95 protein-coding genes and 1 riboswitch (2 of these 96 only partly in view) are annotated in these 115,343 nt (G+C 47.0%); of the genes, 13 read left to right on the plus strand and 82 right to left on the minus strand.

Annotated elements, in window-relative coordinates:
* From CI595_RS20975 to CI595_RS21010, 8 genes are all read right to left on the minus strand, one after another.
* Window positions 1-740, minus strand: partial view of a hypothetical protein gene (locus tag CI595_RS20975; RefSeq protein WP_095175564.1) — the 5' portion only. 4 nt of this gene lie to the left of the window's left edge; the window shows 740 of its 744 coding nt (coding positions 1-740); the start codon lies at window positions 738-740; its stop codon lies off the left edge, out of view.
* A gap of 48 nt (window positions 741-788) precedes the next feature.
* Window positions 789-2,576, minus strand: coding sequence for a COG1361 family protein (locus CI595_RS20980; RefSeq protein ID WP_095175565.1), 1,788 nt, complete (start codon window positions 2,574-2,576; stop codon window positions 789-791).
* The gene (locus CI595_RS20985) at window positions 2,573-3,262 is read right to left on the minus strand and encodes an ABC transporter ATP-binding protein (protein WP_095175566.1); all 690 of its coding nucleotides are present in this window, start codon (window positions 3,260-3,262) and stop codon (window positions 2,573-2,575) included. Before CI595_RS20985 ends, CI595_RS20980 begins: the two co-directional genes overlap by 4 nt.
* The gene (locus CI595_RS20990; RefSeq protein WP_095175567.1) at window positions 3,240-3,962 is read right to left on the minus strand and encodes a hypothetical protein; all 723 of its coding nucleotides are present in this window, start codon (window positions 3,960-3,962) and stop codon (window positions 3,240-3,242) included. The genes CI595_RS20985 and CI595_RS20990 overlap by 23 nt, the downstream gene beginning before the upstream one ends.
* A gap of 2 nt (window positions 3,963-3,964) precedes the next feature.
* A complete protein-coding gene (locus tag CI595_RS20995; RefSeq protein WP_095175568.1) occupies window positions 3,965-4,855 on the minus strand; it encodes a hypothetical protein in 891 nt (296 codons plus the stop codon).
* Window positions 4,855-6,327: a DUF6034 family protein gene (locus CI595_RS21000; RefSeq protein WP_095175569.1), complete on the minus strand. Its 1,473-nt coding sequence runs from the start codon at window positions 6,325-6,327 to the stop codon at window positions 4,855-4,857. The genes CI595_RS20995 and CI595_RS21000 overlap by 1 nt, the downstream gene beginning before the upstream one ends.
* Before the next feature lie 421 nt (window positions 6,328-6,748).
* Window positions 6,749-8,143 (minus strand): sensor histidine kinase, encoded by a 1,395-nt coding sequence (locus CI595_RS21005; protein WP_095175570.1) that lies wholly within the window; start codon window positions 8,141-8,143, stop codon window positions 6,749-6,751.
* The gene (locus CI595_RS21010) at window positions 8,140-8,811 is read right to left on the minus strand and encodes a response regulator transcription factor (RefSeq protein WP_095175571.1); all 672 of its coding nucleotides are present in this window, start codon (window positions 8,809-8,811) and stop codon (window positions 8,140-8,142) included. The genes CI595_RS21005 and CI595_RS21010 overlap by 4 nt, the downstream gene beginning before the upstream one ends.
* Window positions 8,812-9,151: 340 nt before the next feature.
* Here CI595_RS21010 and CI595_RS21015 point away from each other — a divergent pair, with 340 nt between their 5' ends.
* The 4 genes from CI595_RS21015 (at window position 9,152) to CI595_RS21030 (ending at window position 12,976) form a co-directional block, all read left to right on the plus strand.
* Window positions 9,152-10,480: a sensor histidine kinase gene (locus tag CI595_RS21015; RefSeq protein WP_158661476.1), complete on the plus strand. Its 1,329-nt coding sequence runs from the start codon at window positions 9,152-9,154 to the stop codon at window positions 10,478-10,480.
* Window positions 10,481-10,484: 4 nt separating this feature from the next.
* Window positions 10,485-11,222 (plus strand): LytR/AlgR family response regulator transcription factor, encoded by a 738-nt coding sequence (locus tag CI595_RS21020; RefSeq protein WP_095175573.1) that lies wholly within the window; start codon window positions 10,485-10,487, stop codon window positions 11,220-11,222.
* Window positions 11,223-11,381: 159 nt separating this feature from the next.
* Complete coding sequence (locus tag CI595_RS21025; RefSeq protein ID WP_095175574.1) at window positions 11,382-12,233, plus strand: ABC transporter ATP-binding protein; 852 nt, start codon at window positions 11,382-11,384, stop codon at window positions 12,231-12,233.
* Complete coding sequence (locus tag CI595_RS21030) at window positions 12,230-12,976, plus strand: ABC transporter permease (RefSeq protein WP_095175575.1); 747 nt, start codon at window positions 12,230-12,232, stop codon at window positions 12,974-12,976. Before CI595_RS21025 ends, CI595_RS21030 begins: the two co-directional genes overlap by 4 nt.
* Window positions 12,977-13,019: 43 nt before the next feature.
* On the opposite strand, the gene CI595_RS21035 is transcribed toward CI595_RS21030, so the two are convergent.
* From CI595_RS21035 to CI595_RS21085, 11 genes are all read right to left on the minus strand, one after another.
* On the minus strand, window positions 13,020-13,730 hold the full coding sequence (locus CI595_RS21035) for a hypothetical protein (protein ID WP_095175683.1): 711 nt from the start codon (window positions 13,728-13,730) through the stop codon (window positions 13,020-13,022).
* A gap of 64 nt (window positions 13,731-13,794) precedes the next feature.
* Window positions 13,795-14,469 (minus strand): nuclear transport factor 2 family protein, encoded by a 675-nt coding sequence (locus CI595_RS21040; RefSeq protein WP_095175576.1) that lies wholly within the window; start codon window positions 14,467-14,469, stop codon window positions 13,795-13,797.
* A gap of 57 nt (window positions 14,470-14,526) precedes the next feature.
* Complete coding sequence (locus CI595_RS21045) at window positions 14,527-16,005, minus strand: FGGY-family carbohydrate kinase (RefSeq protein ID WP_162291937.1); 1,479 nt, start codon at window positions 16,003-16,005, stop codon at window positions 14,527-14,529.
* A gap of 118 nt (window positions 16,006-16,123) precedes the next feature.
* Window positions 16,124-17,776 carry an ABC transporter substrate-binding protein gene (locus CI595_RS21050; protein ID WP_095175578.1) on the minus strand — a complete coding sequence of 551 codons (1,653 nt, stop codon included), beginning with the start codon at window positions 17,774-17,776 and terminating at the stop codon, window positions 16,124-16,126.
* A 27-nt stretch (window positions 17,777-17,803) separates the two neighbouring features.
* Window positions 17,804-18,766, minus strand: a complete 963-nt coding sequence (locus tag CI595_RS21055; RefSeq protein ID WP_095175579.1) for an ABC transporter ATP-binding protein — start codon at window positions 18,764-18,766, stop codon at window positions 17,804-17,806.
* Window positions 18,763-19,773 carry an ABC transporter ATP-binding protein gene (locus CI595_RS21060; protein WP_095175580.1) on the minus strand — a complete coding sequence of 337 codons (1,011 nt, stop codon included), beginning with the start codon at window positions 19,771-19,773 and terminating at the stop codon, window positions 18,763-18,765. Before CI595_RS21060 ends, CI595_RS21055 begins: the two co-directional genes overlap by 4 nt.
* A gap of 12 nt (window positions 19,774-19,785) precedes the next feature.
* Window positions 19,786-20,661: an ABC transporter permease gene (locus CI595_RS21065; protein WP_095175581.1), complete on the minus strand. Its 876-nt coding sequence runs from the start codon at window positions 20,659-20,661 to the stop codon at window positions 19,786-19,788.
* A 1-nt stretch (window position 20,662) separates the two neighbouring features.
* Window positions 20,663-21,640, minus strand: coding sequence for an ABC transporter permease (locus CI595_RS21070; protein ID WP_095175582.1), 978 nt, complete (start codon window positions 21,638-21,640; stop codon window positions 20,663-20,665).
* A 17-nt stretch (window positions 21,641-21,657) separates the two neighbouring features.
* Window positions 21,658-22,341, minus strand: a complete 684-nt coding sequence (locus CI595_RS21075; protein ID WP_095175583.1) for a nuclear transport factor 2 family protein — start codon at window positions 22,339-22,341, stop codon at window positions 21,658-21,660.
* A gap of 17 nt (window positions 22,342-22,358) precedes the next feature.
* Window positions 22,359-23,030 (minus strand): nuclear transport factor 2 family protein, encoded by a 672-nt coding sequence (locus CI595_RS21080; protein ID WP_095175584.1) that lies wholly within the window; start codon window positions 23,028-23,030, stop codon window positions 22,359-22,361.
* A 19-nt stretch (window positions 23,031-23,049) separates the two neighbouring features.
* Window positions 23,050-23,826 (minus strand): SDR family NAD(P)-dependent oxidoreductase, encoded by a 777-nt coding sequence (locus CI595_RS21085; protein WP_095175585.1) that lies wholly within the window; start codon window positions 23,824-23,826, stop codon window positions 23,050-23,052.
* A gap of 221 nt (window positions 23,827-24,047) precedes the next feature.
* Between CI595_RS21085 and CI595_RS21090 the strand changes: the two genes are divergently transcribed.
* A complete protein-coding gene (locus CI595_RS21090; RefSeq protein WP_095175586.1) occupies window positions 24,048-25,013 on the plus strand; it encodes a sugar-binding transcriptional regulator in 966 nt (321 codons plus the stop codon).
* A gap of 549 nt (window positions 25,014-25,562) precedes the next feature.
* Here the strand turns inward: CI595_RS21090 and CI595_RS21095 are convergent.
* The 11 genes from CI595_RS21095 to CI595_RS21145 form a co-directional block, all read right to left on the minus strand.
* A complete protein-coding gene (locus tag CI595_RS21095) occupies window positions 25,563-26,621 on the minus strand; it encodes a hypothetical protein (protein ID WP_095175587.1) in 1,059 nt (352 codons plus the stop codon).
* A gap of 1 nt (window position 26,622) precedes the next feature.
* A complete protein-coding gene (locus CI595_RS21100) occupies window positions 26,623-27,489 on the minus strand; it encodes an L-ribulose-5-phosphate 3-epimerase (protein ID WP_095175588.1) in 867 nt (288 codons plus the stop codon).
* A gap of 13 nt (window positions 27,490-27,502) precedes the next feature.
* Window positions 27,503-28,606 (minus strand): L-ascorbate 6-phosphate lactonase, encoded by a 1,104-nt coding sequence (gene ulaG, locus CI595_RS21105; protein ID WP_095175589.1) that lies wholly within the window; start codon window positions 28,604-28,606, stop codon window positions 27,503-27,505.
* Window position 28,607: 1 nt separating this feature from the next.
* Entirely contained in the window at window positions 28,608-28,832 is a 225-nt protein-coding gene (locus tag CI595_RS21110) for a hypothetical protein (protein ID WP_095175590.1), read from the minus strand.
* Window positions 28,833-28,851: 19 nt separating this feature from the next.
* Window positions 28,852-30,054 (minus strand): cofactor-independent phosphoglycerate mutase, encoded by a 1,203-nt coding sequence (locus CI595_RS21115; protein WP_095175591.1) that lies wholly within the window; start codon window positions 30,052-30,054, stop codon window positions 28,852-28,854.
* 11 nt (window positions 30,055-30,065) lie between these two features.
* Entirely contained in the window at window positions 30,066-31,283 is a 1,218-nt protein-coding gene (locus CI595_RS21120; protein ID WP_095175592.1) for a homoserine dehydrogenase, read from the minus strand.
* Window positions 31,284-31,287: 4 nt separating this feature from the next.
* Window positions 31,288-31,731, minus strand: coding sequence for an ACT domain-containing protein (locus tag CI595_RS21125; protein ID WP_065544405.1), 444 nt, complete (start codon window positions 31,729-31,731; stop codon window positions 31,288-31,290).
* 74 nt (window positions 31,732-31,805) lie between these two features.
* Window positions 31,806-32,928, minus strand: a protein-coding gene (gene prfB / locus CI595_RS21130; protein WP_104803222.1) for a peptide chain release factor 2 whose coding sequence is annotated in 2 segments (ribosomal slippage) — window positions 31,806-32,852 and window positions 32,854-32,928 — 1,122 coding nt in all. Because the reading frame shifts where the segments join, the coding sequence is not laid out codon by codon here.
* A 36-nt stretch (window positions 32,929-32,964) separates the two neighbouring features.
* A complete protein-coding gene (locus CI595_RS21135) occupies window positions 32,965-33,207 on the minus strand; it encodes a hypothetical protein (RefSeq protein ID WP_095175594.1) in 243 nt (80 codons plus the stop codon).
* 135 nt (window positions 33,208-33,342) lie between these two features.
* Window positions 33,343-35,913, minus strand: coding sequence for a preprotein translocase subunit SecA (secA, locus tag CI595_RS21140; RefSeq protein WP_095175595.1), 2,571 nt, complete (start codon window positions 35,911-35,913; stop codon window positions 33,343-33,345).
* 143 nt (window positions 35,914-36,056) lie between these two features.
* Entirely contained in the window at window positions 36,057-37,070 is a 1,014-nt protein-coding gene (locus tag CI595_RS21145) for a GntR family transcriptional regulator (protein WP_095175596.1), read from the minus strand.
* 269 nt (window positions 37,071-37,339) lie between these two features.
* On the opposite strand from CI595_RS21145, the gene CI595_RS21150 reads away from it, so the two are divergent.
* Together CI595_RS21150 and CI595_RS21155 are read left to right on the plus strand one after the other, a co-directional pair.
* Window positions 37,340-39,346: a beta-galactosidase gene (locus tag CI595_RS21150; protein ID WP_095175597.1), complete on the plus strand. Its 2,007-nt coding sequence runs from the start codon at window positions 37,340-37,342 to the stop codon at window positions 39,344-39,346.
* A 43-nt stretch (window positions 39,347-39,389) separates the two neighbouring features.
* Complete coding sequence (locus CI595_RS21155) at window positions 39,390-40,721, plus strand: ABC transporter substrate-binding protein (protein WP_095175598.1); 1,332 nt, start codon at window positions 39,390-39,392, stop codon at window positions 40,719-40,721.
* Between the two features lie 91 nt (window positions 40,722-40,812).
* Here the strand turns inward: CI595_RS21155 and hpf are convergent, their stop codons facing one another.
* From hpf to CI595_RS21185, 6 genes are all read right to left on the minus strand, one after another.
* A complete protein-coding gene (gene hpf / locus CI595_RS21160; protein ID WP_065544400.1) occupies window positions 40,813-41,352 on the minus strand; it encodes a ribosome hibernation-promoting factor, HPF/YfiA family in 540 nt (179 codons plus the stop codon).
* Window positions 41,353-41,561: 209 nt separating this feature from the next.
* Window positions 41,562-41,990 carry a hypothetical protein gene (locus tag CI595_RS21165; RefSeq protein WP_095175599.1) on the minus strand — a complete coding sequence of 143 codons (429 nt, stop codon included), beginning with the start codon at window positions 41,988-41,990 and terminating at the stop codon, window positions 41,562-41,564.
* A 239-nt stretch (window positions 41,991-42,229) separates the two neighbouring features.
* A complete protein-coding gene (gene dapB / locus CI595_RS21170; RefSeq protein WP_095175600.1) occupies window positions 42,230-42,988 on the minus strand; it encodes a 4-hydroxy-tetrahydrodipicolinate reductase in 759 nt (252 codons plus the stop codon).
* 130 nt (window positions 42,989-43,118) lie between these two features.
* Complete coding sequence (gene dapA, locus CI595_RS21175; protein ID WP_095175601.1) at window positions 43,119-44,009, minus strand: 4-hydroxy-tetrahydrodipicolinate synthase; 891 nt, start codon at window positions 44,007-44,009, stop codon at window positions 43,119-43,121.
* Between the two features lie 76 nt (window positions 44,010-44,085).
* The gene (locus tag CI595_RS21180; protein ID WP_065544397.1) at window positions 44,086-44,574 is read right to left on the minus strand and encodes a cob(I)yrinic acid a,c-diamide adenosyltransferase; all 489 of its coding nucleotides are present in this window, start codon (window positions 44,572-44,574) and stop codon (window positions 44,086-44,088) included.
* Window positions 44,575-44,679: 105 nt separating this feature from the next.
* Window positions 44,680-45,315 (minus strand): single-stranded DNA-binding protein, encoded by a 636-nt coding sequence (locus CI595_RS21185; protein ID WP_018593169.1) that lies wholly within the window; start codon window positions 45,313-45,315, stop codon window positions 44,680-44,682.
* Between the two features lie 197 nt (window positions 45,316-45,512).
* Here CI595_RS21185 and typA point away from each other — a divergent pair, with 197 nt between their 5' ends.
* The 3 genes from typA (at window position 45,513) to adhE (CI595_RS21200) (ending at window position 53,141) form a co-directional block, all read left to right on the plus strand.
* On the plus strand, window positions 45,513-47,342 hold the full coding sequence (gene typA / locus CI595_RS21190; RefSeq protein WP_095175602.1) for a translational GTPase TypA: 1,830 nt from the start codon (window positions 45,513-45,515) through the stop codon (window positions 47,340-47,342).
* Window positions 47,343-47,582: 240 nt separating this feature from the next.
* Window positions 47,583-50,201 carry a bifunctional acetaldehyde-CoA/alcohol dehydrogenase gene (gene adhE / locus CI595_RS21195; RefSeq protein WP_095175603.1) on the plus strand — a complete coding sequence of 873 codons (2,619 nt, stop codon included), beginning with the start codon at window positions 47,583-47,585 and terminating at the stop codon, window positions 50,199-50,201.
* A gap of 321 nt (window positions 50,202-50,522) precedes the next feature.
* Window positions 50,523-53,141, plus strand: a complete 2,619-nt coding sequence (gene adhE / locus CI595_RS21200; RefSeq protein WP_095175604.1) for a bifunctional acetaldehyde-CoA/alcohol dehydrogenase — start codon at window positions 50,523-50,525, stop codon at window positions 53,139-53,141.
* A 61-nt stretch (window positions 53,142-53,202) separates the two neighbouring features.
* On the opposite strand, the gene pdxT is transcribed toward adhE (CI595_RS21200), so the two are convergent.
* From pdxT to CI595_RS21230, 6 genes are all read right to left on the minus strand, one after another.
* The gene (gene pdxT / locus CI595_RS21205) at window positions 53,203-53,769 is read right to left on the minus strand and encodes a pyridoxal 5'-phosphate synthase glutaminase subunit PdxT (protein ID WP_095175605.1); all 567 of its coding nucleotides are present in this window, start codon (window positions 53,767-53,769) and stop codon (window positions 53,203-53,205) included.
* Window positions 53,769-54,641, minus strand: a complete 873-nt coding sequence (gene pdxS, locus CI595_RS21210) for a pyridoxal 5'-phosphate synthase lyase subunit PdxS (protein WP_095175606.1) — start codon at window positions 54,639-54,641, stop codon at window positions 53,769-53,771. Before pdxS ends, pdxT begins: the two co-directional genes overlap by 1 nt.
* A gap of 196 nt (window positions 54,642-54,837) precedes the next feature.
* Window positions 54,838-55,965: a polysaccharide deacetylase family protein gene (locus tag CI595_RS21215; protein ID WP_095175607.1), complete on the minus strand. Its 1,128-nt coding sequence runs from the start codon at window positions 55,963-55,965 to the stop codon at window positions 54,838-54,840.
* 444 nt (window positions 55,966-56,409) lie between these two features.
* Window positions 56,410-57,864 (minus strand): alanine/glycine:cation symporter family protein, encoded by a 1,455-nt coding sequence (locus CI595_RS21220; RefSeq protein ID WP_095175684.1) that lies wholly within the window; start codon window positions 57,862-57,864, stop codon window positions 56,410-56,412.
* A 120-nt stretch (window positions 57,865-57,984) separates the two neighbouring features.
* Window positions 57,985-58,079, minus strand: a riboswitch (glycine riboswitch).
* 179 nt (window positions 58,080-58,258) lie between these two features.
* Entirely contained in the window at window positions 58,259-59,449 is a 1,191-nt protein-coding gene (locus tag CI595_RS21225) for a dicarboxylate/amino acid:cation symporter (RefSeq protein WP_095175608.1), read from the minus strand.
* Between the two features lie 36 nt (window positions 59,450-59,485).
* Entirely contained in the window at window positions 59,486-60,046 is a 561-nt protein-coding gene (locus CI595_RS21230) for a manganese efflux pump MntP (RefSeq protein ID WP_095175609.1), read from the minus strand.
* A 194-nt stretch (window positions 60,047-60,240) separates the two neighbouring features.
* Here CI595_RS21230 and CI595_RS21235 point away from each other — a divergent pair, with 194 nt between their 5' ends.
* Complete coding sequence (locus CI595_RS21235; protein ID WP_095175685.1) at window positions 60,241-61,815, plus strand: glycoside hydrolase family 43 protein; 1,575 nt, start codon at window positions 60,241-60,243, stop codon at window positions 61,813-61,815.
* Between the two features lie 100 nt (window positions 61,816-61,915).
* On the opposite strand, the gene CI595_RS21240 is transcribed toward CI595_RS21235, so the two are convergent.
* Window positions 61,916-62,569 (minus strand): CatA-like O-acetyltransferase, encoded by a 654-nt coding sequence (locus CI595_RS21240; RefSeq protein WP_095175610.1) that lies wholly within the window; start codon window positions 62,567-62,569, stop codon window positions 61,916-61,918.
* Between the two features lie 209 nt (window positions 62,570-62,778).
* Window positions 62,779-63,420 carry a putative ABC transporter permease gene (locus CI595_RS21245; RefSeq protein ID WP_095175611.1) on the minus strand — a complete coding sequence of 214 codons (642 nt, stop codon included), beginning with the start codon at window positions 63,418-63,420 and terminating at the stop codon, window positions 62,779-62,781.
* Between the two features lie 332 nt (window positions 63,421-63,752).
* Between CI595_RS21245 and gloA2 the strand changes: the two genes are divergently transcribed.
* Window positions 63,753-64,133 (plus strand): SMU1112c/YaeR family gloxylase I-like metalloprotein, encoded by a 381-nt coding sequence (gene gloA2 / locus CI595_RS21250; protein ID WP_095175612.1) that lies wholly within the window; start codon window positions 63,753-63,755, stop codon window positions 64,131-64,133.
* An 83-nt stretch (window positions 64,134-64,216) separates the two neighbouring features.
* Here gloA2 and CI595_RS21255 read toward each other — a convergent pair whose 3' ends face one another.
* From CI595_RS21255 to CI595_RS21395, 28 genes are all read right to left on the minus strand, one after another.
* Complete coding sequence (locus tag CI595_RS21255; protein WP_162291938.1) at window positions 64,217-65,320, minus strand: sensor histidine kinase; 1,104 nt, start codon at window positions 65,318-65,320, stop codon at window positions 64,217-64,219.
* Between the two features lies 1 nt (window position 65,321).
* The gene (locus CI595_RS21260; RefSeq protein WP_095175614.1) at window positions 65,322-65,969 is read right to left on the minus strand and encodes a response regulator transcription factor; all 648 of its coding nucleotides are present in this window, start codon (window positions 65,967-65,969) and stop codon (window positions 65,322-65,324) included.
* A gap of 17 nt (window positions 65,970-65,986) precedes the next feature.
* Window positions 65,987-66,544 (minus strand): hypothetical protein, encoded by a 558-nt coding sequence (locus CI595_RS21265; protein ID WP_095175615.1) that lies wholly within the window; start codon window positions 66,542-66,544, stop codon window positions 65,987-65,989.
* Window positions 66,545-66,827: 283 nt separating this feature from the next.
* Window positions 66,828-67,874, minus strand: coding sequence for a DUF4340 domain-containing protein (locus CI595_RS21270; protein WP_095175616.1), 1,047 nt, complete (start codon window positions 67,872-67,874; stop codon window positions 66,828-66,830).
* 16 nt (window positions 67,875-67,890) lie between these two features.
* Entirely contained in the window at window positions 67,891-70,011 is a 2,121-nt protein-coding gene (locus CI595_RS21275) for a glycoside hydrolase family 3 C-terminal domain-containing protein (RefSeq protein ID WP_095175617.1), read from the minus strand.
* A 268-nt stretch (window positions 70,012-70,279) separates the two neighbouring features.
* Window positions 70,280-71,845: a response regulator transcription factor gene (locus CI595_RS21280; protein ID WP_095175618.1), complete on the minus strand. Its 1,566-nt coding sequence runs from the start codon at window positions 71,843-71,845 to the stop codon at window positions 70,280-70,282.
* Window positions 71,838-73,628 (minus strand): sensor histidine kinase, encoded by a 1,791-nt coding sequence (locus tag CI595_RS21285; RefSeq protein ID WP_095175619.1) that lies wholly within the window; start codon window positions 73,626-73,628, stop codon window positions 71,838-71,840. The genes CI595_RS21280 and CI595_RS21285 overlap by 8 nt, the downstream gene beginning before the upstream one ends.
* A gap of 285 nt (window positions 73,629-73,913) precedes the next feature.
* On the minus strand, window positions 73,914-74,762 hold the full coding sequence (locus CI595_RS21295; RefSeq protein WP_065544381.1) for a carbohydrate ABC transporter permease: 849 nt from the start codon (window positions 74,760-74,762) through the stop codon (window positions 73,914-73,916).
* Between the two features lie 4 nt (window positions 74,763-74,766).
* On the minus strand, window positions 74,767-75,669 hold the full coding sequence (locus CI595_RS21300; protein ID WP_065544380.1) for a carbohydrate ABC transporter permease: 903 nt from the start codon (window positions 75,667-75,669) through the stop codon (window positions 74,767-74,769).
* A 372-nt stretch (window positions 75,670-76,041) separates the two neighbouring features.
* Window positions 76,042-77,409 carry an extracellular solute-binding protein gene (locus tag CI595_RS21305; RefSeq protein WP_095175621.1) on the minus strand — a complete coding sequence of 456 codons (1,368 nt, stop codon included), beginning with the start codon at window positions 77,407-77,409 and terminating at the stop codon, window positions 76,042-76,044.
* Between the two features lie 247 nt (window positions 77,410-77,656).
* Window positions 77,657-79,036: an extracellular solute-binding protein gene (locus CI595_RS21310; protein WP_095175622.1), complete on the minus strand. Its 1,380-nt coding sequence runs from the start codon at window positions 79,034-79,036 to the stop codon at window positions 77,657-77,659.
* A 318-nt stretch (window positions 79,037-79,354) separates the two neighbouring features.
* Window positions 79,355-80,602, minus strand: coding sequence for an ABC transporter permease (locus CI595_RS21315; protein ID WP_095175623.1), 1,248 nt, complete (start codon window positions 80,600-80,602; stop codon window positions 79,355-79,357).
* Window positions 80,603-81,493 carry an ABC transporter ATP-binding protein gene (locus CI595_RS21320; protein WP_095175624.1) on the minus strand — a complete coding sequence of 297 codons (891 nt, stop codon included), beginning with the start codon at window positions 81,491-81,493 and terminating at the stop codon, window positions 80,603-80,605. It lies immediately after the preceding gene.
* Between the two features lie 11 nt (window positions 81,494-81,504).
* Complete coding sequence (locus CI595_RS21325) at window positions 81,505-82,287, minus strand: hypothetical protein (protein WP_095175625.1); 783 nt, start codon at window positions 82,285-82,287, stop codon at window positions 81,505-81,507.
* The gene (locus CI595_RS21330) at window positions 82,274-82,807 is read right to left on the minus strand and encodes an RNA polymerase sigma factor (protein ID WP_095175626.1); all 534 of its coding nucleotides are present in this window, start codon (window positions 82,805-82,807) and stop codon (window positions 82,274-82,276) included. The genes CI595_RS21325 and CI595_RS21330 overlap by 14 nt, the downstream gene beginning before the upstream one ends.
* 152 nt (window positions 82,808-82,959) lie before the next feature.
* A complete protein-coding gene (locus tag CI595_RS21335; protein ID WP_095175627.1) occupies window positions 82,960-83,766 on the minus strand; it encodes a cohesin domain-containing protein in 807 nt (268 codons plus the stop codon).
* A 39-nt stretch (window positions 83,767-83,805) separates the two neighbouring features.
* The gene (locus tag CI595_RS21340; protein ID WP_095175628.1) at window positions 83,806-90,336 is read right to left on the minus strand and encodes a discoidin domain-containing protein; all 6,531 of its coding nucleotides are present in this window, start codon (window positions 90,334-90,336) and stop codon (window positions 83,806-83,808) included.
* Window positions 90,337-90,838: 502 nt separating this feature from the next.
* Window positions 90,839-91,603: a hypothetical protein gene (locus CI595_RS21345; RefSeq protein ID WP_095175629.1), complete on the minus strand. Its 765-nt coding sequence runs from the start codon at window positions 91,601-91,603 to the stop codon at window positions 90,839-90,841.
* A 21-nt stretch (window positions 91,604-91,624) separates the two neighbouring features.
* Complete coding sequence (locus tag CI595_RS21350) at window positions 91,625-91,873, minus strand: barstar family protein (RefSeq protein WP_095175630.1); 249 nt, start codon at window positions 91,871-91,873, stop codon at window positions 91,625-91,627.
* Window positions 91,870-92,367, minus strand: coding sequence for a ribonuclease domain-containing protein (locus CI595_RS21355; RefSeq protein ID WP_095175631.1), 498 nt, complete (start codon window positions 92,365-92,367; stop codon window positions 91,870-91,872). Before CI595_RS21355 ends, CI595_RS21350 begins: the two co-directional genes overlap by 4 nt.
* A 14-nt stretch (window positions 92,368-92,381) precedes the next feature.
* The gene (locus tag CI595_RS21360) at window positions 92,382-93,209 is read right to left on the minus strand and encodes an HAD family hydrolase (protein WP_095175632.1); all 828 of its coding nucleotides are present in this window, start codon (window positions 93,207-93,209) and stop codon (window positions 92,382-92,384) included.
* 18 nt (window positions 93,210-93,227) lie between these two features.
* A complete protein-coding gene (locus tag CI595_RS21365) occupies window positions 93,228-93,560 on the minus strand; it encodes a nucleotide pyrophosphohydrolase (protein ID WP_095175633.1) in 333 nt (110 codons plus the stop codon).
* 37 nt (window positions 93,561-93,597) lie between these two features.
* Complete coding sequence (locus CI595_RS21370) at window positions 93,598-95,517, minus strand: sensor domain-containing diguanylate cyclase (protein WP_162291939.1); 1,920 nt, start codon at window positions 95,515-95,517, stop codon at window positions 93,598-93,600.
* A 162-nt stretch (window positions 95,518-95,679) separates the two neighbouring features.
* Entirely contained in the window at window positions 95,680-96,507 is an 828-nt protein-coding gene (locus tag CI595_RS21375) for an alpha/beta fold hydrolase (protein WP_095175635.1), read from the minus strand.
* Window positions 96,508-96,528: 21 nt separating this feature from the next.
* Complete coding sequence (locus tag CI595_RS21380) at window positions 96,529-97,812, minus strand: MFS transporter (protein WP_095175636.1); 1,284 nt, start codon at window positions 97,810-97,812, stop codon at window positions 96,529-96,531.
* A gap of 4 nt (window positions 97,813-97,816) precedes the next feature.
* Window positions 97,817-98,533, minus strand: a complete 717-nt coding sequence (locus tag CI595_RS21385; RefSeq protein WP_095175637.1) for an ABC transporter permease — start codon at window positions 98,531-98,533, stop codon at window positions 97,817-97,819.
* The gene (locus tag CI595_RS21390) at window positions 98,530-99,246 is read right to left on the minus strand and encodes an ABC transporter ATP-binding protein (RefSeq protein WP_095175638.1); all 717 of its coding nucleotides are present in this window, start codon (window positions 99,244-99,246) and stop codon (window positions 98,530-98,532) included. Before CI595_RS21390 ends, CI595_RS21385 begins: the two co-directional genes overlap by 4 nt.
* Window positions 99,247-99,336: 90 nt before the next feature.
* Entirely contained in the window at window positions 99,337-99,990 is a 654-nt protein-coding gene (locus tag CI595_RS21395; protein WP_095175639.1) for a TetR/AcrR family transcriptional regulator, read from the minus strand.
* A 471-nt stretch (window positions 99,991-100,461) separates the two neighbouring features.
* Here CI595_RS21395 and CI595_RS21400 point away from each other — a divergent pair, with 471 nt between their 5' ends.
* The gene (locus tag CI595_RS21400; protein WP_095175640.1) at window positions 100,462-101,814 is read left to right on the plus strand and encodes an MATE family efflux transporter; all 1,353 of its coding nucleotides are present in this window, start codon (window positions 100,462-100,464) and stop codon (window positions 101,812-101,814) included.
* A 128-nt stretch (window positions 101,815-101,942) separates the two neighbouring features.
* On the opposite strand, the gene CI595_RS21405 is transcribed toward CI595_RS21400, so the two are convergent.
* From CI595_RS21405 to CI595_RS21445, 10 genes are all read right to left on the minus strand, one after another.
* The gene (locus CI595_RS21405; protein WP_095175641.1) at window positions 101,943-102,446 is read right to left on the minus strand and encodes a GNAT family N-acetyltransferase; all 504 of its coding nucleotides are present in this window, start codon (window positions 102,444-102,446) and stop codon (window positions 101,943-101,945) included.
* A gap of 17 nt (window positions 102,447-102,463) precedes the next feature.
* Window positions 102,464-103,939, minus strand: coding sequence for a bifunctional metallophosphatase/5'-nucleotidase (locus CI595_RS21410; protein ID WP_095175642.1), 1,476 nt, complete (start codon window positions 103,937-103,939; stop codon window positions 102,464-102,466).
* 27 nt (window positions 103,940-103,966) lie between these two features.
* On the minus strand, window positions 103,967-107,422 hold the full coding sequence (locus CI595_RS21415; protein WP_095175643.1) for a UvrD-helicase domain-containing protein: 3,456 nt from the start codon (window positions 107,420-107,422) through the stop codon (window positions 103,967-103,969).
* A gap of 267 nt (window positions 107,423-107,689) precedes the next feature.
* Window positions 107,690-107,815 (minus strand): hypothetical protein, encoded by a 126-nt coding sequence (locus CI595_RS27405; protein ID WP_408608209.1) that lies wholly within the window; start codon window positions 107,813-107,815, stop codon window positions 107,690-107,692.
* Between the two features lie 152 nt (window positions 107,816-107,967).
* The gene (locus tag CI595_RS21420; protein WP_095175644.1) at window positions 107,968-109,365 is read right to left on the minus strand and encodes a trimethylamine methyltransferase family protein; all 1,398 of its coding nucleotides are present in this window, start codon (window positions 109,363-109,365) and stop codon (window positions 107,968-107,970) included.
* 60 nt (window positions 109,366-109,425) lie between these two features.
* The gene (locus tag CI595_RS21425; RefSeq protein WP_095175645.1) at window positions 109,426-110,364 is read right to left on the minus strand and encodes a sugar phosphate isomerase/epimerase family protein; all 939 of its coding nucleotides are present in this window, start codon (window positions 110,362-110,364) and stop codon (window positions 109,426-109,428) included.
* Window positions 110,365-110,490: 126 nt separating this feature from the next.
* A complete protein-coding gene (locus CI595_RS21430) occupies window positions 110,491-111,909 on the minus strand; it encodes a sodium:solute symporter family protein (RefSeq protein WP_095175646.1) in 1,419 nt (472 codons plus the stop codon).
* Window positions 111,910-111,965: 56 nt separating this feature from the next.
* Entirely contained in the window at window positions 111,966-113,294 is a 1,329-nt protein-coding gene (locus tag CI595_RS21435) for an MFS transporter (RefSeq protein WP_095175647.1), read from the minus strand.
* A 178-nt stretch (window positions 113,295-113,472) separates the two neighbouring features.
* Window positions 113,473-114,096: a TetR/AcrR family transcriptional regulator gene (locus CI595_RS21440; RefSeq protein WP_095175648.1), complete on the minus strand. Its 624-nt coding sequence runs from the start codon at window positions 114,094-114,096 to the stop codon at window positions 113,473-113,475.
* A 429-nt stretch (window positions 114,097-114,525) separates the two neighbouring features.
* On the minus strand, window positions 114,526-115,343 hold the 3' portion of the coding sequence (locus tag CI595_RS21445) for an alpha-mannosidase (RefSeq protein ID WP_095175649.1). It continues 2,296 nt past the right edge of the window; 818 of the gene's 3,114 nt are visible here — the last part of the coding sequence; its start codon lies off the right edge, out of view — the gene reads right to left on this strand; it ends in the stop codon at window positions 114,526-114,528.

Consider the following 115,343-nt stretch of genomic DNA (forward strand, 5'->3'; position numbering starts at 1 on the left):
AACGCCTCCGTGCGAAATCCCATCTCTTCTAAGTTTTTTATTACCGCATCAGCCTTTGACCTTCCCCGGATTTTTATATATACGGTCCTCACCTGTACGGTAGTTCCCGATAATGCCAAGATTTTCTTCCCGCTCTCATATGGTATATAGACCCGGCTTTCTATATCCTCCAAAACGGCGGCAAAAATACCTGTCTCCCTGTAAACTGCGGTCGTCTGTTTCCATCTCTCCTCATCTGCGGCTGTTCCCGGCTCTTGCGCTTCTCCTTGTACCGGAGAGATTTCTGCTGTCATTCCCAGACTTCGTTTTATAAGATCCTCTTTTTTCCCTTTTGTGATCTTGTACTGATTCTGATCCTTAAGGCCCTCCAGGGCCTGGGGTGTAAAATAAAGAGGGATTTTACTGCCTGCCTCCAGTTCCGTAAGACAGCGGTCTATTTTCAACGGAAAAATTTCCGTATCCACTGCACGCAGAGATACATCCATTTCATACTCTTCTATTTCCATATGTACAGGGATATCCAGAACTGCTGAGACAGCCTCCACTCCTTTTTGTTCCCATAATTCCGGCAGGAACGTATCCGGCATATCCTCCATATCACTGTATAGCAGATATTCAAATAACTCCTTGTCCTCCATATGGTTTTTTATCATACCGGCGCCGCACCATAACAATATTGCCGGCAGCAGCACGGACAATGCTATTTTATAAATACTCCCGTAAAGTCTTCTGCTTTCCAAAAGCGCTCCCCGCTTTCCCGACGCACTCCGGCAGTCCGTCCGGATGATCTATCCGCATCGTTTTTTCAGATTCCTGATTCTCATACTCTGAACAAAAAAACCTCCTATAAGCCCAGCCCCAAGCAGTACCAGGACGGACACCCACCACTGGTTGGTCTCCTCCTTCTTATCTGCTTTTAGACTCAATACCTTTGGAGCCTGTATCTCTGTTTCATAGGCAACACCCTGGCTGTAGGTCTGTCCGTATATATCCTCGTATTCCAGAACCAGGGTACCTTCTGTCTTCCCGTATTTTTCCCGGTCTGTTCCGCTCATCTCCTCATGAATAGATTCCATATTTCTGGCACCGGCATAGAGGGACAGATTCCCCTGCAGGCTCTGCCCTGCCTCCAAGGTTCCTGCATAAAAAGTCTGTACCGCAAATATTCCCCTGCCCTGTGAAGAAACCCTTACATTGTATACTGTGGATTTGCCGAGATTTAGGATCTGAAGGTCCGAGGATATGGTATCTGTGGAGTATATTTTCGCCGGAACCCTGTAATTTGCCAACGAAACCCGGGCCGGCTGCCGGATCCGGAGGGTGTATGTCTCGGTACCGGTATACGCCGTGCCCTTTTCATTCTCATATTCAAATGTAAACTTTACAGGTACATTCCCCTCTTTGGCGTTATCCTGTATCTGCAGTTCCTCCTTCCATACCACCGTTCCGCCCGGTCTTACCGACTCATAATATTCAGAAGTACGCCCAAATACAAGATTATTTCCCTCTCCCTCCTCGGTGATTGTCACCTTTGCATTACAGGCCGTAAATTCTTTGCTCTTATTGCGGAAGACCAGCTCTGCGGACTGGCTGCTGCCGGCATCTAAAATGCTCCCGTCCAGGCTGCACTGCTCCAGGATAAACTTCGGCTGATGCATGACTGCCTCTTCTGAAGCTTCACTGCTCTGCCCTCCTCCGCTGTCTCCTTCCGGCTCCATACCTGTTTCCTGCGAAGGCCCCTCTGCGCTTTCCTCCTCGTTCCCGGGAATCTCCCCATTCCCTGTCACATTGACAAAAACCACATATTCCAGGGATACAGGCTCCCCATTTTTATCAAATCCTTCTGCTTTTGCCTTAACGGGGTACTGCCCTTTTACCCTGGTTTCCTGCAGCAGTATATCCTCCGTATACAGATACACCTCCGTCGTTTCCCCGTCAAACGTAACAGTCTGCGGGTTGATATCTTTCTGATAGTTCTTGATCTGAAACGGTGCCTCCTTATCCCCGGCAAAATCCAGTGCAACGGTCAGGGTGTTGTCCTTCAGCTCACCATCTGCAGTGAAGGGAATCACAATCTTTACGTTATCCCCCTCCTCCACCGGGACGTACCCGTCCGCATAAGAATTTTCCATCCCCTCAAAAATGTGTCTGTTATCAATCCCAAGATGGACCTCCTCCTCCGGCTTTCCGGAACCGTCCTCTGTTTCCTTTTCTGCCGTTTCTTTTTCCTCAGCATCCCCCGGCTCTTTTTTGCTGTCTTTTTCTCCTGGCTCCTCTATTCCTGCTGCTGTCTCTGGATTGCCGGCCTCCCCTGTTCTTACGAACGATCCTGTTTTCCCTCTTCCCCCTGTTCTTACGATCGGCTCTGTTTTCCCTGCCTCCTCCATTCTTACAATTGGCTCTGTTTTCCCTGCCTCCTCCATTCTTACAATCGGCTCTGTTTTCCCTGCCTCCTCCATTCTTACGATCGGCTCTGTTTTCCCTGTCTGTACCTGTCCAAACACGGTCAGTCCACCCGGCACGGCCAAATACACTGCCAGGATCACAGCAGTTATTCCCTGCAGTCTCCTCCTCATGTCATACACTCCCTTTCCTGCACCGTCTCCCCTGCCATATGCCGCAGGATACCTGCATCCATCTCATATACCTCGTCACACAGTATTTCTATATCCGTGCTGTTGTGGCTTGCCAGTAAAATGGTCTTTCCTCTCCTCTTCAAATCCAGCAATATAGATCTTATGTCAACCACACCGCTTTTATCCAGTCCGTTAAATGGTTCATCCAGAATCAAAAAGTCAGGATTTTCCATGATCGCCTGGGCTATGCCGAGGCGCTGCCGCATACCAAGGGAATATTTTGCCACAGGCTTTTTCAAATCCGGGTCAAGTCCCACTCTCTGCAATACCTCTCTTATCTCCTTCACAGAAATTTTCCGGTTCAGATCTGCCAGGATCTCCAGATTCTTTATGCCTGTATATTCAGTCAAAAAACCGGGTGTTTCAATAATAAGCCCCAGGCTTTCGGGAAAATCTGTGTCCCTGCCGATATATTTTCCTCCCACCCGGATGCTGCCGGACGTAACGGGGAGAAAACCGCAGATACATTTCATGAGGACCGTCTTGCCGGAACCGTTATTCCCCACAATGCCATAGACCTTTCCCCTGCGCATGGTCATGGTTGTCTCTTTTAACACAAGCTCATTCCCGAATTTCTTCGTCACCCTGTCCACTGCCACATACTCAGATATCCCTGCATCTGTCATATAACATCCCTCCATATAGAAACATCAGCAGCATAAGCAGTAATAGTAAAAATGCCCACAGTCCAATACCGTCCTTTCCCCAGTCACCTGCCGCCTTTATCCACGACTGCGGGTCTATGACATAAATCTTTTCCAGGTACCGTTCATGGAGTATCGTCAGAAGATAATATACCGCAAAGGGTATGCCGTATGCCATGTACACAGAGCCGGACAGAAGCGCCATAATGCCGCTTAGATCCGCCAGTACGGCGGACACCAAAAACAGCCTTGCCATGGTCCGCAAAAGGGGGATCATAAGTTCCCATCTCCACTCTGCTTTCAGCTCCAGGGGAAAGAAAAGCACAAAATACAACAGCAGAGTTATAAGAACAGCCAATACCCACCCAAAACAGCCGCTGCATGTGGTCGTGATGACCCTGTCCTCCACAAAATCCTTTTTCCCCTTCCGGGCCACATAAAACCCCAGAAATCCGGAAGCCTTTTCCCCGATCCATACATCCCCGTAAGGCAGTACAGCCACAACAGGTACCAGAAAGATGACGGTTTTGGAGGTCAATGCCTCTGCCACCATGCCATACCAGCTCCCGCCGGGAAAAGGACTGTCAAACGCAGGGAATTTCGTTCCTGCCACCAGTCCCGCCACGGCGAGAAACACTGCCAGCCAGGTTGTCCTCCGCCCCATCATACGCTTACTGTCCATACTTAATACCCCATAAAAGTAAAATTATAACGCTTCAATGCCCGGCAGGATAAAAGACCCAATACCGCCAGAAGGACAAGAAAAAGGACAGACGACTGAAAGATCGTAGGCAGCTTGTCATATCCAAAGCTGTGCCCCGGGTAAGATGCGTGGTTCAGGGGACTGATCCAGCCTGTCAGCACATTTACTTTATACCGCTCATGTTTTTCCAGACCCAGGATTCTGGCTATGATGTCCGGTTCCAGCAGGAATCCATACAGACTGTAAAAAATCCCTGCAAAGATTCCCTTTGTCCTTCCAAACCGCAGATTGACCACCAGCATCAGAAAACAAAGTGTCCAGGAATAAAACAACATCAGCACCAGTGTCTGCAGCATGCATTCATAAGGCGTAATACTCTCCATTGCCTTTACACTGGCCGGAATCCCCATAGAATCTCCAAGTTCCGAGTAGGCGAGACGCACCGCTGTTTCGCTCCATATATTTCCCGGAAACGTGTACTTCTGGCACAAAATGATCGTCACAGACATAATAAATGCCGCATAAAGGATCGTCCCCAAAGCAATATAGAAAAACTGTGCTGCCATCCACTGCATCCTTTTCATTCTGGCCAGGTAAAAAGGAGTTACGGGACCCGCCTTCGGCACATCGGAAAACATGAGTATCAGGAGAAGAGAGGCAAGCAGCACATTGGTACCGTCTCCAAAGGTCCAAATAAATGGTTCCGCAGCCTGCATGGATGTTTCATAATGCTCTGCCACCCGGATCACCCTCTCACTTAATAAAAAACAAAGGACAACCGCAAGCAGGAAGGTGAGTATGATCCTGGTATTCTTAAAAAATCCCAGAAAATTAAAACGGATCACTGCCTTTATTTTCCCCGGACCGTTCATCAGTAACCAAGGCCCCTGTCAATGATCGTGCCGTCGATGGCATTGATGGTGAACAGGCTGTTGTTGGGAATGGAGGACGCATCCCGGGTGCCCTCCTGGTCATTCAGGGTCATTTCCGAATTTCCGAAAAAGTCCCAGACCGGGACTAAAAGCCCGCTGCGGCTGTCCTGTGCCGGACTATAGATCCTGGTATAACCCAGTGTTATCCTGTCCACAGTTACCTTGTATTCCTTCAGATATTCATTGTCCATTTGGCTGGATACTTTGTACTGCATCATCTCTGTATAAATCTGTTTGATCTCCTCAAAGTCTAAAAGCTTCACATTCTCCACCTGAGTTTTGCCTATTTCATAGGGGCTGACATAAGATAACTCCTCCAGTCCATTTTTAGAGACCACGATCTTCAGTGTCTCATATGTCCATGGTTCTATGGTACTGTCCATATCCTCCAGTCCGCCGCCTTCCGACAATGTGTAGATTATGGGTGTGCTTCCAATTTGTCTGGTATAATAGAACATATAACCTGTATTGGAAACCTGCACTTCTTCCCCCTCGTTTCCACGGTACATATATACCGCATAATCCCATGAACCAATATCCATGTCTGACACGCCAATAGCCGATATCTTATCATCCGCTATTTTTTTTGCTTCCTCATAGGAGATTCCTGCGGAGGACTTTATCTCATCCTCTGATCCGATCTGGGATATAATATCATCTTTGGCAAACTGATACTCTCCCCATCCGGCTCCCGGCTGTGCTGCCTCATTTTCCCCGTAATGGCTGACTCTGACCCTGATCGAATCACCTGACCCCTCAAAGATACGGTAAAAATATGGCTCCGGTGTTTCCACAACCCCGCTAAAGGACTCAAATCCGCTTTCATCCACAGCCAAAAGAGGGGATACTTCCTTCTTTTCGGCGGTCTCCGGGGCCTCTGCATATGCGGCCTCCAATTCTTCCAGCATATTCTGAAGGTTTTCTTTGGATATCTCTTCCTCATCCTCTGACTCTGTACTGGCCTGGGCCATTTCTGCCTTTATTTTATTTATTTCCTTTTGACAGTCATCCTTTGTCATAACAAAATAGGAATCAGAGCTATATATCTTTCCCTCCGGGAACAGCCCCTGGGTGATCCTATCCATAAAATCCTGGGTGAGCGGTACAGCGCTTACTTCTATTGTGGAAAATCCCGGGGCTTTTGGCAGTTCTATGACAGCATCCGTGGTTAACGTGACTTTTCCGTCCTCCAGAACGATCTCATCCTGAAATCTCTCCGGCACGCCCAGTTTTTCCCGCAATCCCTGCTGCTCCTCCCCGGATTCCTCCCGGCTCTCGTCCTCCTCGTACTGCTCTATGGCCTCCCTGCCCTTTGGCTTTACGATCACAGAATCCGGTGTCTCCTGGCAGCCGCCAAGCAAAACAGCCCCGGATAACAGAACCGTCAAGATACAAGTGCTTTTTTTATTCATTTTTCTCCTCCCTTGCCCTTTCCTGTAACGGTTCAGCCGTCTGAACTGTCACATGCATCCAGTCATTAAATATGGCTTTGCCATGGGCCGGATGCTTACTGCCGCCATGCATACAGCCAGCGCAGTGAGTGCGCAGACCTGCCTGAACTGTTACCCTTTCACTCCTTCTATATTAACGTATGGGATGTAAAAATACCGCACCGACTTGTAACCAATTTGTAAACATATGTGATGATTCGGCAGGCCTGTGCAATCACTGCGCTGAATCCAAGAAGGGCTTCAGCTTAGCCTGATGTGATTTCTGTTCGTCAGACCAGAGTTTTGCCCATGGATCCGGGACTTGCACCCCTTAGAAACATGCGCTGCCGGGCGCACAACATATAATGGTGCGGCTGCCTTTCGGCCTCCGCACCATTACTCTTTATCTGCTATCCTGTTCCCAAAGGAAACTTACCTTCGTCCCCTCCCCCAGCCAGCTTTCAATGACCAGCCTGCCATTATGAAGTTCCGCGATCTTTCTGCAAAGGGAAAGTCCCAGGCCGGAACCGCCTGATGCCCTTGCCCTTGATTTATCTACCATATAAAAGGCCTCCTGTATTTTCCCGATCTCTTCTTCTGGTATCCCGCTCCCCTCGTCCCTCACGGAAATACCTTTTTCCCAGGCCTCTATCTCTATGCATCCCCCCTCATGGGAAGCCTTACAAGCATTATCCAGGAGATTCATGAGCAGGCTTGTGATCAAATCCTCATCCATCAAATGACACAGCTTCTCACCGGTCATCTTGACTGTCAGAGACAATCCTTTTTCTTTCAGGCGGAATGTCATGAGACTCTTCACATTTTCCAAGAGTGTTTTCATCTGTACATTTTTCTTTTCTATGGTCTTCTCCCCATCTTTATAAAGCCCTGTCAGCTCCAGCATTTTTGCTGAAAGCCTGGACAGCCTTCTGGACTCACTGCCGATATATAAAAGTGCCTTTTCTTTCTCTTCCTGCGGCAGACGCATTTTTAAAAGGATATCCGAATAGCCGATGATGGCCGTCATGGGAGTTTTCAGTTCATGGGCAAGGCTTCCCATTAGCTGAAGCTGGCGCTCATTGGTATGGGCCAGTTCTTTTATATGTTCCTCAACCTTATCAGCCATGCGGTTAAAATCCTCACTGATCTCTCCTATCTCATCCCGCCTCCTGACCTTGATCCGGGACTCATAGTTTCCCCCTGCGATCTCATCTGCGGAGTCTTTCAGGCTGTAGATCGGTCTCATGACCAGCCGGATGACAACCACCAGGATAACAGCAATAAATCCTGTCAATAAGAACGCTGCCGCCAGCCCCTGGAAAAACATTTTCTTACTGTTATTATGGATCTCCGTCACATCCTTGTAATGCCATACATCATAATTCTGCCTTGGCCCTATGTCCAGCCGCTTTCCCATGACCAGAAGATATTTTCCGTCCATGTTAATCTCATAGAATGGGTCCATATTCTCCGTGCCGGTATCTTCGTAGTCATACGGGGTCATGTTGAAAATCTCCTGCCCATCCTCATAGACTGCATATTCCAGACCCAGATACTCCTTACTTCCGCTTCTCATAATACGCTGTTTCATTTCCTCAGACATGGATAAAAAATCAAAGGAACCTTCCGCATACTGTCTCAGGGCTTTTAATCTGTTGTCAAATATGGCATACTCATATTTGCTGATCCGTTCCAACTGATCTTTTTGGGAAATATAAAGCATAAACAGGGAAAAGCTCTGGGACAGCACCAGCATAGCTGCCACACAGACCAGGCAGATTTTGGTCCGCAGCTTCATCCCCCCACCTCCAGACGGTACCCGATCCGCGGTACGGTCCTGATCATATCCTGCCAGCCTAATTTTTTGCGGATTCTGGCAACATGTACATCCACGGTCCTTGTCTCACCTTCAAATTGGATTCCCCAAAGTTCATTTAATATCTGCTCTCTTGTGAGGGCTATGTTTTTATTCTTTATGAACAGCATAAGGCAGTCAAATTCCATGGGTTTCAGGATCAGTTCCTCTTCCCCTTTCATTACCCTGCGTTCTTTTACATAGACGGTCACATCCCCAATCCGGATCTCATCATCGTTTTTCTGATGCCGTTCCAGGACCTTTTCTATTCTTACCAGCAGTTCCAGGATTTCAAAAGGTTTCACAATATAATCCTCCGCTCCCTCTTTCAGCCCTTTCACTTTGCTGCCCACCTCACCTTTGGCGGTGAGAAAGATAACAGGGATCTCCCTTTTACTGCAATAGGGGAGCAGTTCAAATCCATTCCTTCCCGGAAGCATGATATCCAGCAAAGCCAGGTCACAGCTTACATCGTCCGTACTGCACAAAAATTGCTCCGCCCGGCTGCCGTCATAAAAACGATGCACTTCATAACCTGCGGTTTCCAGACTTATTGTGATCAGATCGTTGATGGCAGCCTCATCTTCCACTACCAGTATTTTTGATTTCATGGGGATTCCTCCATTTTCGATTACAGCGGTTTTATAAGGAACTGTTGTTTTCATCATTGTAGCCTAATATGCGGGAGATTTCAATTTTTTTCATTGACTGACATCTTTTCCTTTATTGACGCATGTAACAGTTCAGACAAGCTGAACCGTTCCGCATCCGGACATTAAAAATCGCTTGGCCATGGGCCGGATGCCTGCTGCCACTACTTTTTCATACGGTCAGCGCAGTAAATGCGCAGACCTGCCTGAACTGTTATTGACGCATTGCTTTTCACACTATATACTGGGACTGTATTGTAAAATTGTCATGGTATTCTATTATATAAAGGTGGTGAATCGTATGATATATGGCCTTCTCACTTATTTGGCCGCCAGTTATTTTACGGAAGCTGTCATCTATTTTTTGAGCTGCAGGCTTCTGGGTCGCAAAATCCTCTGGATAAAACTTCTGCTGACCGCTCTGGCCGCAGACATAATAGTAGCTCCTGTTGTCTATCTGGGATTGTATGGTAATATTATAACAGGTATTCCCCTTCCCTTATTATCTTATCTTCTGGATATGTTTGTTCTGACAGTTAATATTCTTTTCCTATATTTTGTGGCAGAACGCAATTTCAAAAGAATAATGATCGCCGTACCCTTTGCCTATTTCACGTTCTACCAGACTTATCTGATCACCTGCTTTTTTATTCCTTACAGATATGAACTGGGTTCCATGGTAAATCAATGTATCTCCATTACGTTATTGCTTCTTTTTACTTTTTTCATGGGAAAGCTGATCGTAAAAACAGATGCGGCAACCTTTGTAGATTACTGCACCAGGAAGAAAAAACATAGCATCCCGGCAGCACTGACCGGACTTTTTCTGGCAGGTGCCCCTCATTATCTGATCGTGCTGTCCATGGCTGATATGAATTATAATACTCTGCTGACCATGATAGGAATGACTCTGCTTTTGTCCTTCACGGTATTCTTTCGATTTCTCTCAAAGAATGTTATCCTCGAAGAGACGGAAAAAGCACAGGCCGGTATCATTGCCCAGCAGACTGCATACATTCAAAACCTTGAGGAAATCCAAAAGGATGTCCGGGTGTACCGCCACGATTTCAAAAATATGATGTCCGGAATGTATCTGGATGTAAAAGAAGGAAAGACAGAGGCACTGGAACAGTACATGCAGCATATGCTCAATGAATTTGACCATACCATCGGTGCTAAAATCCAGACCGCCAACCAGATCATGAATATTGAGATCATAGAGTTAAAAAGCCTGTTAATGGCTAAACTCTCTCAGCTTGATACCCTGAATATCCCCTGGCACCTGGAAGTCTTGTACCCGGTCAGGGCGTGCCGCATGAAGATCCGGGATCTGCTGCGCTGTATTGGCATTCTGACCGACAATGCCATGGAGGCGGCAAAAACTGCGCAGGGTGAGGTGGACATTATGATCACTGCCCAGAATGACTGTGTGATATTCTTAGTCTCCAACCCCGTGGAGGGTGAGGTGGACATGAACAGGATCTGGCAGAAAGGATGGTCCACCAAAGGCAGCGGACGGGGGCTTGGCCTGTACAGCTACAGAGAGATCACCGGACAATATCCCAATGTAAGCTGTTCCACCTTTTGCCGCGGCGGACGTTTCTGCCAGGAATTAAGAATAGAGGGATAAAATTATGGTTCAGATATTATTATGTGATGATGACGACAGAATCCGGGAAGAAATTGCCCGCTGCATCAAAAGCCAGATATTGATCATGGAGTATGACATGCAGATCGCCCAAAGCTGCCAAAGCCCGGTGATCCTGTTGGAAGAACTTAAACAGATGGAAGAGAAAAGAAATATCTATTTCCTGGATGTGGACCTGAAACACCCGGAATACGACGGCTTTCTGCTTGGCAGGAAAATCAGGGATACCGACCCATACGGAACCATTGTCTACATAACAAGCTTTGGGGATTTGGCTTATAAAACCTTTCAGTATCATGTAGAGGCCTTTGACTATATTGTAAAAGACAATATTAATGAACTTTCCTCCTCCATTGCAAAATGCCTGGCCTCCATACAGAGCCGCCTTGTGAGTGAAAAAACGGACCCTGTGGAATACTACACTTTTAAGACGGGAGATACCATACGGCATATCCCCCTGGATGATATTTATTACTTTGAAACCTCCACAAAATCACACTTTGTCATTCTCCACGGAAAAAATGAACACATGGAATTTCTGGGAAATCTCAGTACCATCGAAAAAGGGCTGGAGGAACATTTTATAAGGATCCACCGCTCCTATCTGGTGGCGCTCAACAAAATTGAGCAGGTGGACCTAAAACATAACACCGTCACCGTTGCCGGGGAAGTATGTCCTGTGGCAAGAAAAGAGAAATCAAAGCTGCTGGAGCGCATGAATTAACAAAAATTCATGTGTTCTTTTTTTGTAACAGTTCAGCTCGTCTGAACTGTTACTTTTTTTTGCCGTTTGGGAAGCGGCAAATACCATTTGGGAAGTGGGAAACAATTTTATCTATGATTATGGTATTGTCAGAGCAGAAAGAAAAGGAGGCATACGCATATGGACAGAGAATTTATCAGACTGGAACATATTTCAAAAAAATACAGAGATGAACTGGTTTTAAAAGGTATTGACGCAAAGCTGCATGAAGGGGAAATCCTTGGTTTCCTTGGTCCCAGCGGTGCCGGAAAGACCACTACCATTAAGATCATAACCGGACAGTTAAGGCAGACCTCCGGTGAGGCATATATTCTGGGTATTAATTCTAAAAATATAGATGAGACCATTTATGAGCAGATTGGGATCGTCACGGACAACAGCGGTGTCTATGAATATCTCACTGTATATAAGAACCTGGAGTATTTTGCTAAAATCCTGAAAGTAAAGAAAAACAGAATAGCGGAAGTCCTGAAACAAGTAGGCTTGTATGAGCACAAGGATAAGCCGGCAGGAAAGCTTTCCAAAGGACAGACCCAGAGGCTGGTCCTTGCAAGGGCTGTACTGCATGACCCGAAAGTGCTGTTTTTGGATGAACCCACCTCGGGCCTGGACCCTTCCACGGCCATTGAAATCCATAAAATGCTGCTGGAACTGAAAAAGCAGGGCATGGCAATTTTCCTGACCACCCACAACATGGAGGAAGCCACAAAATTATGCGACCATGTGGCTCTCCTGAACGAGGGGATCGTGGTGGAATACGGCTCTCCCAAGGAAATCTGTCTGAAGCATAATGTCACTAAAAAATATGCTGTGCGTCTGGATGACGGTACCGAATGTCTCCTGGAACAGAATCAGGATAACATTGAAAAGATCAATGCCTGGATGGCGGAAAACAAAATTGAAACGCTTCATTCCTGTGAACCTACACTGGAGAGCGTATTTTTGCATGTAACAGGGAGGGAATTATCATGAAAACTTTACATATGAACAAGATTATGGCTATTGCCCAGATAAAGACCAAGGCGTTTATGGGAAAGAACTGTATCATCATGCCATTATTTGCACTGGGATTCACCCTGATGATGCGCTTTCTCTACGGAAATATGCGAAGCGGCAGTGCATCCCCGGAATTTTTAAACGGCTATGCCCTGAGCATGGGGCTTGTCATGAATATCGGCATGTGCGGCATTTACTGCACCAGTCTTTTGCTGGCTGAGGAAAAGGAAAAGAATACCCTGCGTGTACTGATGACTTCCTCGGTGAATGGACTGGAGTATGTTATCGGATGCATCCTGCCCGTGTTCGCGGCAACGGTGATCCTGAATTATGTGCTTATGCCCATCAGCGGCTATCTCATCACCGGGAAGAACCTTGTTTTCTTTTCCATTGTCACTGTCCTTTCTTCCCTGATCAGCTGTATCATCGGGATGCTGCTTGGCATCTTCGCAAAAAATCAGGTGAGTGCGGGAACCATTACCACACCGGTATTGCTCATACTTATGATGGTGCCTATCTTTTCCGGTTTTGTGGATATACTGGAGAAGGTTTCAGGAATGCTTTTTACGGGGATTCTTATGGATATGATCATGGATATTGTCTCCGGTAAAAGCCGGGTCCTGCATGGGGGGAGTATTGTGGTGTTGGCAGTTGAGGCGGTGTTGGCGGTTGGATTGTTTGTGGTCTTTTATAGAAAGAACGGTTTTGAAAAAGATTAAGCCTCTACCTATGACCACCAGATTTTCTGGTGGTCATGACTACTTATACGATACTCCAACATACAGCTTCTTCCTCATCTAAATTCACATACAGCCAGCCCTCCTCCAAATCTCCTGGATATTTTTCAAAGGTATCCTTTCCCGGTGGCTCCGGCACTGGTTTCCTGATTCGATCTCTGCCATAAGCAAACTTCCCGGCTGCCTTCCTATCCTGCTCTTTTGTCAAAGGCGGACGGCAGTTTGTTGTCTGCATATCTTCAACCCATCCTTTATGCAAATCAGCTTTTGTTGTTCTTTGCCATCCCCTTAGAAACAGTTTCCACTCTCCCTTCCCATCCCGGACACAAATTGTAGGCATCATTCCCAGACTTATGATTGCCATTGGATGTTCTCTGCATTTCGAGAGCGCCTCCATCCCAAAAGACCACCACAATCCTCTGGCTGCCGTATGTGTTTTGTTGATCTCAATAACAGGTGTCGCAGCCGGATGTATCAGCATATTTCCTTCCAGATTATCCACCACCGGTTTCGCCTCAAATTCCCTCAGCCCCTTCTCATCAAAGTCCGGATGGTGAACTGCCATCAGCTCCCTCCGCTTTTCCCCTATATGCTGGTCATCATGAAACAGCATTAACTGTGCTCTCAGATTTTGAATCTCCCACATAGACATAAGCCTGTCTGCTTCCGTCTCCAGCTCTATAAATTCTGTGTCACTCAACGCCTCAAAATCATCATATATAAACTCTGTATCCATAAACCTTCCTCCATATCCAATCTGTAACCGTTCCGCTTCCATAGCAGGCTTTATCCTTCTCCGGTCACTTTGTCTTATCTCTGCAAAGCATCCAGTTATCATCCGTCCAGGTATCATAAGGACGCGGACAGGGCGGAATACCGTCACGGATACTCAGGGGGGTATAAGGATTATGATAGGTACTTGGTTTAGAAAGAGGATGCATGGCAGTGTTGGGCCGGTTGACCAGGCTGGTGTCATCTGCCCATCCTTTGTGATAATCACACTTTATCCACCTGAAATAGTGAACATGCCAAAGTTTCCACTCTTTTTCCTCCCATATAAAATCCACTGCAACAGCCCCCCACACCCATAATGCCTGTGGGTCTTTGCTACCCATGGGAACGCTTGCCGCGCCTGCGGTCCACCATACCCCGCGTGCGGTCTGCAGATCCCCGGCCACCTCTATCATAGGACTGGTAAGCTGGATATCCAGCATGTCACCCGGCTCGGCTTCTCCGCCAAATACCATATTTAAAATTGCCTTCACACCTTCTCTTCCCTGGAACAGACCTTCGTCTGCAATCTCACAGGAAATATCCACGCGCTCTGAAAAATATGCATATATCTTCTGGACCTGCTTAAAATTACAGGCTGCAGCACATCTTCCCATCAGATTCTGTATCTCACGGTATGCTGTTAATTTTTTCATGGACCGGAAAACTCTTTCTTTCCGTTCTTCACTTATTTTATCTGTCATCTGTCTCCTCCCTGACATGCTATTCTTGGCATATTTAATCCCTGATCATGTTCCTTATCATCTATATATCTTTTGATATAATTCCTGCATCTTTCCTTTTTTCTTTTGGTACTCTTCAAATCTGGTCATTCTTGGCTTGAATACTTGGGTGTTCTCTGCACCTCTTATAATATGAAAAGCTTCCTCAACAGAAGAATACACACCCATTTCGGTCAATACCGTCATCAGCGCCCCCAGGGCTGTGGATTCACTGTCCTCCATATGATAGAGCTTAAGCCCGTATATGTCAGCCTGCATCTGGTTCATAACCCTGCTGTTTGTCAGACCTCCGCTGATATATGCTTTCTCTATGGGGCAATATTTCTCAAACTCCTCCAGGTTATTGGCTATCTCAAGGAAAATCCCTTCAACTAAAGACTGCAGAATTTCAACGCGGGTATGTTTTAGTGCGATTCCTTCAAATACGGCCCTGGAATCCGGATTCCAGTCAGGGGTGCTTCTTCCCTGAAAATATGGAAGTATTAGGATCTCCCCCACTTTTTCCAGGCTGCTTTTTTCCAGTTCCCGGTTGATCCGCCTATAATCAATTACCCCATCCGCCCAATCGTAAAAGGTATGGCAGAACCAGTCAAAAGCAGAACAGCAGGTCAGTACATTGGCTTCTATGATATATTTGTCATTTACAGCTGCGCAGTTACAGATCATGTTCTCGGACAATTGTTCCGGCACCTTCTCCACTGCTGCCACCAAAAAACCGCCTGTCCCTGTAACTATGGATGCTGTTCCTGGGACAAATGCCCCCTGTCCCACCGCCGCACACTGCTGGTCACCTCCCGCGCTGATAACCGGAGTACCTACCGTAATCCCTGTATCTGCGGAAAACTCTGCCGTCACCTTTCCCACCATACTTCCCGGCTTTAGAAGATCACATAATTGTTCCCTCCTTATCCCGAATATATCCAGCAGCTCTTCATCCCACGCTCTTTCTCTCAGGTTCATGAGATTTGTGCGGCTCCCATAGGTATGATCCGTCAAATAACTTCCTGTCATCTTATGCATAATAAATTCCGGAATATTTAAAAATTTATAGACATCCTTATAGATATCAGGACAGTTTTCTTTTATCCAGGTCATACGGCTTCCTGAAAAAACAGTGTTTATCTTTGCTCCGCTCTTCCTGATCAGGATCTGGTTATATTTTTCAAGTCTTCTGCAGATATCGCTGTTTCTAGTGTCCTGCCACATAACAGTATCCATAAGAGGTGTTCCAGTTATGTCAACCGGAATCACAGAGGAGCGCTGGGCTGTTACCGCTATGGCATCGATTTTCTCGTTGATCTGAACCGCCTCATTATTTATTTTTTCGCAGATTTTTACGGTATATGCTTCCCACTGTCCTCTCGGCTGCTCCACCCAGCCGCATGCCTTTTTAACCGGTTCATATTTAAATTGCGCTAAGCTAAGGTTGCGCCCTGCTTCGTCATAAAGAATCCCCCTCATGCTGGAAGTACCAATGTCTATGATCAATGTATTCATATCTATCTCCCGTACATTCACATTTCTATAAATAACAGAAATCATGCACCGCAAGTTTTCTATTATCCTGAATAATAATTCCGGGGCAACACATGCCCCGGAACCACAGTTTTTCCGCCTATTCAGTAAAATATGCTTTGGTTATATCCATCTGCGTCCACATGCGCGTCACGTCGTGCAGCTTCGTACTCATAATAGTATAAACACCGCTGTTCTGTACCGGACACCACCACAGATATTCATTAAAATATTTTTCTTCCAGTTCTGCGGTCATAGTCTTGATCTCTGAATTGTCTGTTGACTGCATCAGCTTAGAGCCCAGTTCATATGCTTCCTGATACCCTTCTGCCGGAAGTACACCTGCATGCATGCTGTCATCTACATACCCGTCTGCGAACCATGCACCGATAGTTGTGGCATATGGCACCTCAGGTGAAGTGATGGATAGATCCCAGCTTCCGTCTGTGGCATTCTGAAGAGATTTGAAAGTTGCCGGCTCGTACACATTGATATCTACATCCACATTGATCTCTTTTAACTGGTTTGCCAGGATTTCTGCAATTTTCTGATAATATCCGCTGGCATTGTGCGTAATCAGAGTCAGAGTCACTCCGTCTTCCAAACCAGCCTCTTTCATCAGTTCTTTTGCCTTTTCCAGATTTGTCTTATACGGCCAGGAATCTTTATCATATACTGTCAAATCCTGATAGCTGATTCCATGCATACTGTAGCAGAGAGACCCCCACCCGTTAAAGGTTCCGTCAGATATCTCTTCCCTGTTCATTGCATACATGATTGCCTGACGAAGCTGAAGCGGCTGCAGTTTTTCCGAAGCCATATCAAAATAAATACTGTATGTTTGTACACTGGGCACATATAAGGTGCTGAACTGGTCACCATAGGCTCCGTCCTCTACACTGGTGTAATCCGTAAAATCCGGGCTTGTAATCATATCAACACCCCCAGACTGCAGTTCCATCATTGCCACGGACGGTTCTGCAAAGAACCTGCAGATAACATGATCGATAACCGGCTTTTCCCCATAATATTCGTCAAATACAGACAGCGTAACAGAATCTCCCGATACCCACTGGTCAATTTTATAAGGACCACAACTCACAAAACCTTCTGTAAAGAAGACACCTTCGCTGCTGCTGCTTTCACATGCCTCTTTGCTGTAAATCGGCCGTGTTGCAATCCTGTTTAGAAGAACGGTTCCCGACGAACGCAGTTTGAAATATACCGTATAGTCATCTACTGCCTTTGTATTCTCAAAATCCACGGATGCATATTCTTTGGATGTCTGATATTTTTCAAGGCAGAATATAACATCATCTGCATGAAGCTCTGTCTGGTCATGCATCTTTATGCCTTCTCTCAGATGAAATGTTATTCCAAGATTATCCTCATCCCATTCATATGACTCTGTAATAGAACCCTCCGTTACAAGTTCTGCAATACCATCGTTATTTTCATCCACCTGCTTCAGCAGCGTAGCCCCGATCATGGAAAGGAGCTGATATGCAGAATCTGTCATACCACCGTTCATAAAATCAAGTGTAGTTATGGAATTCCCCATGCCGATCGTCAATGTATCTTTTGCTGTTGACCCTCCGCCTGCTGTCTCCTCCTCTGTGTTTCCGGTCTGTTCCCCCGCTTTTCCTGCAGGTGCGTCTGGGTCTTTTTTCTCTGAACTCGAATCACCGCATCCCATTATTCCTGCCGCCAAACATGCTGCCAGTGCTACCGCCCAAAACCTTCTTCCTTTCATTACGTTTCCTCCTATCGCGTGATATAGTTAATGAATGTTATTGATCTCATGAACAAAATGACAACTAACCTCGTGCTTATCCCTTATCATCTCCGCCCTTGGATTTTCCTTAAAGCACATGTCTTTCGCATAGGGACATCTGGATGCAAACCGGCATCCCGGTTTAGGATTTATGGGTGACGTCAGCTCCCCCTTCAGTTTGATCCTTTTACGTTCATGGCGGACATCCGGTATGGGAACTGCTGCCAGCAGCGCTTTCGTATAAGGGTGGAGCGGATTTTCAAAAAGCTCCTCCGATTCTGCCTTCTCCACCATCTGCCCCAGATACATGACCATGATATGATTCGATATATATTTCACCACGGACAGATCATGCGTGATAAACACATAAGTCAGCCGGGATGCCTCCTGAATGTCCTGCATCAGGTTTAAAATCTGTGCCTGAATAGACACGTCCAGCGCTGAAACCGGCTCATCACAAACAAGGAACTGGGGATTCAGAACCAGTGCCCTGGCTATCCCGATCCTCTGTCTGCGGCCCCCATCCAGTTCATGAGGATAAGTATTTACCAGACGTCTTGCCAGCCCTACCGTATCCATGATTTCATATACCTTTTCCTCCATCTCTTTCTTGCTGTATCCCCCCGCAATTTTCATAGGTTCTTCGATGGTTTGGTAAATAGTCATCCTCGGGTTTAGAGATGCATACGGATCCTGAAAAATAAGCTGCATCTCTTTTCTCAGCTCACTTAATTTCTGTCGGCTGACTTTTGTAACGTCTTCCCCTTTGTACAGAATTCTGCCTCCTGTGTTATCCAGAAGATGAAGCAGTACACGACCCAGAGTAGACTTTCCGCATCCTGATTCCCCCACAATGCCCAGTGTCTCCCCTTTTTCAATGGAAAAGCTCACATCATCCACAGCATGCAGCATACCTGATTTCACATCAAAATATTTCTGTAAATGCTGTACTTCCAGCAATGTACTCATGCTTTCACCTCCCCATCCGCACAGTATAAATCATGAAAACACCTTACCCAATGACCATCCTCAATCTCTACCAGTTCCGGTAGCTGCTGTACACAATTTTCCGTACAATGTCTGCACCTTTCCCCAAATTTACAGCCCTTTGCCAGATTTGACGGATCCGGCATCAGCCCCTCAATGGGTTTCAGCCTTCTGCTTTTACTTTTCAGGCTGGGAAGTGAATCAATCAGTCCTCTTGTATAAGGATGTGATGTATGCTCAAAAATCTGCCATGTGGTGCCAAGTTCCACAATTTCACCTGCATACATAATAGCTACACGGTTGCACATCTCCGCAACCACCCCCAGGTCATGGGTGATCAGAAGGACAGAGGTATTCATCTTTTCCTTTAATTCATTCATCATGTCCAGCACCTGCGCCTGGATTGTCACATCCAAAGCCGTTGTGGGTTCATCCGCGATCAGGAACTTTGGTGAACAGGCCAGTGCCATAGCGATCACCACACGCTGTTTCATGCCCCCGGAGAATTGATGGGGATATTCGTTGTAACGGTCATTGGATATCCCCACCGTTTCCAGCATTTTCTTAGCCTGTTTCTGTGCTTCCTGTTTATCCACATTCTGATGCAGTCTGATGACCTCTGCAACCTGTTCTCCCACCTTATGCACAGGATTCAAGGCTGTCATAGGGTCCTGAAAAATCATGGATATCTGGTGTCCCCGGACAGCACGCATCTCTTTTTCCGAAGACTGAAACAGATTTTTTCCCTCATATTCAATACTTCCGTTCATTACTTTTCCCGGAGGTGACTGTATCAAGCCCAGGATTCCCAGTGCGACCGTTGTCTTACCGGCGCCGGTTTCTCCTACAAGGCCAATGGTCTCTCCGTGCAGAATATCCAGGCTGAAATGGTCCACCGCCTTACAGGTTCCCATTTCTCTGGTAATGTAATAAATAGACAAATCCTTAATGGACACTATCGCATCCTTCTTATTTTCCCTCTCTGTCATATGCCGCCTCCGTCAATTTTTCATTCTGGGATCAAGCGCATCCCTCAGTCCATCGCCTATGAGGTTGATAGACAATACAGTTACTGCAATGAAACATCCCGGCACTGTGACAAGATACGGATAGGAGAGAATATATTTTCTGCCTGTGGAGATCAACGCTCCCCACTCCGGCATAGGCGGCTGCACGCCCAGCCCCAGGAAACTCAGGGATGCTGTAAAAAGAAGCGCCTGTGCCAGGCTCATGGTGGTCTTAATGATCAACGGTGAAAGAACGTTTGGAAGTATATGCTTAAAAATAATCCTGCTGTCCCTGGCATCAATCGCCCTAGCAGCTTCCACATATTCCTGGTCCTTAACGGTTAGGATCGGCCCGCGCACCATTCTGGCAACAGAGGGCATTGCGGGAACCGCCACAGCGATCATAGTATTTACAAGCCCTGTGCCCAGAGTTGCCGAAATGACCATTGCCAGAAGAAGGCTCGGAATCGCGCTGAATACATCCAGAATACGCATGATCACATCATCCACTCTTCCCTGGTAAAACCCTGCAACAGCCCCCAGAACCGTTCCAAATATCAGGGAAAGGGCCGTGGATCCAAATGCTACTAGAAGAGAGATCCTGCCCCCGTACAGAACTCTGGCCAGCATACTGCGTCCCAAATCATCAGTACCCAGCAGACCACCCGAACCTGGTGACAAAAACCGGGAACCTATATTCTGTGCATCATATCCCTCCGGACAGATAATTCCTGCCAGCAGGCAGACAGAGACGATCACTACGATCACTGCCATTCCAAACACTGCTGTCTTAATCCTGAAAAAGCGCCCCATAGCCTCCTGGAAGAGGCTTTTTTTCTTAACAGCGTTCAAACTTATGTCCTTTCCCATGTTAATTGCCTCCCCCCGTTTTCTTAACTCTCTTCCTCTTAGCCGAACCGTTTTTAAAATTCTCCTTCACACGCGGGTCAATCCCGGCATAGGCCAGATCCACTAAAAGATTTACAATACATACCGCCACGGTAAGTAGGATCACTGCACCTCTGATCTGTGGATAGTCCCTGGCACCGATTGCATCATACATGAGTTTTCCAAGACCCGGTATGGCAAATACCGTCTCACATACCATAGCCCCGCCAAGGTTTGTTCCAAAAATATTTCCCATATTGGTTACAATGGGAATCAACGCGTTTCTCAGCACATGATTCCACGTAATGACTCTCTCTTTCTGTCCCTTTGCCCTGGCCGTTCTTACAAAATCCTGATCCAGATAATCCAGCATGGAAGACCTGGTGATCCTCATGGTGGAACAGGAGCATATGATTCCCAGTGTAGTAGCTGGCAGCACTATGTATTTTGCTCCGTAAAATCCGGATACGGGAAACCACTGGAGCTTTACTGCAAATGCCAGTATCAGCAGCAACCCCAGCCAAAATTCCGGGATGGACACCCCCAGTACAGAAAAACACTGGGCCAGATTATCCTGCCATTTTCCTCTGTGCAGTGCTGCCCATATTCCCAGCAGACAGCCCACTACTGTTGCAATAATTGTCATAGATAATGCAAGGATAAATGTTTTGGGGAACCGCTCCACGATTTCCGCTGTAACGGACCTGCCCGAACGGTAAGAGATACCAAAATCCCCCTTCGTCACAATGTTCCACATATATTTCCCATACTGGACCAGCAGGGGCTTATCCAGATCATATTTGGCATGAAATTCATCTATCTGCTCTGTGGTAGCATTATCACCCAGTACCATTCTCGCGGGGTCTCCCGGTGATAAATATAAGAGAAGAAAGACCAGAAAAGAAACCCCGATCAAAACAGGAATAATCTGGAGAAATCTTTTCAATGTATATCTAGCCATATTCCACCTCCCTTTTCCTAACCTTTTTTTGTCATAAGGTTAATATACATCCAGTCGTTATCCGTCTCAACTGGAAACATTTTCCATGTGTCCTTTCTGGGCGGCTCCGGTACCGGTTTTCTCACTTCAGCTTTCTGATAAGCATACTTTCCCAGAAAACTTCTGTCCTGTTCAGGTGTAAGGGGAGGCCTCGTATTAGTGGGTTCCATATTTCTCACCCATCCCTGGTGATATTCATTTTTTGTAGTTCTCTGCCATGCGCCGGATAATATTTTCCATTCCCCGTCTTCCTTTACATGGGTTCCGGGCACCATACCCAGGCTGATCAATGCCATGGGCTTTTCACGGAATTTGGATAGCCCTTCCACTCCCAATGACCACCAGACTGCCCTGGCTTTTGTACAGTCCTCATCTACTTCTATAATAGGTGTTGTCAATGGATGGATCAGAGAATTTCCCTCCAGGCTGTCCACAACAGCCTTTGCCCTGAATTCCATCTCTCCCTTTACATCAAAATCGGGATGCTTCAGCGCTTTTAGCTCTCTTCTTTTCTCCCCTATATGCTGGTCATCATGAAATATGGCAGCCTGCCCTCTTAGATTTTTAATTTCCCACACGGAGAGAAGTTTTTCCACCCTCTGTTCCAGCCGGGCAAACTCCATTTCACCAAGCCCGTTGATATCCTCCATGCTAATCCCCATATCTGCTCCCTCACTTTCTATTTCGTCTTGTCTTTGCAAAGCATCCAGTCCGCAGTGCCCTCATGGACCGCATACGGCCTTGGACAAGCAGGGATGCCTTCCCTGACTGCAAGAGGAGAATACGGATTATGGTAGGTTGTCGGTTTTGCCAACGGATGCATGGGAATATTGGGCCTGTTGATCATACTGGTATCCTCTGTCCAGCCCTTGTCATAAGAACATTTGATATAACGGAAATAATGAAAATGCCATATTTTCCACTCTTCACCTATTTTAATAAAATCTGCACCGATCATGCCCCAGGCCCAGATTGCCTCCGGCTCTCTGTCTTCACGGGCAATTGCCCCGCCTCCCGGACACCACCAGACCGCTTTAGCGGTTTTTAAATCTTCTGCCACCTCGACCATAGGGGTTGTGAGCTGCACATCCAGCATCTCTCCCTTCACCGGCTTTTTCCCTGCCGTTTCCTCCACAATCACTCGAACCGCTTCCGGGCCCCGGAAAACACCTTCATCTGCATATTCCAGGGATACATCTTCCTCTTCCAGTGCAAAATGTGCAAGAATTCTGTCAGCCTGTCTGAAATTAAAGGCGGCCACCGTTCTCCCCATTTCATTCTGAATCTCCTGATATGCTTCCAGCTTCTGTAAGTTTTTAAATACATCTCTTTTTCTGGTTTCTGTAATCATTGTTCCATCTCCTCACAATTTATCTGGCCAGATGCAGCCCCCCGTCAACCGGCAGAATCACTCCATTGATATAACTTGAGGCAGGGGACAGGAGAAACATGATGGCTGCTGCCTCCTCCTCCGGCCGTCCCGGTCTGCCCATTGGGTTGATCTCGATCAGATGCTGCATGAAATCCCCCTCCACAGCACTATGGTTTCTTGGGGTATGAATGGGACCTCCTGGGCAGACACAGTTGATTCTGGTCTTTCCGTTCAATTCTACGGCCTGGTGCCTGGTATAACCTGCGATGGCCGATTTTGCAGCCGCATACCAGGGGTCTCCTCCACCGCCCTCCCAAACGCCTGCAAGAGCCGCTACATTTACAATGGCTGATCCCGGACCCGGGTCTGTTGCCTCAAAAGCACGGCACAATCTGTGTATTAAACCGACTGCTATAGCTATAACTTCTTCAAACTCCCAATGGCTGTTCAACATTTTAGGACCTGCGACATTTGCCAGATACAGCGGCCTGCAAAAATCAAGTGTTTCCTTCATAGCCCGCGCAACATCCGAATCAGAGGCTAAGTCAGCCTGTATAGGTTTCATGTTCCTGCCTGCGCTGCCGGCCCGCTCTATAGTCTCCCGTATTCCCTCTGCATACATATCCCATGCTGCTACTTTAAGTCCTTCCTGCGCTGCCAGAATGGCTGTAGCCGCTCCAATACCGCTTGCGGCTCCTGTGACTATGATGCCTGTCCCTTCCTGGGCTGCCCACCCGTCAAAAATTATTTCCGGCTCTCTGTAGTTTTCTGCCATTTCCCAATTTCCTCCTTAACTTCATGTCTCTTTGAATTTTTATGACTTTACTATACCATGTCTGTTTGACTACACACATTTTATAGGCTTTTTGCACAAATGTGCGTTTTTCTTCGGAATTTCCCACAAAATTTTCCCACCATTATTTTCTCAACTTATCTCTTTCCCAATATTTCCAAACATGCTATACTGTTTTCAGATTAATAGAAGAGGTATTTACTATGACCGAGAAAGAACTTAAAAAATTAAGTCTTCTTGCAGAGGTAGCCTGTGATTATTACGAAAGGGGATTAGACCAGTCCGAGATAGCTGACCGGCTGTATCTTTCCAGAACCCGCGTGTCACGCCTCTTGAAGGAAGCAATGGAAAAAGGAATCGTAAAGATAACCATTGATTACAGCTACGAAAAATATAACCGGCATTATGAATTGGAGGAGCGTTTTCTCAGCCGTTTTCCTTTGAAAAACGTACTGATACTGAACAATCGAAACCGAGACCTGCGGTTTTTGCAAAGAGATGTGGCTAACCTGGCTGCCACTTATGTGATGGACCATCTGAAAAAAAACATGGTTATCGGAACTGCCTGGGGCACCACTCTGGCGGATATGCTTAAGTTTTTATATCCCGCGGATATGCCCATTGATATTGTTCAGTTAATGGGCGCTGTCCCTTGTAAAACGCCAAACTGCACTCCCCAGTCCATTGTTGCCGGGATGGCAGACCGTCTGCAGGGACATGCTGACTTTCTGAATATGCCCCTCTATATTGAAGATGACTATGTACGTGAGAAAATCTGTAAGGACAGTAATAATGCCGTGATTTTAAATAAAGGAATGTTTTCCGATATGATAATAACCAGCGTAATTGATGTGGAACGCGTGGGGGAGAAGGATATTTGGCTTGGTTATATGACGCCTGAGCTATATGGGGAATTGATTCAGAAAGGTGCCGTGGGGTCGATGTTTGCCCACTTTTATGACAAAGAAGGAATTGAAATTGAATGTACCTGGAATCAGAAATGTGTGAGTATCCCTATTAAATTTATAAAAAGCGTGCCTGATGTGGTGGTGGTCGCCTCTTCTCCCCTAAAGGCACAAGCGATCCTGTCTGCAATAAAAGGGAATCTGGTCGATACACTGGTAACTGACGGAACAACGGCAACCGCTGTGTTGAATCTGCTGCAGTAATATTATAATTAAATCTATATTTTCTCAAACCCTTTGAATTATCAACATAACAAAGAAGAGGATAACCATTTATCTAAATGGAGACCTCTTCTTTATAAACAATATTATCCTTTCAATCCACAGGTATTCACCTGACTATTTCATTATATAACACTTCGATAAAATTGTATATAAAAATATATACTTTATCATTCTACCGCATTGACTTTCCATGCCAATAATGATATATTGATTTTAAGGAACAAGCGTGTTATAGGGTGGGTTGACCTTCATTCTACATAGAATGGGGGTGGTGCTTATGAAGAACAATTTTAGTTTTAATGATCTAATACAGTTCGGATTATTTTTAATTGCACTACTGACATTCATTTATTTGATTAGTCATTAGATTTGCATAAAAAAACCACCCTTATACTTTGACCAGTGTGATAGGGTGGTTTTTCTACTTAAATAACAGGTCAACCCTCTTACGGGCGCTTGTTCTTTTTCTATTTTTACTATAACATTTTTATTTTCTAATTTCAAGGCTATTTTTATGCGGGAAATATTTTACTTTTCCGAATTTGTGATTTTATACAATGCTATTTCATCTTTTTCCCTGTTAGCAGCCACAATATACGCATCTTTTCCTTTGTTATATTTATATATATTTGCCGCCCCGCATCCACTGTCTAATATTTGGCTGGTGTAAGTACCTGTCTTGGGACAGAATGAAAATGCGATGAGGCTGCGCTCACCTTTTCTGTGCCCTATCACTACTGTCGGTCTCCCGCACAGTTCCCCTCCGAAAATGGCATGGGAAAACTCTGCGGGTTTTCCGTAAGTATATGCCTTTTGAAAAACATTGTTACATATTTTATAGATACTGATCGTATCACCGTGGAACGGAGATATCACAGCCAGCTCCTTTATTCCGTCACCATCCAAATCAATCAAAACACTGTCACTGCCGGGTACATCCAGTATTTTTTGTATCTCCCATTCCCCACAGCTATCTGCAGGCGGAATGAAATGGAATATTCCCTCCTCTGCAGAAATGACCGCAGTTTCCCACCCTTCTTCTGCAACCCGGCAGTATCCATGGTTTTTTGTAAGTCCGCTGCAAATCACCTCCAAATGAAGCTGATCCCTCTCACTAAAGACTGTCAAATCATCCGGCAAAACGGCTGCATACACTTTGCCCGTAGAAGACCAGTCATCCCTATACGCATGAGCGGATTTCAAGGTACAGGCAATAAGATAATGGACCCCGTTCCTCTCCAGAATATCAAACCTATGTACAAAAGGCAGTTTGACCACTGTATTGACTGCCCAGCCGCCTTCTGCTCCCGGAGTTACGCAGACAATCTCCGCATCCTCTGAATCATTGGGGGAATAAAACCTGTGAGTTGCTAAAAACTGCCCGTTACTTCCGGGTACCTGAACCATACTCATAGTTCCCCCTGGCGCTGTCCACACAACATCCTCCCGGTTTCCCTCCAAATCAAACAAAAGACAGGACGCTTTCTTCTCCGCCGCTACCAGAATATGGTTGGCATTATTATAAAACAACGGTGCAACAGCGTAACACTTTTCCAGATGTCCAATCACTTTTTTCTCAACCTTCATCTCAAACCGCCTCCTGTTTTACCCCTCTCTGCTTATCGAGAATATCTGACATCATCCGCCTTGCCTCCAGAAGATCCCCCTCCCAGTTTTGATTTCCCGTGTACCAGAACTCTGTCACAAATTTCCTGATTCCCAGCTCCCAGGCCGTCTCTATTGCTGTCTGAAAGTCCACATGTCCTTTTCCAAATTCCACTTCCCTGAAGATTCCGGGTTTCGTTTCCTTTAAATGCATGGCTACCAAATGTCCTTTTCCACAGTACAAATCCTTCATGACCGCCTCTTTTTTTCCGCTTACAGCATTTGTGATATTACCGATATCAGGATACACCTCTAAATAGGCAGAGGACACTGCTGCCACATATTCCATAGCTTTTTGCACCGTGTTCATAAATTCCGTCTCCATAGTTTCAAAACCTATTATGATACCCGCCTCTGCTGCCATCTCTGCAGCTTTCTTTAAATTTCTAATAAAATTATTTCTGGATACCTCATCTGATTCTTCATAATAGACATCATAACCCGCCAACTGGATAATGCGAATCCCAAGATCATCTGCAAGCCGAATTGCCTTTTTCATGATTTCCATGCTTTTTTGCTGTATTTTATCTTCGTGACTGCCCAGAGGATATTTCCTGTGCCCGCTCAGACACATGGTTCTTATTGGGATTCCCACAATGCGCATAAGATTAAGCATTTCCAATCTCTCTGCCTGGCTCATATCAAGACGCGACAGTTTTTCATCTGTCTCGTCAATACTGACCTCCACAAAATCAAACCCGGCGGCTTTAGCTGCTTCAAGCTTTTCCTTCCAGCTTAATCTTTCCGGCATTGCCTTCTCATATAATCCTAATGTGTATTCTTTCTCCATACAATCCCCCTAACTACAGACACGAACGGAAAGGAATATTCTGGGGATGTTCAAAACAATCTTCAAACCCTCTTCTGTGATGATATTCCATCTTTTCTTTGTCTGTGGGATATACATATTTCCCTCCCACTTCCCAGAAAAACGGATGAAACCGATAAGCCAGCCTCTCTTTTTTCATCTCATAAAGAACACGGATTTCATTGACATCAGCCATAAAATTACTCCATACATCATAATGGATTGGAACGACAACTTTACATCTAAGCGCTTCGGCCATTCTGAGTATATCACAGGAGGTCATCTTATCCGCTATCCCTACGGGATTTTCCCCGTAAGAACCGAATGCCACATCAATATCATTATCCTTTCCATGCTTGGCAAAGTAGATTGAATAGTGTGAATCTCCGCTGTGGTAAATATTTCCTCCCGGTGTTTTTATGAGATAATTCACAGCCTTTTCGTCCATATCCACAGGACAGATTCCCGTCAGTTCCTCCCTGTCGGGACCGGCAGAGTCTGTGGTGACCAGACAGGTCCTGTCAAAAGAATCCAGGCAGATGATCTCCAAATCTTTTATTTTTATTTTATCACCTGGTTTTACCTGTATGCACCGCTCTTGTGGAACGCCCCACTTCACCCATGTCTCTACTGATTTTTGGGGTCCGATAAAAGGAATGGGAACCTCTTTTCCATCTTCATCTCTTGTCGTCATATTACTCTGCAGTACATGGGCTGCAAACTCTGCACTCATATGGTCCTGATGATAATGGGTAGCTAATACAGCATCTACGTGTTTTACGGCAAAAGGATCCAGTACGAAAGGAACAGCTCTTAGATTGGGCTGCATATTCCTGGCACCACTCATATTTGCCATCTGATGCCCTTCCCTCATTTTTCCGTCACCATGTGTCCTCTTCCCATTTCCGCACCATAAGTCAATGGTAATATTGCAGTTTTCCGGTGTTTTCATCCAGATTCCCGTACAGCCAAGCCACCACATTGCAATGGTTCCGGGTCTTACCTGCTCCTGCTCAATTTCCTCATTCAGCCAGGTTCCCCATTCGGGAAAGGTATCCATGATCCATTTCTCTCTTGTCATCTCAGTCACTTTACTCATTTCATTCCATCTCCTTACCTGTATTGTGTGGTAATTTATAAGTCAACTCTTTACGAATTATATAGTTTATTTTACGTTCTTTTTCAGCCGCCATATAAACACTTCTATATTCGCACATTTGTGCCTTTTTAATCTGCAATGAAATGATTCGATTCCCATCACCAAACGGGACTGCAAAAACCCCGTATAAAAAAGAGCAGAACAGCCAGTGCCCATGCACCGCCATTCTGCTCTTCTATATTCCTCTACATCTCAAACAAATACCCCATCAGCTCATGCCCTTTTTCCACCAGCTTCCCGCTCTTAGAAGCCTCATCCTCATTATACATCCAGCCATGTGTCTCCTGTCTCCTGCTGTCATACAAGAGATAAGGAACCGGGTTGGCTGTATGTGTCTTCACACAGATAGGGGTCGGATGGTCCGGCAGTACCAGCATTCTGTACTCCTGACCGGATGCATCCAGCGCATCTTTTACCAGCCGGATCACCCTGGCGTCCAGGTATTCGATCGCTTTTATTTTCTTTTCCACACTGCCCTGGTGGCCCATCTCGTCCGGTGCCTCCACATGGATATACGCAAAATCGTATCCCTCTTTCAGCAGTGCGTCCACAGCCGCCTGTGCTTTTCCTTCATAGTTAGTGTTCAGGCCGCCGTTTGCGCCTTCCACAGTGATATTATACATATCCGTGCCCACCGCAATTCCTTTTAACAGATCCACTGCGGAGATCATGGCGCCTTTCTTGTGGTATTTTTCCTCAAAAGAAGACAGGGCAGGTTTTGTCCCCGCACCCCAGAACCACAAGCTGTTTGCCGGATTCAGGCCATTTTTCTTTCTCTCCTCATTCAGAGGATGATGGGCCAGAATCTCATAGCTCTTTTTCTGCATGTCCAAAAGAAGCTGTTCCTTGGGCAGATAGTCTTTAATACCTTTTCCACGGATATCGTGGGGCGGTGTCAAAGGCACCACATCGCCTTTTGCCCAGATCAGGCAGTGACGGTAGCTGGTTCCCACATAGAACTGGAACATTTCGTTCTGCAGCTCTTTTTTCACCGCTTCTAATAACACCGCAGCGTCCTCTGTGCTGATCTCATCGGAACTGTGGTCTAAAATCCTCTTGTCCTCGTAATTCTCCTCTTCCTCGGAGAGTGTGACAATGTTGGCGCGGATAGCAACATCCCCGTCTTTCATTTCCACACCGATATTCAGCGCCTCCAAGGGAGAACGCCCTGAGTAGTATACCTTGGGGTCGTAGCCGAGAACTGACAGGTTCGCTGTGTCGCTTCCGGGATTCATCCCATCCGGTACGGTCTTTACCATGCCGATTTCCGACAGACCAGCCAATTCATCCATGGCGGGAGTATGGGCATACGCCAGAGGCGTCCTGCCTCCCAGTTCTTGAAGCGGCTCATCAGCCATTCCGTCGCCTAATATCAAAACGTATTTCATTCTCAGCACCTCTATGCACGAACGCGGATTCTTGTGATAATGTCCGGAAGTTTGGCAGCTTTCTCTTCAAATGCCGCCTCGCTCATGGGCGCTGTGACAAAACCAAATTCTCCCGCCACATCGGGCACACCCACTGTTTTAACTTTTCCAAACACGTCTTCCACACTGCCGATATCGCCTGTCATGCTGCCTTTGATGCGCACAAAGAAAGGATGCTCCACATCTTTGATGTCCATCAGTTCCAGACGTTTGCTGCTCCAGCTCATCATGATATTTCTGTGCAGATGTTTTGCACAGTCAACCACATCACCCACCACCGCGCTTGCAGTGGGAAGCTTGCCTGCGCCGCTGCCGTAGAACATGGCATCGCCCAGCACATTACCGTGTATGAAAATAGCGTTAAATACGCCGTTTACGCTGTAGAGAGGGCTGTCCTGCCCTACCAGGGCCGGGCTTACCATGGCATAAAATTTGCCGTCTTCCCTTTTGCTGGTTGCCAGCAGTTTGATGCTCATGCCAATGCCTTTGGCATATTTCACATCCTCCACCGTGATCTTAGTGATACCCTCTGTATAAATATCCTCATAATCCACATGGCATCCGAATGCCAGGGAGGAGAGAATGGCAATTTTCCTGCAGGCATCATAGCCTTCCACATCCGCCTCCGGATTGCGCTCTGCGTAGCCTTTCTCCTGTGCCTCTTTCAGCACATCCTCAAAATCTGCATTCTCTTCCGCCATTTTGGTGAGGATATAGTTGGTTGTTCCGTTTAATATACCGGAAATCTCGTCAATCTCGTCCGCTGTCAGAGAAGAGTTCAGTGGACGGATAATGGGGATCCCTCCGCCGCAGCTTGCCTCAAATAAATAGTTGATGTCTTTTTCTCTGGCGATCTCAAGAAGCTCCAGTCCGTGTCTTGCAACCAGCTCTTTGTTGGATGTGCAGACACATTTGCCTGCCTCCAGCGCACGCTTTGTAAAGGTATAAGCAGGCTCCACACCTCCCATGACCTCCACGATGATCTGTACTTCCGGGTCATTGATAATGGTCTCATAATCATGCACAAGAACATCTTCTACCGGATCTCCCGGAAATTCTCTCAGATCCAGCACGTATTTGATGTTGATCTCCTCGCCGGCCTTCTTGTTGATGCTCTCATGATTGGTGTTGATGACTTCCACAACGCCTGAACCTACGGTTCCGTATCCTAAAACTGCTATCTGTATCATGCTTTTACTCCCTGCCTAAGATTTTCAGATAATGTACGCCCTCAATGTGCTCTATTTCATCCACCATAGTCTCCGCATCCCCCTGTGTGGGCAGGATTTCCACGCTGATAGTCAGACTGGCTATCCCGTTGATGGGAATACTCTGGTGTACGGTCAGAATGTTGCCATGATACTGGGCAATGGTCCTTAATACCGCAGAGAGCAGCCCAGGCTCGTCATCCATCTGAAGTATGAATGTAATGTTCTGTCCTTTGGTCTTTTCTTTAAAAGGAAAGATATCATCCTTATATTTATAAAAGGAACTTCTGCTGATACCCACAGCTTCCACTGCTTCCTGCACCGTAACAGACCTCTTGGATTCCAGTAGTTTCTTGGCTTCCACTACCTTCAAGAGGACTTCCGGCACTGCTTTTTCTGTTACTACAAAATACCTTTTATTGTCCGACATTTTCTTCCCCTTTGTTTGTTCTTGAAATACATTTGTATGTCTCCAAAAGATATTAGCACATTTAGGCAATTTTATCAACTGTTTTTCTTATTTCCCAAAGCAATCCACTTTAAATAGGCATTGATAAAGTTATCAATGGCACCGTTCATGACCGCATCCACATTTCCGGATTCCTCGTTTGTGCGATGGTCCTTCACCATAGTGTAGGGCTGCATAACATAAGAACGGATCTGACTGCCCCAGCCAATGTCCGTCAGTTCTCCCTGGATGCCGGAGAGTTTCTGTTCCTGCTCCTGCTGTTTCAGAAGATACAGCTTTGCTTTCAGCATCTGCATGGCTTTGTCTTTATTCTGGAACTGTGACCTCTCGTTCTGGCACTGTACCACGATCCCTGTGGGGAGATGGGTGATTCGTATGGCGGAGGAGGTTTTATTAATATGCTGTCCGCCCGCACCGCTGGAACGGTAGGTATCTATCCTCAGATCATCATCTTTGATCTCAACGTCCACATCCTCCTCAATATCCGGCATAACATCGCAGGACACAAAAGAAGTCTGGCGTTTTCCCGCTGCATTGAACGGTGAAATACGGACAAGACGGTGAACGCCTTTTTCAGACTTCAGATATCCGTAGGCGTTTTCCCCGTTGACCTGGAAAGTCACAGACTTGATCCCTGCCTCGTCCCCGTCCAGATAATCCAGAACCTCTGTGCTAAAGCCATGGCGGTCCGCCCACTTCATATACATACGGTACAGCATGCTTGCCCAATCGCAGGACTCTGTTCCGCCGGCCCCTGCATGGAGGGTGACAATGGCGTTGTCCTTGTCATATTCTCCTGACAGAAGTGTTTTCACACGGATATTTTCAAAATCCGTGATAAACTCATCCAGCATTTCCTGGATATCCGGGATGACGGAGGCGTCATTCTCCTCGTATCCCATCTCGATCATCAGCTCGATCTCTTCCTTCTGGTTCTGGAGTTTGTTGTAAATCTCTATATCTTCTTTGAGGGTGCTCAGCTCCTTCATCATTTTCTGGGACCGCTCCGGGTTATCCCAGAAATCCGGTGCCTCCATTTCCCTCTCTAATTCTTCAACCCGCTTTTCCTTATTAGCCAGGTTAAAGTGAATCCCTCACTTCCACTAATGGTCCTGTGTAGTTGTTCAAAGTATATTTGAACTGGTCTAATTCTACCATTTAGCTTCACCTCTTTCTGTGAATATTTTTTTATTTTTATTCTTCGTCGATCTCCACAGTCACCATGTAAATGGATACCTGCTGTTCGACCTTGCGCACAATGCCTGCAAGCTTTGTGAGCGGCCGTTTCAGATTGCTGGACATGGCTATGGCATCCTTGATGGTATAATAATACATCATACCTGACATGGTGCTGGCCCTATCTTCTTTCAGCTCTACGCGGTCGCCGGGTTTTACCAGACCCTCGCGCTCCATGGTGAAATCCACCATCTGTCCCATTTTCTCACCTTCCTGCTCACATAGGATGTGTTCTGTACACATCCGTATACTGACATATACCGGGGCCGTTGCAGCCCGGAAAATCCCCCGGATGTAACAGCCCCGTATCTTACTGTGGTCTTTTTTGTGTGCTGTTTAAACCGGCTTTCTGCCGCAGCACTGTTTATATTTCTTACCGCTTCCGCAGGGGCAGGGATCATTTGGATATACCTTTTTCTCTGCTCGCTGCACCGGTTTTTTAGGACCTGTTTCGTCCTTGTTGGTGCCTGTCACCTGGGCAACCTGCTCTCTCTCCACCTTCTGCTCGATCCTTACGTGGTACAGCAGACGCAGGGTGGTCTCCTGGATAGCGGAGATCATGGTGTCAAACATTTCATATGCCTGCATCTTATACTCTACCTTTGGATCACGCTGGCCATATGCCTGCAGACCGATACCTTGGCGGAGCTGGTCCATATCGTCAATGTGGTCCATCCACTTCTGGTCAATGACCTTTAGAAGGATGACACGCTCCAGTTCACGAAGCTGCTCCGGTTCCGGAAACTCTGCCTCTTTTTCCTCGTAGAGCTTGACTGCCTCTTCTTTGAGATTCTGTTTTAACTGGTTCTTCTTCAGACCTTTTACTTTTTCCTTTGTGATCGGCTGCAGCGGAATAGTGGGAAGAAGGACACTGTCCAGTTCTCCCAGATCCCATTCTTCAGAATCCAGGTCATCAGAGATGCACATGTCAACCGCATGTTCCACGGTATCGGTGATCATCTTGTAGATAGATTCCCGCATGTTCTCTCCGTCCAGAACCCGGCGTCTTTCTTTATAAATGATCTCGCGCTGCTCGTTGTTTACCTGGTCATACTCCAGCAGGTTCTTACGGATGCCGTAGTTGTTGCCCTCGATCTTCTTCTGTGCTTTCTCAATGGCACTGGAGAGCATTTTATGCTCGATCTGCTCGTTTTCCGCAACGCCCAGGGATTTGAACACGGACATCAGCTTCTCGGAACCGAACAAACGCATCAGATCATCTTCCAAGGAAATATAAAAACGTGATTCACCCGGGTCTCCCTGACGTCCGGAACGGCCTCGCAGCTGGTTATCAATTCGCCTTGACTCATGACGTTCCGTACCGATGATCTTCAGACCGCCTGCCTGTCTGGACACATCGTCCAGCTTAATATCCGTACCACGGCCGGCCATGTTGGTGGCAATGGTAACTGTTCCTGCCTCACCGGCATGGGCCACGATCTCAGCCTCCATCTCATGGAATTTGGCGTTCAATACCTGGTGCTGGATGCCCTCACGTTTCAGCATACGGCTTAACAGCTCGGAGGTCTCAATGGTAATGGTACCAACCAGTACCGGCTGTTTTTTGGCATGTGCTTCTTTGATGGCCTCAACCACCGCACTGAATTTTTCTTTCTTTGTCATATAAACAGCATCGTCACTGTCGATACGCGCCACCGGCTTGTTGGTGGGGATCTCAATAACATCCATGCCGTAAATGTCACGGAACTCTTTCTCCTCTGTGAGCGCAGTACCGGTCATACCTGACTTCTTGTCATATTTGTTGAAGAAGTTCTGGAAGGTGATGGTGGCAAGGGTCTTGCTCTCTCGTCTCACCTTTACATGCTCTTTTGCCTCGATCGCCTGGTGAAGACCGTCTGAGTAACGGCGTCCCGGCATGATACGTCCCGTGAACTCATCCACGATCAGGACTTCGTCGTCTTTTACCACATAATCCTGGTCACGGAACATGAGGTTGTGGGCACGCAGCGCAAGAATGATATTATGCTGGATCTCCAGATTCTCCGGATCTGCCAGGTTTTCAATGCTGAAGAATTTCTCTACTTTATGGACACCCTGCTCAGTCAGGTTGACGATCTTGTCCTTCTCATTGACAATGAAATCTCCGGTCTCGATGATCTCCTCACCCATGATGGCTGTCATCTTTGTCATTTCCCCGCTGGCCTCACCGCGTTCCAGCTGTTTTGCCAGTATATCGCAGACTTCGTAGAGACGGGTAGACTTTCCGCTCTGTCCGGAAATAATAAGAGGTGTTCTTGCCTCATCGACCAGTACAGAGTCCACCTCATCAATGATGGCATAATGCAGATCTCTCTGTACAAGCTGCTCTTTGTAGATCACCATGTTGTCACGCAGGTAGTCAAATCCCAGCTCGTTGTTGGTCACATAAGTGATATCACATGCGTACTGCGCACGTCTCTCGTCATTTTTCATGGAATTCAGGACCACACCCACGGTCAGTCCCAGAAATTCATGAACCTTGCCCATCCACTCCGCATCACGGTGTGCCAGGTAATCGTTGACGGTTACAATGTGTACGCCTTGTCCTTCCAGCGCATTTAAATATGCAGGGAGTGTGGAAACAAGGGTTTTACCTTCACCTGTCTTCATCTCGGCAATACGGCCCTGATGAAGGATAATACCGCCGATGAGCTGCACCCTGTAGTGCTCCATATTCAGCACACGCTTGGCAGCCTCTCTCACCGTAGCAAACGCTTCCGGCAGCAGGTCATCCAGTGTCTCTCCTTCTTCCAGACGTTTTTTATATTCCCTGGTCTTACCGCGCAGCTCGTCGTCACTTAACGCCTGCATGGTGGGGCGCAGAGCTTCGATTTTGTCCACAGTGGCAGTGATACGCTTTAATTCCCTCTCACTGTGGGTTCCAAACATTTTTTGAACTAAACTCATGTTTTATGCTCCTAATTTTCCAATTTTCAGACTGCTGTAGGGTTTCCGTACAAATAGGAAAACCTATTTTCGTGGATATTATTCCACATTACTTTACATTGTAACACTTTCTTTCTTTGAAAACAACAAAAAAAAGCGCAGGCTCAGCGGCCAGACTCCATATTACAGCCGACCTGCTTCTCTTTCAGGACTGCCGTGATCCGTTCCTCTAAATATATCAAACTGCCATTATCAATCAAATAATGAAAAGGTATTACTTTCCCGCCCTTTGCAATATACTGTTCCAGCAAACCATCTGCCACCCGTTGTTCCAACAGAATGGAATCGGGATTAATGACAATTGCATCATACTGTCTCAGCAGCATACTATCTGCCTCTACGGATAGGGTGTTCTCAAAATGAGTGCTGACAGATTTCAGTTTTGGCAGGAAATATGCCAGCTGATCCGTAATTATCTGAGCGAACTTATTCGTCCTGCAGAAAATCCCAACCGATGAGGACGGATCTAGTCTGGAAATATTCACGATGGTATCTCTGCTGGGTGCCACGGCCACTTTTACCAAAATCTCTTTCTGTTCTTTGATATGCTCCGCTACCTGTTCGTAATGTGTTGTTGTTGTAAGGATCAAATCATAGCTGGATAATAAAGCCTGTGGATTGTCATCCAGCAGTATTGTCTCCACTAAAAATGCGGATATACTGATATCCGGTATGTATAACAGCTGTTTCTTGAAAATTTCCAGAGACTCTGCATTGCAATCGATCACCGCCACACGCAGCCCTTCTTTCCCTCCCTCTCTTTTTGCAAGGCTGATCTTCATCAGATTCAGAATTTCCGGTACGGAAAAATTCCAGTCTTCTAATGTATCGAGAAGATTGTCCAGCAGTTCAATAGCAGCCAGGCGCTTCTCATTTCCCGTCATTATTTCATTGTTATGTATATACGAACCACTTCCCTGTATCACTTCAATTACCCCGTTGTCAGCAAGCTCCTTATATGCTTTTTTTACGGTTCCCCGGGAAATCCCCAAACGTTCAGCCAGTTCTCTTTCCGTTGGCAGTTTATCTTCCGGATTTAATCTGCCTTGTTTAATATCATCCAGGATTTCATCCACCAACTGTTTATAAATGGGTTTATTTTTATCTTTATCAATCATTTCTGGTCTCCTCAATTCCGATACTTCTTTATATCCGGTACATGATCATTTATTAAGTATTATACCAATAATGTACCACACTAAGCAACCGAACATTATGTTTTGACCACTATATGTTACTTTTTCACAATTCTTCCCCCTAAGTATTGGTATATATTTTCGGAATAAATGGTTGCTTTTTCGCCTTATAGGTATTATTATTTTAGTATACCAATTTATAAATGGTACATTATAGGACCATTTAAAATCTAAAGGAGGACTAGAAAATTATGTGGTATGGAGGAGATTATAACCCGGAACAATGGAACCCTGAGACAATTGATGAAGATATCCGTCTGATGAAACAAATGCATGTCAATTGTGCAACGGTAGGCGTTTTTGCATGGCCGAAACTGGAGCCTGAAGATGGTGTATTTCAATTTGAATGGATGGACCAGGTTCTCGACCGCTTATATCAAGAACATATTGACGTTATACTTGCAACCCCTACTACAGCAATGCCGTACTGGTTAGAGCATAAGTATCCTGATATTATGCATGTTGACATCGAGGGCCGCAGAGTGCAGGGGGGCTCACGGGAGAAGATCTGCCCGAATAGTCGTGTGTATCGTAAATACTCTGCAAGAATTGCCGGTGAACTCGCAAAACGTTACGGGCATCATCCTGCCGTAAAGCTCTGGCACATTAATAATGAATACCATTTTTACTGCTACTGTCCTGCCTGCGCAGAGGAATTCCGAAACTGGCTCCAAAAGAAATACAAGGACATTGATGCGGTAAACACTGCATGGAACACTGCTTTCTGGGGACATACATACACCAGCTTTTCCCAAATACTTCCCCCAAGTTATCTTACGGATATTAAAAGAAACCAGCTTGCAGGACGGGATGTAGCCTGTTTTCAAGGACAGTATATTGACTACATGCGCTTTATGAGCAGCAGTGTCCGTTCCTGCATTGAAAATGAGAAGAGGGAAATCAGAAAATATTCCAGCCTTCCCGTTACCAATAATTTCTCTGATTTGGTAAAGACTTATGATTACTGGGAAATCTCAAAAGCAATTGATGTGATTTCCTGGGACAATTATCCCACCTTTCATACACCAATGTATAAACCTGCCTTTATCCACGATCTGATGCGCTCCATGAAATCTCAGCCCTTCCTCATGATGGAACAGAATCCCGGAAATATCTCATGGGAAGATTACGGTCCTATAAAACGTCCCGGTGAGGTGGCAGATATCTGCTGGCAGAGTACCGCCCACGGTGCAGACAGCAATCTATTTTTCCAATGGAGGCAGTCCAGAGGCGGAGTGGAGAAATTTCATGGGGCTATGATTCCCCACAGCGGAAGGCTCGATACCCGGATGGGTAATGAACTGATTCAGCTGGGAGAGCAGTTTGAACGGTTGGGAAGTACTGTGGAAGGTGCCATGCCGGATGCCAGAGCCGCAATTTTATTTGACTGGGAGAATTGGTGGGCATTGGAAGGCTCTGCCATTCACAACTGCCATCTGAAATATTACGATCAAATTTTAAAATACTACCGTGCATTCTATGAAATGGGTATACCTGTGGACGTTGTCTGTGAATCCACCTGCATGGATAAACAGTACGACCTGATCGCAGCACCTTGCTTTTACATGTGCTCTCACGAGTTCTCAGAAAAAGTAAAAGACTATGTAAATGCCGGCGGTACATTCCTTACTACCTTCCTGAGCGGAATCACGGACAGAACCGATAATGTAATATTGGGAGGCTATCCCGGCGCCTTTCGTGATGTTCTCGGCCTTTGGGTGGAAGAGATAGACGGCATGTATCCGGACATGAGAAACAGTATTGTTCTAAAGGACGGGTCTCAATACGATTGTGGCGAAGTCTGTGACCTGATCCGGTTGGAGACAGCCAAGGCCATTGGTCTATATGGAAAAGATTTTTACCGGAATACTCCATGTGTGACTGTCAATACTTACGGAGACGGACACGCCTATTATATCGGCACAAGCCCGGAGCATGGATTTATCAAAAAACTACTGTCAGATATCTGCCGCGACCTGCAGCTTACTCAATATGATCTGCCTGAAAATGTGGAAATTGCATTTCGTATCAAAAGCGGAAAAAACTATACATTCCTAATGAATCATAATAATGAATCGGTAAATATAAATTTGGACCATTCATATCATGACATCATAAGCGGAGCAAGAATGTACGGCCTTATTTCCATGCAGCCCCGCCAGTGCATGATTCTGGAGAATCTCATACCGGCTGACTAACGGAAAACTACCATTTATTGTTAAGAAGGAGGGTTTTAACACTATGAAAAGAAAAATGATCGCAGTTATTCTCACTTGTCTTATGGTTTTTTCGGCATCTTCCTGCGGTAAGAAACCTGATAATCCATCCGCCGAGGAAAAGGACACACCAAAAAACAAAACCTCAGATACCACCGACAGCACATTAACGGTCTGGACATGGGATCCCAATTTTAATATCTATGCAATCAAGAAAGCAGCTGAACTTTACGCGGCAGACGGACATGAAGGATTCCATGTAGAGATTACAGAGATTGAATCCCAGGATATTGAGACAAAACTCACCACTATTGCAAATGCCGGAGAACTGGATGCATTGCCGGATATTTTTTTGATCCAGGATGCCTCTTTTCAGAAATTCGCACAGAATTATCCTGACATTTTTACTGACCTGACAGACTCCGGCATTGACTTTTCCCAGTTTTCCGCAGCCAAAACTTCATACTCTGTTGTAAACGGAAAAAATATGGGAATCCCCTTTGACAGCGGTACAGCCGTCAATTGTGTGCGCACCGACTATTTGGAACAGGCCGGATTTACAGTGGAAGATTTTACGGATATTACATGGTCGGATTACATGGAAAAAGCAAAAATAGTGAAAGAAAAAACAGGACAGCCCATGCTCACAGCCAAATCTGCAACCCCCGATATCATTATGATGATGCTGCAGTCCTGCGGTGCCTCACTATTTAATGATGATGGGAGTCCAAATCTGGAGCAGAATGATGTACTGAAAGAATGTATGTCAATCTATATTCAAATGGTAAAAGACAAGACATTAGAAGAAATGCCCGGCTGGGACCAGTATATTGCCTCGATCAATAACGGCACCGTCGCCAGTGCCATGAATGGCTGCTGGATCATAGCATCTGTGGCTGCAAAAGAAGACCAAAAAGGAAATTGGGCAGTCACCAATCTCCCACGTCTGGACAACGCCCCAAATGCAACAAATTATTCCAGCAACGGCGGCTCCACATGGGCAGTCACATCCCAGTGTAAAGATAAAGAGCTTGCCCAGGATTTCTTTAAATCTACGTTTGCGGGAAGCCCGGAACTATATGATGATATTCTTTCCAAAGGTGCCCTATCCACATGGCTGCCCGCTGGAGATTCCACGCTTTATGAACAACCCGTTGACTTCTTTGGCAAAGATGCCATTTATAAAAAAATAGTAGACTATTCATCCAAGATTCCATCCAGTGTAACCAGCCCATACTACTATGATGCCAGAGATGCCATGTGCACTGCCCTGTCCAATGTAATACAGAAAGGTGCCTCATTGGAAGAAGAATTAAAAACTGCCCAGGAAACTGCCGAATTCAACATCTCAAAATAATAATATCTAAAAAAAGGCTCCGGATCGCTCCGCAGCCTTTTTTATCCATGGTAATTGAAAGTTCGTGAAACTTATTTTCTTTGGTCGCCAGTTATTCATTAAAATCCGGCTCGATCAGCCCGTAAGTATTACCCTTTCTCTTATAAACAACATTCACTTCTTCCGTCTCAGCATTCAGGAAAACGAAAAAGTTGTGTCCTAACAGTTCCATCTGTACACATGCATCTTCGGGATACATAGGTTTGAATCCGAATTTCTTGGTACGGATGATCTTGATCTCGTTGGTATTCTCATCTTCAAAGTCCTTCTCCATAAATGCCTGCTGGAAGGTCCCTGCGTTCTGTTTTTTGTCGATGATTTTTTTCCTATATTTTCGTAACTGTCTTTCGATGATCTCTTCTACCAGGTCAATGGAGACATACATATCGTTGCTCACCTGTTCAGAGCGGATGATATTACCTTTTACCGGAATCGTCACCTCAATTTTCTGACGTTCTTTTTCTACGCTCAGTGTTACATGTATCTCGGTGTCATCTGTGAAGAATTTTTCCAGCTTTCCAAGCTTGTCCTCTACCGCACTTCTTAATCCGTCCGTAATATCGATGTTTCTTCCGCTTATAATAAACTTCATGATGTCCAACCCCTTTAACGTGTATTTTACAGGTTGTTTACTCCTGTAATGTATTCTTATTATATCAATATTCCTGCGTTTGTTCAACAGTTTTTAGAAAATTTTAACCATTATAAGTTTTTTGTATAGAGTATTGTTTCCCTACTTTGCAATACACTATATGTAGTGGCAGATACCCGGTTTCCTGGTGTATCTGCCGCATACAGAGATTACGGAGTATTTGTGGTAGTGTTGTTGTTATTGTTATTGGCATTGTTGTCTGTGGCATTGTCAGCATTATTTTCCACTGCATCGCCTACATCCTCTGCTCCGTTTTTCACATCATCGCCCAGGTCTTCCACACCGTCTTTGATGTCTTCACCCAGGTCACCTACCATGCCGTCGCCTGTGCCGGCCTCTCCGCTTCCTGTACCTGTGTCATTGGCTGCGCCGTTATCTGTGGCAGGATTCTCATTGTTCCTGTCAGTGGTGTTGGCGTCATTTGTACCGTTCTTGTTGTCATCTGCCTTGTTGTCACCGGCTTTGTTGTCCTCTGTTGCTGCATTGTTGTCACCATTATCTGTGGCACCGCATCCGGCTGTCACGCACAGTACACCGGCCAGAAGGACACTTAATAAAAGTTTCTTCATCTTACGCATGGTCGTTTCTCCTTTTCCTCTTTGTACTTAACGATAAAAGGCTCTTTATTGGCACTTTTACTGTCACGATTAATATGTGCGTTTCCGTAAGAATTTATGTATGGGCAGATATGCCGGATAAAATGGAAAAACCGCCGTAAAACAACACTGCATCTGCGCAGTCTTACGGCGGTTTCAAATTAAATTTAAAATTTTTACATAACAGTATAAAGCCCCCACTGCGCACTTTCCGTTAGTGATCAGCCATTAATAACATTGCTCATATTGTACATGCCCGGGCCTTTACCCTTCAGGAATTTGGCAGCCTCCACAGCACCTTTGCCAAATACGGCCTTCGAGTACGCGGTGTGCTTAAATTCGATCACCTCGTCCGGACCTGCGAAGATCACCTCGTGCTCTCCCACAATGCTTCCACCGCGGACAGCAGACAGGCCAATCTCCTTTGCATCACGCTTCTCACGGGTCTGGCTCCTGTCATAGACATAATGGTACTGGTTGTCCATGGCTTCATTCAGGCTGTCCGCCAGAGCCAGGGCCGTACCGCTGGGCGCATCCACCTTCTGGTTGTGGTGCTTTTCAACGATCTCCATGTCAAAGCCTGCCTGGGCCAGAACCTTAGCAGCCTCCTGCACCAGCTTCAGAAGTGTATTGATCCCCAGGGACATATTGGCAGAACGCAGCACTGCGGTGCTCTTGGATGCCTCCGCCACATGCGCAAGCTGCTCCTCGCTAAGCCCTGTTGTGCACAGAACCAGAGGCAGCTTCTTTGCCGTACAATAGGCCAATACCGAATCTGTGGCTTTTGCAGATGAAAAATCAATCATCGCATCTGCCTGCACATCACAGTCATTTATATTCGTGAACACCGGATATCCGTTGTCACGGTTGTCAACAAGATCTATGCCCGCCACAATACAAGCCTCCGGGTCATCCTTTACAAGTCCGCATATGACCTGACCCATATGACCGTTGCAGCCGCTCATAATTATTCTAATCATCTTTTGTACCTCTTTCATAGCTGTTCCGTACAGGGCTGTACATTTGCTGCACCGTCTGTACAAAAACATAAGATTTGCTATCACAAGCTCCATCGCCAAAGGCGGTTTTATGAAACGGATATGGCTTGTATTATGCCAGCTTCAGACCGAATTTTACCATTTCCTCTTTCAGCTTTTCCCTGCCTGCTTCTTCCATCTCTGTGAGCGGGGAACGGAGCGGACCTACCTCCATGCCCATCAGGTTCATGGCAGCTTTTACAGGAATCGGATTAACTTCCAGGAACAGAGCGTTGATCAGAGGCATGGCATTTAACTGCATGTCACAGCTTTCTTTTACATCCCCGTTCAAATATTTTTCTACCATATCATGGGTGTATCTTGGCGCAACGTTGGAGAGCACAGAGATCACACCTTTTCCGCCCAAAGACATAAGCGGTACGATCTGGTTGTCATTTCCGGAATAAATATCAAGCTTTCCTTTGGTCAGGGCAGCCATCTCCGCTACCTGTGCAATGTCCCCGGAAGCTTCCTTGATACCCACAATGTTCTCCACATGCTCCACTAAATATGCAACCGTCTTAGGCTGGATATTGATACCCGTGCGGCTTGGCACATTGTAGAGGATCACTGGAATTTTAATAGAATCAGCAATTTTTGTGTAATGTTCGATGAGGCCCTTCTGAGTAGCCTTATTATAGTAAGGAGTTACAAGGAGAACTCCGTCTGCACCATACTTTTCCGCCTCTGTGGATAAGTAGATCGCTGTCTCCGTACAGTTGGAGCCGGTTCCGGCGATGACCGGGATCCTCTTATTCACTTTGTCAATTGTGTACTTAATGGTCTCCAGATGTTCTTCATGGGTGAGCGTGGAAGACTCTCCTGTGGTTCCGCAGATCACGATGGAATCTGTACCCTCTTTAATCTGTTCCTCCAGGATTTCTCCCAGTTTTTCAAAATTTACGTCACCATTTTCTTTCATCGGTGTAACGATCGCAACACCTGCACCTGTAAAAATAGCCATTTTTCTCCTCCTTATGTCTGCAATACTGCTTTTTCTTCCTGTGTTATCAGCAACTTTTGGGCTGTCTGTACAGCCTTTATTTTATAACCTCCAGAGAAACAACCCTGTCGGCCGCCTCCCTCAGACGCACGGGAACCACATTACCGGTCAGAATCAGCTCAGTCTCCTCATCCTTCGTCCGGATCAGTTCCTCCACCTCTTCCTCGGTTATGATCCCGAACTCCACTGCTCCCAGAATTTCGTCCAGAATCAGCATGTCACATTCCTGTGTAACCAATACCTTTCTGGCGTAGTTAAGACCATTCCTGATATTGCAGTTTTCTTCCTGCTTCTCCTCATCACTCAGGTCTTCGTAATACTTATCCTTTTTCTCAAACCGGAACAGCCTTACATTCGGTTCCAGAACAGACAGGTAATCCAGCTCGGAAGTTGCTCTTCCTTTCAGGCACTGGATGACAATTGCAGTCTTTCCATGGCCCACAGCACGTATCGCCTGCCCGATCGCCACACTGGTCTTGCCCTTGCCAGGTCCACAGTATATCTGCACTAATCCTTCATTTTCCATACATTACACCTCTTGCGGATTCTATGACGCTTTATTTAAGAGTTGTGTATATATTACTACACATGGCCAAATAATGCAATATTGGAATCTCAGGCTTCATCTCATTTAGCTGTATGTCTCTCCATATTCCAGCTTGCTTACAGATACCTCATACGCGATCCTTTTTTCAGTGTCTGTCTCACTCAGCTTCTTAATATATTCCCTGCTCTGGATCCTGCCCCAGATATGCAGGCGTCCGCCCACCTCGAAAGATTTGGCGAAATTGGCGTTTCTGCCCCAGCAGATGCACGGTATGTAGTCGGATTTTCCATAAGGCCTGTTCACAGCCAGCAGGATATCTGCGATCTCCCTGCCCAGCGGCGTCATACGATGGACCGGCGGCTTACAGATATATCCATTCAATTCGATAAGATTTGTCTCTATGGATTCGTCTTCCTCCTCCACAAATGTAAGTTCCCGCACAAACACAGAGAGGACCAGACGGTTTTTCTTCTCCTCATGCCTGTTGTAGGAGCGGAACTGCCCCTGCACTTGTATGTACTCGCCGATATAGCTCTGTGTCACATCCACCAGCCTCTCGGAAACCATGAGCGGTATTCTGTCCTCGGAACCGCTGAGACGCTTTACCAGCACATCCACCATGTAGAATCCTTCTCCGTATACCTCGTGACTTTTCTCAAACTCTGATGCGATGGCTCCCATGATGGATACCTGATTGTTTTCAATTATTTTATCTGCCATTGAATTATTTACCCCTTCCTCTGACTTGTATTTTGTCTATATCATATTTATTCTGGTCATACTTTTTTTAGAACAACTTTTTTTCATTTTTTTGAAAAAAATATTTATTTCCACTTTGTATTTACTCATAAGTGTGATAGAATGTGACTGGATTTAGCCGTAAAAATGCGGTTTTTCCATTAGAAAAGAGGTTATTTATGAAAACGAAAAGAGAAAACATCAGAAACGTAGCAATCATTGCCCATGTTGACCACGGCAAAACAACTCTCGTGGATCAGCTTCTGAAACAGAGCGGTGTCTTCCGCGAAAACCAGGAAGTCCAGGAACGCGTTATGGACTCCAATGATATTGAACGCGAGCGCGGTATCACAATACTTTCTAAAAATACAGCAATTTACTATAAGGATACAAAGATCAATATCATAGATACACCGGGCCATGCAGATTTCGGCGGCGAAGTGGAGCGTGTCCTGAAAATGGTGAACGGCGTCATCCTGCTGGTGGATGCCTTCGAGGGCGCTATGCCCCAGACCAAATTTGTGCTGAAAAAAGCCCTGGAGCTTGACCTGCATGTTATTGTATGTATCAATAAGATCGACCGTCCGGAAGCACGTCCCGATGAGGTGATCGACGAGGTGCTGGAGCTCCTTATGGATCTGGATGCCTCTGACGACCAGCTTGACTGTCCGTTCCTGTATGCCTCCGCCAAGGCAGGTCATGCAGTTCTGGACTTATCTGATTCACCGGAGAATATGGAGCCTTTATTTGAGACCATTCTCAAATATATCCCTGCCCCGGAAGGTGACCCGGAAGCAGGCACACAGGTTCTTATCAGCACCATTGACTACAATGAATATGTAGGACGTATCGGTGTGGGCAAGGTGGAGAACGGTTCCATCTCCGTAAACCAGGAAGTGCTCCTTCTGAACCATCATGACCCGGATAAAAAGAAAAAAGTTAAGATCAGCAAACTCTATGAATTCGACGGACTTGGAAAAGTAGAGGTAAAAGAAGCAGGCTTTGGTTCTATTGTAGCCATATCCGGTATCGCGGACATCCATATCGGTGATACCCTCTGCTCACCGGACAATCCGGAAGCCATTCCTTTCCAGAAAATATCAGAGCCTACCATCTCCATGAATTTCCTGGTAAATGACAGCCCCCTGGCCGGTCAGGAAGGTAAATTCATCACCTCCCGCCATTTAAGGGAGCGCCTGATGCGCGAGCTGAACACTGACGTGAGTCTCCGCGTGGAAGATACAGAGAGCACAGACTGCTTCAAAGTATCCGGAAGGGGTGAGCTTCATCTCTCCGTATTGATTGAAAATATGCGGCGGGAAGGCTACGAGTTCGCAGTCAGCAAAGCGGAAGTCATCTATCACGAGGATGAACGCGGCAAGAAAATGGAACCGGTAGAGATCGCCTATATAGATGTACCGGAAGAATTCTCAGGAACCATCATCAATAAATTAAATGAACGTAAAGGTGAACTGCAGGGCATGAGCCCGTCAAGTGACGGAACCGTGCGTCTGGAATACCATATCCCTTCCAGAGGACTTATCGGTTTCCGCGGCGATTTCCTTACCTCCACAAAGGGTACCGGAATCATGAACACTGCCTTCGACGGCTACGCTCCGTACAAAGGTGATATGTTCTACCGCAAGCTTGGCTCTTTGATTGCCTTTGAGGCAGGTGAGACCGTAACCTACGGCCTCTTCTCCGCCCAGGACAGAGGTACACTTTTTGTCAGCGCCGGAGAGAAAGTGTACAGCGGTATGGTGATTGGCGAGAGCGCCAAACCGGAAGATATTGAGCTGAACGTATGTAAGACCAAACATCTGACCAATACCCGCTCCTCCTCCGCTGATGAAGCCCTGAAGCTTACTCCGCCTAAGGTTCTCAGCTTAGAGCAGGCCCTGGAGTTTATTGACACGGATGAACTGCTTGAAGTGACCCCCAAGTCACTCAGGATCCGCAAAAAGATTCTGGATTCCCGTCTCCGTAAACGTGAAGGGTATAAAAAATAAGAAATACCGATGCCGTCATATCTTTTTCAGGTATGGCGGCATACTTTTGTCTATATTTTTCAGAATATTCTGCAATATTCTGACTTTTAATAATTTATACAAAATACTTGTTGGTTTTTATTGTTTTTACATCCATTTTATGGTAAGATAATTTATACCAACAGACAAGACGGAACATAAAAACTTCAGGTACTTCAATGAGTAAGGGCTCAAACCAAAAAATTTTTAAGGAGGATTTCTATGGCAAAAAAACCAGAGAACAAAGCCCCGGAACCCATCAACAGCGTGGAAGCACTGCAGGAAAAGATCGCTTCCATGAGAGAAGCACAGAGAAAGTTTTCCGCCTTCACACAAGAGCAGGTAGACAGGATTTTCTTCGAGGCAGCCATGGCAGCTAACAAACAGCGTATCCCGCTGGCAAAGCTGGCTGTCGCCGAGACCGGAATGGGCATTGTGGAGGACAAAGTTATCAAGAACCATTACGCAGCCGAGTATACTTATAACACATACAAACGTGTTAAGACCTGCGGCGTGGTGGAACAGGACACCTCATACGGCATCAAAAAGATCGCTGAACCGGTGGGCATCGTAGGTGCGGTCATCCCCACCACCAACCCCACATCCACAGCTATCTTCAAATGTCTGATCTGTCTGAAAACAAGAAATGCCATCATCATCAGTCCTCATCCGAGAGCTAAAAAATGTACCATCGAAGCAGCGAAGATCGTACTGGATGCCGCAGTGAAAGCAGGCGCGCCGGAAGGTATTATCGGCTGGGTTGAAGAGCCCACCATTGAGCTTTCCAACGAACTGATGAAATCCGTGGATGTTATCCTGGCAACAGGCGGCCCCGGAATGGTCAAAGCCGCGTACTCCTCCGGGAAGCCGGCGATCGGCGTCGGTCCCGGTAATGTTCCAGTTATTATGGACAGCTCCTGTGATGTTCCTACAGCGGTATATTCTGTTATCCATTCCAAGACCTTTGACAACGGCATGATCTGTGCTTCTGAGCAGTCCGTTACTGCAGTGGCAGATATCTACGATGACGTGAAAAAGGAATTTATAAAGAGAGGCTGCCATGTATTAAATAAGACAGATCTGGACAAGGTACGCAAGATCATCCTGACAGAAGCCGGTACCGTCAATCCTAAGATCGTAGGCCAGCCTGCAGCAGTCATTGCAGAGATGGCAGGCGTAACTGTCCCCAAAGAGACGAAGATCCTCATCGGTGAGGTAACTTCCGTGGATATCTCAGAACCGTTTGCGCATGAGAAATTATCCCCTGTCCTTGCCCTCTATAAAGCAAAGGACTTTGATACAGCACTTGACATGGCTGACCAGTTGATCAAAGACGGCGGCTATGGACATACTGCATCCTTATATATTCATCCGTCCCAGACGGAGAAAATGGCACAGCACGCAGACCGCATGAAGGCCTGCCGTATCCTGGTCAACACCCCATCCTCCCAAGGAGGGATCGGTGACCTTTACAACTTCAAGCTGGCTCCGTCCCTGACCCTGGGCTGCGGTTCCTACGGCGGCAACTCTGTATCCGAGAACGTAGGTGTCAAACACCTGCTGAATACCAAAACCGTTGCCGAAAGGAGAGAGAACATGCTTTGGTTCAGAGTCCCGGAAAAGGTATATTTCAAAAAAGGCTGTCTGCCGGTTGCTCTCGATGAGCTGAAACACGTATACGGCAAGAAAAAAGCCTTCCTGGTAACCGATACATTCCTGTATCAGAACGGCCATACCAAACCGATCACAGACAAACTGGATGAGATGGGCATTCCGTACAGCTGTTTCTTTGATGTAACACCTGACCCCACTCTGCAGTGTGCGCAGAAAGGCCTGGAGCAGTTAAATGCCTTCGGCCCTGATGTGATCATTGCCCTGGGCGGCGGTTCCGCTATGGATGCTGCCAAGATCATGTGGCTCATGTATGAGCACCCGGAATGTGATTTTGAAGATTTAGCCATGGACTTCATGGATATCCGCAAGCGAGTCTATGAGTTCCCCAAGATGGGAGAAAAGGCACTGATGGTATCTGTTCCCACATCTTCAGGTACCGGTTCCGAGGTAACACCTTTTGCCATCATCACAGACAAGACCACCGGCACCAAATGGCCTATCGCAGACTATGAGCTTCTGCCAAACATGGCGATCATAGATGTGGACTTCATGATGAGCCAGCCAAAGGGACTGACAAGCTCCTCCGGTATTGACGCCCTGACCCATGCCTTAGAAGCATACGCTTCCATTATGGCTACCGATTACACCGATGGTATTGCGCTGAAAGCGGTACAGCTTATCTTTGATTATCTGCCGTCCGCATATGAGAACGGCGCCGGCGACCCGGTTGCAAGGGAGAAAATGGCAAATGCCTCCACACTGGCCGGTATGGCTTTCGCCAATGCATTCCTGGGAATCTGCCACTCCATGGCACATAAGCTGGGTGCTTACCATCATGTACAGCACGGCATAGCCAACTCCCTGCTGATCGAACTGGTAATGCGCTACAACGCTGACCCGGCTCCGGTTAAGATGGGAACCTTCTCCCAGTATCCTTATCCTCACGCAAAGGAGAGGTACTGCGAGGTTGCACGTTTTATCGGCATCAAGGGCAAAAACGATGATGAAGTGTTTGACAATTTCATCGAAGCCATTGCCAAGCTGAAAGAAAGAGTTGGGATCAAGCGGACGATCAGAGAATATGGCGTAGACGAGAAAGCATTCCTTGCTACCCTGGACCAGATGGTGGAAGATGCCTTCAATGACCAGTGTACAGGCGCCAACCCCAGATATCCGCTGATGTCTGAGATGAAAGAAATCTATCTGAAAGCTTATTACGGAGAATAAATAATCCTGAAATTTATATGGGCGGGTGTTTTCACCCGCCCATTTCCCCGCTTGATTTCGTTTATTTTTTATCAATTTCTTACCTTTTCTCCCATCATGCCTTTGTGAAATCCCCTCTTAATTATCAGAATTTTATATTGTTTTTTTCTATTTTCAATATTAAATAAATTTTTACATCAAGTTAAATATCTATTCCTTGTACAAACACTGGCAAAATTTAACTAATCAATTTTCACTTTATATATTGACAAACTTTTAACAGTATTATATAATGCGTTTATCGTTAAAAAATTATCAATTCATTATAAGGGAGGATATCACATGGAAAAGAAAACAGAAGCAGAAATGCCAAAGACCGTGAACAGCCTGGAGGCATTACAGGCAAAAATCGCTTCTATGAAAGAAGCCCAGAAAATATTTGCATCCTATACCCAGGAGCAGGTAGATAAGATCTTTTTCGCCGCCGCTATGGCTGCCAACAAGGAACGTATCCCGCTGGCAAAGCTGGCTGTAGCCGAAACCGGAATGGGTATTGTGGAAGATAAAGTGATCAAGAACCATTACGCGGCTGAGTACACCTACAATGCTTATAAAAGAGTAAAAACCTGCGGTGTGGTGGAGGAAGACAAATCATTCGGCATAAAAAAGATTGCAGAGCCTGTGGGAATTGTGGGAGCTGTCATCCCTACTACGAATCCCACGTCCACTGCTATCTTCAAATGTTTGATCTGCCTGAAGACCAGAAATGCCATCCTAATAAGCCCGCATCCCCGTGCAAAAAGATCCACCATTGAAGCAGCCAGAATCATCCTGGAAGCTGCAGTGAAAGCAGGGGCACCCGAGGGAATCATCGGCTGGGTGGAGGAACCCACCATTGAGCTTTCCAATGAGCTGATGAGATCCGTGGACGTGATCCTGGCAACAGGCGGTCCCGGAATGGTAAAAGCCGCCTATTCCTCCGGAAAACCTGCCATCGGCGTCGGACCGGGCAACACCCCTGTCATCATGGACAGCACCTGCGATATCCCTACTGCGGTTTACTCTGTCATCCATTCCAAAACCTTTGACAATGGCATGATCTGTGCATCGGAACAGTCTGTGACCGCCATTGCCGACATTTATGATAATGTGAAAAAGGAATTTGTAAAAAGAGGCTGCCATGTACTGAGCAGCGAAGAATTGGATAAAGTACGGAAAATCATACTGACAGACGCAGGAACCGTAAATCCCAAAATCGTTGGCCAGCCTGCCTCTGTGATCGCCGAGATGGCTGGTGTGACTGTGGAAAAAAATACAAAGATACTGATCGGGGAAGTATCCTCTGTAGACGTCTCCGAACCTTTTGCCCATGAAAAGCTTTCCCCCGTCCTTGCGCTCTACAAAGCCGAGGATTTTGATACAGCTCTTGATATGGCTGACCAGCTTGTCAAAGACGGAGGTTACGGACATACAGCAGCGCTCTATATCCACCCGTCCCAGACAGAAAAGATGGAAAAACATGCAGACCGCATGAAAGCCTGCCGTATCTTGATCAATACCCCCTCCGCCCAGGGCGGCATCGGTGATCTTTACAACTTTAAACTTGCCCCTTCCCTCACACTGGGCTGCGGTTCTTACGGCGGCAACTCCGTGTCTGAGAACGTAGGCGTAAAGCATCTGCTGAACACCAAAACGGTTGCTGAGAGGAGAGAAAACATGTTGTGGTTCCGAGTACCTGAAAAAGTATATTTTAAAAAGGGCTGCCTGCCTGTTGCCCTGGATGAACTGAAAAATGTCTATGGCAAGAAAAAGGCCTTCCTGGTAACCGATACTTTCCTGTACAAAAACGGCCACACAAAACCGATCACCGACAAACTGGATGAAATGGGCATACCATACAGCTGCTTCTTTGATGTCACACCTGACCCCACGCTCCAGTGCGCTCAAAGGGGACTGGCACAGCTTAAAGCCTTTGAACCTGATGTGATCATTGCCCTGGGAGGCGGTTCCTCCATGGATGCGGCAAAGATCATGTGGCTCATGTATGAACACCCGGAATGTGATTTTGAAGATTTGGCTATGGATTTCATGGATATCCGCAAGAGAGTCTACACCTTCCCGAAAATGGGGGAAAAAGCTATGATGGTCTCCATCCCCACTTCCTCCGGTACCGGTTCTGAGGTAACACCATTTGCCATTATCACAGACGAAGTCACGGGAACCAAATGGCCCATTGCAGACTATGAGCTTCTGCCAAACATGGCCATCATTGATGCAGACTTTATGATGACACAGCCCAAAGGCTTAACAAGCGCATCCGGCATTGATGCCCTGACCCACGCACTGGAGGCTTACGCTTCCATCATGGCAACCGATTATACAGACGGTGTGGCCTTAAAGGCTGTAAAACTAATCTTTGACTACCTGCCCGCAGCTTACGAAAAAGGTGCCGCTGACCCTGTTGCCAGAGAGAAGATGGCCAATGCGTCCACCCTTGCCGGTATGGCCTTTGCCAATGCCTTCCTGGGGATCTGCCACTCCATGGCACATAAACTTGGCGCTTACCATCACCTGCCCCACGGCGTAGCCAATGCGCTCTTGATCGAACTGGTCATGCGCTACAATGCGGATCCTGCTCCGGTCAAGATGGGAACCTTCTCCCAGTATCCATATCCTCACGCAAAAGAGAGATACTGCGAGATCGCACGTTTTATCGGTATCCAGGGTAAAGATGAGGATGAGGTATTTGAAAACTTCCTGAAAGCCATTGCTGAACTGAAGGAAAAGGTGGGTATCAAGAAAACCATCAAAGATTATGGAATTGAGGAAAAGGCCTATCTGGAAACACTGGATGAAATGGTTGAGAACGCCTTCAATGACCAGTGTACCGGCGCTAACCCCAGATATCCTCTGATGTCTGAGATGAAAGATCTTTACTTAAAGGCATATTATGGAGAATAACTCTTCTATATCAATAGGGAGGTCCCGCAAATGGGCCTCCCTATCTTTCACTCCCCTGTGATCACCTGCCGCATATCTCCTCTATAAAATACCTGTGTAATTCAGGATTGCCTGTAAGCTCCGGATGAAAAGCCAGGCCAAGCTGACTGCCATAACGGGCTGCTACTATCTTTCCGCCTATGACAGACAAGATCTCCACATCACCGCACACTTCTTCTATATAAGGTGCCCGTATAAATGTCATGGGAAACTGCCCTATTCCTTTCATGTCCCCGGCAGTCTGAAAACTTCCCAACTGCCTGCCGTAAGCATTGCGCCTGACAGTGACCGGCATTGTTCCGAAGCAGGGCTCCCCTCCCGCCACATGCTCAGCCAGCAGAATCAAACCGGCACAGGTTCCCATAACCGGCATACCATCCTCAATACTTTTCTTGATCGGATACAGAAGTTTAAGTTCTGTGAGCAGTTTCCTCATGACCGTACTCTCCCCGCCGGGAAGAACAAGAGCATCCAGATCCCCCATAAGATCTGCCCTCTGCCTGATCTCCACGCAGTCTGCTCCCAGGCCTTCCAGCATACTCCTGTGTTCTGCAAAGGCACCCTGAAGTGCCAGAATACCAATCCTCATCATTTCCCTCTCTCAGCCATGAGCAGTTCTATCTCCTGCTCATTAATGCCTACCATAGCTTCCCCCAGATCCATGGACAGCTCTGCTATCATCCCGGCATCCTTATAGTTTGTCACCGCTTTTACAATTGCAGCCGCGCGCTTCTGGGGATTCCCTGACTTAAAGATGCCTGAACCCACAAACACGCCCTCTGCTCCAAGCTGCATCATCAGCGCCGCGTCTGCCGGAGTTGCCACACCACCTGCCGCGAAGTTGACCACAGGAAGCTTTCCCTGTTCCTTCACATACACCACCAGGTCATAAGGAACTGCAAGTTCCTTTGCCTTGTTATATAGCTCATCCTCCTCCATGGAGGTGATCCTGCGTATTTCCCCCTGCATCATACGCATATGGCGCACGGCCTGGATAATATCTCCTGTGCCCGGCTCCCCTTTTGTGCGGATCATGGACGCGCCCTCATTAATCCTGCGCAGTGCCTCACCCAGGTCTTTTGCTCCGCACACGAAAGGTACCTGAAATTTTCTCTTGTCTATGTGGTATACATCATCCGCAGGGGAGAGGACCTCACTTTCATCTATGTAATCAATCTCTATGGCCTCCAGGATCTGTGCCTCCGCAAAATGCCCGATCCTGCATTTTGCCATAACCGGTATGGATACAGCCGCCTGGATTCCCTGGATCATCTTCGGGTCACTCATTCTCGCCACACCGCCTGCTGCCCGGATATCCGCAGGTATTCTTTCCAGCGCCATGACCGCACAGGCACCTGCCTCCTCCGCGATCCTGGCCTGTTCCGGTGTGGTTACATCCATGATAACGCCGCCCTTCAGCATCTGGGCCAACTCCTTATTCAACGTATATCTGTCTTCCATTCTTAACTCCCTTTCTGCTTTTCCTCTCTTGTGAGAAACCTTTATTCTTTTGGTTGTTATGAATTATAGACGTCATCTGTCCTTTTTTCAAATGCCAGTTTTGACATTTTTAACCATACCAGTTCTCATAATGGACATAAAAATACCCCTCAGGCATTTCTGTCTGAGGGGGTATGTCCGTAATTCTCCTGCCGCACTACTCTACCTGCTGCTCTCCTTCGCCGAAGAAGTAATGAGCTGCACCATTTTCCAGCTTTATACCCTTGGCTTCTGCCAATTCACTTACGGTTACCAGTTTGTAGCCTTGTTCCACCAGTTCCGGGATCACACGAATAGCTGCTTTTACAGACCATTCATGAATATCGTGCATCAGGACGATAGAACCGTCTTTAACATTGTCAACAGTCACCTGATACGTCTGGTCCTCACTCTTAGTCAGCCAGTCCTTTGTATCAATACTCCACATGATCACCGGCATCCCAACTGCGGCCTGCACGGACTCATTATAAGCACCGCCCGGCGGGCGCATCACAGTCGCAGGCACACCTGCCGCACCGGAAATGGCATCATTGGTCCTTTTGATCTGACTGGTGACACTCTCTGAATCCAATGTAGTCAAATCCAGGTGGTCATATGTATGATTTCCCAGTTCCATACCGGCATCCTTCAAGTCCTTCACCACATCAGGAAATGCCGCTGCATTGGAACCCAGCATAAAGAATGTAGCCTTTGCATTATTTTTTGTCAGACAATCCAGCAGTTCTTCTGTATGTTCCCCCGGACCATCATCAAAAGTCAAAGCAACCATGGGCCGCTTCTTTGTCTCGTCGTATTTTCCGCTGTCATCAAAAAAGTAGTCTTCACCGTCCAGCTCCAGCCATCCGGTCTTCATATAGCCGTTCTCATCAAAATAGTATCTTGAGCCTTCAATCTCTTTCCATCCACCTTTAAAAAAGGTTCCGTCCGTATCACGGTACCACCAGCCCTTGTCATCCTGCTGCCAGCCCATCACACCGGCGGATGCCATTTTCGCCAAATCTGCGGCTCCCATAACCGGCTGTTTTGTGGCCGCTGATGTATCTTCCTGGGAGGTCGTCTGAGCCTTAACCTCCACAGCGCCTTCCTTCGGGACCCCTGTCTTACCCGATATCAGCTTATGTATGCCTGTTCCCACCAGACCGATCACCAGCACCAATACTGCTGCCATAGCTACCAGGCGCATTATCCTTCGTCTGCGCATCTGCCGCTTCTTCTCAAGCCTTCGTCTGCGCATGCGTTCCTGTCTTCGCCGCTCGTACTCCAGATCTCTTTCGTCTTCCATCATTATACTCCCATCTCCGCTTACACTAGATATTCCATTTCATGATACCTTTTTTCTCGACAAGTTGCAACAGCAAATCTCTTAATTTTCCTTAAACCGGAACACTTTCTGTAACAGTTCAGACAGGTCTGCGCATTTACTGCGCTGACCGCATGAAGAAGTAGTGCCAGCAGGCATCCTGCCCATCGCGAAGCGATTTTTAATGGCTGGATGCGTAACGGTTCAGCTTGTCTGAACTGTTACCACTTTCTTTGTTCTTATTATAATACATTTCGACAAGTTTGCATAGTCTAATCTTTACTATTTTTATCCATTTATTTTATATAAAAAAACCGGAAGGAAAATTACGGCTGCATTTCTAACTGACAGCCGTTTTTTCACTTCCGGATGTTCCGGAGTATGTCTGTACGCATTGCTATACGACACCTCCGTCCATATCTTAGCTCTCTACAATCCTGCCTGCACCTCTGAGATACCATTCTCCTGTTCAGCAGCCGATTTCCCGAAATAAGCTTTTGTCTCCGCAAACACTACACGGCTCAGAGCAGCCAGCGCGATCAGATTGGGGAATGCCATGAGGGCGTTGAAGATATCGGCAATGTTCCATACAGCCTGCACAGTCATATAAGGTCCGATAAAGATTGCCAGGATATACAGCCAGCGGTACCCCTTGACCACTTTCCTGTTTCTGTTGAAAAGGTATTCAATGCAGCGCTCCCCATAATAATTCCATCCCAGGATGGTAGTAAAGGCAAAAAACACAAGGCATACCATCAGCACTACCGACGCCACAACAGGAGGAAACGGCAGCCCTTTTTGGAATGCGGCGGTGGTGATAGCCACACCCTCCAGCCCTGTGTTCCAGGTTCCCGTCACAACGATGGACAGGCCTGTCATTGTACATATGACAATGGTGTCAATAAAAGTACCTGTCATAGATACAAGCCCCTGACGCACCGGAGATTTTGTTTGTGCTGCGGCGGCTGCGATAGGCGCACTGCCAAGTCCCGCTTCATTGGAGAAAATACCTCTGGCAATTCCCTTCTGCATGGCAACCATCATGGTCCCCATGGCACCGCCTGCCAGGGCACTGCCGGAAAACGCGCTTTTTACAATGGATACAGCCGCCGCCGGGATCTCTCCCAGATGGGTCACAAGGATAATAAACGCAAATATAAAATACAAAACAGCCATAAACGGCACAACAACCTGAGAAACCTGTGCGATCCGCTTCAGCCCGCCGATGACTACCAGGCCCACGCATACAGTCAGGATAAGGCCTGCGATGACGGTGGCAATAGAATAACTGCTGCCCAGCAGAGATACCGTATTGGCTTTCTCCGGGTCAAAAAAGTTGCATACCGCAGAGGATATACCATTTACCTGGGTAAAGGTTCCGATCCCCAGAAGTCCCACGCCGGCTCCGAAAAAGGCGAATATCTTAGCCAGCCATCTCCATCTGACTCCCATGCCGTTTTCTATATAATAAAAAGGTCCGCCCAGCACATGTCCGTCACTGTCAATGGTACGGTATTTTATGGCTAGCACACCCTCTGCGTATTTGGTGGCCATACCAAAGAAGGCTGCCAGCACCATCCAGAACAGTGCTCCCGGGCCGCCTGCCGCAAGAGCGGTTGCCACTCCCACAATATTACCCGTACCGATGGTGGCTGACATGGCTGTACAGAGGGCGCCGAAGCTGGTCACCTCACCGTTGCCCCCATCCTCATTCTTAACCATGAACTTCAGTGCTTTTCCCAGGTGCCTGATCTGTAAAAATCCCATTCTCACCGTCAGGTAAATACCTATGGTGAGGATCAGAACGATCAGCGGCGGTCCCCACACCACCTGGTCAAACCATGTGATAAAATCATTCACTTTCTGCAAAACTACCTGTAACATTTTTTCTTCCGTCCTCTCTTTTTCATAAATACCACACATTTTCTGTTATCATGAACAAAAAAGACTGTGGTTTCCCACAGCCTCCATAAGAGTACGACAAAACATATACAAGATATTATCTGTGTATACTCTGTCCTTTTGCCTGAGAGATTGGCAGCTGATGAAACTGCTGTACACCTTCGGCGCTCTTACTGAGACTCTCCAGAGCCGTTGTTTTCACAACGTTTTATACTTTATCATATTCGTCTGACAAACACAAGTGTTTTTTCTTAAAAGACACCCCTTTGCATGTGTTTTTTTCCATACAGTCCTGCCTTCTGCCGGTTTGTTCCGACAGGACAAACGCCGGGCTGCATGAAATGCAGTCCGGCGCAGACCTGTGGCAAGATCACGATCAGAATTCTATATTCAGTTCCTGCTCTTTCACATTGTGTTTCTCCGCATATCCTGTTAAAAACAGAGTCAGGGCACCGTCTCCGGTCACATTGCAGGCTGTTCCGAAGCTGTCCTGAAGTGCGAAGATGGTCAGCATCAGAGCGGTTCCCGTCTCATCAAAGAGCAGGACGCCTGTAATAAGTCCCAGGGACGCCATGACCGTACCGCCCGGCACACCGGGTGCTCCGATGGCAAACACACCCAAAAGCATACAGAACAGCACCATCATCCCCACAGACGGCAGCTCACCATAGAGTATTTTAGATACTGTCATGACAAAGAATACCTCTGTCAGCACAGAACCGCACAGGTGGATATTGGCAAACAGAGGGATACCGAAATTCACCATATCTTTTCTCAGGACTTTTGACTTTCTTGCACCCTCAAGAGCCACTGCCAGAGTCGCAGCACTGGACATGGTACCCACTGCGGTCAGATAAGCAGGTCCGTAGTATTTCAGGACTTCCATCGGATTCTTTCCGGAATATGCACCGGCTATACCGTACAGAAGCGCAAGCCAGATGTAATGTCCTGCCATGACGATGACAATGACTTTCAAAAATACGGGAAGCTGCTTTGTGATCGTTCCTTCATATGCCAGTCCGCAGAAGGTGGAAGCAATGAAAAACGGCAGTATGGGAATAATGAATTTTGTCACGATCTTCAGCACGATCTTCTGGAACTCATCCAGAATGGCGGTTGTATAGCGGGCTTTTGTCCACGCTGCCGCCAGACCCAGCATGATGGAAAATACCAGCGCACTCATAACCGGCATGATCTGCGGGATATCAAGCTGGAACACCACACCTGGCAGTTCCTTCAGCCCTTCCACCTCGGACTGTATGGACAGGTGGGGAATCAGCCCGTATCCTGCCCCCATTGCCATAAATGCAGCTCCGATGGAGGAAATGTAGGCGATGGACAAGGCCACGCCCAGCATTTTTGAGGCGTTATTTCCCATCTTGGTGATGGAGGGCGCAATAAATCCAATAATGATCAGGGGAACGCAGAAGGTGATCACCTGCCCCAGAATGTATTTGACAGTCACCACCACATTCATGACAGCCTCGTTTGCCACAAGGCCGATCACCATACCCAGAACTACGCCGATCAGCAGACGCACCGGAAGGCTTTTAAACAATTTTTTCATCTCATTTCTCCTCTCTCTTTTTTGATTCCTTGTTTATCACAGTATACCCAGATGCTCCAACAGTATTTTCAACCCCAGAAGCACCAGTATAATACCGCCCGCAAGTTCCGCTTTGGCTTTGTACTTTGTGCCAAAGACATTTCCCACCTTCACTCCAAAGATGGAACAGACAAATGTGACAATGCCGATGAAGCTGGCCGCCGGAACGATGGCCACATCCAGAAAGGCAAAGGTGATCCCCACTGCCAGCGCATCAATGCTGGTTGCCACAGCCAGAGGGAACATGGTCTTTACATCCACCCCGGCCACAGGACAGGATTCCCCTTTATCCAGGGACTCCCGTATCATATTGATACCGATAAATCCCAACAGGATAAAAGCGATCCAATGGTCAATGGCAGTTATTTTGCTCTTGAACTGTACTCCCAGCAGATAACCGATCACCGGCATCAGCGCCTGGAATCCGCCAAACCAGAGGCCAACGACTGTCATGTTCTTTATGCTCAGCTTCTCCATGGAAAGCCCTTTGCAGATGGAAACAGCAAAAGCATCCATGGACAGGCCAACCGCCAGCGTAAATAACGTTAATAAATCCATAGTTTTCTCCTGTTCATATGTATTATGTTGTTACTACTTTCATTGTATTGCCCATTATACTATACGGAGCAGGTTTTGTAAAAATGTTTTTATCACGTTTTTTTCCAGGGAAAAGGCGTTTTTTTCTATTTACCAAAATGGATTCCCTGCCTATAATGAAGAAAATGGAGAAATTTTGTAAAGGAGAATACGATATGCTAAAAGAAACTTTTCACAACCCGCTTCTGCCGGGTTTTTACCCGGACCCATCCATCTGCCGTGTGGGGGATGACTACTACATGGTGACCTCATCCTTTGTCTACTATCCGGGACTGCCCATTTTCCACAGCAGGGACCTGGTCCACTGGGAGCAGATCGGCCACGGCATCCACAGGCCGGATCAGCTCAACTACAAAAACTGCGAAACCAGTGAGGGGCTTTGGGCGCCCAGCATCCGTTTCCATGAAGGGACCTTTTATATTATTAATACGTTCGTTTCCGAAGGACGTGAGGCAAAACGCGATAATTATATCATAACAGCAAAAAATCCTGCAGGACCCTGGAGTGACCCGGTTGTGGTGGAAGGTGCTGACGGCATCGACTCCAGTCTGTTTTTTGATGATGACGGCTCTGTATGGTACGTGGGTAACTTCATCAGTGAAGAGAAGCTCTATGAAGGGCATCACGGCATTTACTTAAATGAATTAGACCCCGATACCCTGCAATTCAAAGGCCCCAGAACCATTATCTGGGACGGAAAGAAAACAAGGAGCAAGTGGATCGAGGCTCCCCATATTTATAAAAAGGACGGATATTATTACCTGTTAGTGGCAGAGGGCGGTACCTTTGTCACCCACAGTGTGCAGATGGCGCGCTGCCGTACCATTGACGGTGATTATGAGATCTGTCCCAGGAATCCTATTGTGACACACAGGCATATGCCTCTCCTGAATCCAATCTCCGTTACCGGACATGCAGATATTGTGGAGACCCAGAATGGAGAATGGTGGATGGTGCTGCTGGCTGTGCGCCCCTACCGGGGCGGGCACTACAATCTCGGACGTGAGACTTTCATGGTGCCTTTCGTATGGGCAGAAGACGGCTGGCCTATGATCGACAATGAAACAGGGCTTGTACAGGAGGAGGAGCGCCTTCCCAAACTGCCCCGCACCGTATATCCGCTTATGCCGGAATCCGACAATTTTGAAGATGAAACCCTCCAGATGCAGTGGAATACCATCCACCCTCCAATAGAAGCCTTCTATTCTCTCACAGAGCGCCCTGGCTTTCTGCGCCTTATGACAAGGCCTCAGGTCATGGAAGAGATCTGCACCCCGTCTTTCATTGGACGCAGACAACGGCACAAAAGCTTTCTGGCAAAAACCGCCATGGAGTTTCAGCCTGCTTCAGACTGTGAGGAGGCAGGTATCGCGCTTGTACAGGATGACCGTTTCCATTATCTGATGGTTATGAAGAAAAAAGACGGCACACCTTTCCTGCAGTTCTACAAAACAGAAAACGGCTGCCGCACTCTGGTAAAAGAAACAGAAATAAAGGACAGCAAACGCCTGTATTTAAGTGTTCAGGGAAATACCACTGACTACGATTTTTATTACGGATACAGCGAATCCGAACTGCTTCCTTTCCTGTGCGGCGTGGATGCCTCTCTTTTAAGCTCTGTTGTAAACAACGGCTTTACAGGCGTCTACCTGGGCATGTATACCAGTTCCAACCACCAGCCCAGCACCGGTCACGCTGACTTTGACTGGTTCCAATATCAGGGCCGGTAAATTTTATGTAAACCATCAGGCCGGGGCGCAGATATCCGCGTCCCGGCCTGATCATCTGTATCCGCGCAAAAACCCAGACTCCTGCCCGCGGCTGCACAGGCTATGCAGAAAACGTATCCAGATTTTCCTGGAGCATACGGAAAAATTTCTCTGCATGATACCCGTCATTTGCTGCATGGTTAAAGTTCCCCGTCACGGACATCTTCATCCTTCCGTCTCTCTCCTGATACTTTCCCACTGTGATAAAAGGTATGTAACTCTCGCTGCCCGATTCCGGATTTACAAAGGAAGCCGGACGCACATAGCAGATGGATGCATACGCTGTGTTTGGCAATATGGTTATGTCCACGCAGCCCGGGACAGGATTTCCATAATAGTACAGGGTGCTGCCGTTCTCGGCCTTCTCCTTATCCTCCAGAAACGCTTTATAGAAGCTGTCAAAATCCTTATCAAAATCGGTGACCATATGCGTAAACAGATGCCCTTCCCCTTTCCGCATAAGCGTATAGCAAGGGTTCAGCCTCTCGTAATACCCTATGGCTCCGTCCACTTTTGCATAGCGGAAATCCACATCACTGTTTACTGTATTGGCAATACACCAGCATATGGACGGATAGAATTTGTAACCTTTCTCATGTATGGCCTCTAAAAAATCCGTGACATCTGCCTCCGCGGTCAGATTATAAGTATATCCTGCAAAACGTTCAAAAATTTCTTTTCTCTCCCAATTTTCATAGTCAATTGTATAGAACATAGCTACCTCCCTGATCTATTCTCTTTTCTTACAGCATATCTTTTTTTCTCAGATAGCACAAGCAGTATTTGTAACGCTTCAGCCGCCTCACCCTCCCAGGCTTCCCCATGCCCAGCCGCCTTTTCCCTGTACAATATAAAAAAGGCACTGCCCTGTGTACGGCAATACCTTTTTTATTAGGTCAAATCTATTAGTCTACGCCTCCGGCGTTAAAATATCCATCTTGTGGTTTCAGAAACATCCATAGTGATCCCAGGCCCCATTTTGGGGTATATGGCTGAAAACACCAAATCAACCGTAAACAAAGTGATCAGCACAGTACAGAGTACAATCTTTCCTGTCCGGGGGATCTTTCTGAACAGATCATCCATAACCGGTGCTGCGATATAAAGGATCGCGCAGGCACCCACTGCAAACAGTGCCAGTACCTCCAGACACACACGGCCGTTAATGTTAAACAGGCTTTCACTGTAGTCCCAGTATTTTACGCCCCGGAACTGTTCCAGTGCCCACCCCGTTGTATATTCCAGAATACCGCTGCCCACGTACGCAAATACAAATACATGAAGCGGCTTGTCGGCAAATCTTTTCAATAATACCAGGGTCATCACACCGCCCACACCATAGATGGGAAGCCATGGTCCCCATGTGGTTCCTCTGTTGATGATCGCCCCGTCAATAAATATGTGAAGAAATACTTCCCACAGCCATCCGACTGTTGATGCGGAAAAGAAAAATAAGATCATACTTGTCAGGGAATAGGCCCTGTCATATTCTGCTGCTATAAATCTTTCCTGTGTAAACTGTCTTCTCACGCCCTCTGAAATTCTTACCACCATGTCTCTAGCCATCTCTTTCCCCTCCTTTTATTCTTTCCTCGTAACTGTTCAGTACCATCACAGTTACAGGCAATTTCCTCTTCTTTATTATGGCTTTATCTTACCAGTGAAAAAATAAGAAGCAATTGTAAAAAAACGAAAGAAATTATAAAGATATTATTTAAAAATTCCTAACATGCCTGAAGTCATGCTATACTGAACGTGGTACACTTTCTGCACCTGAGATTCCCGGATACCATGTATGATGTCAAGAAAACAGCGGTTTAAGAGGGATATCATGAGCGGATAGGGCTTTGCAAAGCTTTTGTTACGACGCATTTACTTTAAGTTAAGGAGGATTTTTTATGACACTTGATCACATACACCATGTTGCTATTATTGTATCAGACTATGAAAAGGCAAAGGACTTTTATGTAAACCAATTAGAATTAGAGGTCATTCGGGAAAATTACCGTGCGAAGCGGGATGACTGGAAGCTGGATCTGCGCCTGGGTGACTGTGAGCTGGAGATATTCGGGGTAAAGAACCCGCCGGCCCGCGTTAACCGCCCGGAGGCCTGCGGACTCCGTCATCTGGCCTTTGCCGTTGCGGATATGGAGGAGGCAGTTGCATGGCTGCACAGTAAAGGTATTGAGACAGAGCCTGTGCGCACCGATGATTTTACAGGGAAGAAAATGACATTCTTTTTTGACCCGGACGGCCTTCCACTGGAACTGCACGAGTAAGGTTCTGCTCCTATCAAAGGGAAGGGTACCGGACCTGCGCTGCAGAAACGCGGGTCCGGCACCCTTCCCTTTGGAGTATCCGGTTATATTTTTATTTTTACGGTTGTCCCTTTTTCTTCTGAGGATTCATAGTCCATCTTCCATCCATGGAGCTTTACGATCTCATAGCACAGGCCAATTCCGTAACCGTTCCGTTCGGCTTTTGCCCTTGGAAATTCATGGTTCCGGTTCAGGTAGTTCAGCTTCTGCTTCTCTATGTATTTTCCGTCGTTCCATATACTCACACAGTGATCCGAAGCTGTCACGGTCACATGCTCCCCTGCGTTTACCGCATTGCTGATCAAATTCTTAAACAGGCATTTGACCAGGGATACATCCCCCTCTATGATCCCCATATGGTTTTCCACATGAATACAGGGGTATAACTTTTTCATCTCCTCAAGCAGTCCCTCCATATCAGCCCTCTGATACTTAATATTTCCTTCCCTCAGATTTCCCATGACCAGCAGTCTGTCCACCGTCTCTCTGAGGCTGCAGGCTTCCTTTACGATCTGCTCCCCGGCAAAGAAGCGGTCCTCCTCCGTGATCCTGCCCATCTGGATATACTGTCCGTACCCCTGCAGTACCGTCAAAGGGGTCCGCAGTTCATGTGCTATGTTATTGATCGGCATGTATATTTTCTTCATGGTCATATAAAGCATGGAGCCGATCACAGCTTCCAGAAGCAGGCCCGTCACCAGGAAGGCCAACAGCCTTCTGTTCTGCCCGCGGTATAAATCCTGTATGTTCTCCATATAGACTACATGGCAGTCATCCTCCCCGGTGCCGGTCTGTCCCATGACCGCTGCATGGCGTTCCCCTTTATATGTGACAATATCCGCATTTCCGGCGATCCCCACTCCTTCCGGAAGGTGGTTCACAATGGTCCTCTCCCCGCGGCTCACGTTAATATAGATCCTGTTCCTGTAATATCCCTGTCCCAGGTAGATCAGCTTATCCTCCCCGCCCTCCGCGCCGATCAGCCCCTCCACCGTATAGGCAAGCTGCTGCTGCCGCTTTATCACATCATCCATACGGGTTTCCAGATCATTCTTAAATCCCATGGTGGACAGAAGAAGCAGGGAGAGATTGAGGATCACCAGAAACAGCACATACGCTGCCAGATAATTTTTCTTCCAAAGCTGCATATCATATCTCCAGTCTGTATCCGTATTTAAAAACGGTCCTGATATAGCTCTCCAACCCCAGTTTTTTCCGGATCCTCTGGATATGGACATCCACAGTCCTGTCATCTCCGAAATAGTCCATTCCCCAGGCCATATCCAGAAGCTGGTTTCTGGAAAGCGCTATATTCCGGTTGACCAGAAGTACCCTAAGAAGCTCAAACTCCCGGTTGGTAAGCTCCACATCTGCCCCTGCTTTTGTGACCTTGTGCCTCTCTATATCTACCCTCACGTCATGAATGGCAAAAATTTTTTCTTCTCTGTGGAACCTTCTGAGCACTACCTGAACCCTGGCAACCAGCTCCTCCATGGCAAACGGCTTCACTATATAATCCTCCGCGCCGCTGTTCAGTCCCTTAACCCGGTCTGTCACTTCGTCCCTGGCTGTCACATAGATGACCGGAACGTCACCTATTTGTTCCATCACCTGAAATCCGTCCTTATCCGGAAGGTTAATATCCAGGAGCACTAGATCCGGTCTCTCCTTTTTCACTGCCCTGAGTGCTTCCCTGCCGGTGTATGCCTGAGAACATTTGTGCCCCGTCATAGCCAGAGTTCTTTTCATCAGTTCATTTATGGCCTGCTCGTCTTCCACTATTAAAATATCTGCCATTTGTTTCTGCCTTTCTGTCAGTTTTTCGGATGCTCCGAAGTGTCATAAGCAATCTCGCCTATAGCCACCAGATCCTCTGCCGTCAAATCTTTTATCCGGGCACTTTCCGCATGCAGCCCATGCTCCCGGCAATAGGACTCAAGGACCTGCTTTCCGCCGTCAAAAGCGTAGACATCACCAATATAAGTTTCCAGTGAGTCCATTCCCTCTCCCTTTTCTGTCAGAAGGGGCTTTTCCCCCATCTCATCCAGAAGCCAGAGCGCTTCCTCATAATTTCTCATCTCGCGGGTTATGTCTTTCATGGTGGCGCTGTTGGGATCCAGGCCGTATTTTTCACACACCTGCTTCACAATATCCTGATTCTCCACGGTTTCTTTGTACAGCGTATCTTCATCCCAGGGTATATAAACTGCTTGCTCCTCCTGTGATAACTTCTCCTCCGCCGTCTCCTTTACCTGCTTCTCTGCCGCATTCTGTCCGTAAACCGCCAGAGTCCCCGCTGCTGCAGTGACACACAGAGCTGCCGCCACCGCTACGGCTGCGGTCTTATGCTGTTTTAATTTTTTACGCATCATCTTGATTCCTCCTCTTTTTCAAAACCTGTCTTATAACAATTTTCTTTTACATTTACAGCATAAGCGCTCTATGTTGCAGAGTTATTACAGGGAAAAACCGAATTTGTTTTTTAACTATAGCAGTCAGGGAAGGATTTTTCAAGAGCCGGGAAGAACGGATATCTCACAAAAAAGAACCATGCCGCATGACTCTCTATCTGCAGCATGATTCTTTTTTCGTAACTATTCAGTAGGTCTGCGCCTTCACTGCGCTGACCGTAACTTTTTTCTTTATTTCATATGATCAAAACGCTTTTTTTATCTGCTCTGTCAGTGCATCCACATCCGCGGATCTCACCAGAAAATGTTCACTGCCGTTAATGGAAATACTGTCATAGGTATCATCATAGGAATAATATACCATCTCCACTTGGGGGGCATCCTCCGTATTTCTATGATACACCACACGCAGCTTCTCTTCCCTGTCACCTTCCGGCTGGCTGCCTTCCTCTATCTCGGAATCCAGCATCACAGTTAAAAGGGCCTGATAGACATCCGTAAACTCCTCTTTTTCCACTTTCTTCCCGTTCATCTTATACCGGTCCTGGGCCGGTTCCATGGTGTATGTTTTGCCGCCTGTCCGGATCTCCACGCTTTCCACAGTCTCGATATTTATGAGAGCCGGGACTTTCAGGATGTAGTCAAAAGGATTCAATCCGTAAACAGCGTCCAGCAAAGCGGAGGGAACTCTGTACACAGCATCTTCATATCCCTCCACAGCCGCGTAACGGTTTCCTTCCCCGTCCGCACCGCCTATGAGAAGCGTTGCTGTACTGTCTGCATATTTTGTCTGTTTGGCGGTATCCGCATCCTGGGTATTTACAAAGTCAATGGTGATTTTTGTGGAGGTACCTGCAATGCCTGTATCCACCCCGTCTTCCACTGCCACGGGAGCAGTCAGATCCATCTCTTTCAGCATATCAAACAGAGTGTACATGGTCTCTGTATTGACTGTTGCGATCTCATCATAGGGATTCAGTATTTCCCAATAGTCAAAATCCATCTTATAATCAGCAGGCTCCTTGGACAGGTTGAATATCTCACTTCCGTCCTGTACAAGCACAAGTCTGCGGACTCCGTCTGAGATGAACTGAGGATGTTCTGACACTGTCATCCCGGGCTTCTCTTCTGCGGATCTTACTTCACTTTTCCCTTTTTTCGTCTCTGTCTTTTCCGTCTTCTCCTGGGAGGAAGTCTTCGCTTTGGTCTCCTGGCCGCAGCCGGACAGTACCCCGGCTGTCAAGGATGAGACAATACCCAAAAGCAACAGTTTCCGTAAAATTTTCCTCATATCCATCTCTCCTGTCTTATATGTTTAAATCCAGTTCCACTGGTCTTCTTCCTGTCAGTTTCTCACTTCTCGCATCCGGCTGGAAGGTTCCAACAAACAATTTAAAATGTCTGCTGTCAACGCGGCGTTCACCATTCTCATCCACAACATTCATAGCTGCGCCGGCAACGGTAACTGTTATGGTCCTGCTCTCGCCTGCTGCCAGGGAGACACGTTTGAATGCGCACAGGCTGCAGTTGCGAACGGCCAGCGGGGATTCCATATCCTTGATATAGATCTGTACCACATCCTCCGTTGCTGTGCTGCCGTCATTTTTCACTGTCAGCTTTACCTGAATATCTGACTGGGCGGTCACTTCCCCTGTGATCTCTGCATCCGTCACGTTCACGTCACCGTATGTCAGCCCGTATCCGAAGGGATAGAGTGCCTCTTTTTCCATGTAGCGGTATGTACGGTTTTTCATGCTGTAATCCGTGAACTCCGGCATTCCTTCCAAATCTCTGTAGAATGTGATCGGAAGTTTTCCGGAAGGTGATACCTTGCCGAACAGCAGATCTGCCACTGCTTTTCCGCCTCTTGCCCCCGGATACCAGGCAAGAAGAATGCCATTGCAGTTTTCATCCGCATAATTCATATCTATGGCACTGCCTGCCATAAGCACTACGATGGTGGGTTTGCCCACTGCTGCCACTTTTTCAATGAGTTCCTCCTGTACTTTCGGCAGATGAAGGTCATGTTTGTCACCGGACGCATCACTGTTTCCGGTATCTCCTTCTTCCCCTTCCAGCGTCTCATCCAGGCCTACACAGAGAACCACCACATCGCTGTGTTCTGCTGTAATGACAGCCTCTGAGATCCTGTCCTGGTTCCATGCCAGATTCTCCACTTTGTCTTTATACAGGTGGCAGCCCTCTGAATAGAGCACGCGCACGTCATCGCCCACCTCATCTTGGATGCCTTCCAGAACGGTAATATATCTGGAGGAAGTTCCGTGGTAGTTTCCAATGAGGGATGCACGGCTGTCCGCATTTGGTCCGATCACACCGATGGTCTTCAGTCTTGACTTGTCAAGAGGCAGGACACCGTCGTTCTTTAAAAGGACACAGCCCTTTCTTGCCATATCCAGGGCTTTCTCCACATGCTCTTTGCACTCAACCACTTCGTACGGAATATTGTCATACTCACTTCCGTCAAAAAGGCCTAAGAGGAAACGGGTCGTGAACAGTCTCTCGGCTGCCAGCGTGATATCCTCCTCTGTGATAAGGCCGTCTTCTATAGCGCCCAGCAGGTGCAGGTAGGTATTCCCGCAGTTTACATCACACCCTTTTTTCAGGGCAAGTGCAGCGGACTCTCTGGCATTTTTTGTGATCTTGTGGTTCTCGTGGAAATCCTTGATCGCCCAGCAGTCAGAAGTGAAATGTCCCTCAAAGTTCCATTTTCCCCTTAAAACATCTTCCATAAGGTAGGTATGGCCGCAGCAAGGCTCCCCGTTGGTCCGGTTGTAGGCACCCATGACAGATTCCACGTCCGCCTCTGTGACCAGAGCCTCGAAGGCCGGAAGGTATGTCTCCCACATGTCTTTCATGGTTGCCTCAGCGTCAAACTCATGGCGGATGGATTCCGGACCGCTGTGTACAGCGTAATGTTTAGCACAGGCAGCGGCTTTCATCACCTCACCGTCACCCTGGATACCCTCCACAAATCTCACACCCAGCCTGGAGGTCAGGTACGGGTCTTCACCGTATGTCTCATGGCCTCTTCCCCAGCGTGGATCACGGAAGATATTCACATTTGGTGACCAGAATGTCAGCCCTTTGTAGATATCCCTGTCTCCGTGTTTGGAATACTCATTATACTTTGCACGCCCCTCTGTGGCAATGATATCGCCCACTTTTTTCATCTCTTCATCGTCAAATACTGCTGCCATGCCAATGGCCTGCGGAAACATAGTAGCCACACCGGCTCTGGCAACACCGTGCAGGGCCTCATTCCAGTAATTGTAGGTGGGAACACCCAGGCGCTCCACTGGGGATGCGTCATACTTTAACTGGGATGCCTTCTCCATAAGTGTCATTTTAGACACCAGTTCTTTTGCTTTTTCTCTTGCAATGGCTCTCTCTTTTTTGTGGTCTCTCATTGATCGTTCTCCTTTAATTTTCTATTTTATATACCCTTCTGCAAAGGACGGCCTCGCAGCCTTTTTCTTCCTTCATCTTACACCATACCTGCCGAAACCGCATATACTTCTTTGCTGTCTCTTCCTCATTTTTTGCGCTTCTTTGCTGTGTACCGCATCCACACGCCAAAAAGGTATGGTACTTTTACCTATAGGCATAGTGTACCATACCTGCATCCCAACCGTAATAAAAAAAAGTTACTTCCTTCTATAAAATTCTTCCTTTCTTCTATACGTTATGCTGTATCTCCTCACGGTATTTTGTGGGGGATTTTCCTGTATGTTTCTTGAACGCCAGGGAGAAATAATTTGTGTCACGGTATCCCACCATCATGGCGATCTTTCCTGTCTTCATGCTGGTGGTCTCCAGCAGGGATTTGGCCTTTTCAATCCGTTTCCGCACAATATACTCATTACATCCCTCTTTTGTCACACGCTTAAAAAGCCTGGAAAAATAGTTCGGCGTAATATACAGGCTGGCCGCAATATTGGATACCGACAGCTCCTCGGTCAAATGCTCGTCTATGTAATGCTTTGCCTTTGTTATGATCTCGTGAACATTCTCCTCCTCCTTGCCCAAAAGCTGGGAGATAAACATACGGGTCACCTCACAGGCCTCCTCCCGGTCTGCACAGATCAGGCTTTTGGAGAGGGAATCCAGCTTCCCTGACTCCACCTCCCCGGAATCTCCCATGTAGGAAAAATACAGGGCAGATGCGATCTCAAAGCAGTTTCTGCGCACCATGGCAGGTGAGAGATTATAGGACTGAGTGGCTTTTGAAAAGGTATTGAACGCTTTCATCACATAGTCCGTATTGCCCACATTGGCGCACATGATCCCTTTCAGCTCTGCGTAGATATCCCGGAAAATATCCGCCTTGTTCTGGGCCCCGAAGGTCTGCACAATATCCCGGATCCCCTCTTTTTCGTTGTCCAAAAGAAAGCGGGCGTCATTGTAGGAGATAAACAGATTGGCAAATCCATGCACCGCACTTCCCACCACCATCTTGGGTTTGGCGTCAAATTCATCCTTCAGAATATCGGACAGCTCCTCAATGGCATCCAGCACCACGTCCCCGGTCTCTGCCTCGAACCAGGTAATGGCAATGGTTCCGTCGTCATCCGAGAACGTGATGCCTCTCTCCTGGGCATCCACCATGCCCATGCATACATTTTTCACTGACATAGCCTGGAAGTTCTCCTCCGTGGGCTGCTGGTTCATGTACAGGGTAGGCACGATCAGCATAAGCTTCAGATCCATCTCTGTGTCAAAGTGATAATACTCCCTCAGATTATCCAGCAGATTGCCCATGTCCTCCCGCTTGTGCACCAGATTCCGCATGTAGTGCTCCAGTTCTGTCTGTTCCGCCGTTCCCTGGGTTCTCTGGAGAAGCCTTAAATTCTTTTCCTCGGCTTTCAGATCTTCCAGATAATTTACCTGCTTGCCCACCGCCCGCGCAAGCTCGTCCTCCTCTATGGGCTTCAGAAAAAAGTCCTGCACCTGCAGACGGAGGCTCTGCCTTGCATACTCAAAGTTATCGTACCCTGTCAGCACGATCACCCTCAGCTCCGGTACGATTTTCCGGGCTGCCTCGATCAGCTCCAGCCCTGTCATTTCCGTCATCTGGATATCAGATATCATGATCTCCGGTTTCTTTTCCCTTATAATGCCCAGGGCTTCCTTGCCTGAGGCCGCGTCGTAAACTTCACTGATTCCAAGGCTCTCCCAGGGCAGCACTTTTTTCATGCCCAGGCGAATCATCTTTTCGTCATCCACAATCAATATTTTATACATGGATCATCTCTCCTCGTATGATACCGTCTTCCACTTGTGTCACATAAGGCAGGCGTATTTCCACTGTCACGCCGCCGGATTCATTTCTCAGATAATAAAGTCCGTACTCCTCTCCATAGAGAAGTTCAATCCTCTTGTTTACATTCCGCACACCATATCCAAAAGAATCATCATATTCTGAGAGATGCTGGTTCATCTCATCAATCTGCTGCTGACTCATACCCGTACCTGTGTCGGCCAGGGTGATAAGCACATCGCTGCTGCGTTTTCTCACTTTTAAAAACAGACTCCCTGTCTTGCCTTCCTTCACCTTGATTCCATGGTAAATGGAATTCTCCACCAATGGCTGCAGTGTCAGCTTGGGAATCATCACATCAAAAGCTGCTTCCTCCACATCAAACTCACTTCCGATTATATCATCATACCGCATATTCTGGATGATCAGATAATTCCGCACATGTTCCAGTTCCATCTTCAGCGGGATCACGTCATGGCCGCCGCTTAAACAGATACGGTAATATTTTGCCAGAGCTTTCACCAGAGTGGAGATCTCTTCATTGCCGTCCACCATGGCCTGCCAATGGATGCACTCCAGGGTATTGTACAGAAAATGAGGCTGTATCTGTGACTGGAGTGCATTGAAGCGGATCTGCTCAATCTGATGCTGCTCCATTTTCACCTGCTCCATAAGTACCAGGATCTCCTCCATCATGGAATTGAACCCAACTGCCAGCTTGGTAAAGTCCTCTCCCATATGCTCCACATTGATGCGGGTCTTCAATGAGCCGGAAGCCACGTCATCCATTTTCCGCACCACCTTATCCAGGGGGCGGTATACCTTGCTGATGATCCTCTTAACCACCAGAAGACTCACAGTGAGCAGGAACAAGAGGATAAATGCCATGAAGAAAATGGTCCGAATACTGGACTTATAAAGCTCCATCATGGGCACGCTGCTCACCACATAGAACCGCCAGTTGGAGACCTTCTGGTAAATATACAGCCTCCCGTCCATACTGAAGGTTCCTGATTTTTCCTTCATTTTCGGGATAAAGTCCACATTGGTGCCGACCTTTTCCTTATCCCTGGCGGAGATCAGCATCCCGTCCGTGTCCACTACCATGGATTCCAGCCTTTTTGAGCTGTCATACTCCAGGATCTGCTGCAGACTTGGGTCCGTAAAATTCATACAGAGAAGCCCCAGTTCCCCCAGCACCCGGTTGGTGTCATAGATGGGAAAATAAATATTCAGGGTGTATCTGCTGCCGTTATAATAGGCATTGTTAAAACACATCTTGATGGAGCTGTCCTGCACGGTCTTGCACTGCTGGGAGTCATGGGAATAAACCTGTGTAAACTGTGCTGCCGAGATAGCGATCTGCCCTTTGTATATGTAATCATCCGGGGATTTTCCCACAACCGCAATAAAATTCATATCCGAATGCATATTGGAGATACTTGACAGAATGTTGTAGGCACTGCTTTTAAGTCCGCCGCTCTCTTTTGAATAATTGGCTGCCTTCAGATACTGCTGTATAGACGTATCCATGACGGTTGCAATGGCAAGCGTTTTGTAATTGTCCAGAGAACTTTTGAAGTTTTCAGCCGTGGTGCTGTTCTGGGCCTGCAGCAGTTCTATGGACTGCTGCTTCATGGACGTCACAGAGGATATGGTGGACACCACCAGAACGATCAGTGTGGTGGCTATAATGGATACGGTCACAAGAAGCTGCATCTTTTTGTCAAATTTCCACCGGCTTATTTTTTCCATCCACTTTTTCATACGTGTTACCGCCCTTCTGCTGTTTTCTAATTTTTATCATACCATGTCCCACAGCCATACGGCAATTCTCATTAACTGGAAAAAGCGTTACTGTACACTCCGTGTCCAGTAACACGCTTACGATGCACAGATATGGGGCATTCTGCCCCATATCGCGCTGGCTGCCTCGGGATTTTCATGCTTCCGACATGAAAATGCCTCCCGGTACAGTGGCCTGTGTACCGTAACGGAAAAAGCTGCCGCCTGGATAACGAATCCGGCAGCAGCTTTGAAGTCACAGCATACTCATCCTTTTACGGCACCTGCTGTCATACCTTTCACCAGTTTATCCTGGAAAATGATAAACATGATGATCATAGGCAGAAGCGTCAGCGTCAGAACTGCCATGATCATAGGGGTGTTCATGGAATACTGGCCCTGGAATTCCCAGATTGCCAGAGGCAGGGTACGGTTTGCGGAAGACTGTGTCAGTGTATAGGCAAAGGAGAACTCATTCCACATATTTACACCGTTATAAATTGCCAGTGTGGCAAGGCCGGGCTTTGCCAGCGGAAGGATCATGGAGAAGAACATCTGAATCTTGCCGCAGCCGTCAATCTCGGCGGACTCTTCAATCTCCCGCGGTATCTCTTTCATAAAGCTGGTCAGAATGAACACGGAAATAGGAACCGCAAAGGCAATATATGGTCCGATCAGGGCCCAGATACTGTCATACAGGCCTGTGCTCTTTGCCATTTTGAATACCGGGATCAAGGTGATATGGACCGGTATGGACATACATGCCACGATCAGCGCATAGATCGGATTAGCCAGTTTAAACTTAAACCTTGCCAGCGGGTAGGATGCACAGGCTGCGATGAACAGCAGCAGGATCAAGGAGATGGCAAGCACGATCACACTGTTCTTGAAATAGGTACCGAATCCGCCTTTCAACACTTCCGTGTAGTTGCTCCAGTTCAGGCTGTCAGGAAGCTGGAAGACACCTTTTGTCAGCATCTCAAACTTCTCTTTGAAGGAGTTCAAAACCATAAATACAAAGGGCATAAAGGATACGGCCAGCCAGAAGATCGCCAGGATAAAGGCAACGGTCCAAGCTGTTACGCTTTTTGCTTTACTCTTTTTATAACTATCCATTTTTTCAGTCCTCCTTCTTTCCATTTAACAACTTCATGGTGATCAGGGATACCATACTGATCAGGATAAACATGCCGCCGGCCACTGCGGAACCATAACCCATGTTGAAGGTCTTAAAGGATTGTTTGTACATATAGGTGGCCATCAACTCTGTGGAAGTTCCCGGCCCGCCGCCGGTCATTACATAGATCAGATCGAAGTATTTCAGGGAACCGACCATGGAGAGGATCGCTGCACTTTTCATGGATGGAACCAGAAGGGGAAGTGCGATTCTCCAGAAATACTGTCCTCTGGTAGCTCCGTCGATTCTGGCTGCTTCAAATACATCATAAGGTATATTGGTAAATGCCGCCATAAAGTAAACCATATAGAACGGGGTAAACTGCCAGCAGATAACCATGATAACTGTCAGGAGAGCCGTCTTGGGATTGCCCAGCAGGTCAATGTTTCCGCCTCCGAACCAGCCTGAAATTGTGCTTACCAGACCGCCGTTTGTTGCCAGTGCATATGTAAAAAGAAAACCGATCGCAACTGATGACATTAACAGGGGAATGAACCAAACTACTTTAAACGGTGTCAGTTTCTTTCCGCCGAAATCCAGGAATGTTGCCAGTGCAAGACCGATGGGGATCTGGATACAGATGGAAAGAACCATTATGATAACATTGTTCTTGAACGCGATCCAAAAACTGGTGTCGGCAATTAACTTTTTCCAGTTTCCAATACCGATAAATTTCTTAGCTGCAGAGATTCCGTTCCACTGATAACCGCTTGTGATAAAGGTATCCACGATTGGGTAAAAAATAAATACAACTAGTAAAACAGTTACCGGTGCCAGAAAAAGCGCCGCAACTTTTCGTGTGTTTCTCTGTCTTAACTGTGCCAGAGAAATACCATTTTCCTTCATAATAGAAGCCCTCCTTTTTGTTTCTTAACACGTAACTGTTCAGTACCCTCACCGTTACAGGCAATAATCCATGCAGGATCGCCTTTGGCGATGGGAATTTTGCTTGGCTGCAAAATGCTTTCTTACGGTCAGCGCAGTGAATGCGCAGACCTGCTGAATAGTTACCTTAACACTTTCTTTTCTTATTATATATACTAGCAAACAGACTGCTGAAAAGACATAGAACAATCTACGCATTATCTATAAATATCTGCCTTTTAAAGAACATAAATTTATAGAAAAAACAGACGCCTGGGCACAGGCCCCTCCATATGCGGAAGGAAAAAAAGCGCCCTGTCCGCAGAGGACAGAGCGCATTTTTAACGGTAGGTTTTACTCGGCTTTTGTGCTTAAATAGTCATCCATTGCAGTCTGCATAGAGTCCTGAGCCTCCTGAGGAGTCATGGTCAGACCAAACACTTCCTGTAATCCGTCAAGATGAGCCGTTGCAACTGCCGGCGGCAGATACTGGTCATACCAGAGCTGGATCTCCGGAGCATTGTTTGCTGTCTCAACGATCTTTTTAGCAACCGGGTCCGTGATCTTATCTTCAATTCCTTTTACCGGCGGAATCTTGCCTTTTTCAATTTCAAAGTCAATCACTTCATCGGACAGATGTGCTTCTGCACATTCAAAAGCTGCTGCCAGCTTGTCGCCTTCACAGTTGAATGTGATGAACTGGTCACCTACAGTACCGATCTGGATGTTTGCATCTGCATCGGAACCCTCGATGGCCGGGAATGGGAACCAGTCAATTTTCTGGTAGAACTCTTCGCTGTCGGAGGAGAAAGTACCTGTATACCAGGAACCGCACAGCAGCATGCCTGCTGTCTCCTGATACATCAGCTGTTTTGCCTGTCCGTCATCTTCACTCAGAGAGTTTACACCTTCCGGGAAATACCCTGCATTGACCCATTCCTGGATCTTTTCTCCAGCTTTGATGAAGCAGTCATCCGTAAATTTGCCCTCGCCTGCAACTGCTTTCTGGAATGGTTCCAGTCCGCCGTAGCGTGCCGCAAGGCTCATAAAATACATGGAACCAGTCCATTTGGAACCGTTAGCCAGAGCAAACGGAGTGATGCCGTTGTCTTTCAGTGTCTTACAGATGTTCTCTAAGTCACCGAGGGTTTTCGGCTCTGAAAGTCCGTATTTCTCAAATATTTCTTTGTTGTAGAATATACCTGCAAGAGATACGTTCTGGTAAGGAACTGCGTACACATGGTCATTGTATGTAGCCTGCGCAACGGCTGCGTCCATGAGTTTATCCTTAATATCAGATGCGTTGAACAGGTCATCAATAGGCTGTCCAAAACCGGAATCTATATATTCATACATAGGACCACCGGACCAGTTAGAATACATATCCGGGCACTCACCTGAGCTCATGGCAACTACCAGTTTTTCTTTGTAGGTATCATTCTGGGTGGGTACTACTGTAACGGTATAACCTGATTCTGTCTCGGAATTGAATTTGTCTACTGCTTTTGCAATAACATCCTTATCCGGGCTTTCTGTTCCGATATTCCAATAGACGATCTCTTTGCTGTCATCACCGGAATCTTTTGTTTCTGCTGCCTTCTCGCCTGTAGAATCACTTTCACCTGCACTGCTGTTCCCGCCGTCGCTGCCACATGCACAGAGTGATGCTGCCATGAGAGCTGTCATAGAAAGAGTAACCAGTTTTGCCATTCTTTTTTTCATACTTTTCCTCCTTAAAATGAAATACGTGATTTTGCTTTATGAATTATATCATAGTCTTCTTTTTTCCTAATAACCATAAAATAAAGTGTCCACATTATATAATATTCTTACCTGAACTGCAGATTATTTATATAGTTTTTCCCACTGGGAACAAAAGAATCCCTCTGAAAAGGGAAAAGCCGACAATGAAAATCTCCCACTGCCGGCTTTCTGCCCAAATCCAATATTCTTCTTTATACTGAGATGATCATTCCTCGCTATGGCTGCTGTTATACTCGTCCATTGCCTTCTGCAGCTCTTTATTGGCCTCCTCAGGTGTCATGGTAAGTCCGAACAATTCCTGGCACGTGTCTTTATGTGCCTCTGACACTACCGGCGGCAGATACTGGTCATACCAAAGCTGTACGGAAGACGCATTTGTGGCAGCTTCCAGGATCTGCTGGCTGACCGGATCTGTGATCATTTCTTTTACTTTTTTCAAAGGAGGGATCTTTCCGTTCTCTACCATGAAATCCAATTCCTCCTCATCATAATAGTAACTTGCCATCTCAAAAGCCGCATCCAGTTTCTCGCCTGTGCAGTTGAAGGTAAGGAATGCGTCACCGATGGTACCGATGATGATAGAAGCATCTGCGGAGGAACCGTCAACTGCCGGGAACGGGAACCATCCTAATTTATTATAGAACTCTTCGCTGTCCTGTTTAATGGTGCCTGTATACCAGGAACCGATACAGGTCATAGCTGCCTTATCCTGATATAACAGCTGTTTGCCCTGTCCATCATCCTCACTGAGAGAGTTTACACCTTCCGGGAAGTATCCTTTTTTGACCCATTCCTGAATCTTTTCTCCGGCATAGACAAAGCTCTCATCCTCAAAAGTCCCCTCTCCGGAAACCGCTTTCTGGAATGGCTCCAGACCGCCGTAGCGGGTAGCCAGATTCATAAAGTACATAGAGCCTGTCCATTTGGAGGCATTGGCAAGGGCAAAGGGAGTGATGCCGTTCTCCGTCAAGGTATCACATACCTTTTCCAGTTCACTTACCGTTGTAGGGACTTCCAGGTTATACTGCTCAAACATTTCCTTGTTGTAGTATATACCGGAGATCGCTATGTTCAATACCGGGAGTCCGTATACCTTTCCGTCATAAGTTCCCTGTTCCAGGGCTGCATCCATAAGCACATCATTTAAATTATATTTCTCTATATACGCATCAAGAGGCTGGCCGAATCCTGCTTCCACGTACTCGATCATAGGGCCGCCGGACCAGGTCTGATAAATGTCAGGGCACTCACCTGAACTTACTGCTACCACCAGCTTTTCTTTATAGGTATCGTTTTGAGTGGGAACGTAAGTCACCTGATACCCTGTCTCCTTTCCCTTTCCGTCATTGTACTTGTCAATGGCATAATTCCAAATGCTCTTGTCCGGGTCTTCTGTGCCGTTAGCCCACATTATAATTTCTTTGTCCCCGTCTTCGCTGTCGGACGACGCAGTACCCTCTTCCTTTTTCGTCTCATCCCCAGCGCTGCTTTTGTCATCCCCTCCGTTGGAACCGCACGCACCGAGAGCTGCTGCCATAAGTACGGACATGGAAATTGCCGCCAGTTTCATCATCCTTCTCTTCATATTCTTACCTCCTAGCATTATTTAATATGAACTGATATTATGGTCTTATCATAGCATTCATTGTGCGTATTTCCCATTCAATAAAGTGCTCTTCTTCTATAATATTCTTACATCTTGTGTAACTGTTCCGTACCCTCACAGATACAGGCAAAAATCCATGCAGAATCGCCTTTGGCGATGGAATTTTTGTTTGGCTGCGGAATGCCTTCTTACGGTCAGCGCAGTGAATACGCAGACCTGCTGAATCGTTACCATCTTGTGCGATCATCCTATAAACAGACAGTGGAGGGATCCATATTTTGGAACCCTCCACTGCTATTATTTTGCTATATACCGATTATGGAAACAAACGGTCAGGACAAAGAACAGCGGTATTTCTACCGCCAGCACTGCCAGTATCACATGAGGTATCCAAAAAGAGGATGACCCCAGATAAATAAAATTAAAATCAAACAGTTCATATAAAAAACAGCTTCCCAGTCCAAGTCCTCCTGTGGGCAAAATACATCGAATCCAGCCGGCCAGATTTCCGCTGCTCATCTGCCCGATGACAATGGGCAGCAGACAGATGACCATAGCGGCAATCGCCGCTGCAGAGACACTTCTGCATCTGGAGGAAATCATCAGAGTACACAAAACTGCCGCTGTAATGGTAAGAAGTCCAACGCCCGCTCCGATCAAAAGCATCTGTCCCAGATCCAGATCAGACAGGTTGACTGCTGAGTATAGCATCTGTATGGAACTTTTCAAACATTCCGCCCCAAATATACCTTTGGTGAGTGACAAAAAGATCGTAACGCCTGCAGTCACCGTGAGCGTGGATATGAGGAGCATAACGATCACCCTGGCAACTGCCAGCCGGATCCTCCCGTATTTGGCACACCGCTGGATATCATCTGCCTTTGTCTGGTGATCCGATGAAAAAATCGGCGCAGCCAGCAGCACACAGATAAATTCCAGGAGAAGAAGGTAGAGGATCAGATAGTCCGTGGCATCCTTATTAAAGCCCGGATAATATTCATAGGGCTGTTCCACTTCCGCATAGAGCACTTTTGCCTTCCTCCGGGCATCCGGATGCTCCTTCTGTTCCATGTCCATCAGACTGTCCAGGCGTTCTGAACACTGCTCATAAAAACGTTGCGCGTTCTCTGGGTCTATCTCCATAATATCCGGCGCAATCCCTGTTTTACTGTCAGCATTCACTTCCCGCACCACATGAATGATGGCTTCAATAGGCAGGATTTTTTCATTATATACATTGAGCGGAAAGTCCCCGCCTGCTGTAGGACCATATTGTTCCACGCAGGCCTGATAGGTTTCCAATGCTGCCTTTATCTTGTCCGGTGTTACAGATCCGGCGGAAACCGCCTGTTTTTCCTTAATTATTGCTATGGCCTTTCTTCCGGTTATCGTTACTTGTTCACCGTTTTTGTCCATGTAGGAATACTGCATAAAACTCATTGGAAAATAGGCCATGATAAAAGATAATGATAACGCTGCTGCCAGAAGGAACCAAACAGCCCGGGTCTTCATAACCCTTTTACATTCTGCTTTCAACAGACGCATTTACTCCGCCTCCTTTTCAAATCTGTCTTCCGGAAACAGCCAGAGGTACAGATCCTCCAGCCTGGGCACTTCTTTTCTGGAATCTGCGATCCCCGGATCTTCAGACAAATATCGAACGGAGACCTTTCCGTTCTCCTCATTTTTCAGATTTACGATCTGCAGCTTCCGCTCGTACACTGCAAGCTGCTCCAGGGGTATGGAACCGGTCCAGACCTTACCCTCCACCATGGTCACCAGCTCCTCTGTGGTACCGGAAGCCAGTATTCTGCCGTCTTTCATCACCGCGTTGCATGTAGCAATATATTCCACATCCGAGACAATATGGGTAGATATAAGGACAATCCTGTCATGGGAGGCAAATTCCGAGAGCAGATTGCGGAATCGGACACGTTCCCCCGGGTCGAGGCCGCTTGTGGGTTCATCCAGTATCAGGACTTCCGGCTCATTGAGCAGGGCCTGGGCAATCCCCACCCTGCGCTTCATTCCGCCTGAAAGCTTTATGATCTTTTTCTTTCTCACTTCCACAAGTGACATGTTCTCCAGAAGTTCTCCTATCCTTCTTTTGCTTTCCTTTTTGTCCAGTCCCTTCAGCACTGCCATATACTCAAGATAATCCTGAACCGTAAATTCAGGATAAAATCCAAACTCCTGAGGCAGGTAGCCGAAGATATCCCTGTATTTCTCCCCCAACACCTGAATGGAAATGCCGTCATAGAGAACCTTGCCCCCGGTGGGTTTCAGGATTCCGGCCACCATCCGCATAAGTGTTGTCTTTCCTGCCCCGTTAGCCCCCAGAAGTCCCCAGACTCCGGGTGTCAGCTTAAGGCTGACTTGACTGACGGCTTCCTTGTCTTTATATTTTTTCGATATCTGATCAATTGTCAGCTCCATCTTATTCCTCCTTATATCCATGTCTCCACTGCAGTCTCTCTTCTTTCCACTTTGTTAAGCTGGATCACGTCCCACAGCACTGCCCCTGCACAGACAAACGCCCACCCGGCCCGGAAAGACTGCTCATAAAAACCGTAATAAAAATAATACATCAGCAAAAGGATCACCACAGCTCCCATCCCTGTGGCAAGGCAGGTTATGAGCACGTATTTGATCTGCACATGCGCGGCAATAGTTATATAAATACTCCCCAATATGAGAAACGGCACCAGCAGGTATAACACCGCAACCCCCGGATTTCCTCCCATGCCTCCCACCGCAAGGAAAAACAGCAGTGTCAGCATCAGAAAATTTCCCGCTCCGATCATTACCAGCCGGGCGATCAGCAGGCGGTTTGAAGAGAACCGGGAAACCTGTTCTGTCTCTGCCATCTGATAGCGCCTGGACCTGGCCAGTATGGGCAGAGTGGGAAAGAGCAGAAGAACACTTCCAAAACACAGCAGCACCGGAAGATGCCTGCCCCACAAATACTCGATATCACCGGCGCAAACCGTATAGATCAAGAAATACACGACAACCAGAGACGCTGCCTGCATGCTCCATATTTTCCAGCCTAAAAATCTGGCCTGGCTGATCATAAACTGCCAGAAAGAAATCCTCCTTTTCCCGGAAGCGGTGCGGTATGCCTGTCTGGCCGCCAGCATCACAGCCTCTCTTCCCCTCTCTTCCGTATCCGGTTCTGTTTTTTCATGCAGACATTGTAAAAGCTTTTTTTCTATCTCAGATCTCCTCATACGGAATCCCTCCTTTCCCCAATTCTTTTTTCATCCGCTTCAGTGCGGCCCGCAGTCTGGACTGTACGGTCCTTTGCGGCAGATTCAAAATCTGTCCAATCTCCTTTTGTGTCAGTTCATGGGCAAACCGCAGGTATATGATCTCTCTCTGCTCTTCCGGCAGTTCTTTGATGAGCAGCATAAAGTCCATCTCTGTCTCAGCTCTCTTAAATCCTTGTTCCAGGCATTCAAACGTATCCGGTAGCTGTTCCTCCTGATGTTTTTTTCTCCACATATCCACACATGTATTGGCTGCCACCTGGTATAAAAAAGCACGGAATTTCCCCTTGTGTATATATCTGTCCAGATACCGCACGGTCTTTAAAAAAGTCTCTTGTACGGCATCCTCCGCGGTCTGCCTATCCGCTGTGTGGCAGATACAGTACCGCAGAATATCGCTATAGTACAGGGATATCAGCTCATCCAGGGCGCTCATATCTCCATGTTCCAGTTCTTTGATCAATTTGTCTTCACGCGTCAAGATTTTCCTCCTACAGGGCGTCCCCTATATAATAAAACGTATCCAAACATGGAAAATGATTTAATCATTTCATTTTATCAAAAAAAGTCATAAAAAAATACCGGTCTGCATAGTATCCTGCAGACCGGCACTCTTTTATAACTGTTTTCTGATCATGATTCTTTTTTCTTTTTTGCTGCTGCTACGGCGGCTATCACTACTGCTGCCGCTCCAACACCCAGAACAGGGAATAAAATGTTGGTATCATCCCCGGTCTTTGCTGATTTGGAGGTTGTTGTGCCGTTTCCGGATTTTTTGGCTGGGGTAGTGGTTGGTGTGGTTCCCTTATTGCCGTTTCCGTCGTTCTTGTCACTGCCCTGGCTGCCGTCATCCCCGCCCGGATTTTTGTTATCATCTTCGCCCGGTTTGTTGTCATCTCCGCCTGGCTTATTGTCATCTCCGCCCGGATTGGGATCCTCACCCTTTGCTTCCACAGTAATGGAAGCCGTATGCGTTTTATTGTTCTCAATATTGCCGTTTTCTCCGGCCAGTTCTTCAACATCTACCTGAATGTCTGCTGTATCGCCGGCTTTAACACCGTCTGCCAGCTGGAATGTCAGGTCAAGCAGACTGCCGTCCTCTGCAAGAGAGGTGGAAGAAGCAAATGCTGCTACGATCTCACCTTCATCTTTATTCCCTGTCAGGCAGTCATTGACTTCACACAAGGCCCCGGACAGCGCACCTCCGGCGCTGTCCGCAGTGAGGACAAGTTTGGAAGCATCGTAATGGATACGGATTTTTCCGTTGGTCACTTCCTGGGCGTTTGTGATCTCACAAGCCACCTGAACCTGGCTGCCCTCCTGAGCCTTACCTGTGTTTAATGCGATTTCTGTTCCACCTGCGGCCCAGACAGGCATTGCCTGTACAAACAGAAGTGCACTCATACATAACATTGCTATTTTCCTGGTTCTCTTTTTCATATAGGTTACCTGCCTGTTCTCCTGGATTTTCCTTTAAAATCAGAATGTAGTGATTTTCTCTGCTGACAACTGCAGAATTTTGGTTGCATCTGTTGTATTGGTTTCATTATCTACATTCACGTCACCAATCAGGATCTGCTCTTCCGTCAGCTCTTTGAGTCCTACGCTGTACTGCAGGAGCAGTGCACTGTCTGCTGCATTTACAACACCGTTCAGATCCACGTCACCGAGAAGTCTTACTTCTTCACATTCTTTGATCAGTGCTTTTAATACAGCGTTGATCTCATCCTGAACTGCTTCCGGATCATCATAGACTGTCTTAGCATTATCAACTGCTTCCTGCAGTCCCTCAATACTTCCTGCCAGATATCTGCCTGCGTTATCAAGTATATTCTGAGCTTTTGCCAGCGCTGCTTCCAGCTCTGCTTTATTGCCCTTGAAGATAAGACCTGCAATGGCTTCTTCCAGTGCGTGACGGGCATCTCTTGCTTCCTGTCCTGTCAGTTCCGTATTGGCTGCTGTCTCTTTTGCCGCATTCAGTTCAGCCTGAAGTCTTTCCACGGATGCTGCTGTGTACTTGTCAGTATCCTTGAGGATCGCCTCTGCCTGCGCAATGATTGCATGGAGACGTGCAAAGTCTTTATCTAACATCTGGGATACTGCAGTGAGCAGATTTGTTGTTGCCTCATTGACTGCCTGCTGTCCTGCCTCTACCTCGTCTTCGCCGTAAACGGTGTCAAATACAGTCTTAGCTGCCTCTAATGCATCTTTAACTGCCTGAACACTGCCTTCTGTATAACGCTCTTCTGTTACAGGATCTGCAAGGATAGCTTCTGCTCCCTGGATCGCAGCTTCCAGACCGAATTTCTGTACGCCCGGTTTCAGTGCTGTGATCGCATTCAGCAGTTTTGAGGATGCATCATCAATCTGACCCTGTGTTGTTTCTGGGTTTGTCAGAAGACCATTTGCCTCATTCAGAGCCTCTTCCACTGCTGCCCAGCTCTCCGGTGAGAAGGACTGGCTGCCGTTTGCAAGATTCTCTGCCATGGTGATAGCTAATTCCAGACCCTTGGTGTCTACCGTTAAGCTGACCTGGACGGTGAAGGATGCAGTCATAGCTGTTTCACCCTCTGTATAAGTCACTGTTATTTCTTTTGGTCCAATCACACTGGAATCAAATCCTGTGATGGTATACTCCTCTGCTGTCAGTTCTCTTGTAGTTCCGTCGTTGTATACAGCCTCCACTACGATTCCTTCTGCACTGAACTCTTCGCCTAACAGATACTCTGTCTTGGCATTTTCTGTGTTGATCGTGATGCTTTCCAATGCGATCTTAACCAGTACATCTTTCGCATTACCAAGAGCTACGATCGCGTCGGTAATCTCTTTCTGAGATGTAGCGTTTTCCAAAACCGCCTCTGCCGATGCAATTGCATCCAGGAATTTCTGGTAGCTTTCCGGTGTATAACCGTCTTCTCCAATTCCCTTCATCTCCTGGATCATGGCTTCCAGACCGGATGTCTCAAGTTTCTTGAAGGTTACTTCCAGCGTGTGGTTTTCAATTACATATTCAAATGTAACTTTATTATTTTCCACTGCTGCCGGTTTGCCGTCAACAAGCACTTCATCAATCATATAACCTTTATTCGGTTTGATCACAAATGTTTTGTTTGTTTCACGGTCTACCGATACATCACCTGTCTGGCTGACGGTTCCGTTTTCACCTGCTGTGACACTGATGGTGTGTGATGGAACTTCATCGCCGTAGTATACTTCTTTTACAGTCATGTTGTGTAAATTTCTTCTGCTCTGCAGTGTATACTGTCCGGGTTCTGTGCTGTAAGGAACATTGGATGCACTTCCTAATTCAGTTCCGTCATACCACAGAGTCAGGTCGTATAAGCCTGCTGCTCTGCTGGCACTCGGTACAAATTTGAATATGATCTCATGCTCTTCATTTGGGGTAAGCGCATGACCATAGGTAAAGTTACCCCAGCCTCCGTCTGCCGTTTTATCATAGAACCAGTTTCCGCCGCCTGCATCATATCCGAACATGATTCCGTTTCCAACCGTAAACAATGTCTGGTCTGCAACACTGTCTGTAGTAAAGCGGATACGGAATATACCCTGGTTGATAGCAGCGGCATTCATATCCTTGGCAACTCCGTTGCCGCCGATAGCTAATAACATACCTTCATCCGTAAGCTGTCCGGAGGCATTTGCATATTCAAAGTTTGCCTCGTCTGCTGCAGCAAAGTCCTGATAGTAAGTATCATATTCTGCAACATTGACCGCTTCGGTAAATGCCTTCATAGCTGCTTCCAGCTTCACATATGCAGCTTCATACTCAGAAGCTTCCTTTCCTTCCGGAACTGCTTTAGCTTCCTCAATAGCAGCTTTGAATGTATCGACTGCTTCCTGGGTATATTCACCCGGTTTCGGTCCCACTACTGCTGCATTCATCTGTGCTTCCGCATCCTGGATCAAAGCGCCTAAATCTTCATATGTAAAGTTGTTCGGTACATATGTGAGCACTTTTTCCAGTGCTGTCACATGGCCTTCCGCATTGCTGAAGGATACATTGACAGTTACCGGTTTCCTTGTTGCTCCCTCTTCTGCCGTAAAGGTTACATTCATCAGTTCCGCAGCCTTCTTGAATGCATCCTGTTTCTTGATTCCATAAGAGAAACGAACCGTCTTGGTTCCGTCCTCATTATCTGTTACCGTTGGTTCTACTGTCTTCAGAAGTGCCTCTTCATTTACTGCGGCACTATCTGTATTTAAGGTAATCTGAGCCGGATCATAAGTATATTCCACAACTGCATTTCTGTACTTGTTGAAAATATTCTCCAGACCTACATTTACCTGATAGTTATGGTTTCCTTTGTCCTCTGTACTTACTGTTGCTGCCGGGCTTCCCGTGATCTCCTCACCGTATACACCCAGCTCTGTCATGGACATTCCCCATTGATTGGCATTATTAATGGAGACAACCGCTACATACTGAGCTTCTGCCGGATCAAATTTCACCAGATTCAGTCCCGGATAAGCGCTGTTTACTGTCTTGACCGTATTCCATGTCTCTCCGTCTGCAGAGACCTGAACCTCATAATCTGTGGCATAAGCGCCTGGTGTCCAGTCAACCGCAACAGTATCTACCATATATTTCTTTTCCAGATCAACGCTGATCCACTGGTTGTTGCCCTGTCCGCTGCTGTAACGTGTGGACTGGCTGCCGTCAACTGCGTATTTTGCTGCCATGGAGTCTGCTTCCTGGCCGCTTGCGTCTGCCGCTTTGTTCAGTGCCAGGTTCTCGCCAGTGATCTCCTGATAAGGCTCAACGATAACTGCATTGACAATGGCTTTTCCTTCGGCTGCTTTCAGTCCGATATCGATCAGACCGTCCTGTGCCTCCGCTGCAACCGTGATATCGTATGCTTTATTCTGTTCCGGAATGGTAAATCCTTCTTCCACTACAGAACCGTTGACACTCACATCAAATGTTCCAGGTGTAAAATCATCTGCACTTGTATCATTAAAGTACAGTTTTACCCTGTAGATTCCAGGTGCCACTTTGAATTTGTATCCGAAGTCTTCACCTGCACGTCCGCTCTTCAGTGCGGTTCCAAGACCTGCATCGGGTACAGGTTTATTACCGGCAAGCTTGCTGTTGATCTCCTCTGTTGAGGTGGAACCATTTGCGTACCAGCCGCTTCCTGTTGCTTCAAATTCTGCATCCTCAAACAGTCCGTCATGGTTGCCCATATTGGATGTATCGGAGTTACCTGCATCCAGTCTCATATTCACTTCTGACATAACAGCCATATCTGCTGCGATACCATTCAGGATCGGATCCGTCATGGTTCCGGCTTCTTCACTGTATGCACTCTGGAGTTTCACAGTGATGACACCGCCTGCAGGATACACAGAACCGATTTCAATCACATCTGTGTCACCGGACAAGGTGTATCTCTCTTTCACTACCTCACCGTTTACCAGAACGTCAAAAGTACGCCCGGTTGTATCTTCCATCTCAGAAACATAGAGTTTCAGATTGTGGGAAGAATCTGATGCGTAAACCTTGTATTCAATTGTATCTGCAGTAACGCCTGTAGCATATACGCCGCTGCCGCTGCCGGTCAGTTTGGTATACTCCTCAACATAACCGGATAATTTTTTATTTGCATCATAAGCCCGGTCAGCGCTGAATCCGTCAATGGCATCTCCGCCTACATTATAGGATTTGGAATGCTCCTGAAGGACAAACTGCCAGCCTGTACCTGCTGTGCCCAGAGAAAGTGTCCCGTCATCATTGCAGACAAGGAAGTTATCCCCGGATTTCAACTGATGAAGGCCGTTCTTTTTGTCAACGGCGGTCCAAACAGTGGAATCTTTTTCGGACAGAACTGCGCTGTCACCATCCGTATTTAAGTATAAGTACGCATTGCTCTCTGTATCCCAGATCTTAACCTTATATCCGTCGCCCGCGTTCTCCATGACAAACTGGCTGCCTGAAGCGTTGACTTCCAGGCCATTTTCTCCGCTTGCAAGATATTCTCCGCATTCCGGATCATATACTTTATATCCCGCATTGCTCTCAAGTGCAAAGTCTGCACCCTGAACGCCTGTCATTTCCATAATACCGATATCAGGTGCGCCGTCATAGAGGGCATTTCCAAAGAAGTCGGTCTTTGCATTTCTGTCTGAAGTGTAATCCCAGAGTCCTTTATTTTCCGGGCTGGTTGCCGGAACTACATTGACATACACACCATTGCCGATAGCAGGTGAACCTTCCTTCAGCGCGTAGGCTTTCAGGGATTCCCAATCGGATGTGGCTGTCATACCATCCTCACTGATCGCAGCACTCTGGCCGCCGCCCGCATTTTCAAAGAGCGGGTCTGCCTGGATCGCATTAGGGATTTCACCGGGATCATGAATGCCGCTGGCTTCATATACCAGGTTTCCTGCCTGCTGCAGATAAGAGTTGTTCCAGCTTTCCGCCGTTGTCTCCGCACTGCCCCATCTACTGGTCACTTCTTCATTGTAGTTATAGTAAATGTTGTTGTACATATGCCAGTTGTAAGCACTTCCCATAGCGGAACCGCCGCCGTTGCTGTGGTTAAATACCCAGTTGGCGCCATCGTAATAGAATACATTATTGTAAATATAACTTTCCGAATTGGTATTTCCTGCACCGTGACGCCATGCAAGACCGTCATTCTGGCTCACATTATAGCGGATAACGTCTGTATTGTTATTACCCATCATAAGCATAAAGCCCATAGGTGTATCATGGCTGTAATTGTACTCAAAAATGCTGCCTGCACACCAGTAATCACTGTCGTAAGAACAGCCGTCCTGGTTGTAGGCCGGTCCGTCAAAGCTCTCATTATAGCGGAATAAGGTGTCAAAAGAGTTCCATGCCCAGATACCTGCATTGGCTCCTTTTGCACGCATAGCCTGTCCGTTTACCACGTTGTGCTCAACTACTGCGCCCTGTGATTCACAGACCAGGATACCGTCACCGCCGATATCACTCAGATAGTTTCCGACAATGTGGAGACCTCTCTGTGCCTGGTCTTTATAGCGGATATTATCATGACGTACACCGTCATTGGCCGAGTTGTTATCCGCATCATTATTGGGGTCATATCCGGCTTTATCCGGGTCATTGTTCCTGAACTGATCCAGGTCGGAAAGACGGATAGCCTTGATTCCTGTACGGTCACACTGGTCAATTCTGTTGTTTTGGATCGTTACGCCGTTGAAATAAGGGAAAACTCCCGCTTTTGAGCTGAAGATAACCTCAATACCGATACCGCCGTCAACTTTGTTTACACCGCGGTTTTCATTTCCGTCTACATCATGTACATAACAGCCATCAATAACCACGGTGTTGTACTCTCTGTCACCTTCTAATGTTTTGTTAACAGTTTCCCGCTCATCAATGGTAACGTGAATACCCAGACGTCTGGGAATTACATCGTCGCTTCCGGAATTCAGGTTGTTTGAATCTCCTGCATCGCTTGTCTCATTGAAAGCGTCATCATTTGTGACTTCCAGTCCCGTTACATATGTATACTCCATATTCTGAATCAGGACTGCCTCTTTGTAACCTGCATATTCAGGTGTTCCGTCCGCATTGGTGCCGCCGGTCCTTCTGAATCCTCCTGCATTGATAACAGGCATGCTTCCCTCGCCATATGTATTGATCACAATTGGCTTATCCTTGGTTCCCGTTCCTTTCGGTGCAAGCTGCTGGTTGTCAAAAATGCTGCCCTTTTTCAGGCTGATGCCGTCTCCGGGCTGCAGTTCGATGGTATTTACCTTAGCCAGAGTCTTAAATGGATTTGCCTCCGACCCGTCACCGCTTTCATCATTGCCGCCTTCACTGTCCACGTGGTAAACGGTTCCTGTGATCTCAGGAATTGTCTCTGTGACTGCCTCAGGTATGCTTCCCTGGTCCTCTACGGCCGCTTGTATATAGACCGGGAAATTAACTGAAGTGCAGACAAGAGCCGTAGCCAGTGTAGCACCAAACGCCCTGTTCCATCGCTTCCATGATTTCATACATTGCTCTCCTTCCAAAAGAATATTTACGCAATGAGCTTCAACACGCTGCGCTGATCAGCTTCCGTCATTTTGACAGGTGTCGCATTGCCGTGTCTTCTATTATAGTCCACATATGAACATAAATTTTTACGATTTCTACTTGTTTTTCGTCATTTTCGACCATTTATAATTCAAAAAGATACAATAATGCAAAAAAATTGTATGATTAAGCAAATCTAACAGCGGTCACCCGGCTTTTCTTGTTGATTCTGCAATAAAAAAAGACATCCTGCATACCTTTTTTATTGGGTATGTGAATGTCTTTTTTCCTATTATACATATTCTATTTTGTTACTATTCACGGCTGCTATCCTGCGAGGTGTTTTTACGCACTTGCGCATAAAATCCCGAGGCAGCCAGCGCGATTTTGGGCAGAACGCTCTATCTCTGTGCATCGCGAAGCGTGTTACTGTTTACAGAACTGCGTTTTTTGCAGGGCTGTGAAGAGTAGCTCTATCTTTTATTTCCCTTCCAAAGCATCCTTGACAGCCTGTACCAATGCCTTCTCACTGGGTATTTCCACTTTGGCGGCCTTAGCCATCTCTTGTAAATGCTCCTCATACTTATGATCCAGAACAAGGTTTTTGGCATATGTCTCCACTGTATCATACTCCTCATTGTTGAAATAGTCCGGGTCTGCATCGTAAGCTGCCCTTGCCTCCTCATCCGATGCTGTGAGCACTTCTTTCTTTATCAGTTCTCTTTTATTCTGCAGGGAGAGATTTTCATTGAAATAATCATAGAACTGGTCTGCTGTGTACTGGGTCATTCCAAACACAGTCTCATTCTTTCCCTTTTTCTCCTCTCTGTCCTTATTTTCTTTTTCCATAGCCTCCATCAGGGAAGGATAGTCAATTGCATCAGTAAGGCCGTTGTCCATAGCCTCCTTCTGCATGGTTTTCACTTCTTTTAACTCATCTACCACTGCGTCAGCCAAGTGTTCATACCCTGTCTTTCCTTCCGCCTCTGTTTCCCAGGTGAAATCCGATATATCAATTCCTGCCTTAGCCGCTATCTTTTCCCTCTGATGCAATTTGATCTTGCTGACAACACAAGCTGCTTCTTCCTTGTAAACCGGCTGCCCGTCAACGGAAAACACCGCTTTCTCTGTCCGGCTCTTCATAAAAAATATGACTGCTGCCGCCGCTGCCACGGCTATGACCGCCAGAAGAAGCCATATCCGTTTCTTTGATGAATTTCCGTTGTCTTTCTGCATTTTACCCATTTTCTATCTCCTGTGTTTTTATTAGCCAATCACTTGAAGACCTTCATTCTCCCCGGAGGCATCCAGCAGGACCCGCCATATCCGCAGAAAATAATCCTGCGCCTGCTCCCGGTTCTCCACCTCTATCTCCATCTCTTCCTTTTCTGTAAGACAGTCATACAATGCATCCAGATTACTCCCGCAGTAATCCGGAAGTCCTAATTTTTCCTTCAGATATCTGTGCGCCTTCTCCTTCTCGTCCATGCATAATGCGTCCAAGACTACCTTCATAAATTCTCCTCCCCGTATAAAAGCTCAAAGGTCTCGTAGTGGTCCTCTGTATAGTACACGAGGCCGTCATCTGAATAGACGATCCTTTTTGCTCCCCGGTAACTTCCGTCGCTGTCAATATCACATTCGTAATACTGCCGCCCCTCTTTTTCCGGCAGGTTTCCCTCATAGTTGCCGAACCGGTCTCCCCCGATACTCTTACCCGGTGCTGCCTCAGCCAGATTTCCTTTGCTGCTGACCCATCCGGCCTTCTTTGCTTCCTTTTTCGTGATAAAGTTATCCGGAAGATGTCCAAATTGGTGAATGTAGGCAGCCACATCCTCTTTTGAGGTATAGCTTCCCGATTCTTCAAGGGAAGCGGCTGCCTGCCGGGTGTCTTTGTCCGCCCCGCCTGTCATACTGTCTGTGGTGCTGCTGCATCCCGTCAGAAAGCAGAGCAGCAGCACCAGAACGCTGCAGATATATTTTAACTTATGTTTCCAATTCCGAATCATGCCTTGTGCCTCTCTTATAGTTTAAGTATATTTCTGATGCCATATGCAACGCCGCAGGCTTCATTGGACAGGGTAATGTGATCCGCGGCCTCTTTACATTTCGGGGATGCGTTCTCCACTGCAATCCCGATTCCCGCGAATGCCAGCAGCTCGGCATCGTTGTCCCCATCCCCGAAAGCCGCAAGCTCTTCCTGCCGCAGTCCAAGGTGCTCCAGCAAAAAGGCAGCTCCCGTATGCTTTCCTGCATCTTTATAGGAAATCTCCAGAAGCTGCGGGACGGATGACGTGATATACACATCCTCTGCCTCCGCGTCCAGCATCTGCCACAGCCGGGACTTCAGTTCCGGATCACTTATGATCACGTCCATGCCATCCAGAACAGACCCATGGGCACAGATAAAATCCCCAATATCCTCCACCGGTTTTCTGGTTCCCCGGATATAGGGGACTGCCCTGATATCGGCACCAAACTGTATGGGATCCTCCACATACGCCCTGGGTGCATATGCCTCCCCATCCACAAAGGCCTCAAAGCTCACAGGAAAATCCTTCGTCAGGTCCAGGATCTGATACACGGAGTCCTCTGTCATCTTATACTGTTTCAGACACTTTCCTGTGGAAAGATCATATACAGCCGCCCCGTTTGATGTGATGGCATACCGGATCCCCTTCATTTTTCTGATGGCTTCCGGCAAAGTGGAGAGGGCTCTTCCGCTGGCTGCCACCACCTGCACGCCCTTTTCCATGATTTCCTCCAGCACCAGTCTGTTTTCCTCCGGCAGATATCCATCCCCGTCCAGTGTTGTCCTGTCAAGGTCAAGAGCAATACATCTAATCTCCATAAAAACTCCCTCCCGCCGTTATTTTTCGGGCTTCGGATACTTCACCGCATTTTTTATCATCTTATCGCGGATGATCTCATCAATATCAAAAGAATACATCTCGGCAAAGCGCAGTGAAAAAATCAGCGTATCTGCCAGCTCCTCCCCAATGCGTTCTCTTTTTTTCTCATCTTTCATCATTTCCTTCATCTGGTCATTGGATTTAAACCGGAACAGATCCAGCAGTTCATTGGCCTCTGTGGAGATGCCGATGGACAAATCCTTAGGATTATGGGATTTATTCCAGTGCCTCTCTTCGCAAAAATCAAATACCCTCATTTTTAAGTCTTTCACGGTTGTATTGTTATCCATATCATCTGTCTCCTTATGTTTTTCCTTATGGTATACCTCAGTTCAAGGAATACTGCTTCATGATTCCCTTTCCGCTGTTTTTCGCATCGTAAAGCGCATAATCAGCCGCCTTCAGAAGTGTCTGGAATTCATTCAGACCGCCGCCGTACCAGGCCAGTCCGGAAGATATCTCCAGTGCCTTCCTGCTCTTATCCGGAAACAGCACGGGGTTTTGCTGGAGCCGGCTGTAGAATTCTTCCATATCATTGGCAATCTCCTGCCTCGTCTTATAATGATGGAGAAACAGGCAGAATTCATCTCCGGAACGTCTGGCCGCAATTCCCCTGCCGCCATTGAACTCTGACAAAAATCCGGCACAGGCACGCAGATATTCGTCCCCCCAGTCATGGCCGAAACGGTCATTGATCCCCTTAAAGCTGTCAAGGTCCAGCATGATCATGGCGCATTCGCCGGTGTCCCTCTCCTCCAGAATATGCTCCACTTCTTTTCTGAAAGTGTCCAGATTGCAGAGGCCGGTAAGAGAATCATAATCCCGCTCGTGTTCCAGCCTTTTCTTTTCCTGCATCTCCCCTGTCACATCCGATATAATGCCAAAGGTACCGCCATTCTCTGTGGTTGTGAATATACGCACCCATTTCTCGGGATTTTCTCTTATTTTGAACTCATTCTCTCTCTTATCACAGGCAGCTTTCAGGGTATCCCCAAGCATTTTCTGGAAAATGTTCCTGTCACGGCAGGCCTGGCTCATTTCTTCCTCTGTCCAGTCCAGCACAAGCCGGATGCGTTCGGTTGCCATAACTTTCTCACTGTCCTGATTGAACTCAAACACACCGATAGGCAGATCCAAAGTATCAATGACTTTGGAAATTTTAACGGTTGCATCCAGGATTCCCTGGACCATCTTATTGATGCCCTGGCTCAACTGTCTGAATTCGGGATTGCTGTCCACCTTCACCACAGTATCCAGGTTGCCGTCTGTGATCCCCTTCAAGTCATCCATTATGGTGTGGACCCCGTCCACGATCTGATGTTTCAGCAGACGGTTTATGACCAGGATCGCCACCAGATACACAAGGACCAGGTAGAAAAAAGTAAGGATGGTCTGTATATTCCGCTCCTCATAAAGCTCCGCCTCACTCTCCCCTGCTCCCAGTATCAGGCCGTCTTTTTCCCTGATGACGCAGAACATTTTTTCTCCGCCCTGCCGGATAAATCCGCCGTCGCTGCATCCGGCCATAACCTCCGGGGTAAGCCCCAGATCCTCCATGCTGCTGCCTGCCATATCCTGGTCCGAGTGGGCCAGCACCTCCCCGCTCTCTTTATCTATGGCAAAAAGAACACTCCCCGCATCCACCGGGACCCGGGAAAATATATAATCAAGCTGATTTCTTTTCTGGGCATCCAGCATCCTGGTGGGTGCCATACCTACCTGCACGATACCTTTCTGATCCTGGCGTGCCACACCGATATACTGGAATACTTTCTGTTCATAACCATTGGGCCGTATTTCCTGTACCAGATAGGAGTCCGGGTCATCCAGGATACTGAGAAATTCTTTTGTCTGGTCCGTAGTATGAAAATCCATGCCAAAATACAGCGGAATACTGCCTGCAAAGAGAATCCCGTTTTCGTCGATCACATGCAGTTCATCCACATTAAGCAGCTCTGCTATCCGTTCCAGTTCCTGCTGGCTGTCCAGTACACTGGGATTCTGTTCTATAATATAGGCGAAGGCATAGGCTCTTGTCAAATAGTCTTCACTGAGGCTCTCCTTTAAGTTCCGCAGTTCCACCTCATTATTATCAATGGTCTGCGATATCTGTCCCAGCTTCAGCGCAGCGTTCTGTACCATCTGTTTTCTGGCATTTCGCCCCTGCAGCCCCCAATTCAGCGCTAAAATAGCCAGGAGCGCTACGGCCACAACGTAGCTGATATACCTGGTAAAAATTTTCTGCACAAAATTTCCCCTTTCCCACCATTTACGCCGCTGATGGCCAGCGGCCTCACGCTTTTTAGATATTATAGCATAGAAACGCACAAACCGCATGCCATTTCTGACATGCGGTAAATACTCTGCATCTGTTTTATTACTGTTCACAATCCAATTATTCGGAATTTTTCAACGGGCCTGCGGGTTTGTTCTGACTGCCTTGAGAAATATCTTATTAAAGAGGGCCAGTTCATCATACATGATTCCATGCCCGCTATTCTCCAAGGTCACAAGCTGGGAACAGGGAATTCCCTCCTTCTGGATGCGGGCCAGATCATTGGACACTACCACATCTTTCCCTCCGTGGATGATCCATGTGGGAACATGGACACAGGCCAGGTCACTGCGCCCATCCTCATCCCGGAGTGAGATCGCGGTTCTGACTGTAGCAATGCCGGAAGCTGAGAGCGATATATCCTGGAACCACTGTTTTACCGGTTCCCGGTGCGGTGTGGCAAAAAGCTGCTCATGGCTGAAGTTATAAGCTAACTGCGGTCTGTCCGTCTCAGCCAGGGAGATCAGGCCATCCACATATTTTCTGGTAAGTCCGTATGGATAGCCTTTCCGCTGTGTCCAGGATGGGGCAGCGGCGGCAAGAAGAATCAGCTTCTCCACTCCGTAGCCGCAAAACAGCCGCATATAACGCAGCACAATGGCTCCTCCCATGGAAAAACCTGTGAGAATGAATTTTTTCAATCCCATGGATTTCACCACATGATAAATATCTGCTGCCATCTGGTCGTATCCATAACCGCAGGCCGGCGCGTCGGATCTACCAAACCCTCTCAGGTCAATCGCCACCACATGGTAACCGCACTTTGTCAGCAATTCGATCTGGTACTCATAAATCTTATGTGAGAGAGGCCACCCGTGGACCAGAAACACGGTCTTGGAGCACTCCTTGTTGAACTCATAGACAGCGATCCTGGTGCCGTCGTTAGATCTTACATAGAACATAAAGGAAATCTACTTTTTTCTTTATTTATATGCACCGGACACGGCCTCTGTTCCGCTGTCCAATATCCCCTCCGAAATCCATATCTTTCTCAGATACAGACCCACGAAAATACTGGCAATGCCTGCTGTCATAAAGATCGCCCATTCCAGGCCTCTGGCCTGCTCAAACACAACACCGTACACAGCCTGCCCCAGAGGCTGGGAACAGGTGGCAATGGCCATAACCCAGGAGATCACTTTTCCGATCAAATGTCCCGGCGTTTTCATCTGCACAAAAGACATGGTCTGTACCGTAAATAGAGTTGCACACAGCATGATCAAAAATGCTCCCGCGGCCAGTACCAGATATTTTCCCATATCGGGAGCCGATGAATACAGAACTCCGCCCATGGGGAACATGAGCAGGGCCACAGCCACGATCAGCTTCCAGGTATCTCCGATCTTGATCTTACCTCCGAGAATACCTGCGGAAATTCCCCCTGCAATTCCGCCGAAGGCCATGATCCCTGACAGATATCCGTACATCTGGTTCGGGTCAGCCTTTTGGAACTCAAGTACCTGGGTACAGAGGACCGGAAGCCCGATGATCAGCAGGGAGGATATGAATAAATTTACAAATGCTATAATAACCGTAACTTTGCCGATCACCTTCTGGCTCTTTGCAATAAAATGTACGCTCTCCTTTAAGTCTCCAAAAATGATACGGAAAGCGCCCATATCCGTCTCTCTTTTGGTAAATGGGATTCTGATAAAGATCTCCATCACAGCCGAGAGGAAGAAACACACCATACTGATGGCAAGCACCACATGGATCCCCTTCATACTGTAAAAAATGCCGCCCAGCACAGGTCCTAAAAGTCCGGCCAGGGAAGATACTGTATTGATAACGGCATTGGCCTGCACCAGTTTCTCCTCAGGCACCAAAAACGGCATACTGGCCTGCACAGACGGCTGATAAAGACCGGAAATGCTATAAAGCAGTATCAGTGCCACAAGGATCAGCGCCACAAGATTCACCTGCCCTGACAGCAGAAGAAACAGAAGGATGATTCCGGCAGTGGAAAAATCCAACACCACCATGATGTTTCTTTTATTCACCCGGTCCGCGATCACACCTCCAAGGGGTGACATGATAAGCAGCGGCAAAAATGCCAGCGCTGACACCATCCCATACAGGGTAGGTGACTGGGAAATATTAAGCAGATGCAGAGGAAGGGCAAACCTGACCACCGCATTCCCGAACAGAGAGATGATCTGCCCGATAACTACCAGCATAAAATCTCTTGAAAAACCGTTTTTCTTCATATATTTATACCTCCATATTCTCTATTTTATTTGTAAGCCCCACATAACATCCCAGACCTGCAGCCAGGGTAACCGTCATGATCCCAATCATGATCCACAGCCCGCTGTCCGCTCCCAGCATGAAAAGGTTTGTCACCGGGCATATGAGGATAACGGAAGTTACCACAGAAGCCACCAGTGACTTTTTCCAAAAACCAATACGCATGGAAATCTGTCCAATAGAGGCTGCCATCACGCCCAGTACCACACCTGCTGCCAGCACCCTTCCCATCTCGGTTATGCCAAAGGTTTCCGGCATGAAATGAAACAGGTTGGCTGCCATACCCACCACAAGAAAGCACAGTGTCTCACAGAGGAACGTAGCTGTAAATATAAACCCCCACAGCAGGGTACATTTTGCCTTCAGGACCGATTTTCTTTTTACCGGGTAAGAGAAGAGCAGAAGCGCATTTTTTCCTGTATATTCCGTCACCACCAGCCTGGCTGCCATAGCGCCGCCCAGGACCGCAAAGCAGGACATGATCAGTCCGGAAACGGGCAGCAGTACCCCTTTCCAGGTGGCAAACAGCAGCGCATCGTCTCTTGTCACACTTCCCTCCTCCAGTTTGGGAAGCAGCGGAAATGCAAAGGTCATGATAAGACATAACACAGCAATACCCGCTGCTGCCAGCAGATAGCCCTTAAAGTCCGTTCTTCTTAATTCCAGCTTTATCAGCTTCATATCTGTTTCCTCCTCATAATGTCAATGACGTAATCTTCAAAATTTTCTCCGTATTGCTTTCTCATCAAAGACGGGGAGAATTCCTCCACAATCTTTCCCTGGGCCAGGATTCCCACTCTGTGGGCAAGCTGCTCCATTTCACTCAGGATATGACTGGAGACCAGGATCGCTGTACCTTTTTTTGCCAAAGCCAGCAGAATATCTCTCACTTCCTGTATTCCAACAGGGTCAAGACCATTGATCGGTTCGTCCAGCAGCAGACATTCCGGACTATGGAGCATTGCCCTGGCAATCCCCAGCCGCTGCTTCATGCCCATGGAAAATCTGGAGAGCGGCTTTTTTCCTGTCCGCCCCAGCCCTACCTGCTCCAGGGCGCCGTTAATATCACTTTCCTGACCCATGTATGCCATATGGATCTCCAGGTTCTCCCTGGCTGACAAGTGATCGTAAAATATAGGTGTCTCGATCAGAGTGCCTATCCTGCTCTGGATCTTCTCTCTGTACTCCCAGCTGTCCCTGCCTTCTATCCGCACTTCACCCTCGTCCGGCTGCTGAAAACCGCCGGTTATTTTCATCAGTGTGGTCTTTCCGGCTCCGTTGATTCCCAACAGGCCGTAAATTTCACCCTTCTGCAGATTCAAAGAGCAGCGCTCCAGCACACGCTGTCCCTGAAAACTCTTAGACACTTCCCTTATTTCTATTACTGCATCCATCGTTTCTCTCCTTTTAATACCGACCGTAGGTATGTATAATGATAAAAAAATAGGCTGCCGGTTCAGACAATGCTGCCGGGCAGCCTTATATTATTTATGTTCATTATAAATTTCTGTCAGTTCCTGCAGTCTGTTGATAGTTTTCTCGTCCACAATGTCAAGACCAAGGGCCTCCAAAACCTCCTTAAAACAGAGGCATTTCCTGAGCGTCTCCTCAGGGGTGGAATCCATAGTCATTGGATTGATCCATACATTCCCAAGCAGAAGCAATACTTCCCCTAACTCTGCCGGATATTTTGTATGGATGCTGCCGTCCTTTATCCCCTCTTCCATGATCGGGGTTAGATATTGGGGAGCCGTGATATCAAGGGTTTCCCGCATTACCATGGACAATAGCTGCGGATTATCTCCAAGTCGGGGGGCGGAACGAAACATATCTTTCTGCTCCGGACGGTTGAGGGATTCAAAAAACAATTTTTTCAGCTTTTCTTTTCCTGTAAGCGTCTTATCGTCTCTTATCCGGCGCAGCAAAATTTCCGACCCTTCCGTCATGCGGTCTGTCACAGCAGAGAGGATTTCCTCTTTTGACTTAAAATGGTGATAAATAGCGCCTTTACTGAGTCCCCCCAGATGATCAACGATATCTTGGATAGAAGTCCGCTCATACCCCTTTTCCACAAAAAGTCTGCCTGCCGTTTCCAGGATCAGATTCACTGTCTCCTCCGGATATTTATTCCGTGCCATATTGTACCTCCATATTTCTTTGGATTATATTTAAGTTAACATACCAACGGTATGTTTGTCAATAGCTTTTATTGTTGCTTTTTTCCACATGAGGAGTAAAATAGTAACCGTTCAGACAGGTCTGTGCATTTACTGCGCTGACCGTATGAAAAAGTAGTGCCAGCTTTATCCAGCCCATCGCGAAGCGATTTTTAATGGCTGAATGCGTAACGGTTCAACTTGTCTGAACTGTTTCGTAAAATAGTGAAAGAGCGTTACTGTTCAGCCTTTCGGCTTCATAGCAACAAAAACATGCACAGTTCTGCCCTTCAGGGTACAGACTGCAAAAACAGCAGTCCGGCGCGTGGCTGCCTCGGGATTGCCCTGCAATTGCAAGGCAACACATGGCCGGACAGTGAAAGACTGGACAGTTACGAAAGAACCGTCCCTTCGGCCTGATCTTCTTACAAATGAAAATGGAGTGATACTATCATGGATACAACAGAATCTAAAACCCTGATGACCTCAGGTCCCATATGGAAAAAAATCATAATGTTTGCACTCCCGCTGTTTCTGGGAAATCTTTTTCAGCAGCTCTATAACACTGCGGATTCCCTGATCGTAGGGAATTTCCTGGACAGCAATGCCCTGGCCGCTGTCAGTTCCTCAGGGAACCTGATTTTTCTTATGGTTGGCTTTTTCAACGGCATTGCCATGGGTGCAGGCGTGGTGATCGCCAGATATTACGGCGCCGGAAATAGAGACAGCCTTCAAAAGGCAATACACACTACCATAGCCCTTGGACTTGCCGCAAGTGCTGTTCTTACCCTGGCGGGTGTCATTCTCGCGCCCCAGATACTTGTCTGGATGGGAACACCAAAGGATGTGCTGCCCCAGTCTATTACCTATTTCCGTATTTACTTTGCAGGCTCCCTGGGGTTTGTTATGTATAATGTGTTTGTGGGTATTCTGCAGTCCGTAGGTGACAGCAGGCACCCGTTAGTTTACCTGATCATTTCCTCTGTGGTTAATGTTGTACTGGATCTGTTTTTTATTATTGTACTGCACCTGGGGGTAGGCTCCGCCGCTCTGGCCACCATTATCTCCCAGTTTCTCAGCGCGGTGCTCTGCCTTGGGAAGCTTAAGCGCTGTCCACTTGAATATCGGGTTTACATAAATAAAATAAGGTTTGACAAAGCCATGCTGGGCCGGATCATACATAACGGGCTTCCCGCAGGTTTCCAAAATTCAATCATAGCCTTTGCCAATGTGATCGTACAGACTAATATCAATGCCTTCGGAAAAATGGCGGTGGCCGGATGCGGTGCTTACTCTAAGATCGAGGGGTTCGTCTTCCTGCCAATCAACTGCTTTACCCTTGCCCTGACCACCTTTGTCAGCCAGAATCTGGGGGCCAGGGAATACGACAGGGCAAAAAAAGGTGCTAAATTCGGGCTTGTATGTTCTATGCTGATCGCGGAGATCATCGGCGTGCTCATCTATACTTTTGCGCCGGTTCTCATTGCTGCCTTTAATAACGAAGCACATGTGATCCGGTTTGGAACCGCCCAGGCCAGGACTGTCACACTGTTTTATTTTCTTCTGGCACTCTCCCACTGTATCGCCGCCATTCTGCGTGGTTCCGGAAAGGCCTCTGTCCCCATGCTGGTCATGCTGGTGTTCTGGTGCATTGTGCGGGTCTCCTATATATCTGTCATCGTGAGATTCATACCGGTTATCCAGGTTATCTTCTGGGCTTATCCGCTGACGTGGTTTTTAAGCTCTGTGGTGTTTGTATTATATTATAAAAAGGCGGACTGGGTGCATGGGTTTGAGCGTGTATGATGCTTTCCCGCGAATCACCCGGATAACTGCAGGGACACAACTGCAGGGACACTTTAAAATTCAGCCGCATATCGTTCCAGCAGGGACACTTTAAAAAATTAGCCGCATATCGTTCCAGCAGGGACACTTTAAAAAATCAGCCGCATATCGTTCCAGACTGCATTTCCGTGGCAGGAATCCGCTCTGCCGTGGCAGACAAATCCAAATTTTTCATAGTAATGGATCATGTGATCCTTGCAGGTCAAAATGACTCCTTTTTTCCCCTCTTGTTTTGCGGACTGTATCAATGCATTCATGAGTTTTTCAGCAATGCCTTGTCTTCTGTACCGGGGCAGAACGTTGAGGCCGAATACCGTCTGATAGCTGCCATTTGGATTATGTAAACCAATATTGTGATACATCTCGTCAGGCAGATATGGTTCATCTGTCACGCCTCCGTTGACAAATCCCACTGCTTTTCCCTCTGTTTCCGCAACAAAAAACTTATCAGGAAATGCAGCCAGACGCTCTTTTATGGCTTCCACGCTGGCTGCTTCCGCTGCCGGGAAACAGGCCGCTTCAATGGAAGCCAGGGTCTCACCTTCCCCCGGCTGGGCATTTCTTATGGATATATTTGATTTAGATTCCTGCATTTTATATTTTCCCTTTCTCAATCTGTTGTTTCTGTTCTTTTTTCATAAACAGGCCGCAGAGCATTATGTTCTCTAAAATATTCTTCAATAGCAGTTCGGATATTTCCCGTCACAGTCTTGGCCTGTTTCCGCCCCTCCACGGCCTCCCGGTCAAGCCCCAGGAAACTGTCTATATTATTGTAGTGGAACAGTTCCAGGCCCACGGCAAATACGGCATCATCCTGTATTTCTTTTCCGTTAAACCGTGCTTCTGTCAATACCCGGCTGCCGGTGGAATATACAATATGCATGCCTTTGCTGAACTGATAATATTCGGAATCGTTGTCCTTAGCACTGAAGCTTTTCTTCATGGCATGGAGGATTCCTCTCTTCAGTTCTTTTCCTGTCAATTCGATACGGACCAGTGTCTCATCATAGGGATACATATTCAGTAGATCCCCCACCGTGATAATGGGTCCTATCTCCTCCGCCCTGAGGCTTCCGGAACCAAGCATGACGATATCCAGTCCAAACTGCTTTTTCAGCGCGTCGCAGAACAGATTCCCTGCGCTGGTGGACTGATAGCGGCTGGGATGAGTGGCTTTTCTCACCATGCTGGTGAGGATCGCTCCGTATTTTTCATCCGTCACTTTTTTAAAGTCATAGATCAGGTGTTCCAGTTCCTCATTTCTTTCACAGTGCGCGTCATCAACAGGAACCGTTTCCCATGTGTAGCTCTCAACGGAATTGGTATCCGTGTTTACCTCTATCTCAAAACGTCCGATCTGGTCAGTCCCGATCCCGGCCTGTACAATGAGGATGTTATTCACCTCTGCGGGCGCGTCCAGATATGTGTGGCTGTGACCGCCGATGATGACATCCACACCCCATCTGGGGTCAAGCTGTTCGGCAAGCTTTAAGTCTTCCGCAAATCCAATGTGTGTGAGAAGTATGGTAAAATCAATATCCACATTTTTATAACTGTTGCAGATAATACCCACTTCCCTGGCTGCATCGGTCAAATCCACAAAGGTTCCAAGGAGCATGTCTGATTTTGCCTTGCTCATAATGTCTTCCGTCAAAAGGCCCATAACAAGGATCTTCATACCATCCACTTGAAGGATTTTGTGGGACTGGAACAAACGCATACCTGTTGGCCTGATGTAGATATTTGCATTTACGATGGGGAATTTGCAGCAGCGCTCCAAAAAGAGCAGATGCGCAATGCCGTAATCCAGTTCGTGATTTCCCAGGGAGACAATATCAGGTCCCAGGACATTCATGATCTCTATTGTGGAGATTCCCTTGAATTCAGTATCTATGAGAGAACCTCTGAACATGTCTCCTGCGATCATGTATAAGGTATTGGGATTGTCTCTTCTCACTTGGTTGACATAACCTGATAAAAGAGAGACACCTCCCACCAGCTCATTATCAATCTCCTCTGCAAGGAAATCACCGTGCATGTCATTGGAATGCAGAAGTGTCAGATGTTTTATATTCTTTTGTGTCATTCTTTATTTCCTCTCAGTCTGCTTCATTTACAGGAAGTCGAAAAGGTTTAACTGTTCTCCCCCGTCATTTTGCTTTCTCTTATCAGCACTTTCTCTCAGCAGAGATTCCTTTGGCAGATCCTCCAGAAAGACAGAGGCTTCCCGGGAGGTGGTAAGTATCAATTCCTCTTTGGCTCTGGTCATTCCCACGTAAAAGAGCCGGCGCTCTTCCTCCATGTCAGTGATGAATTCCTCCCGGATACCTGCGCTGTCTTCTTTCTTTAGATGAGAGTCCCTCTCAAAAGGAATCACGCCTTTTCTGACACCATAGATGATCGTCACCGGAAATTCCAAACCTTTGGAACCGTGGAGTGTCATGAGCGTGACACAGTCGGCTGTATATTGCCTGCCGCCGCAGCGTTTCAGATCACTTTCCACACCCAGGCTGACGGCATCCATAAATTCCTGCATGGATTTATAGAAAACGGTCATTCCAAGAAACTTATTTACAGCTATATCATCTGTAAGATTCATGTCTTCTATCCATTGTTCCAGGACTTTCTGTGGTTTTCCCTTCTTCAGAAATGGGATATATTTTTCCTGCATGGTTTCAAAAATACTGCCACTTATCCGGCTTGGTTCCAAATCCCACAGTAATTTCAGGCAAAGATCCCTGTTCACTGTGTCACCCTGATCTGCCAGGCAGCGGAAAAAGCAGATGCATCCCCGGACGGTCTTTTCTGCAAGAAAATCCTCGCGCCCGGCAATCACATATGGAATGCCTTCCCTTCGCAGACATTTTTCCAGAAGTTCTGCCTGGCGGTGTGTTCTGTACAATACTGCAATATCGGCAAAGCTTCTTGTCTTATGCTCCGCACGTGTTTCCTGTTTTTCCTGTGCATCCAGCATATCAATTCCCCCAATCAGGCGGTTGATCTCTTTAGCGGTAAATATAGCCTCCCCCATCTCGCTCCCGGCAGTGACAAGGCGGACCTGCGTGTTGTCGTCCGGCCGGTTGGGGTGAAGGACTCTCTCCATGCCGGGATTTTTGGAAATAACCTTCACCGCGCCGGATATCACCTGAGGTGTGGACCGGTAATTTTCGGTCAAGCGGATGATATTAAGGTCTGAGAAGTCGTTTTTTAAATGTTCAAAACACTTATCGTCTGAGCCCCGGAAACCGTAAATGGACTGATCCGGATCACCAATGACAAAAAGCTCTCTGCCCCGCTTTGTCCACTCCATGATCAGTCGGTACTGGATTGGGCTGATATCCTGAAATTCGTCGACATGAAGATAGTTAAAGCTTTGTGCGGGGATGGTTGGATCCGTTTTTATGAGGTTCAGGGTTTCTGTAAGCAGATCGTCAAAGTCCAGGATATGCAGGGCTCTTAATGTCTGCCGGTATTCTATGTACGCGGCGTATTCGGGTTTTGTTATGCCAAGGACGGCAAACGGTGTAACATCCGGAAAGTCATTCTCTGTGACCACATCGCTGTTCGTCTTTATCAGGGATACTTTCTGGAGGAACTGCCTGGGCTTTAATCCCAGCTTCCTGCTTTTAACTATGTCTGCGGCCATATCCAGGGTTTCCGTCTCATCGGCAAGGGTAAACTGCATGCCTTGTTTTTTCAGCAGATCAAGGCAGATGGAGTGGAAGGTACCAACTTGGATCAGACGGGCTGATCTGCCTTTTCCCAACTGCTGTCCCAAGCGCTCCTGCATCTCGGCAGCGGCTTTATTCGTAAACGTTACTGCAGTTATCTCCGAGGGCTTTACCTTTCTGGTCTCCAGAAGATAGAGAATGCGGGATATAAGGGTCTTTGTCTTCCCGGTGCCGGGACCTGCTATGACTGCCACTGCCCGGTCTATGGACCGGACGGCCTTCTGCTGTTGGGGGTTCAGCGGCTGGGGTGCGGGTCCGTCTACGGGTTTGCTGATCGTTTGGCCCTTCCGGGATTTCAATGCGTTATCTGACCGGCCGTTTTCCTGCGCTTCGTTTGACAGGCCATTTTCCTGCACTTCGTTTGACAGGCCATTTTCCTGCGCTTCGTCTGACTGACCATTTTCCTGCGCTTCGTCTGACAGGCCATTTTCCTGCGCTTCGTCTGACAGGCCGTTTTCCTGCACTTCGTCTGACAGGCCGTTTTCCTGCACTTCGTCTGACAGGCCATTTTCCTGAATAGTTCCTGTATTGCCTGATATTTCTTTCGTATCCCGGATGTTTTCCATGCCGTCAAAAAGGCTCATCTGTCCATCCAGATTTTCTATTTCTGTCTGTTCAAATAATTTTATGGTGCCATACTCTCCGTCAAAACCGGGGATTCTCTCCACTTTCCCTTCCCGCAGCCTCCGAATCCCCTCAGTGATCAAATGCCCGGAAACGCTTCTGATCTCTTCCAGGGGAATTATGCGCAGAATCTCAAATTCAGGTCCCAGCTTCCGGAGCATTTCTTCATACTGCCTTACAACCTTTCTGCTTGCCGCCGAATAGCCCACAGATGCACCGATGACTTCCGGCAGCGGTACCAGACTTTCAAATGCCTTCCCATCGGCTCTTAGAAATCCTTCCGGGCGGTCAGCTAACTGCTCCACTCTGTGAGACACTCCGATCGTGAGTTTTCTTCCGCAGACGGGGCATTTGCCCTGGTATTTCTCAGCCTCCGGGGGGCTTAAACAGAGATGGCATTTTCTGTGCCCGTCAAAATGATATTTTCCTTCTTCCGGGAAAAACTCTATGGTTCCTGCCAGACCGACTCCCTCCTGAATGGCATTCCTTAATGCTTCATAGGTAAGTTCTATGTCAAACAGATTGGCCTCCCTGCCCAGCTTTGCAGGGGAATGGGCGTCGGAATTTGATATAAGCTGGTATTTATCAAGGGCAGATATCCTCCAGTTCATAGGGGGATCTGAGGAAAGTCCTGTCTCCATGGCACGGATGTATGGTGATAAGTCATCAAAGCATTCCTCCACTGAATCGAAACCGGAAAACGCCCCAAATAAAGAAAAATGAGGTGTCCAGATATGGGCCGGCACATAGACGGCACGTGGACACAGCTCCAGCAGGATTTCTAGCAGGTCCCTGCAGTCTAATCCCAATATTGGACGTCCGTCGGAATGGATGTTGCCGATGCTCTCCAGTTTCCCGGAGATGATCTCCGCATCCTCCAGTCCCGGCAGAAGAATCAGACTGTGTACTTTACGGACTTTATCCTTTTTCTTATAAATAGAACTGATCTCGCCTGTAACGACAAAACGCGGCTGCATGGCTGCGGCCGCTGTAGAATCCTGTATTCTATATCCTTCCTTCAGCACATACAGCCCATCCTCCGCCGGTTCCAGCTTCTCCCGCAGTTCCTCCCTCCAGGCAGGATGTGTGAAGTCACCTGTGCCGACTATCTGGATCCCCTTCCTGCGCGCCCAGAGATCCAGATATTCCGGCGTGCAGTCCCTGCTGGTGGCCCGGGAATATCGGGAATGAATGTGTAAATCTGCGATGTACATTTTTTATCACCTTATCCTTTTTGACGTTGAATGGTAATTACGATCATCATGTATCAGTTAGTATAACATTTTATACGTGAAATTTCCAACTTTCTTGAACGTCATTTTCCTTTAGATGTAGTTTTTTATAACACAAATCCGGCATTGCTGCCGGATTTATCACTGCTATAAAGATTATGCACCAGAAATAAAAAATGTATATACGGGTTCCATCTGATTCCCCCCAAAATCCGGTTTAATGACAGTCTGCTTTCAATATGCGTCTTATCATTGCATATTTTCCTGATATTCTTTCATCACCCGCAGCCACACACGCATCTCCCCTTCCCCCCTGTTATTCCACATACAGTACGGCACAGCCTTAACCCTACATTTCTCCAATCGTTCCGTCACGGGCTGATATAATTTCCCTTCCCATCCTTTTTCACTTACACGCCAGGCATCCGCTAAAACAGCGGTAGACGCGTTTATGCCACTTTTCTTATATATTCCATATTCATAAATTTAGCATACTGAAAATTTAAATCCAATACAGCCTCGTATCATTATTCAAAATAACTCATATCTGTCCCCGATTTCTCCAGCACCGCTCTCACTCTATCCATAGTCTCCACGTCTGCCTCCGGACGGCTGTCGTCATAAGTTTTCAGCAGCCTGGCAATCTCTTTGTCAATGCTCTCCTTAAAGTAATCAGCATTCTTGGCATTGCGCTCTCCGATGCGGGGGGAGTACAGATCCCTGTAGTTTTCCAGCGTATAGTCCGAAGTCACAAAGCTGCCGTCATGCCCGATCTCCTTAATTTCTTCAAGATTCAGCGTCTCCTCATTCACCTCAATAGGCGCAAAGGAGGCTTTGACCTGGCGGATTATCTCAAAATCAATCACCATTTTTTCAAAGGAGGTGGCGTTGACACTGTCCATAACACCGCCTGCCTCCATAACCAGATTGATTCCGTGGCGGTAAGCGGAAGCAAAAGTCAGCATGGATTCATATCCGGCCTGACAGTTGATAACCGGGGCATCGGTCTGGCATCCGCCGCCTCTGGACGGCAGTCCGTAAAATCTGGCCATATTTGCTCCAAATCCCTGCATAAGAGTTCCCTCCGGAGCTGCACAGGCAAACGTAATACCGCCTCTCATATCCGCGGCTGTCGACTGGATTCCAAAGACCACCGGTGTGCCGGGACGAATCATCTGTGCAAGGGCAATTCCTGCAAGATTTTCCGCTGTTCCACTGGCAAGAGTGCCCGCCATAGAGAGTGACCCTGTTGCGCCCAGCATTGTGGCAGGGCAAAGAATGGCAGGCTGGCCGTACTCAGCCAGAAGCATCAGGCAGTCCAGCATTCTCTCATCCAGAGACAGAGGAGATACGGTGTTGATCAGCGCGATCATTCCCGGTCTTTCAACCATGTCCTCTTTGCTTCCAAAGAGTTCACAGGCGGCTTCAAATATGAGCTTCATCTCGTTTTTAAAACCAGTTGGCAGCATGATCGCTTTGTCAGAATACAGCAGCGTTGCATAAAACATTTCTATTGCCGCAGTCTCTTCCCGTACATCACCGGGCTGGATCATAATACCGCCGTTAATGGAATAACTCTCCTCCGCCTGGACAAGTTTTAAGCATTTGATATAGTCCTCCATGGTTCCTCTGCGGCGCTGGCCGCCCCAGTCATCAATAAATGCGCATCCGTATGTGGGAGCCGGGTTGATATGATCCCCGCCTACTGTCATGTTATATTTGGGATTTCTTGCATAAAGAGTGAATGATTCCGGAGCCATTTTAACCCAGTGCATAACCTGTTCTTCTGTAAAATATACCGTATTATCTTCCACCCTGATTCCGTTTTTCATGAAGATTTCAACTGCTTTCGGATTGTGGATCCTCACGCCCACATCACGCATAATTTCCATAGCCGCATCATGTATCATCTGCTCTCTTGACATACCATTTCCTCCTGAACTTTGACGGATAACGTCTGTCCCGCCATATTTTAAATTGAATGTTTATCTATTCCTTACGCCCAGTTTTAATACATCCCGAAGGTACCTGACGCTTTCCTCACAGGCCTGAAGTTCCCTTGCTCTGGCCTCCTCGATGGGCTCCTCCATACTCCTGAACGCAATCTCATTTTCAAAGATAATCTTATCCATTGGTGACTTCTCCCGTATCTGGGAAACCATCTTCGGACAATCCATGGAACCCTGTCCGTGCGCAGCTCCGATATCATGTACACCCAATGGGTCCACGACAATAATATCATCACTGAAATGGCAGCAGTATGCCTTGGGCAGCATACGTTCCATGGCATAATACGGGTTTTCTATAACCTGGAGCGGGTTCATCGTATCTACACAGGTACCGATGAGCGGATGGTTCAGCTTATCTACGATCCATAAAATCTCGTCTGCAAAGGTATCCGTATGATTTTCAATTGCGATCTGCATGCCGAACTCTTCAATCAAAGGAACTGCCTTCTTAAATGCATCGTACCGGTCAGCCATCTGACGCATAACATCCGGATGCATGCAGGAGCCGTAAAGTTCTCTTGGCCTTATAATATCAAGACTGAATTTTACCAGCTCCGCGTCAAGATCATGCCCTATCCGAAGGGCTTCCTCTGCCGTACAGTTCACACGGGAATCACTCCCTGCCTGAAAGGATGAATTAAATTCCAGAAACAGCCCGTGCTCTCCGGCAGCCTGTGCCACCTTTTTCAGATTCTCGGTTCCAAACGGGTCTTTTTCAGCTGTTGTTAAAAGATCCACTTTTGTGATCTGCAGCCCGTCCAGTTCCCATTCCACTGCTTTATCCATCAGTTCATATAGGGACATAGTCTGCTCAAAATAGTAATCCTTTCCAAATCCCCAGCTTTCTCCCAGGCCGAAGAAATGAAGCGTATAGGTATGCATTCCCAGTCTTAAAGGTCTGTTCCTGTCAGTCATATTTCCACTCTCCTTTTATACTTTGTTCTGAATCTGTCAAAACATTTTCTTATTAAACCGCATCATTACAAACAAGTTCACTTTTTTGGAAATACACCTCCATTTCTGAATAAATCACCATACATTTTATTCTTTTATAAAAGCATTAGGTAACAGAGTACCCAGTACCGTTGCTGCGATAGCAGGTATCACACCGCCTCCGAATACTGCAGTGAGAGGAGGTATCACCTCAAATGCAACTGCCGCGGCAATCCCCAGAGTGACGCCGATCCTGGCAGCCTTAATGCTGAGCCTGGAACTGAATTCTTCTGATTTACGGTCCCGGAATATTAATCCCATCACAAACAGGGGAATCAAAACCCCGCCGCAGACTGTGTATCCGTAGGTACCCAAAGCGTAAATAAACGGTGCATACAATCCCGATAAAATAGCCACAATTCCCGCTGCCAATGTGGCTGCCTTCGCGTATTTAATACTCTTTTCCCCGTCCAGTTTCGAGTCCGGATCTATGATATCGGAGACCACATTTGCCGCAGCGCAGTTCAAATGTGTATCCGCACAGGACATACAGGCAGCCAGTACACTCTCCGCCAGGATGATACCGCAGACAGGCGGCATTTTATTTAAGATCACCCAGACAAGTGCCTGGTCTCCCGCATTGGTATACATGAGAGAAGCGATTCCGATGGTGATCATAATAAAGACCATAATGATATTCATAAAAAATGTAATCCCGTAGGACCGTTTTGCCGTCTGCACATCTTTTGCCGCAAATGCACGATTCCAGAAAATAGGATTGGAAACAGCCCCCACAAGACCTGTCAGAAATCCTGTCACAATAACAGTTGGTTTCTCTGCGAACAGATTCCATTTTGCGGGGTCAACCTGCATGATCTGATCCTGCAGATATCCGAAATCAAAATGAAACAGCTTTAATCCAAAGAAGATCACAACCACCGCAAAGATCATCTGAATGGTCCCATGGAGCGCATCCGCATAAATAACAGCCTCCAGACCGCCGCTTACCGTGTAAAAAATAAAAACAATTCCGCACACGATAACCGCGATCCGGTAATCTATCCCAAACACCTGCTCCAGAACATAGGACACTCCCATAATCTGCGCGCCGGGCCAGACCACATTGGGCATCAGAGCCGCCAGACCGCCCACCCTGCGGATATAGTGGTCCCCGCCAAAGAGATAGCCGGACACAAAATGAGGCATGGACAGATATTTAAACCTGGCCAGATAAGGCGCCAGAATATATCCCATGATAATTCCGCCCATCAGCCCCTCTCCCAGCCAAAGCCAGTAAGCGCTGATCCCCTCCAGTGCTCCCCTTCCGGCCTGACCTATAAAATTACCGGCACCGCTGAAACTTGCCCATGCAGTAAGGAAAAGTAAAAACGTACCTGTTCTCTTCCCGCCAATAAAGTAATCCTCAGCATTTTTCGCCTTGCCTCTCGTTTTTATACCAATCACCATACAGACCAACAGGTCAATGACGATCAAAGCTCCCGCTAAAATCATTTGCGTCGTACTCATAAGTATCGTCCTTTCATGAGTTTACTTTATTGATCTCCTGATATACGCTTTCCAAATCACTGGACTTTTCCTTCTGCTTTCAGCTTCTTGGAATAACGAACCGAAATAAACGCAACCAAGATACCCAGGATTCCGCAGCCAATCACCCAATACCATATCAGGTCATAGCCAAACTTCCCGTATTTATCCAGCCAGATACCGGCCAGTTTAGCGAAATACACATCCGGCAGGTAACAGATCAGCGAGATCACCCCGGTTGCGACCCCTGTAAGTGACAGCGGTATTCCAACTTCACCCAGAGTCGCAAAATAAATGCCGCGCATGCCCGTATAAACAACAGCGAATACAAAGGTAACGCCAATGCATAGAAATGCAGCGTTTTTGGTTAAGAGAACTGCCACTGTCAGTACAGTCGCTATGGCAAGATAATACCCCAGTGTTTTTACCTTTGACCCAATCTTATCCGCGATAAATCCGATGGCAAGAGTTGCAAGACCTGCGATGATGTAGTTTCGGACAACTGCAAATGTACTCGCCTGTGTCTGGGAAATGCCGAGGACATTTACCGTATAGGAACCAAGGTATCCGTTTGCCGCTGAGGTAAAGGAAAAACAAAAGAAGATCAGCAGAGACAACAGCCATGTACCGGGCATTTTCAATACTTTGAGAACAGACGCCGCGGTCAGTTTCTCCTGTATTGATGCAGTTTTTCCGGAGGCGGCAAGTTCCGCGTCCTCTGCCCCTATGATGTTATTGGGAACCACAAAGAATACGATGACTGCCAATACTAAAAACAGAGCGCCGTTGAAAAACAGCATATTCCTCCACTGCGCCCCCAGCACCTGAAGGTCTGTTGCATTGCCCGGCATGATCGCTCGGTTTAACAAGGCAACGCCCAGGAAGCCGAGGAGCATGCCCATGATCGCTCTGACAAATTCAGAAGTCGAGAACATGGAACCCTGCTCAGACGCATTTCCCATCTTACGTGTAGTCTTCAGATAAGCATTCCAGATGAAGAAGCTGGTACCGACACCATATAATACATGGATAATAATAATAGACAACTTATCCGGTACCAGGCCAAACCAAAAGGAACATGCCCCCATCATGACTGAACCGATGATCAGCAGCCATTTTTCACCAAACTTATCTACCAGAATCCCGCCTATCGGATATCCTATCGTACAGACAAGGCCAAACCAGAAACTAAAATCACCAATAAATTCATTTACATTGGCTGCAGATGCGACCGGTTTATATTCAGAAAACAGCATAACCATCTGATCATAATAACTGTAGCGCAGAAACGGCACGTACACCATAACACCCGCCATCAGAGATACTATCACCAGCACAAACCATCGTTTCTTACCTGTAATTACCATAGAAACCTCCTCCTTTTTCCCTAAAGCCTGTATTCCCCATTACATTTCAACAGAATATTTATGCAGAATATTTTTAGTTTGCCCCAATTTGTAAATGCGTTCACTTTTCATTTCAAAAAAATAGCCAATGCGTTCACCTGACTGCAATTAAAATCAATACTCTTATCCCTCCCTGCATTTAAAGTCCATATTCAGATGGAACATAAACCTTTTCAAGATTTTTCAGAAGGAGTTCATTGCATTCCTGCTCTCCCTGCCTTCTGCTTTCCAAATCACGCCCCATATACATCTCAAGCATTCCCTTGACGATCAGTGTATTGGATTTACTGAAATAAACAGCATCTTCATAAGATAACAAATTATAATTCACGGCCCGCCTCAGCATCAGAAAATCACGCTCTATGATATCCTCAGTAAAAAGCAGCGTATAAAAATACGCAGGATACCGTTCCGATCCTGACACCGGAAACAGTTCAAAGTATTCCACCAACGCATCCGAAAACATGGCGTTATACTGCCCCCACAAAAGACGGTAATACAGGTCGGGCCTCTCAAATGCGTACTTGTTGAATAATTTCCATCCTTTGATGTAGGAATCCATCAAATTATTGTTGGAATCCATCAGATGACCGTATTCAACCATGTAGTCGATAAAAAATCTCATGGAGCCAAGGATGATCAAATATTCCAGACTTTCAAAATGCCGGTACAACGCAGCCGGAGAACATTGGTTCTCCTTCGCGATCTCACGTACAGTAATTTCTGATGCATCCTGTACCTTTAATTTGTTGTACATTGACATGATCAAACGTCTCTTTGTTTCATAACCTTTTTCATAAACAGCCATATAGTATGTATTTTTTTCTATAATTGCAGATATATCGTTGTAGTTAAAATTGTGAACGCATTAACTCATAATGAATAGTATCTTACTTTGGGGTGGGCGTCAAGGAATATTGTTTTTTCTTTTTAAAATGCGAACGCGTTTACTTTTATTTAGATTGTAAACGCGTTTACAAATTTTGTCAAGTGTTTTATGCCATAAACAACAGCATTATTTTAGATTCACTCCCGGTGAATAATCACACAATAAAAGGAAAGAGTATCTCATCCGGCTGATGGATCCTTTTACCGCCGGCCGCAAGTTCATTTTTCCCTTATGAATCAACGGACTGCCATCAGCCGCCACAGGCGATAGCAGTCCGTCTAATAGTTTATTTTTTATCTGTTTTTACAGATACAGTTTAAAGGTTTTAATCATAAACGGTGTAACCTCAAAGGATACTTTCGCCCCTTCCACCGCCTCCCCGCTGTCATGTTCCAGTAAATTACAGGGCATAATACGTTTTACACCAAACTGGGAAGTGAGTGTCACTTTTCTGCTTCCGCCCCTGCACTCATGCAGCCTCACGATCAGGCAGTCTTCATCCTCCGCTCTCTTCACTGCATCAATCTGCATACAGTCTGAAGACACTTCCACAATCTTTCTCCGGTCGGTAAATACACCGGAAACAACCTGTGCAGGCAGATTCAGTTGGTTGGCGGCTTCGATGGTCCCGCCTTCTGTCACATTTCCAATATGAGGATACAGAGAATAAGTGAATTTATGAATCCCTTTATCCGCCATAGTGTCCGGGTAAACTGCGCTCTTCAATAGGCTTAGCTTTATTGCATTGTCCTTGATGCTGTATCCATATTTACAATCATTTAACAGGCTGACGCCATACCCGTTCTCTGAAAGGTCTGCCCATTTATGTCCGCAGACTTCATATCTTGCCCAGTCCCAGCTGGTGTTCCAGTGGGTGGGGCGCTCGGCGTGTCCGAACTGGATATCGTAAACCGCCTTTGTGGAACGGATATTGGTGTAGAATGCAGCTTTCAGCAGTCTCTGGGTCTCCTGCCAGTCTGCCTGGGTGACAAAGTCAATTCTTCGGGAATCTTTATACACTGTCATATCCTGCCGGATGGTAGATTTGTGGTACTTAAATACAAATCGTACCACTGCTTTTAATTCCCCCTTTTCCACCAGTTCTACAGCTTCTGCCAACT

This window comes from Blautia hominis (assembly GCA_002270465.1).
In the GTDB taxonomy this organism is placed as follows: domain Bacteria; phylum Bacillota; class Clostridia; order Lachnospirales; family Lachnospiraceae; genus Blautia; species Blautia hominis.

What these genes read in the sequence shown, in the direction of transcription:
- CI595_RS21415 (WP_095175643.1), bottom strand. Translation starts at nt 107,422, where the DNA reads ATGTACATCGCAGATTTACACATTCATTCCCGATATTCCCGGGCCACC.
- CI595_RS21430 (WP_095175646.1), bottom strand. Translation starts at nt 111,909, where the DNA reads ATGAGTACGACGCAAATGATTTTAGCGGGAGCTTTGATCGTCATTGAC.
- ulaG (WP_095175589.1), bottom strand. Translation starts at nt 28,606, where the DNA reads ATGAGTAAAGTGACTGAGATGACAAGAGAGAAATGGATCATGGATACC.
- CI595_RS21285 (WP_095175619.1), bottom strand. Translation starts at nt 73,628, where the DNA reads ATGAAAAAGTGGATGGAAAAAATAAGCCGGTGGAAATTTGACAAAAAG.
- CI595_RS21345 (WP_095175629.1), bottom strand. Translation starts at nt 91,603, where the DNA reads ATGGGTAAAATGCAGAAAGACAACGGAAATTCATCAAAGAAACGGATA.
- CI595_RS21380 (WP_095175636.1), bottom strand. Translation starts at nt 97,812, where the DNA reads ATGAAGAAAAACGGTTTTTCAAGAGATTTTATGCTGGTAGTTATCGGG.
- dapA (WP_095175601.1), bottom strand. Translation starts at nt 44,009, where the DNA reads ATGGCTATTTTTACAGGTGCAGGTGTTGCGATCGTTACACCGATGAAA.
- CI595_RS21410 (WP_095175642.1), bottom strand. Translation starts at nt 103,939, where the DNA reads ATGACACAAAAGAATATAAAACATCTGACACTTCTGCATTCCAATGAC.
- CI595_RS21010 (WP_095175571.1), bottom strand. Translation starts at nt 8,811, where the DNA reads ATGAAATCAAAAATACTGGTAGTGGAAGATGAGGCTGCCATCAACGAT.
- CI595_RS21100 (WP_095175588.1), bottom strand. Translation starts at nt 27,489, where the DNA reads ATGGAGAAAGAATACACATTAGGATTATATGAGAAGGCAATGCCGGAA.
- CI595_RS21075 (WP_095175583.1), bottom strand. Translation starts at nt 22,341, where the DNA reads ATGGGGATTAGCATGGAGGATATCAACGGGCTTGGTGAAATGGAGTTT.
- CI595_RS21220 (WP_095175684.1), bottom strand. Translation starts at nt 57,864, where the DNA reads ATGTTACAGGTAGTTTTGCAGAAAGTGAATGATTTTATCACATGGTTT.
- CI595_RS21420 (WP_095175644.1), bottom strand. Translation starts at nt 109,365, where the DNA reads ATGTCAAGAGAGCAGATGATACATGATGCGGCTATGGAAATTATGCGT.
- CI595_RS21015 (WP_158661476.1), top strand. Translation starts at nt 9,152, where the DNA reads ATGATATATGGCCTTCTCACTTATTTGGCCGCCAGTTATTTTACGGAA.
- CI595_RS21265 (WP_095175615.1), bottom strand. Translation starts at nt 66,544, where the DNA reads ATGATGCGTAAAAAATTAAAACAGCATAAGACCGCAGCCGTAGCGGTG.
- CI595_RS21070 (WP_095175582.1), bottom strand. Translation starts at nt 21,640, where the DNA reads ATGGCTAGATATACATTGAAAAGATTTCTCCAGATTATTCCTGTTTTG.
- CI595_RS21315 (WP_095175623.1), bottom strand. Translation starts at nt 80,602, where the DNA reads ATGCGTCTGTTGAAAGCAGAATGTAAAAGGGTTATGAAGACCCGGGCT.
- CI595_RS21060 (WP_095175580.1), bottom strand. Translation starts at nt 19,773, where the DNA reads ATGACAGAGAGGGAAAATAAGAAGGATGCGATAGTGTCCATTAAGGAT.
- CI595_RS21155 (WP_095175598.1), top strand. Translation starts at nt 39,390, where the DNA reads ATGAAAAGAAAAATGATCGCAGTTATTCTCACTTGTCTTATGGTTTTT.
- CI595_RS21385 (WP_095175637.1), bottom strand. Translation starts at nt 98,533, where the DNA reads ATGAAGCTGATAAAGCTGGAATTAAGAAGAACGGACTTTAAGGGCTAT.
- CI595_RS21260 (WP_095175614.1), bottom strand. Translation starts at nt 65,969, where the DNA reads ATGGCAGATATTTTAATAGTGGAAGACGAGCAGGCCATAAATGAACTG.
- CI595_RS21295 (WP_065544381.1), bottom strand. Translation starts at nt 74,762, where the DNA reads ATGGATAGTTATAAAAAGAGTAAAGCAAAAAGCGTAACAGCTTGGACC.
- hpf (WP_065544400.1), bottom strand. Translation starts at nt 41,352, where the DNA reads ATGAAGTTTATTATAAGCGGAAGAAACATCGATATTACGGACGGATTA.
- CI595_RS21085 (WP_095175585.1), bottom strand. Translation starts at nt 23,826, where the DNA reads ATGGCAGAAAACTACAGAGAGCCGGAAATAATTTTTGACGGGTGGGCA.
- CI595_RS21235 (WP_095175685.1), top strand. Translation starts at nt 60,241, where the DNA reads ATGCTAAAAGAAACTTTTCACAACCCGCTTCTGCCGGGTTTTTACCCG.
- CI595_RS21125 (WP_065544405.1), bottom strand. Translation starts at nt 31,731, where the DNA reads ATGTCGGACAATAAAAGGTATTTTGTAGTAACAGAAAAAGCAGTGCCG.
- CI595_RS21150 (WP_095175597.1), top strand. Translation starts at nt 37,340, where the DNA reads ATGTGGTATGGAGGAGATTATAACCCGGAACAATGGAACCCTGAGACA.
- CI595_RS21350 (WP_095175630.1), bottom strand. Translation starts at nt 91,873, where the DNA reads ATGAAGGTAGTCTTGGACGCATTATGCATGGACGAGAAGGAGAAGGCG.
- CI595_RS21375 (WP_095175635.1), bottom strand. Translation starts at nt 96,507, where the DNA reads ATGTTCTATGTAAGATCTAACGACGGCACCAGGATCGCTGTCTATGAG.
- CI595_RS21030 (WP_095175575.1), top strand. Translation starts at nt 12,230, where the DNA reads ATGAAAACTTTACATATGAACAAGATTATGGCTATTGCCCAGATAAAG.
- CI595_RS20995 (WP_095175568.1), bottom strand. Translation starts at nt 4,855, where the DNA reads ATGAACGGTCCGGGGAAAATAAAGGCAGTGATCCGTTTTAATTTTCTG.
- CI595_RS21050 (WP_095175578.1), bottom strand. Translation starts at nt 17,776, where the DNA reads ATGAAAGGAAGAAGGTTTTGGGCGGTAGCACTGGCAGCATGTTTGGCG.
- CI595_RS21135 (WP_095175594.1), bottom strand. Translation starts at nt 33,207, where the DNA reads ATGGGACAGATGGTGGATTTCACCATGGAGCGCGAGGGTCTGGTAAAA.
- CI595_RS21020 (WP_095175573.1), top strand. Translation starts at nt 10,485, where the DNA reads ATGGTTCAGATATTATTATGTGATGATGACGACAGAATCCGGGAAGAA.
- CI595_RS21120 (WP_095175592.1), bottom strand. Translation starts at nt 31,283, where the DNA reads ATGATACAGATAGCAGTTTTAGGATACGGAACCGTAGGTTCAGGCGTT.
- CI595_RS21435 (WP_095175647.1), bottom strand. Translation starts at nt 113,294, where the DNA reads ATGGTAATTACAGGTAAGAAACGATGGTTTGTGCTGGTGATAGTATCT.
- CI595_RS21215 (WP_095175607.1), bottom strand. Translation starts at nt 55,965, where the DNA reads ATGATGGAAGACGAAAGAGATCTGGAGTACGAGCGGCGAAGACAGGAA.
- CI595_RS21025 (WP_095175574.1), top strand. Translation starts at nt 11,382, where the DNA reads ATGGACAGAGAATTTATCAGACTGGAACATATTTCAAAAAAATACAGA.
- CI595_RS21280 (WP_095175618.1), bottom strand. Translation starts at nt 71,845, where the DNA reads ATGTATAAAATATTGATTGTGGATGACGAAAAGATGATTCGCCTGGGC.
- CI595_RS21425 (WP_095175645.1), bottom strand. Translation starts at nt 110,364, where the DNA reads ATGACTGACAGGAACAGACCTTTAAGACTGGGAATGCATACCTATACG.
- typA (WP_095175602.1), top strand. Translation starts at nt 45,513, where the DNA reads ATGAAAACGAAAAGAGAAAACATCAGAAACGTAGCAATCATTGCCCAT.
- CI595_RS21325 (WP_095175625.1), bottom strand. Translation starts at nt 82,287, where the DNA reads ATGAGGAGATCTGAGATAGAAAAAAAGCTTTTACAATGTCTGCATGAA.
- CI595_RS20980 (WP_095175565.1), bottom strand. Translation starts at nt 2,576, where the DNA reads ATGAGGAGGAGACTGCAGGGAATAACTGCTGTGATCCTGGCAGTGTAT.
- CI595_RS21245 (WP_095175611.1), bottom strand. Translation starts at nt 63,420, where the DNA reads ATGGCTAGAGACATGGTGGTAAGAATTTCAGAGGGCGTGAGAAGACAG.
- CI595_RS21395 (WP_095175639.1), bottom strand. Translation starts at nt 99,990, where the DNA reads ATGGCACGGAATAAATATCCGGAGGAGACAGTGAATCTGATCCTGGAA.
- CI595_RS21270 (WP_095175616.1), bottom strand. Translation starts at nt 67,874, where the DNA reads ATGAGGAAAATTTTACGGAAACTGTTGCTTTTGGGTATTGTCTCATCC.
- CI595_RS21440 (WP_095175648.1), bottom strand. Translation starts at nt 114,096, where the DNA reads ATGTCAATGTACAACAAATTAAAGGTACAGGATGCATCAGAAATTACT.
- gloA2 (WP_095175612.1), top strand. Translation starts at nt 63,753, where the DNA reads ATGACACTTGATCACATACACCATGTTGCTATTATTGTATCAGACTAT.
- pdxT (WP_095175605.1), bottom strand. Translation starts at nt 53,769, where the DNA reads ATGAGGATTGGTATTCTGGCACTTCAGGGTGCCTTTGCAGAACACAGG.
- CI595_RS21240 (WP_095175610.1), bottom strand. Translation starts at nt 62,569, where the DNA reads ATGTTCTATACAATTGACTATGAAAATTGGGAGAGAAAAGAAATTTTT.
- CI595_RS21110 (WP_095175590.1), bottom strand. Translation starts at nt 28,832, where the DNA reads ATGGCGGTGCATGGGCACTGGCTGTTCTGCTCTTTTTTATACGGGGTT.
- secA (WP_095175595.1), bottom strand. Translation starts at nt 35,913, where the DNA reads ATGAGTTTAGTTCAAAAAATGTTTGGAACCCACAGTGAGAGGGAATTA.
- CI595_RS21185 (WP_018593169.1), bottom strand. Translation starts at nt 45,315, where the DNA reads ATGGCAGATAAAATAATTGAAAACAATCAGGTATCCATCATGGGAGCC.
- CI595_RS21400 (WP_095175640.1), top strand. Translation starts at nt 100,462, where the DNA reads ATGGATACAACAGAATCTAAAACCCTGATGACCTCAGGTCCCATATGG.
- CI595_RS21275 (WP_095175617.1), bottom strand. Translation starts at nt 70,011, where the DNA reads ATGAGAGACCACAAAAAAGAGAGAGCCATTGCAAGAGAAAAAGCAAAA.
- adhE (WP_095175604.1), top strand. Translation starts at nt 50,523, where the DNA reads ATGGAAAAGAAAACAGAAGCAGAAATGCCAAAGACCGTGAACAGCCTG.
- CI595_RS21095 (WP_095175587.1), bottom strand. Translation starts at nt 26,621, where the DNA reads ATGAAGGTTGAGAAAAAAGTGATTGGACATCTGGAAAAGTGTTACGCT.
- CI595_RS21145 (WP_095175596.1), bottom strand. Translation starts at nt 37,070, where the DNA reads ATGATTGATAAAGATAAAAATAAACCCATTTATAAACAGTTGGTGGAT.
- CI595_RS21390 (WP_095175638.1), bottom strand. Translation starts at nt 99,246, where the DNA reads ATGGATGCAGTAATAGAAATAAGGGAAGTGTCTAAGAGTTTTCAGGGA.
- CI595_RS21335 (WP_095175627.1), bottom strand. Translation starts at nt 83,766, where the DNA reads ATGAAAAAGAGAACCAGGAAAATAGCAATGTTATGTATGAGTGCACTT.
- CI595_RS21360 (WP_095175632.1), bottom strand. Translation starts at nt 93,209, where the DNA reads ATGGAGATTAGATGTATTGCTCTTGACCTTGACAGGACAACACTGGAC.
- CI595_RS21090 (WP_095175586.1), top strand. Translation starts at nt 24,048, where the DNA reads ATGACCGAGAAAGAACTTAAAAAATTAAGTCTTCTTGCAGAGGTAGCC.
- CI595_RS21300 (WP_065544380.1), bottom strand. Translation starts at nt 75,669, where the DNA reads ATGAAGGAAAATGGTATTTCTCTGGCACAGTTAAGACAGAGAAACACA.
- CI595_RS21225 (WP_095175608.1), bottom strand. Translation starts at nt 59,449, where the DNA reads ATGAAAAAATTGTTTAAAAGCCTTCCGGTGCGTCTGCTGATCGGCGTA.
- CI595_RS21355 (WP_095175631.1), bottom strand. Translation starts at nt 92,367, where the DNA reads ATGATTCGGAATTGGAAACATAAGTTAAAATATATCTGCAGCGTTCTG.
- CI595_RS21405 (WP_095175641.1), bottom strand. Translation starts at nt 102,446, where the DNA reads ATGCAGGAATCTAAATCAAATATATCCATAAGAAATGCCCAGCCGGGG.
- CI595_RS21045 (WP_162291937.1), bottom strand. Translation starts at nt 16,005, where the DNA reads ATGAATACATTGATCATAGACATTGGTACTTCCAGCATGAGGGGGATT.
- CI595_RS21180 (WP_065544397.1), bottom strand. Translation starts at nt 44,574, where the DNA reads ATGGAAAATGAAGGATTAGTGCAGATATACTGTGGACCTGGCAAGGGC.
- adhE (WP_095175603.1), top strand. Translation starts at nt 47,583, where the DNA reads ATGGCAAAAAAACCAGAGAACAAAGCCCCGGAACCCATCAACAGCGTG.
- CI595_RS21255 (WP_162291938.1), bottom strand. Translation starts at nt 65,320, where the DNA reads ATGCAGCTTTGGAAGAAAAATTATCTGGCAGCGTATGTGCTGTTTCTG.
- CI595_RS21055 (WP_095175579.1), bottom strand. Translation starts at nt 18,766, where the DNA reads ATGAGTACATTGCTGGAAGTACAGCATTTACAGAAATATTTTGATGTG.
- CI595_RS20985 (WP_095175566.1), bottom strand. Translation starts at nt 3,262, where the DNA reads ATGACAGATGCAGGGATATCTGAGTATGTGGCAGTGGACAGGGTGACG.
- CI595_RS21340 (WP_095175628.1), bottom strand. Translation starts at nt 90,336, where the DNA reads ATGAAATCATGGAAGCGATGGAACAGGGCGTTTGGTGCTACACTGGCT.
- dapB (WP_095175600.1), bottom strand. Translation starts at nt 42,988, where the DNA reads ATGATTAGAATAATTATGAGCGGCTGCAACGGTCATATGGGTCAGGTC.
- CI595_RS21035 (WP_095175683.1), bottom strand. Translation starts at nt 13,730, where the DNA reads ATGGATACAGAGTTTATATATGATGATTTTGAGGCGTTGAGTGACACA.
- CI595_RS21000 (WP_095175569.1), bottom strand. Translation starts at nt 6,327, where the DNA reads ATGAATAAAAAAAGCACTTGTATCTTGACGGTTCTGTTATCCGGGGCT.
- CI595_RS21065 (WP_095175581.1), bottom strand. Translation starts at nt 20,661, where the DNA reads ATGGGAAAGGACATAAGTTTGAACGCTGTTAAGAAAAAAAGCCTCTTC.
- CI595_RS21230 (WP_095175609.1), bottom strand. Translation starts at nt 60,046, where the DNA reads ATGGATTTATTAACGTTATTTACGCTGGCGGTTGGCCTGTCCATGGAT.
- CI595_RS21080 (WP_095175584.1), bottom strand. Translation starts at nt 23,030, where the DNA reads ATGATTACAGAAACCAGAAAAAGAGATGTATTTAAAAACTTACAGAAG.
- CI595_RS21305 (WP_095175621.1), bottom strand. Translation starts at nt 77,409, where the DNA reads ATGAAAAAAAGAATGGCAAAACTGGTTACTCTTTCTATGACAGCTCTC.
- CI595_RS21320 (WP_095175624.1), bottom strand. Translation starts at nt 81,493, where the DNA reads ATGGAGCTGACAATTGATCAGATATCGAAAAAATATAAAGACAAGGAA.
- pdxS (WP_095175606.1), bottom strand. Translation starts at nt 54,641, where the DNA reads ATGGAAGACAGATATACGTTGAATAAGGAGTTGGCCCAGATGCTGAAG.
- CI595_RS20990 (WP_095175567.1), bottom strand. Translation starts at nt 3,962, where the DNA reads ATGGACAGTAAGCGTATGATGGGGCGGAGGACAACCTGGCTGGCAGTG.
- CI595_RS21365 (WP_095175633.1), bottom strand. Translation starts at nt 93,560, where the DNA reads ATGGATAACAATACAACCGTGAAAGACTTAAAAATGAGGGTATTTGAT.
- CI595_RS21040 (WP_095175576.1), bottom strand. Translation starts at nt 14,469, where the DNA reads ATGACAGATAAAATAAGTGAAGAACGGAAAGAAAGAGTTTTCCGGTCC.
- CI595_RS21005 (WP_095175570.1), bottom strand. Translation starts at nt 8,143, where the DNA reads ATGAAGCTGCGGACCAAAATCTGCCTGGTCTGTGTGGCAGCTATGCTG.
- CI595_RS21310 (WP_095175622.1), bottom strand. Translation starts at nt 79,036, where the DNA reads ATGAAGAGAAGGATGATGAAACTGGCGGCAATTTCCATGTCCGTACTT.
- CI595_RS21165 (WP_095175599.1), bottom strand. Translation starts at nt 41,990, where the DNA reads ATGCGTAAGATGAAGAAACTTTTATTAAGTGTCCTTCTGGCCGGTGTA.
- CI595_RS21115 (WP_095175591.1), bottom strand. Translation starts at nt 30,054, where the DNA reads ATGAAATACGTTTTGATATTAGGCGACGGAATGGCTGATGAGCCGCTT.